At 56.1% G+C, this 91,499-nt stretch carries 80 protein-coding genes, 1 tRNA gene, 1 other RNA gene and 1 pseudogene (1 of these 83 cut by a window edge); 45 read left to right on the top strand and 38 right to left on the bottom strand.

Annotation, left to right across the window (positions count from 1 at the left end; translation table 11 throughout):
* Positions 1-1,673: 1,673 nt before the first annotated feature.
* Entirely contained in the window at positions 1,674-2,888 is a 1,215-nt protein-coding gene (locus FPY71_RS12245) for an acyl-CoA dehydrogenase (protein ID WP_149300505.1), read from the bottom strand.
* Between the two features lie 259 nt (positions 2,889-3,147).
* On the opposite strand from FPY71_RS12245, the gene FPY71_RS12240 reads away from it, so the two are divergent.
* From FPY71_RS12240 to FPY71_RS12230, 3 genes are all read left to right on the top strand, one after another.
* Positions 3,148-4,239 carry an AI-2E family transporter gene (locus FPY71_RS12240; protein WP_149300504.1) on the top strand — a complete coding sequence of 364 codons (1,092 nt, stop codon included), beginning with the start codon at positions 3,148-3,150 and terminating at the stop codon, positions 4,237-4,239.
* 62 nt (positions 4,240-4,301) lie between these two features.
* Positions 4,302-4,754, top strand: coding sequence for a hypothetical protein (locus tag FPY71_RS12235; RefSeq protein ID WP_149300503.1), 453 nt, complete (start codon positions 4,302-4,304; stop codon positions 4,752-4,754).
* Positions 4,751-5,986: an HlyD family secretion protein gene (locus FPY71_RS12230; RefSeq protein ID WP_149300502.1), complete on the top strand. Its 1,236-nt coding sequence runs from the start codon at positions 4,751-4,753 to the stop codon at positions 5,984-5,986. Before FPY71_RS12235 ends, FPY71_RS12230 begins: the two co-directional genes overlap by 4 nt.
* Positions 5,987-6,037: 51 nt before the next feature.
* Here the strand turns inward: FPY71_RS12230 and FPY71_RS12225 are convergent, their stop codons facing one another.
* The 4 genes from FPY71_RS12225 to FPY71_RS12210 are packed head-to-tail and all read right to left on the bottom strand — an operon-like array spanning position 6,038 to position 9,871.
* Positions 6,038-7,009, bottom strand: a complete 972-nt coding sequence (locus FPY71_RS12225; RefSeq protein ID WP_149300501.1) for a TRAP transporter substrate-binding protein — start codon at positions 7,007-7,009, stop codon at positions 6,038-6,040.
* A 43-nt stretch (positions 7,010-7,052) separates the two neighbouring features.
* A complete protein-coding gene (locus tag FPY71_RS12220; RefSeq protein ID WP_149300500.1) occupies positions 7,053-8,330 on the bottom strand; it encodes a TRAP transporter large permease in 1,278 nt (425 codons plus the stop codon).
* The gene (locus FPY71_RS12215; protein ID WP_149300499.1) at positions 8,327-8,830 is read right to left on the bottom strand and encodes a TRAP transporter small permease; all 504 of its coding nucleotides are present in this window, start codon (positions 8,828-8,830) and stop codon (positions 8,327-8,329) included. The genes FPY71_RS12220 and FPY71_RS12215 overlap by 4 nt, the downstream gene beginning before the upstream one ends.
* Positions 8,831-8,842: 12 nt before the next feature.
* A complete protein-coding gene (locus FPY71_RS12210) occupies positions 8,843-9,871 on the bottom strand; it encodes an amidohydrolase family protein (protein WP_188052321.1) in 1,029 nt (342 codons plus the stop codon).
* A 97-nt stretch (positions 9,872-9,968) separates the two neighbouring features.
* Here FPY71_RS12210 and FPY71_RS12205 point away from each other — a divergent pair, with 97 nt between their 5' ends.
* Positions 9,969-10,874 carry a LysR substrate-binding domain-containing protein gene (locus tag FPY71_RS12205; RefSeq protein WP_149300497.1) on the top strand — a complete coding sequence of 302 codons (906 nt, stop codon included), beginning with the start codon at positions 9,969-9,971 and terminating at the stop codon, positions 10,872-10,874.
* Between the two features lie 37 nt (positions 10,875-10,911).
* On the opposite strand, the gene FPY71_RS12200 is transcribed toward FPY71_RS12205, so the two are convergent.
* Entirely contained in the window at positions 10,912-11,919 is a 1,008-nt protein-coding gene (locus FPY71_RS12200; RefSeq protein WP_149300496.1) for a L,D-transpeptidase family protein, read from the bottom strand.
* Between the two features lie 380 nt (positions 11,920-12,299).
* Between FPY71_RS12200 and FPY71_RS12195 the strand changes: the two genes are divergently transcribed.
* From FPY71_RS12195 to FPY71_RS12170, 6 genes are all read left to right on the top strand, one after another.
* Positions 12,300-13,136, top strand: coding sequence for an SIS domain-containing protein (locus tag FPY71_RS12195; protein WP_149300495.1), 837 nt, complete (start codon positions 12,300-12,302; stop codon positions 13,134-13,136).
* Between the two features lie 99 nt (positions 13,137-13,235).
* A complete protein-coding gene (locus tag FPY71_RS12190; protein ID WP_149300494.1) occupies positions 13,236-14,519 on the top strand; it encodes an ABC transporter substrate-binding protein in 1,284 nt (427 codons plus the stop codon).
* Positions 14,520-14,631: 112 nt separating this feature from the next.
* Entirely contained in the window at positions 14,632-15,750 is a 1,119-nt protein-coding gene (locus FPY71_RS12185) for a mandelate racemase/muconate lactonizing enzyme family protein (RefSeq protein WP_149300493.1), read from the top strand.
* Positions 15,751-15,909: 159 nt separating this feature from the next.
* Positions 15,910-16,617: a carbohydrate ABC transporter permease gene (locus tag FPY71_RS12180; protein ID WP_246160391.1), complete on the top strand. Its 708-nt coding sequence runs from the start codon at positions 15,910-15,912 to the stop codon at positions 16,615-16,617.
* Positions 16,614-17,450: a carbohydrate ABC transporter permease gene (locus FPY71_RS12175; protein ID WP_246160389.1), complete on the top strand. Its 837-nt coding sequence runs from the start codon at positions 16,614-16,616 to the stop codon at positions 17,448-17,450. Before FPY71_RS12180 ends, FPY71_RS12175 begins: the two co-directional genes overlap by 4 nt.
* A 28-nt stretch (positions 17,451-17,478) precedes the next feature.
* On the top strand, positions 17,479-18,600 hold the full coding sequence (locus FPY71_RS12170) for an ABC transporter ATP-binding protein (protein ID WP_149300491.1): 1,122 nt from the start codon (positions 17,479-17,481) through the stop codon (positions 18,598-18,600).
* 129 nt (positions 18,601-18,729) lie between these two features.
* Here FPY71_RS12170 and FPY71_RS12165 read toward each other — a convergent pair.
* Positions 18,730-18,805 (bottom strand) — tRNA-Lys (locus FPY71_RS12165).
* 277 nt (positions 18,806-19,082) lie between these two features.
* On the opposite strand from FPY71_RS12165, the gene FPY71_RS12160 reads away from it, so the two are divergent.
* Positions 19,083-20,519, top strand: a complete 1,437-nt coding sequence (locus FPY71_RS12160) for an NAD-dependent succinate-semialdehyde dehydrogenase (RefSeq protein ID WP_149300490.1) — start codon at positions 19,083-19,085, stop codon at positions 20,517-20,519.
* Positions 20,520-20,660: 141 nt separating this feature from the next.
* Here FPY71_RS12160 and FPY71_RS12155 read toward each other — a convergent pair whose 3' ends face one another.
* Positions 20,661-21,617 carry a lysylphosphatidylglycerol synthase domain-containing protein gene (locus FPY71_RS12155; protein WP_149300489.1) on the bottom strand — a complete coding sequence of 319 codons (957 nt, stop codon included), beginning with the start codon at positions 21,615-21,617 and terminating at the stop codon, positions 20,661-20,663.
* A gap of 190 nt (positions 21,618-21,807) precedes the next feature.
* On the opposite strand from FPY71_RS12155, the gene FPY71_RS18870 reads away from it, so the two are divergent.
* Positions 21,808-21,954, top strand: a complete 147-nt coding sequence (locus FPY71_RS18870; protein WP_483964275.1) for an entericidin domain-containing protein — start codon at positions 21,808-21,810, stop codon at positions 21,952-21,954.
* 80 nt (positions 21,955-22,034) lie between these two features.
* Here FPY71_RS18870 and FPY71_RS12150 read toward each other — a convergent pair whose 3' ends face one another.
* The 8 genes from FPY71_RS12150 to FPY71_RS12115 form a co-directional block, all read right to left on the bottom strand.
* On the bottom strand, positions 22,035-22,550 hold the full coding sequence (locus FPY71_RS12150; protein WP_149300488.1) for a DUF1453 domain-containing protein: 516 nt from the start codon (positions 22,548-22,550) through the stop codon (positions 22,035-22,037).
* 128 nt (positions 22,551-22,678) lie between these two features.
* On the bottom strand, positions 22,679-23,599 hold the full coding sequence (locus FPY71_RS12145) for a lipid A biosynthesis lauroyl acyltransferase (protein WP_149300487.1): 921 nt from the start codon (positions 23,597-23,599) through the stop codon (positions 22,679-22,681).
* On the bottom strand, positions 23,596-24,642 hold the full coding sequence (locus FPY71_RS12140) for a zinc-binding dehydrogenase (RefSeq protein ID WP_149300486.1): 1,047 nt from the start codon (positions 24,640-24,642) through the stop codon (positions 23,596-23,598). The genes FPY71_RS12145 and FPY71_RS12140 overlap by 4 nt, the downstream gene beginning before the upstream one ends.
* Before the next feature lie 94 nt (positions 24,643-24,736).
* Positions 24,737-26,023 (bottom strand): beta-ketoacyl-ACP synthase, encoded by a 1,287-nt coding sequence (locus FPY71_RS12135; RefSeq protein ID WP_149300485.1) that lies wholly within the window; start codon positions 26,021-26,023, stop codon positions 24,737-24,739.
* Between the two features lie 7 nt (positions 26,024-26,030).
* Positions 26,031-27,227, bottom strand: a complete 1,197-nt coding sequence (locus FPY71_RS12130) for a beta-ketoacyl-ACP synthase (RefSeq protein WP_149300484.1) — start codon at positions 27,225-27,227, stop codon at positions 26,031-26,033.
* A 22-nt stretch (positions 27,228-27,249) separates the two neighbouring features.
* A complete protein-coding gene (locus FPY71_RS12125; RefSeq protein WP_149300483.1) occupies positions 27,250-27,531 on the bottom strand; it encodes an acyl carrier protein in 282 nt (93 codons plus the stop codon).
* A 194-nt stretch (positions 27,532-27,725) separates the two neighbouring features.
* A complete protein-coding gene (locus FPY71_RS12120) occupies positions 27,726-28,184 on the bottom strand; it encodes a YbaK/EbsC family protein (protein ID WP_149300482.1) in 459 nt (152 codons plus the stop codon).
* A 12-nt stretch (positions 28,185-28,196) separates the two neighbouring features.
* Positions 28,197-28,955: a DUF72 domain-containing protein gene (locus tag FPY71_RS12115; protein WP_149300481.1), complete on the bottom strand. Its 759-nt coding sequence runs from the start codon at positions 28,953-28,955 to the stop codon at positions 28,197-28,199.
* A 72-nt stretch (positions 28,956-29,027) separates the two neighbouring features.
* Here FPY71_RS12115 and FPY71_RS12110 point away from each other — a divergent pair, with 72 nt between their 5' ends.
* Entirely contained in the window at positions 29,028-29,375 is a 348-nt protein-coding gene (locus FPY71_RS12110) for an ArsC family reductase (protein ID WP_149300480.1), read from the top strand.
* 268 nt (positions 29,376-29,643) lie between these two features.
* Here FPY71_RS12110 and FPY71_RS12105 read toward each other — a convergent pair whose 3' ends face one another.
* Positions 29,644-30,588: a DMT family transporter gene (locus tag FPY71_RS12105; RefSeq protein ID WP_188052320.1), complete on the bottom strand. Its 945-nt coding sequence runs from the start codon at positions 30,586-30,588 to the stop codon at positions 29,644-29,646.
* A 255-nt stretch (positions 30,589-30,843) separates the two neighbouring features.
* On the opposite strand from FPY71_RS12105, the gene FPY71_RS12100 reads away from it, so the two are divergent.
* The 5 genes from FPY71_RS12100 (at position 30,844) to FPY71_RS12080 (ending at position 35,630) form a co-directional block, all read left to right on the top strand.
* Positions 30,844-31,551, top strand: coding sequence for a L,D-transpeptidase (locus FPY71_RS12100; protein WP_342791277.1), 708 nt, complete (start codon positions 30,844-30,846; stop codon positions 31,549-31,551).
* 32 nt (positions 31,552-31,583) lie between these two features.
* Positions 31,584-31,838: a DUF2188 domain-containing protein gene (locus FPY71_RS12095; protein ID WP_149300478.1), complete on the top strand. Its 255-nt coding sequence runs from the start codon at positions 31,584-31,586 to the stop codon at positions 31,836-31,838.
* Positions 31,839-31,859: 21 nt separating this feature from the next.
* Entirely contained in the window at positions 31,860-32,711 is an 852-nt protein-coding gene (locus FPY71_RS12090) for a transporter substrate-binding domain-containing protein (protein ID WP_149300477.1), read from the top strand.
* A 146-nt stretch (positions 32,712-32,857) separates the two neighbouring features.
* Positions 32,858-34,510: a lysine--tRNA ligase gene (locus tag FPY71_RS12085; RefSeq protein WP_149300476.1), complete on the top strand. Its 1,653-nt coding sequence runs from the start codon at positions 32,858-32,860 to the stop codon at positions 34,508-34,510.
* Positions 34,511-34,553: 43 nt separating this feature from the next.
* A complete protein-coding gene (locus FPY71_RS12080; protein WP_149300475.1) occupies positions 34,554-35,630 on the top strand; it encodes a YihY/virulence factor BrkB family protein in 1,077 nt (358 codons plus the stop codon).
* Between the two features lie 53 nt (positions 35,631-35,683).
* Here the strand turns inward: FPY71_RS12080 and FPY71_RS12075 are convergent, their stop codons facing one another.
* From FPY71_RS12075 to FPY71_RS12065, 3 genes are read right to left on the bottom strand one after another with little or no spacing between them, the layout of a single operon-like run.
* Positions 35,684-37,873 (bottom strand): FAD-dependent oxidoreductase, encoded by a 2,190-nt coding sequence (locus tag FPY71_RS12075; RefSeq protein ID WP_149300474.1) that lies wholly within the window; start codon positions 37,871-37,873, stop codon positions 35,684-35,686.
* Between the two features lie 12 nt (positions 37,874-37,885).
* On the bottom strand, positions 37,886-39,094 hold the full coding sequence (locus tag FPY71_RS12070; RefSeq protein ID WP_149300473.1) for an acetyl-CoA C-acetyltransferase: 1,209 nt from the start codon (positions 39,092-39,094) through the stop codon (positions 37,886-37,888).
* 12 nt (positions 39,095-39,106) lie between these two features.
* Positions 39,107-40,900: an acyl-CoA dehydrogenase C-terminal domain-containing protein gene (locus tag FPY71_RS12065; RefSeq protein ID WP_149300472.1), complete on the bottom strand. Its 1,794-nt coding sequence runs from the start codon at positions 40,898-40,900 to the stop codon at positions 39,107-39,109.
* Positions 40,901-41,219: 319 nt separating this feature from the next.
* Between FPY71_RS12065 and FPY71_RS12060 the strand changes: the two genes are divergently transcribed.
* The 3 genes from FPY71_RS12060 to FPY71_RS12050 all read left to right on the top strand — a co-directional run bounded on the left by FPY71_RS12060 (position 41,220) and on the right by FPY71_RS12050 (position 45,529).
* Positions 41,220-43,757: an SEL1-like repeat protein gene (locus FPY71_RS12060; protein ID WP_149300471.1), complete on the top strand. Its 2,538-nt coding sequence runs from the start codon at positions 41,220-41,222 to the stop codon at positions 43,755-43,757.
* Positions 43,758-43,820: 63 nt separating this feature from the next.
* Complete coding sequence (locus tag FPY71_RS12055) at positions 43,821-44,750, top strand: sulfite exporter TauE/SafE family protein (protein ID WP_149300603.1); 930 nt, start codon at positions 43,821-43,823, stop codon at positions 44,748-44,750.
* Positions 44,747-45,529 (top strand): TIGR02186 family protein, encoded by a 783-nt coding sequence (locus FPY71_RS12050; protein ID WP_246160387.1) that lies wholly within the window; start codon positions 44,747-44,749, stop codon positions 45,527-45,529. Before FPY71_RS12055 ends, FPY71_RS12050 begins: the two co-directional genes overlap by 4 nt.
* 82 nt (positions 45,530-45,611) lie before the next feature.
* Here the strand turns inward: FPY71_RS12050 and pdeM are convergent, their stop codons facing one another.
* From pdeM to gap, 6 genes are all read right to left on the bottom strand, one after another.
* Positions 45,612-46,322, bottom strand: coding sequence for a ligase-associated DNA damage response endonuclease PdeM (pdeM, locus tag FPY71_RS12045; RefSeq protein WP_425457881.1), 711 nt, complete (start codon positions 46,320-46,322; stop codon positions 45,612-45,614).
* A gap of 115 nt (positions 46,323-46,437) precedes the next feature.
* Positions 46,438-48,987 carry a ligase-associated DNA damage response DEXH box helicase gene (locus FPY71_RS12040; protein ID WP_149300469.1) on the bottom strand — a complete coding sequence of 850 codons (2,550 nt, stop codon included), beginning with the start codon at positions 48,985-48,987 and terminating at the stop codon, positions 46,438-46,440.
* Between the two features lie 20 nt (positions 48,988-49,007).
* Positions 49,008-49,676 carry a YitT family protein gene (locus FPY71_RS12035; RefSeq protein ID WP_149300468.1) on the bottom strand — a complete coding sequence of 223 codons (669 nt, stop codon included), beginning with the start codon at positions 49,674-49,676 and terminating at the stop codon, positions 49,008-49,010.
* Between the two features lie 93 nt (positions 49,677-49,769).
* On the bottom strand, positions 49,770-50,543 hold the full coding sequence (locus tag FPY71_RS12030) for an SGNH/GDSL hydrolase family protein (RefSeq protein WP_149300467.1): 774 nt from the start codon (positions 50,541-50,543) through the stop codon (positions 49,770-49,772).
* Between the two features lie 227 nt (positions 50,544-50,770).
* Positions 50,771-51,964: a phosphoglycerate kinase gene (locus FPY71_RS12025; protein WP_149300466.1), complete on the bottom strand. Its 1,194-nt coding sequence runs from the start codon at positions 51,962-51,964 to the stop codon at positions 50,771-50,773.
* Between the two features lie 148 nt (positions 51,965-52,112).
* Complete coding sequence (gap, locus tag FPY71_RS12020; protein WP_149300465.1) at positions 52,113-53,129, bottom strand: type I glyceraldehyde-3-phosphate dehydrogenase; 1,017 nt, start codon at positions 53,127-53,129, stop codon at positions 52,113-52,115.
* A 396-nt stretch (positions 53,130-53,525) separates the two neighbouring features.
* On the opposite strand from gap, the gene FPY71_RS12015 reads away from it, so the two are divergent.
* The 4 genes from FPY71_RS12015 (at position 53,526) to FPY71_RS12000 (ending at position 55,041) form a co-directional block, all read left to right on the top strand.
* Positions 53,526-53,804 (top strand): DUF4164 family protein, encoded by a 279-nt coding sequence (locus FPY71_RS12015; RefSeq protein WP_149300464.1) that lies wholly within the window; start codon positions 53,526-53,528, stop codon positions 53,802-53,804.
* A 40-nt stretch (positions 53,805-53,844) separates the two neighbouring features.
* Complete coding sequence (locus FPY71_RS12010) at positions 53,845-54,204, top strand: cell division protein ZapA (RefSeq protein WP_149300463.1); 360 nt, start codon at positions 53,845-53,847, stop codon at positions 54,202-54,204.
* A gap of 61 nt (positions 54,205-54,265) precedes the next feature.
* Positions 54,266-54,423: non-coding RNA, 6S RNA (ssrS, locus tag FPY71_RS12005), on the top strand.
* Between the two features lie 36 nt (positions 54,424-54,459).
* A complete protein-coding gene (locus tag FPY71_RS12000) occupies positions 54,460-55,041 on the top strand; it encodes a 5-formyltetrahydrofolate cyclo-ligase (protein WP_149300462.1) in 582 nt (193 codons plus the stop codon).
* Here the strand turns inward: FPY71_RS12000 and FPY71_RS11995 are convergent.
* Complete coding sequence (locus tag FPY71_RS11995; protein ID WP_149300461.1) at positions 55,010-55,573, bottom strand: CAP domain-containing protein; 564 nt, start codon at positions 55,571-55,573, stop codon at positions 55,010-55,012. The two genes, FPY71_RS12000 and FPY71_RS11995, sit on opposite strands and share 32 nt — an antisense overlap.
* Before the next feature lie 198 nt (positions 55,574-55,771).
* On the opposite strand from FPY71_RS11995, the gene FPY71_RS11990 reads away from it, so the two are divergent.
* From FPY71_RS11990 to FPY71_RS11980, 3 genes are all read left to right on the top strand, one after another.
* Positions 55,772-56,593, top strand: a complete 822-nt coding sequence (locus tag FPY71_RS11990) for a TIGR00282 family metallophosphoesterase (protein ID WP_149300460.1) — start codon at positions 55,772-55,774, stop codon at positions 56,591-56,593.
* An 84-nt stretch (positions 56,594-56,677) separates the two neighbouring features.
* Entirely contained in the window at positions 56,678-57,427 is a 750-nt protein-coding gene (locus FPY71_RS11985; protein ID WP_149300459.1) for a YebC/PmpR family DNA-binding transcriptional regulator, read from the top strand.
* 42 nt (positions 57,428-57,469) lie between these two features.
* Positions 57,470-58,318 carry a sugar phosphate isomerase/epimerase family protein gene (locus tag FPY71_RS11980; protein WP_149300601.1) on the top strand — a complete coding sequence of 283 codons (849 nt, stop codon included), beginning with the start codon at positions 57,470-57,472 and terminating at the stop codon, positions 58,316-58,318.
* A gap of 93 nt (positions 58,319-58,411) precedes the next feature.
* Here FPY71_RS11980 and FPY71_RS11975 read toward each other — a convergent pair whose 3' ends face one another.
* From FPY71_RS11975 to FPY71_RS11945, 7 genes are read right to left on the bottom strand one after another with little or no spacing between them, the layout of a single operon-like run.
* Positions 58,412-59,527, bottom strand: a complete 1,116-nt coding sequence (locus tag FPY71_RS11975) for an alcohol dehydrogenase catalytic domain-containing protein (RefSeq protein WP_149300458.1) — start codon at positions 59,525-59,527, stop codon at positions 58,412-58,414.
* 3 nt (positions 59,528-59,530) lie between these two features.
* Positions 59,531-60,637, bottom strand: coding sequence for an ABC transporter ATP-binding protein (locus FPY71_RS11970; RefSeq protein WP_149300457.1), 1,107 nt, complete (start codon positions 60,635-60,637; stop codon positions 59,531-59,533).
* A 1-nt stretch (position 60,638) separates the two neighbouring features.
* Positions 60,639-61,649: a sugar-binding transcriptional regulator gene (locus FPY71_RS11965; protein ID WP_246160385.1), complete on the bottom strand. Its 1,011-nt coding sequence runs from the start codon at positions 61,647-61,649 to the stop codon at positions 60,639-60,641.
* Positions 61,646-62,464 (bottom strand): carbohydrate ABC transporter permease, encoded by an 819-nt coding sequence (locus FPY71_RS11960; protein WP_149300456.1) that lies wholly within the window; start codon positions 62,462-62,464, stop codon positions 61,646-61,648. Before FPY71_RS11960 ends, FPY71_RS11965 begins: the two co-directional genes overlap by 4 nt.
* The gene (locus FPY71_RS11955; RefSeq protein WP_188052319.1) at positions 62,464-63,366 is read right to left on the bottom strand and encodes a carbohydrate ABC transporter permease; all 903 of its coding nucleotides are present in this window, start codon (positions 63,364-63,366) and stop codon (positions 62,464-62,466) included. The genes FPY71_RS11960 and FPY71_RS11955 overlap by 1 nt, the downstream gene beginning before the upstream one ends.
* 11 nt (positions 63,367-63,377) lie before the next feature.
* Positions 63,378-63,926: a phosphoheptose isomerase family protein gene (locus tag FPY71_RS11950; RefSeq protein ID WP_149300454.1), complete on the bottom strand. Its 549-nt coding sequence runs from the start codon at positions 63,924-63,926 to the stop codon at positions 63,378-63,380.
* 10 nt (positions 63,927-63,936) lie between these two features.
* Entirely contained in the window at positions 63,937-65,289 is a 1,353-nt protein-coding gene (locus tag FPY71_RS11945) for an ABC transporter substrate-binding protein (RefSeq protein ID WP_149300453.1), read from the bottom strand.
* A gap of 181 nt (positions 65,290-65,470) precedes the next feature.
* On the opposite strand from FPY71_RS11945, the gene FPY71_RS11940 reads away from it, so the two are divergent.
* The 14 genes from FPY71_RS11940 (at position 65,471) to serA (ending at position 84,513) form a co-directional block, all read left to right on the top strand.
* Positions 65,471-66,199 (top strand): SDR family oxidoreductase, encoded by a 729-nt coding sequence (locus tag FPY71_RS11940; RefSeq protein ID WP_246160383.1) that lies wholly within the window; start codon positions 65,471-65,473, stop codon positions 66,197-66,199.
* Between the two features lie 291 nt (positions 66,200-66,490).
* The gene (locus FPY71_RS18770; protein ID WP_281287497.1) at positions 66,491-70,033 is read left to right on the top strand and encodes a type I secretion C-terminal target domain-containing protein; all 3,543 of its coding nucleotides are present in this window, start codon (positions 66,491-66,493) and stop codon (positions 70,031-70,033) included.
* A 244-nt stretch (positions 70,034-70,277) separates the two neighbouring features.
* Positions 70,278-70,994 (top strand): protein TolQ, encoded by a 717-nt coding sequence (gene tolQ, locus FPY71_RS11930; RefSeq protein WP_149300451.1) that lies wholly within the window; start codon positions 70,278-70,280, stop codon positions 70,992-70,994.
* A 30-nt stretch (positions 70,995-71,024) separates the two neighbouring features.
* Positions 71,025-71,474, top strand: coding sequence for a protein TolR (gene tolR, locus FPY71_RS11925; RefSeq protein ID WP_149300450.1), 450 nt, complete (start codon positions 71,025-71,027; stop codon positions 71,472-71,474).
* Between the two features lie 4 nt (positions 71,475-71,478).
* Entirely contained in the window at positions 71,479-72,543 is a 1,065-nt protein-coding gene (locus FPY71_RS11920) for a cell envelope integrity TolA family protein (protein WP_149300449.1), read from the top strand.
* 64 nt (positions 72,544-72,607) lie between these two features.
* Entirely contained in the window at positions 72,608-73,918 is a 1,311-nt protein-coding gene (gene tolB, locus FPY71_RS11915) for a Tol-Pal system beta propeller repeat protein TolB (RefSeq protein ID WP_149300448.1), read from the top strand.
* Positions 73,919-74,032: 114 nt separating this feature from the next.
* Entirely contained in the window at positions 74,033-74,554 is a 522-nt protein-coding gene (gene pal, locus FPY71_RS11910) for a peptidoglycan-associated lipoprotein Pal (RefSeq protein WP_149300447.1), read from the top strand.
* Positions 74,555-74,762: 208 nt separating this feature from the next.
* A complete protein-coding gene (ybgF, locus tag FPY71_RS11905; RefSeq protein ID WP_149300446.1) occupies positions 74,763-75,689 on the top strand; it encodes a tol-pal system protein YbgF in 927 nt (308 codons plus the stop codon).
* Between the two features lie 4 nt (positions 75,690-75,693).
* Complete coding sequence (gene tilS / locus FPY71_RS11900) at positions 75,694-76,980, top strand: tRNA lysidine(34) synthetase TilS (RefSeq protein ID WP_188052318.1); 1,287 nt, start codon at positions 75,694-75,696, stop codon at positions 76,978-76,980.
* 135 nt (positions 76,981-77,115) lie between these two features.
* The gene (gene ftsH, locus FPY71_RS11895; RefSeq protein WP_149300444.1) at positions 77,116-79,041 is read left to right on the top strand and encodes an ATP-dependent zinc metalloprotease FtsH; all 1,926 of its coding nucleotides are present in this window, start codon (positions 77,116-77,118) and stop codon (positions 79,039-79,041) included.
* Positions 79,042-79,230: 189 nt separating this feature from the next.
* On the top strand, positions 79,231-80,580 hold the full coding sequence (gene glmM / locus FPY71_RS11890) for a phosphoglucosamine mutase (protein WP_149300443.1): 1,350 nt from the start codon (positions 79,231-79,233) through the stop codon (positions 80,578-80,580).
* Between the two features lie 94 nt (positions 80,581-80,674).
* Positions 80,675-81,448 (top strand): outer membrane protein, encoded by a 774-nt coding sequence (locus FPY71_RS11885; protein ID WP_149300442.1) that lies wholly within the window; start codon positions 80,675-80,677, stop codon positions 81,446-81,448.
* A 214-nt stretch (positions 81,449-81,662) separates the two neighbouring features.
* Entirely contained in the window at positions 81,663-82,838 is a 1,176-nt protein-coding gene (locus tag FPY71_RS11880; protein ID WP_149300441.1) for a phosphoserine transaminase, read from the top strand.
* A gap of 85 nt (positions 82,839-82,923) precedes the next feature.
* Positions 82,924-84,513 carry a phosphoglycerate dehydrogenase gene (gene serA / locus FPY71_RS11875; protein ID WP_149300440.1) on the top strand — a complete coding sequence of 530 codons (1,590 nt, stop codon included), beginning with the start codon at positions 82,924-82,926 and terminating at the stop codon, positions 84,511-84,513.
* Positions 84,514-84,575: 62 nt separating this feature from the next.
* Here the strand turns inward: serA and FPY71_RS11870 are convergent, their stop codons facing one another.
* Entirely contained in the window at positions 84,576-85,463 is an 888-nt protein-coding gene (locus FPY71_RS11870) for a DMT family transporter (protein ID WP_149300439.1), read from the bottom strand.
* Between the two features lie 203 nt (positions 85,464-85,666).
* Between FPY71_RS11870 and FPY71_RS11865 the strand changes: the two genes are divergently transcribed.
* Entirely contained in the window at positions 85,667-86,959 is a 1,293-nt protein-coding gene (locus tag FPY71_RS11865) for an adenylosuccinate synthase (RefSeq protein WP_149300438.1), read from the top strand.
* 49 nt (positions 86,960-87,008) lie between these two features.
* Positions 87,009-88,442 (top strand): hypothetical protein, encoded by a 1,434-nt coding sequence (locus tag FPY71_RS11860; RefSeq protein WP_149300437.1) that lies wholly within the window; start codon positions 87,009-87,011, stop codon positions 88,440-88,442.
* A 95-nt stretch (positions 88,443-88,537) separates the two neighbouring features.
* Here FPY71_RS11860 and rpoH read toward each other — a convergent pair whose 3' ends face one another.
* Both rpoH and FPY71_RS11850 read right to left on the bottom strand, forming a co-directional pair.
* Positions 88,538-89,446: an RNA polymerase sigma factor RpoH gene (gene rpoH / locus FPY71_RS11855; RefSeq protein ID WP_149300436.1), complete on the bottom strand. Its 909-nt coding sequence runs from the start codon at positions 89,444-89,446 to the stop codon at positions 88,538-88,540.
* A gap of 273 nt (positions 89,447-89,719) precedes the next feature.
* Positions 89,720-90,688, bottom strand: coding sequence for an RluA family pseudouridine synthase (locus tag FPY71_RS11850; RefSeq protein ID WP_246160381.1), 969 nt, complete (start codon positions 90,686-90,688; stop codon positions 89,720-89,722).
* A 105-nt stretch (positions 90,689-90,793) separates the two neighbouring features.
* Here FPY71_RS11850 and FPY71_RS18845 point away from each other — a divergent pair.
* Positions 90,794-90,911 (top strand): annotated as a pseudogene (locus FPY71_RS18845) (fimbrial protein); the annotation flags it as partial.
* 123 nt (positions 90,912-91,034) lie between these two features.
* Here the strand turns inward: FPY71_RS18845 and FPY71_RS11840 are convergent.
* Positions 91,035-91,499 carry the 3' portion of a thermonuclease family protein gene (locus FPY71_RS11840; RefSeq protein ID WP_188052316.1) on the bottom strand. It continues 273 nt past the right edge of the window, so the window shows 465 of its 738 coding nt (coding positions 274-738); its start codon lies beyond the right edge, outside the window; the stop codon is at positions 91,035-91,037.

Here is a 91,499-nt window from a genome sequence, read left to right as displayed (position 1 = left end):
GCTCAACAAGCAGCGGCCTAGTTCCACAAGCAGCGCCGCGCCACAACCATCTGAAGCGTCAGCCGCGACCACGTCACCGGCAAATGCGCGCAGCCATCCTTAGATGGTTGCCTGCAGAGCCGTAGAGCCTTAACTGGCAAAACAGCGCACAACCTACCGGCGGAAAAACGGCCCTCGATGTTGCCGTCAGGTTCATGGCTCTGGTCCGCCAAAGCGCCGATAATCAACCCGCACGCAGCCCGGCGATGTTGCCACGTCAAGCATCGCCGCGACAATGCCACAGGCCGTCAAACGTACGAGGTGTTCGAGATCTTCGCCGCCGAAACACTCTGGCCACTAACCTGAACTGAGTGGGCGCAAAAGCCAGCACGATCACGATCGTTCAGTCCAACAACTCAACCCAATGACCTCCGGCGCAGCGGAGCCATGTCTCGCCTGCTCGTCTGCCTGTGCAGCGGCAACTCTGCCGCCAGACAAACCCAAGCCACAAGAGACACACAGCCGGGCGCCAGATCGCATCCAACCCGTGGCGAGGCTCATAATGCTCGAACTGATCGCTGCCAGTCGCCCCCACAATCGGGTAAGCAGTGGAGAGAACGGTCATGCGATAAGCTAGAGCGAACAACGCGGAAAAGCTTTTTGGGCTGGAAGAACCAAGGACACGTCCTCTCAAAACTGGGCGGCAACTCAGTGACATAGGATGACACTCAGCGCCCCAAAGCATTCCCAGTTGACCGCCAAATTCCGACCACCAGACGCACTCTCCAGCTTAATGGCAGCCAGCGCGGCGCAATGACCCGATCGGCTATGGTCGGATGGGCAATGTCAGGGCGAAAGCAACCAATGTAGAAAAGCTTTTGGGCTGGAAGAACCAAAGACACGTTGCCTCAAAACTGGTGCTGTAATTCGGTGCTTGTGATGACGCTCAGCGCCCCAAAGCATTCCCAGTTGACCGCCAAAATCCGATAACCAGACGCACTCTCCAGCTCAGATGACAGTCAGCGCGACGCGATAACCTGATTGGCTATGAGCGGATGAGCAATCTCAGCGCAAGTGCCACTTACGGAAGGCCCATCGCCAGTCGCTAAAACCGCCCGGCATGTTCCCCTCAGAGTTGTGCCTATTCTTTTGTCAAGCAACACAGTCAGACCCACTTCCTGTGTGGCTCTTGATGGTCGAATTGATCGCTGCCAGCCGCCGCACAATCGGGTAAGCGGTTGAGAAGAACGGGCACATGAAAAGCGAGAGAAACAACGCAAGGCACACTATGCATAGAGCGGACCGTGGGCAGGAGCTCGATAGTTTGAATGGGGCTGTGTTCACCCTCGCCGAAAGGGCTTGATTACCGGCTATTTGCGTTGGCGATCGTCCATCATATTCAGCGAAAGGGTCATTATGGATGAGATGATCGTCTCTTTCTTCCAAGCCCGTAAGCAGGCCTGCTGTGCATGTATGGAAGCGGGGAAGAGACCTACGAACCATAGGCATGAGCGGTTTTTAGCTGGTTTAATACGCCCTGAGTGCTGGAGCTTGTGGAGTTTAGCAATTTGTTCCTGAAACAGACACACAAAACCCGGAGCTGCTGGTGGTGCGGCTCCGGGTTAGCGGGTCAGTGTCACAGTGTTGGCTTCAGATGGGGGTCGACGAAGCTATTGCCCCGTTCTGAAGGGCTCTCAATAGAACGCTTGCAACCCGGTCTGCGCACGGCCGAGGATCAACGCGTGCACATCGTGCGTTCCCTCATAGGTGTTGACTGTTTCCAGATTCTGCATGTGCCGCATGACATGGTATTCGCCCATAATACCATTGCCGCCATGTATATCGCGTGACTGACGCGAGATATCCAATGCCTTGCCGCAATTGTTGCGTTTCACAAGGCTGATTGCCTCCGGCGCAGCCAGATTTTCATCAAGCAGGCGACCTACACGCAGCGATGCCTGCAAACCGAGCGTGATCTCTGTCTGCATATCGGCCAGCTTCTTTTGCACCAGCTGAGTGCCTGCCAGTGGCTTGCCAAACTGGATGCGCTCAAGGGCATAGCTTCGAGAGCGGTGCCAACAATCTTCCGCCGCGCCCAGAACGCCCCAGGAAATGCCATATCGCGCGCGATTGAGGCAACCAAACGGCCCTTTCAGCCCGGCAACATGTGGGAGCAAGGCGTCCTCGCCCACCTCAACCCCGTCCATGACGATTTCGCCAGTGATTGACGCGCGCAATGAAAGCTTGCCGTGAATTTTGGGAGCGCTGAGTCCAGACGTTCCCTTGTCCAGCACAAACCCGCGGATTTGATTGTCGTGCGCCGGTGATTTGGCCCAGACAACGAACACATCTGCGATTGGTGAATTTGAGATCCACATCTTGGTGCCGGTCAGGCGATAACCGCCATCAATTTTGTCGGCTCGGGTCTTCATGCCGCCAGGATCTGATCCGGCATCCGGCTCGGTCAGGCCAAAACATCCCACCCACTCGCCACTGGCCAGCTTGGGCAGGTATTTAAGACGCTGCTCTTCGCTGCCATAGGTGTAAATCGGGTACATGACCAGCGAAGACTGGACGCTCATCATGGACCGATAACCGGAATCGACACGCTCCACTTCGCGTGCAACCAGTCCGTAGGCGACATAGGAGGCCGCGGCGCAGCCATAATCTTCCGGCAGGGTCACACCGAGGAGGCCGAGCTCGCCCATTTCCTCAAACACCGCCCGATCGGTGGTCTCGTTCTCATAAGCTTCCATCACGCGGGGAAAAAGCCGTTCCTGAGCAAAATCACGAGCCGTATCGCGAATAAGGCGCTCTTCTTCACTCAACTGATTTTCAAGCAGGAATGGATCGGACCAGTCAAACTTCTTCATCGTCGGTATCTGACCAGCGGGATGCGCATGTGCCATTTAAAAATTCTCCGTTAGATATTTTGCATATGACATGAAAAAATACGGGCATCCAACAAGCTGTGTGATCCGGACCCGAATTTGAACGTGAATTTTGACCAAATTGGAAACACAGTGCGAGATCCTGCAGACTTGATGATATTCTGCGCCACGGGCTTCCATCTTCGCAGTCTGCGCGTACATATAATGTAGCTATAAGATTTGGATTCCAGTAGCAGTTGTAAAATCTGAAGTTATGAACGCCGGGTGAGTGGATTATATGAGTGAGACCATCCAGCGAAGAGCTTTCATTCTTCTGCTCGCAATTGTCACATTAGCGTTTCTATGGCTGATCCGCCCTTATTACGGTGCGGTTCTTTGGGCTGTCGTTCTAGCTGTCATCTTTTCGCCTATGCATCGCTATTTTGTCCGCACTATGGGCGGCCGGGTCAATCTGGCCGCTATTGCCAGCGTGTTTGCCTGCATCCTGTTTGCCATTGTTCCAATGGCTTTTTTGACAGCCTCGATTGTTCGCGAGGGGCAGGCACTGTATCGCAGGCTTTCACGCGAGGGGTTTGACCCCGGCGCAGCCATATCGCAAATCCACCAAATGCTGCCAACTGAGGTACAGGGATGGCTTGACGGCCTGGGGGCTGAGAGCCTTTCCTCGCAGATCACATCGGCATTTGGTCAGCTTGGCCAGCTTCTGGCCGGACGTGCCTGGAGCTTTGGGCAGGGTACCTTGAGCTTCATGGTCGGCGTTGGTCTCATGATCTACATTCTGTTCTTCCTGTTTCGTGATGGCCCGAAGATCATGAATGTCCTGCGCCGCGCTGCGCCATTTCGTGCCGACCATACTGAACAACTGATCCGGCGCTTTCACTCTGTGGTTCGCGCAACTGTGCGCGGTAATTTTGTCATTGCAGCACTGCAAGGCACTATCGGCGGTTTGACGCTGTGGGCGCTGGGCGTCAATGCCGCTATTCTCTGGGGAACCATCATGGCGGTTCTTTCGCTGCTGCCGGCGGTCGGAGCGGCGATTGTCTGGATGCCTGTCGCGATCAATTTTTTTCTAACGGGAGATTATCTGAAGGGCGTCATCCTGATCGCCGTGGGTGTTGCGGTCATTGGCCTCGTGGACAATCTGTTGCGCCCGCCTCTTGTGGGCAAGGAAACCCGAATGCCCGACTATCTCGTGCTGCTTTCAACGGTTGGTGGCATAACCCTGTTCGGCATTAACGGCTTTGTGGTTGGTCCGTTGATTGCTGCTTTGTTTCTGACGGTGTGGGGAATTTTCGTTGCCGAGCGCCAGGCAACTGAGCACACGGCTATTGTAACTGACACCCGACAGGCAAGGCGATCCTCGACTTAAGAATTACATACACTGCCTTTGAAAATACGCTATAGTTTCACCATGGCGGCGGGGACAATCGTATGGCAAGCGTGGTTCTTCATTCGGCGGCTCCTGAACATATTCCGGGGTTCATCACTCCGGCTGGGGAGACCGATGTTCTTCTGGTCGGGTCCATTATCTTCCTAATCGTGCTTTTGATGGTGCTGGGCAGCACCTATTTCTGGCTTCACTCTATTCCTGAGCGTATCGCTCACGGCACAGGAAAGACCCAGTTTCAATTGGTTGGCGTGCTGGCTCTGCTTGCACTTTTCACTCACAACAACCTGTTCTGGGTGCTTGCGCTGCTGATCGCAGTCATTCCCATTCCGGATTTCTGGACGCCGCTGTCCTCTATGGCCAGCTCTTTGTCCAGAATGGTGCCGATGCGACGAAGACCCGGAGAGCAGGCCGTTGAGGGTCCGCCCACTGAACATGGCATCGTGGCCGACGTTTCGCCTGCGGAGGTGGAAAAAACGGAAGGGCATCCGTCATGATTGAATTGTTGCTCTGCTCTGTAGTGACGATTTTGCCCGACTTTCTCTATCGACGTTTTGTGCAGGGAAAGCGCCTTGGCCACGAACTCACGCTCTATTCAATCTGGTACGAGCTGCGCTACGGAATAACAGCCTGTCTCGGATTGACCGTTCTGCTGCTGACGCTGATCCTGTATTTTCACCCATCAACCACCAGCGCCGTCTCATTCTATCGCACGGTACCGATATTGCCGGAGGGCTCCGGGCGTGTTGAAGAGGTTTTTGTTGACCTGCAGCATGATCTGAAAGCAGGCGATCCGATTTTCAGGCTGGACAGTTCAAGTCAGGAAGCTGCCCTTTTGACCGCGCAAAAACGTGTGGCCGAGGTGGATGCCGCCATCGAACTTGCACAGACGGAACTGGCGGGGGCGGACGCGCGAATTCAGGAGGCCGAAAGCGCCTATCGCCAATCCACCGACGAACTGGCAATGAGGACGGAGCTTCTGAATCGCAATTCCGGAACGGTTTCTGAACGCGAAGTTGAAAGGCTGCAGAATGTTGTAAATGGCCGTCAGGCGGCTGTTGCTGCCGCGCTTGCCAGCAAGCAGACGGTGCAGGTTCAGATATCCACCTTGCTTCCGGCACAGAAAGCCAGTGCCGAAGCTGCTTTGGATCAAGCTCAGGTCGAGTTGGACAAGACCATAGTGCGTGCCGGAATTGACGGGCGGCTGGAACAGTTCACATTGCGCAAAGGTGATATCGTCAACCCGTTCATGCGCTCTGCGGGCGTACTAGTTCCGGAAGAGGCCGGGCGATCTGGTCTTGTTGCCGGCTTCAGCCAGCTGGAAGCACAGGTCATCAGACGCAGCATGGTGGGTGAGGTGACATGCATTTCAAAGCCGCTGACGATCATCCCGATGGTGGTGACCAGTGTGCAGGAGTTGATTGCGGCTGGCCAGGTGCAGGCTTCAGACCGGTTGATTGATCCGCAGCAGGTGGTGAGGCCTGGCACAATTACTGTGTATATGGAGCCGCTGTATCAGGGAGGGTTTGAGGGTGTTCCGCCAGGCAGCAGTTGCATTGCCAATGTCTATACCAGCAATCACGACCGATACGCTGATCCGGATTTGGGCACCGGAACCTGGCTTTTCCTGCACGTTATCGACACAGTCGGCGTTGTTCATGCCTTGATACTCAGAATACACGCGCTCTTGCTGCCGATTCAGACACTGGTGTTTTCCGGCGAGCACTGAAACGCCGCGACAAGCGCGGCGTTTCGATAATCAGCAACTGGCTCTTGGTGCTCAGAGCCCACGGATACCTTCTACAAAGTTGCGGGCATCGTCGCCAAACTGCTGATAGAACGCATCATAGGCTGGCTCTGTCGCGGTGCGAAACGCATCCTGATCAGGTTCGGTAACTTCCATGCCTGCCTGCTTCAGAGATTCAAGCAATTCGCCGTCGCGCTCTGTTATATAAGCAAACTGCCAGTCAGTTGCTTCCTTCAAAGCCGTTTCGATGGCTTCCTGCTCTTCAGGCTGCAAACCCTGGAAGAAATTCTCCGACACGATGACATAGGCAGAGTTATAGATGTGGCCTGTCAATGTCAGGTGTTTCTGAACCTCAAACAGCTTTCCGTCATTGATGCCTTGCAACGGGTTTTCCTGCCCGTCGACAACACCTTGCCGCAGTGCTGCGTAAAGCTCGGAAAATGGCATCGGAGTCGGACTGGCGCCCAATGTCTTGAAAGTTTCAATCTGCGCCAGATTTTCAGGTGTGCGGATTTTCAGGCCAACCACATCCGCAGGGGAGTTGATGGCGCGTGTGTTGTTGGTGATATGGCGAAAGCCATTTTCCAGAAAGCCGACCAGCCGAATGCCTTTGTCTGGCAGCGTTGCAAACAGTTCCTGGGTCGGCTCGCTTTGCTGCGCCTTCAGAATATGTTCGCGATCCCGGAACAGATAAGGCAGTTCAAGCAGAGTGATTTTGGGCTCATAGATTGCCAGAACGCCGGTGACGGTCATTTCCAGCGTGCCCGTCGTCAACTGCTCCTGCATTTCGCGCTCTGAACCCAGCTGAGCCTGTGGGTAGATGGTCACCTCGAAGGCACCGGGGGCTTCTCTTTCAAGAGCCTCGCTGAACTTGGTCATTGCCTGATGAAAGCTGTGGTTTTCACTGTGACCATGGCCGATTTTAAGTGCGGTCTGAGCCGCGGCTGAACCTGCTGCAAGAGCAGCAAGAGCAATTCCGGCAACCAGCGTTTTCAGGATTTTCATGTCATCTCCTCCCTGAGTGTTTATGCATTAATGAACCCGCGGCCTATGGAAACAGGAGCGAGGGAATGTAGAGCACCATGCCAGGCCAGTAGGTGACGATTGCCAGCGTCACAAACATTGGCAAAATGAACGGCAGAATGGCGCGGAACATGCGTTCTATGGATATTCCCGCGACATGGGCTGTCACGAACAGGCTCATCCCCACCGGCGGGATTGCCACGCCGATCATCAGATTGAGCACCATGACGACGCCGAAATGCACCGGATCAATGCCCAGTGAAAGTGCAATGGGCACCAGAATCGGCGTCATCAGCATCAGGACCGCGCCGTCTTCGATGAACGAGCCGAGGAACACAAGCAACAGGTTGACCAGCAGCAGAAACACCAGCGGATTCTCGCTGACGGCCAGAAGCATGGTTCCAAATGCCTGTGCGGACTGGGTAACCACGAGCGCCCATGAAAACGCCGAAACATTGGCAATGATGAACAGGACGATGGCCGTGGTGACCATCGTATCAACAAGTATGGCCGGCAACTGCGAAAACTTGACCGTGCGATAGACGCCGAAGGCCAGCACGAAAGCGTAGCCCGCCGCGACCGCCCCTGCTTCTGTTGGTGTGAAAATGCCGCCGAGCAAACCACCGAGAATGATGAAAGGCGTTGCCAGAGCGAAAAAAGCCCGCCCGAACGACCTGATGATGTGCGACCAGTTCGGCTTGGGATCGCGCGGGAATTTGTGCCAGCGATCCATGATCGCTACCCAGAGGCACAGCATGAGGGCAAACAGCAGACCCGGCAGAATGCCCGCAGCGAAAAGCTGGCCAATCGACACTTCCGCCAGCGCACCATAAAGAATAAGCGGGATGGAAGGGGGCGTAATGGGACCAATAACAGAGGACGCTGCCGTGAGCGCGGCCGCGAAGTCGGTTTTGTAACCGCTGTCGCGCATGGCCTTAACCTGCATTTTTCCCAGTGAGGCTGCATCTGCCACCGCAGAGCCGTTCATGCCGGAAAAGACCACGCTTGAACCCACATTCGTATAAGCAAGACCGCCCGGTACAAAGCCGATACAACTGCGCACGAAGGTGAAAATCCGGTCTGTGACGCCGGAAGCGTTCATCAGATTGCCCGTCAGAATGAACAGCGGAATTGCCACCAGAACGAAATTGTCGGCACCCGCAATCATCTTTTGAAACATGATGGTGATGGGAAACGGGCTGGCGACCATCAACCCGGTGACCATTGCAAGGCCGATTGCCACTGCCATGGGAATTGACAGCGCAATCATCGTGAAAAAGGCAATGAGAATAACGGAGATCATGGCGTCATCTCTTCCAGCGGTGTGTGATCAACCGGCTCACCGGACAAAAGGCTGGACAGCGCATGCAGCGACATCAACGCGCCCGCTACCGGCAGGACCGCATAGAGCCAGGCTTGCGAAATTCCCAAAGTTGGAAAGGTCGTCGGGATCATGCGCAGGGTCAGGCTCCAACCTTGCCAGATCATGAGCATACCGAAAACAAGGAATGAGCCGTGCACCAGATAGACCGTGAGGCCGCGAACCAGCTTTGGCAGAAGCGAAACAAACGCCACCACGCGCACATGGACACCGCGCTTTACACCGGCCGAAATGCCAAGAAATGTTGCCCATACGAATGCAAGCCGCGTCAGCTCGGTTGCGCTGACAATTGGCAGCTGAAAGACATAGCGGGAAAACACCGAGACGATCAGCAGCCCCGCAAAGAACAGAACAATCGGCACGAGCAGCCATTCAGTGATCCAATTGGCATAGGCGCTTATGCGCCGGACGATGGCGATCATCACACTTCCACCCTATTGATTGTCTGAGCGGGAAAGTATGCGTTCCGACGCGTCAGCAATCAGCCGTGCCAGATTTCCGCCCATGAACCCGGATACCATTTCCTCGTCGAAAAGGTCAGGCTTTGCCGCGAGGCGTGGGTCGCCGTAGGTCTGGCCATCGCCAAGGGCAGCAAAAAGCGCGCGGAACGCGCCATAGCTGAACACCATATCGGCATATGGTGCATCGCTGCCCGCGCCAAGATTGCGCGAGAATGGCCGGCCTGCATTGGCATAGGTGATCAGTGCGCTTTCTATGTGCACGTCGCGCTTGGCACTCAGGACAAAGAATATATTGGGATTCTCGAGACCTATCTGGCGTGCGGCCTGATAGGTCGGTTCGGCATCAACAAAATTGCCGCCGCCGCCACCCATGTGAACGCCAATAACCGGGCTGTCCGGGTTGCGTTTTGCGATCCTCGCCAGCCCCTCGGCAGGGGTAAACGGAGTATCTGAACCGAAGTGAAAGGCGGGAACCGCACCTAAGCCGACAATGACATCCACGACTTGTGCAACCTCATCGGAGTCAATCGGGTATTGATTTTGCGCAGGGTTCATTTTCACCACTGGCATGCCGAATTCCTCAACGCAGCGGCGTGCAAGGGCAATCGCAGCATCAACGCCCAGCGCTTTCGGGTCCGTCCAGCCTGCGGGAATAACGCGTTCGGGATGTTCACGGGCCAAAGCGGCAATCTGCTGATTGGCAGCGGTCAGCAGTTCGGCATTCTGCTTCTGGTCGTCACCATATTGCAGCACCGCGGGGTTTTGCCAGCAAAGTGCCATGTCGATGCCAGCCTGCTCCATGCGGGCAAACAGGTTTTCAGTCAGCAGCGGGCGGCCATGATAGTAATTTGCATCGCTCTCTATTCGCTGGCGCACAGCCGCTGGCAATGTTTTACGATCTGTCGGGTGCACATCCCCGTCGATGACCAGCCGGTCTGCATTCTGCCGTAAAAATTCTACCCGCTGTGCGTGTTGCACGCGTGCGCTGGATGTAACTGCCATTTGTAATTGTTCCGTCCCCAGAGTTTCCAGAAGGATAATCATTGAATTCGATGCCAACAAATGATTATTTTTCCACAAACTGCTGAAATGGATTCACATGTCACGCCACTTGCCACCCCTTCGCGCAATTCACGCTTTTGAGGCCATTGCCCGGCTGGGCTCCGTTTCGGATGCTGCAGAAGAGCTTTCGCTGACTCCATCGGCAATCAGTCATCGGCTGCGCCGGCTGGAGGAGCACTTGAACGTTCAATTGTTTTATCGCGCCAACCGACGGATGATCCTGACAGATGTTGGCCGGGAATATCTTCAAACGGTGGCAAGTGCATTCAACCGCATTGAACAAGCGAGCGAACGCATTGTTGGCGGCATGGCCAGCGATGTTTTGACAGTGCACTGTCCGCCAAGCTTTGCCCCGTCCTGGCTTCTGCCACGCATCAAAGGGTTCATGGACGCATATCCAACCATTGACCTGCGCATTCACGCCAGCCCTGAACCGGTGGATTTTTTCAAAACCAGTACAGATTGTGAGATTCGCTACGGCAGCGCTGACTGGACGGGACTGGACGTGTTTCCCCTAATGGCGGATTCCCTGACACCGCTTTGCACCCCGGACATCAAGCAACGCATCTGCAATCTCGACGCGGTGGACGCGCTCAGTGATGTTCCGTTGATCTTTTCGGAGCGGGCGCCGATCGGTTGGGGAGAGTGGTTCCGCGGGAAATCATTCCGCCGAACACTGAACCGGGGCCTGTATTTCGACCGCGGATATCTGGCCTTGCAGGCGGCGGCCCAAGGTCTGGGAGTGGCGCTGGAAAGCACGATCTTTGCCGAACCCTACCTGAAACGGGGTGAACTGGTTCGCCTGTTTGAACCGGGTTTCGGCGATGTCATCATCAGTGGCCATGCGCTGGTTTACCCGCCGGTCTACCGTGAGGTTCGCAAAATCGCGCTGTTCCGTGACTGGATTGTTGCGGAAGCGCAGGAAACCGTGTCCCGCAGGTAGCCCAACGGTATTGACCCTGCTGGCCCGGACATCGCAATCAGTTTCCCGGAGTGTGGGGGTCGGCCAATCCGGCACTGGGTCTGCTGACTGGCACGGCAGACAGGGAAGAGGTGCGCCTGGCCAAAGCATCTTCACCGCTTTTGCGCAAAATATCGCGAAACACCGGATGCATGCCACCATCAACATAGAAGTGTGCCGTCAGCGCAGCTCCGCTTGAAGCCAGATTGTCAATCTTCTGCATATCGCTTTGCGTGCGGCTGGCAATGGCCGGGTTCGGTTGGCTGACCGCAGGCGGGCAGGCTGCCAGAGGGTTGGTCGGCTCACCGCCAGCGAAATCCGTATCGATAATGTATCGCTGGCCGCAATAGGATATTTTGGGTTGCCGGCGTGCCACTTCGAAACTGTCATAACCGCGTTTGAGGTCAGTCCAGAAGCTGAAGTTTGGATCTGTCCGATGCTTTGCCATGTTCTGTGGCGTCATCCGGAATGGAAAAGCCTGGACCTGAAAAGCTTGCTGTCTGCCTTTAAGCGCCTCACGCGCCACAGCGTAGATTTCTGAAACGCCATCATCGGTCAGCGCGTAGCAGCCTGAAGAGGTGCATGCACCATGAACCATCAAGGCGTCACCTGTATAGCCAAGGGCAGATTCAAGCCGGTTTGGATAACCCAGATCAAATGACAGGTGAAACTGCGAAGTCGGGTTCAGCATATTTGCCGTAACATGATAAAAACCCTCAGGAGCTTGACGGTCTCCCTCACGGGTCTTCGGCCCAAGCTTGCCTGACCAGCGGCACATTGGATAGGTTTTCAGCAGCGCATATCTGCCCGATCGATCCTGCTTCCAGATTTCCAGCTCGCTTTCCTGCTTGAAAATGCGGATGAGGATCGGAGACGATGGCGACATCGATTTTTGCGACATCTCGGCTAGAAGCGCGGCCGGTATTGGTTGTGTCGCCTTGGTGTCTACAGACAGCACGCTGGACACGCATCCGCTCAGCCAGATGGCCAAAACGCCGATAGCGAGAAGTCTGATTGAGTGCAACATATGCCAATTACCGCGACCGTTTCCCCACCAACGAAGACAACCATCGCTACCTTGCGGGGCAGCAAAGCCAACGAACGGCCGCGTCTGGCGACTTTGCCAGTGTGGTCTGCGAGTGCGGCAATATTATGCGACCTGTTTTTAACAGATGCACAGTTCGTCAACTTGACCATGGAGGCGCAGTTGTCTTCTTACGACAACTCGGAATGGGGCCGATCCTCGTCCACGGTACGAGCTGCTTCACTTGAGATTGACAGATGTCTTGATAGCAGCTGGAACAGAACATCTTTTGAACCCTCATCGATATAGAACCAGGCAGATGAGTTGCGTGCGCGGACGCAATGCCTCATAACGCCCTGTAGTTTAGCTACACTGAGGGTCTGATGCTGAAAGAACTCGAACGAAAAAAATCTCAGTTCGGACCGGCCGAGTTGCGGCTCGCAGAATTTACGATGACCGAACCCCGTCTTGTAACGCAACTTTCACTGGCCGCACTTTCTCAGAAAGTAGGAGTTAGTGAACCGACTGTAATACGATTTTGCAGAAAGCTGGGATGCACCGGATTTCCGGATTTCAAGCTGAGACTGACTGAGTATCTGGCTTCCGGTACACCCTATGTCCACCAGGAAGTCAGCCTTCTCGATACGATTTCGGATATATGCAAAAAGGTCCTCGATTCAAGCATATCGGCGATCGTAACATTATCTGACACTCTGGATACTGCGTCGATTGAAAGGGCAATCGGCGCATTGTCTCACGCGCGCAGGATAGATTTTTTTGGCACCGGCCCATCCAGCGTCATTGCTTACGATGCGCAGCAAAAATTTATGTTTTTTGACGTTCCGGCTGTTTTTCATCACGATTCCCATCTTCAGATCATGTCTGCTGCCTCCCTCTCTTCCGGAGATGTCGCCGTTTGCTTTTCGTTCACCGGGCAAACGGTCGATATTGTTAGTTGCGCTACACGTGCTAGAGACGCGGGTGCCACCGTTGTCAGTGTTACGCGCAGCGACTCCGCTCTGGCTCAGATGTCTCAAATCTCAATCAACGTCGACACAATTGAGAATACGTTCGACTACTCACCAATGACGACACGCCTTGCACACCTTGCTGTTGTTGATGTTCTGGCAACGGCCGTCGCCGTCAGGCGCGGACCTGGCATCAGTGACCGTATTCAGAACATGAAGCTGGCTTTGAAAGATAAACGCGTCGCCCGGTGATTTTCATAAAACTACATAAATCCGTTTCATTCGCATTGACTGTAGCCATTTGTATACGTATTACTACAACCCGTGGTTCAGAAATTACCGGGGAGGGTAATGATGCACATTTCCAGGCGCAATTTTCTCACAGGAACGGCGGGGATAGCGCTGGCTGGGGCGCTTCCGGTTTCTGCGCGTAGCCAGCAGAATATCATTAATATTCTGGCGCATCGGGTGCATCAGGGCGTTGCAAATGGACCTGCCGGATCCACGACAAAAGATTGGGAAGAGGAAACTTCCTCCCGGCTCGAGTGGCGAACATTTGATACAGGCCCACTGCAGGAGCGATTGTTCCGTGAGGCCGGGCTTGCGTCCACTGATATTGATATGTCGTACATGCTCCACACATGGGCCAACCCGACAGCGCTTAACCTGTTCGAGCCGTTGAATGCCCACATGGAGCGGGCGCCTATCGAGAATTTCGAAGATTTTTTCCCGGGAATGGTTGATGCAATGTCTTCGGGCGGTGAGCTTTGGGGCATCCCGATGCGCCACGCGACCGCTGGCCTGCATTACAATGAGGAACTGTTCGAAGAGAGAGGGCTTTCGGGCCCACCAGAGACCATGGAAGAGCTGCTGGAATATGCCCGGAAGCTCACATACACACGGCAGGACGGGACACCGGTTGTAGGATTTGTTGTCCCGAACAACTATTCCAATATCGTCAATATGGCCCGCGCCTGGAACGGCGATTTCATCGGTACAGACTTTCAGGTGCGGGCAGCAGATGCGCCGATGGTCAAGGCACTGACGGAGCTTCGGGGATTGTTCGATGCTGGCGCATTTCCTCGGGAGTTCCCCTCGCTTCTACAGGAAGAAGCCAGCACTTGGATTCAGGGCGGCCGCGCAGCGATGATTATAACGAATATGAGCCGCAACGCGCAATTCAACGACCCCGAGAGATCAAGTTTTCCCGGTAGAATCAAAACCACCACCGTGCCAATTTCGCAAGAATTGCGTTCGGAGTTTGATGTGGCCCCGGTTGGTACTGAAATCTGGAGTTATGTCATTCCCCGAAATGCTGCCAACAAGGAACGTTCGTGGGATTTGATCCGTGCAATGTCCTCAGTTGAGAATACGAGGATCGGGGCTTTGAACGGCAACGGACCTGCTCGCAGCTCAATATATGATGATGCTGAGTACAGCGCGAAGTTGGAATATTCGGACGAAGAAGCACGGGCTCTTGCTGCAGCGCGTGTTCCAATGCCTGCGTTCGACGGAGCGCCGCGCGCATCGGACCTAATTCGCGAAACTTACGAAAGTGTCGTCCTGGGATTTGTCGAGCCGGAGCCTGCGTTGCAGGATCTTGCCGCGCAGCTTCAGCGCCTGCTTCCGAAGTAGCGCGTTTTTAAACCGTCAACTCATCAACAGTTCAAGCGTCGGAGGCTGTGCGCGGCCATCGGCTACACGCGCGTCGAATTCCGGCGCTTTCCAGCATAGGTATGTCCACTCCATGAAGATCATCCAGGTAAACGCCATTCCCTTGTCAATGCCTATTGCTCCGGGAGAGCACCGGACCTGGTGGGGAGATTATCCGTCAATATCCATCGTTCTTGTGGAGGTGGTGACGGACGAAGGGATTAAAGGCTATGGCGAAGGCTTGGCGCGTTATTGCCCGCAATCATATGCCATGCTGGTCGAAAAGCTGCTGGCACCTCAATATATCGGCAAGGATCCATTTGAAGTCGAAAGCCTGTGGCAACGTGCTTTCCGCAGCCACAGTGGCAAATCCGGTGGAATGCTGATGGAAGCCATATCGGCAATTGATATCGCCCTTTGGGACATTATGGGCAAGGCGCTGAACCAGCCAATCCATCGCCTGTTGGGCACATGTGGCCGTACGGAAGTGGATGCTTATGCATCGTCCATTTCATGGAACGCGGAAGATAAGGCCGCTGAACAGGTCGAAGCAGCGACCCGCCAAGGGTTCAAAATGATCAAGGTCAAGCTTGGTGCGCCGGCTGACGATGCTATTGCATGGTGCCGAAAGGTTCGAGACATGGTGCGTCCGGACATAAAGCTTTGTGCCGATGCCAACTTCGCCTACAGCCTCGATGAGGCAATCAAAGTAGCAAACGCTCTGCACGAGCTGGATTTTTACTGGTTTGAAGAGCCGCTGATCCCCGAAGATATTGATGGATACAAGCGTCTCAGAACTGCTTCCCCGATGATGATTGTGGCAGGCGAAAGCGAGCACACATCATTTGGCGCACGGGAACTGATTGCGTCACGTTCCGTCGGGATGATTCAGCCCGATTGCACCAGAGCAGGCGGCATTACCGAAACGCGTAAAATCGCAAACACCGCCTACGCTTTCAACGTTGGCTATGCGCCGCATATAGGTGGCGGCGGGGCTGTATCTGCAGCCGCAAATCTTCAGCTTTCGGCCGCAATGCCCAACTTTGTCATCTTCGAGAGCATGATATTTCCAAGCGCACTGCGTGACGAACTTGCAACGGAGCCGGTTGGGTCGATTGATCTCAAAACCGGTAAGGTGAATGTTCCTCAAGGCCCCGGCCTGGGTATCGAGCTTGATTTCGATGTCGTCGACAGGCTCAGGTCAAAAGGGTAGCCATAAATGCTCGGCCGGCTAGGACAATTCCTTCTTATCTCGCCCGTTCACCTGCTGCTGATCGCCTTCATAATGGTGCCAGCGCTTTATGTTGGCTGGCTCAGTTTTCACAGTGCGACTTTTGGCGGGACAACGGAGTTTGTAGGCTTCGCAAATTATATGACGTTGCTAGGGGATCGCAACTTCTGGCGTGCAGCCATAAACACCGTCGTGATTGTGAACCTTATTGTCTACCTTGAGCTTGCTCTGGGTCTGGCTATTGCACTTCTATTCGTGCGCGGCGTTCCGATGCCGCGTGTGATGGTTGCGATCGTCCTCCTGCCATATGCGGTCAGTGAGGTCGTTGCGATAGTGATGTGGCGCTACATATTTGACCCCAGCGCCGGAGTTGTGAATCTTTTCCTTCAAGGTCTGGGGCTGCCGGTTGTCGAATGGGCTATCAACCCCGTCCACGCGCTGGGTCTGGTGGTGCTTATAAGTGTCTGGCAGAATCTGCCGTTTACTTTCATTCTCATTTACACCGCAAGGCTCGGTTTGCCTAAAGATGTCTATGAGGCTGCAGATCTTGATGGCGGTACCCCCTGGAAAATTTTCCGCCATGTAACGGTGCCCTTGCTTTTGCCAGCAATAATGGTTGCCGTGATGTTCCGATACATTTTCGCTTTCCGGATATTCTCTGAAGTCTGGCTTTTGACGGAAGGTGGACCAGCCAGGATGACAGAGGTTCTGGCCGTTTATCTTTACCGGAACGCTTTCCGCTACCATGACTTTGGTGTCGCATCAGCCACTGGCTGGGTGATGGTTCTGCTCTCGTTTGCAATTGCCGCGGTGTACCTTCGTGCAATGTATCGGAGGATGTTCGCGTGAAGTTCAGCTCCATTATCGCCACGGGCGGACGATATTTTGCACTCGCGATGGTGCTTCTCTGGTCTGGTGTCCCGATCTATCTGGTTGTCAGTTCGTCGTTCAAAGTGTCTCGCGACATCTTTGCCGTCCCGCCCAAATTATTCGTCTTCTCCCCCACGCTCGATAATTACACTCGGCTTCTGGCTGAATGGCCGCAATTCTTTTCGGGTCTCTGGAACAGCTTGATTATTGCGGGCTTTGCTACTGTTCTCACCGTGATCGTCAGTTCTACGGCCGGATATGTCTACTCACGACATCGAGGAGCATTGCTTACGGGATCAGCATTTTTCATGATCATCGTCAGGCTGTTCCCGCCGATTGTTATCACCCTGCCGTTGTTTCCATGGATCAATGCGGTTCACCTTAACGACACCCACATTGTCCTGATCGTTCTGTATGCGAGCTTTTACGTCAGTCTGGGAACATGGATCATGAAGGCGTTTTTCGATCAGGTTCCCCGAGAACTTGATGAGGCAGCAACGATGGATGGCGCCAACCCTTTTCAGGCTCTGGTCAAAATTCTTCTGCCGCTCGGCGCTCCCGGCATGATTGCAACGGCGGTCTTCATCAGCATTTTTGCCTGGAACGAGTTTCTGTTCGCCTTCATCTTCACATCAACAAATGCACGCACTGCGCCGATGGCATTGAGTGAAATGATGGGGTCCGTAACAGGCGTCGACTGGGGAGTTCTTTTTGCCGCTGCAAGTTTGCATCTTGTGCCGGTAGCCATTTTCGTCATCGCCATGCAGCGTTTTCTGATAGCGGGCCTAACCGCCGGCTCCGTAAAAGGATAAATGGCGGGTTCTCGCCGAAAGGACATCAATGTCAGGCATTTCTCTTCACAAGGTTGGCAAGAGCTATGGATCTGTGGAAGTTCTCCACGATATCGATCTCGAAATTCCCGAAGGCCAGATGACCGTCCTGCTCGGGCCTTCCGGATGTGGAAAGTCCACACTGCTGCGAATGATCGCCGGTCTTGAGCCGATAACACGGGGGAAACTTTTGATCGGCGGCAGGGAGGTCAATACAGTTGCGGCGAAAGAACGTGGCTGTGCGATGGTTTTCCAGAGTTATGCTCTGTACCCGCATCTCACCGTCTACAAAAATCTCGCGTTCCCGCTGACGATGGCGGGGGAGAAGCCCGAAGCGATCAGGCAGAAGGTCAACGCAACCGCGGAAATGCTGCAAATTGCCCCGTATCTCGATCGATTGCCGCGTGATCTTTCTGGTGGTCAGCGGCAACGCGTGGCAATGGGTCGAGCCATTATACGCGAGCCGAATGTTTACTTGTTTGATGAACCTTTGAGCAATCTCGATGCAGCCTTGCGTGTCAAGATGCGACTGGAGATTGCGCGCCTTCAGCGCGAATTGCAGGCAACCATGCTGTTTGTAACGCACGATCAGGTTGAAGCCATGACACTCGCCCATCAGATCGTTGTCATGAATGACGGCTATGTGGAGCAGGTCGGTGCTCCACTCGATATCTACCGTCAGCCAGCTTCACGATTTGTTGCCACCTTTATCGGTTCTCCGGGAATGAATGTCCTCGACGTTGAGGCGGTTCGACATGATGGCAGTGCCGCGCAGGTAACGCTTCAAAATGGCTGCCTGCTGGCAGTTGAAAGCAGTGACCCGCTGTTGGTGAAAGCTATCGCTGTGCGACCTGAAGCCTTGTCATTTTCTCCAGATCCGATGAAGCAATGTGTTGAGTTCGCGGTTGGTGACTTCACAATTCTGGGCATCGAGCAACTGGGAGATCGAGCATTTTGTTACATCTCGACGACTGCCGGCGAAATAGCAGTGGCTGTCGACAGTGGTGTATCCGTCGATTCTGTGACCGACGGCGGAAAACTTGGTATCTGGGTGCATCGGGATGATCTTCTGACTTTTGATGCCGGCGGCAGAGCTATCAGCAACATGCAGAAAGTGGCAGAGCCAGCGTAGTCAACGACGCCAACCGGTGTGGGAGTGTCGCACGCATCTGCCCGGAATTTGACCGGTAGCGACACACTGACCCGCCGCCAGATGCGAAGAAATGCGCATCCCGGCTAGAATATTATTTTCAGAAGAAAATGGTGGGTGATGTAGGGATCGAACCTACGACCCGCTGATTAAGAGTCAGCTGCTCTACCAACTGAGCTAATCACCCGAACGCATGAAGCGCTGTGAAGCGCGGTTGCTCTTCACTGGGCGGTTTCTAGTGTTTCATTTGTCGGATGTCCATAGCCCACACGTTGCTTTGTTGAAAAAAGCCCAAATGCACTGGGGAAAAGACGTCTATAACCAAAAGCTGCACCATTTCGCACTATAAGAAGCGATCTCCGTCATTCTCAGGAAGGCAGGGACTGTAATTTTTGTTACGCATGCATATATTCCGAACGCCTCCTGCCGGTTGCTGGCGTTGGCGAATCAAAGAGGATTTGAGCATGTATCCGAATACGCAGATGCTGATTGCCGGTGAATGGGTCAACGCAACAGGCGGCGCTACGCTGGATGTGCTTAACCCGGCCACCGGCGAGCAGATCGGAACCGTGGCCAAGGCTTCCATTGAGGATCTGGACCGCGCGCTGGAAGCCAGCATGACCGCGTTTCAACTCTGGAAAAAAACCCCGGTGGTCGAGCGCGCCGCGCTGCTGCGCAAGGCCGGTGAATTGCTGCGCGAGCGAGCCGATTCCATCGCGCGCCTGCTGACGATAGAGCAGGGCAAACCCTTTGCCGAAGCGCAGGTCGAAGTCCTTCTCTCGGCGGATGTTCTTGACTGGTCTGCGGAAGAAGCCCGCCGCATTTATGGACGCTTGATACCCTCACGCGCAGACGGCGTGGTGCAGCGTGTCATTCGCGAGCCTGTGGGCCCGGTTGCCGCCTTTACACCGTGGAACTTTCCAGTCAGTCAGGTGGTCAAGAAGGTTGCGCCGGCGCTTGCCGCGGGTTGCTCCATCATCGTCAAGGCTCCTGAAGAAACGCCTGCATCGCCGGCTGAGCTGATCCGCGCGCTGGTTGATGCCGGTATTCCGGCAGGCGTCGTGCAACTGGTCTATGGCAACCCGGCGGAGATTTCCGAACATCTGGTGCCGCACCCCACCATCAGGAAAATTTCCTTCACCGGCTCCGTTCCAGTCGGCAAGCATCTGGCCGCACTGGCCGGAAAGCACATGAAGCGTGCCACCATGGAACTGGGCGGCCACGCGCCTGTCATGATTTTCGATGATGTCGATGTTCAGGCAGTGGCCCACACGATGGCCAGCTCCAAATATCGCAACGCCGGTCAGGTTTGCGTTTCGCCCACCCGCTTCATGGTGCAGGAAAGCGTTTATGACGCCTTTGTTTCCAGCTTTGTGGAAACCGCTGCCGCGTTGACAGTTGGCGATGGTTTGCAAAGTGGCGTCAAAATGGGGCCGCTGGTCAATGAAAGGCGTGTTCAGGCCGTGGACGAATTGATTTCCGCTGCTGCTAAAGACGGTGCGCGCGTTGCTCTTGGTGGCGAGCGCATTGGCAATAAGGGGTCATTCTACGCGCCTTCGGTTCTGGCCGATGTCAACCGCGACATGCGCATCATGAATGAAGAACCCTTCGGACCCGTGGCTCTGATGATGCCATTCCGCGATGTCGAGGAAGTTGTGGCTGAAGCCAACAGACTGCCGTTCGGCCTGGCCAGTTACGCTTTCAGCCGTTCTGCGCGCATTGTCGAGACATTGGCCAACGAGGTTGAAGTTGGCATGTTGACGGTTAACCATCTGGGTCTGGCGTTGCCGGAAACACCTTTTGGTGGTGTCAAGGATTCCGGATACGGGTCGGAAGGCGGTGCGGAGTCGATGGAATCGTTTCTGTCACCGAAGTTCGTGACGCATAACGCATTTTATTGAGAAGTGGAGCGTTACAGGTGATCGACGGATCACCTGTAACGCCTGACCTCACGATACGGTGCATTGTCCTGCTGTTGACGATGTCATTGTGACGAGAGCGGCCTGAGTGCCAACCCATGCCGGGCAAGCTCGATCCCCATTCTATTTGGGCGGATTCGCACTCTGTTGCGCGCGTTTGCGCTTGACCATGGAGCTTTGTTCAAACCCGAGCACCAGCAAGATTGCGATTGCGAATGGCACCAGGAAGTAAAGAATTCTGAAGACCAGAAGCGCTGCCAGCACTTCGGTTTCCGGCACCTTCTCCAGCCCGGTCAGAAACGCAACTTCCAGAACGCCGAGGCCACCAGGCGCGTGCGAAATCAGCGCCAGTGAAAACGAAATCACAAAAATCGCCACCACCATTGCAAAGCCGGGATGATTTTCCGGCGGCAGAGCAAAATAAATGATGGCCGCCGCTGCAACAATTTCTGCCGGGGCAATGAACAACTGCCGAAGAACCACAGAGCGTTCCGGGTAGTGAAGCTCAAAACGGCCTATGCGCAAAGGACGGAACCCGGCAAAGCTGCCGAACACATAAAGCCCGACGAGAACAAGAATTCCGCAGGCAACGAGCCGTGGGATTGTGGTCCCGATATCAACATAACCCTTCACCGCTTCCGGATAGAAGAGAAGCGAAACGGATGTGACGATCAGCACGCCCAACGCAAAGGTGAACGAGCAGAAGGCAATGAGCAACGCAACCTTGGAGACGCTGAGTCCCTTGGAAGTGTACGCGCGGTAGCGCACCACGGCGCCTGAAAAAACTGAAGCTCCAATATTGTGAGACAGTGCATAGGTGGCAAATGACGTGGCCAGAATGAACGGAAACGGCACATTGGCCTTGAGGTGGCGCAGTGCAAGCTGATCATAGAACGCCAGCATTGTGTAAGCGACGATCGCCGCCCCTATGCTCAAAGCCCACTGAGTTCCGGTGATCGCCTGAAAGCTTGTCAGAATGTCATCGAGAGAGAGACCCCGAACCTCGTGATACAGCAGCCAGCCGGAAAAAATCACCGCCGCGAGACCGATCACAGGCCAGATATAGTCTTTCAGCTTCATGCATGCTCCTCAATGAATCATTCCAGGGCAATTTGCCGTTGTGATGACACTATTTCCTTAAACACCGATCCAGTCATGTGAAAGGCGAGACAAGCCATATAACTCTTCTGACAACCGATTTTGATCAGATGTGGAACGATTTGCCACACGTGGCGTTTATACGGCATCTTTTTCAGTTTGGAGTCGCCCAATGCCACGTACCGCCGCAATCGCTTTAAGTCTGGCCGCCGTCATGGCGCTTTCCGCGTGTGCAAATACTGTTCGCGGGGTCGGTCGAGATGTTGGAAATACGGTGTCAGCCACCGAAAGCGCTGTGACTGATGTTGCACGGCGTTAAGCCTGAATTGCAACACGACACCTGACACCTGATGAAACATGGCTGGATCGCCTCCACGATCCGGCCATTGTTTTGCGTGCTTATGGCAAAGACGTTTTACGCACAGCCATCCAGCGCTGCAGATAGACTGTGAACTTCCCGACAAAAATGCCGCTCGCTGTTCCCGGCAGGACAAGATCGGAAAACCGGAAGGCCGGTTCCAGCATGTGTTCAGGCGACACTGCTGCAATGACGCCAAAGGTGTATTTGATTGCAAAGGTGATGAGCACCAGCGGCAGGAGCGTATAATCTGCCGGCCGGTGTATCAGGCCGGTTGAGGGGTCTGCGAATATGGCAGCACGCCGAAGAAGCAGAATGCCAATTCCCACCCCGACGCCAATACCCGCTATCCATATCAGGCTTGTTTCCAGTTTCAGGCCATAGAGCCGTATCAGCTCAATCAGGCTCCATCCGGTTAGAAGAACCGGGATGACTGCCAGCTTTGTCAGGCTGACGGTGGCCGGCTTGAACCCTTTGATGCCGCGAGACAGAAGATAGAAGAACAGGATGTAGACCCATAGGGGTGTGTTGCTCAAAAACTGTGACACCACATCCATGCGTTGCTCCTCCGCTCTGCATTGCTAAAGCATTTCACGCTGAAACGGAATGGTTTGAACGGCAAACCAACGTGGCTGAACCAAGGGCTGAAGCCTCGGCCGGTGATCTCAGGGCAACTTGATGCGCTCTAGACCTGCCACCTTCTGTGAAACCACATCCACTGTTCAGGGGTCTCTCGCACCCAGCCTTCCACAACATCATTCATGAGTTGCGTACTGGCGGCGATGTCCACATCCCCATCATCCGTGCGCGGAAGCTCCAACCGAGGCTGAAGATGCAAACGGTAGCGCCCGTTTGGCAGGCGAATGCACCGGACCGGATAGATTTCGGCCTCGAACTGACGGGCCAGCTTGGGCAATAGAGGGTTGGTTTTACAAGCTCTGCCAAAAAATGTGCCCGGCACACCTTTGGCAAATTTCTGGTCCACCAACATGCCGATGGAGCGGCCCTCATCCAGCCGCGCAGCAAGCGTTCTGGCTGCGCCCGCACGCGAGGGGACCAGATGACCACCCTTGACGACCCTGGCACCGGCAACGCGCTCGGCAATGTAACGATTGTTCGGCTGGCGAAACAGCGCAGTGACTTCCAGATCAAACGTGGCCGCGCAGACGGGCAGCAGCTCGAAACACCCGATGTGACCGGTGAAGAAGATAAACGGTCCCTTTCGGTCGCGCAGCTCTTCAAAAAGCTGCACGCCATCAACATCGATCCGCCCTTCGCCGTCCGCTTGCCCGGGCTCATAGTCAAACAACTGATCCAGATAGACATATTCGGCGGCAATGCGCCCCATCTGCCCCCAGTTTGCCCGAGCCGTGCGCCGCACCCATTCCGGGCTTTGCTCGGGATAGGCCAGTTGCAGGTTTTTCAATGCCAGGCGGTGACGCGGGGTCAGTGGACCGAGCGTCCGTGCAAGCCAATCGGCAAATGCCAGCCCGGCATTGGCTGGGAAACACTGCAAAATGGCGATGATGCCAAACAGAAACTGCGCAATCAGCCAATCCCGAAAACGGCGCAGCCGCAGATACAAGCCGGTTATGCGAAGGTTCATGCAGCGCCAGCTTCCCGGTTGACGTGCAGAAGGATCTTGCCGAAAACCTGACGGCTTTCCATGCGCTCGAGCGCCACGCTGATGTTGTCAAAGCCAATTTCGGTATCGATCACCGGACGGACAAGGCCTTCGGCAATTTTTTGCATGGCATTTGCCATATTCTCCATGCGGCAACCAAAGGAGCCGAGCAGTTTCAACTGCTGCTGAAAAAGTTGCATAAGATTGATCTGGGTTGAAACGCCAGATGTTGAACCGCACGTCACCAGCCTGCCGCCGCGTTTCAGGCACAGCATCGAGCCCGCCCATGTATCAGCGCCAACATGTTCAAACACCACATCCACGCCTTTTTTGCGCGTGAGCTTGCGTGTTACGCCTTCAAAGCGGTCGGTGCGATAGTTGATGACGTGATCTGCACCAAGCTCCCTGGCCTTTTCAATTTTGTCATCAGAGCCGACAGTGGTGATAACGGTTGCACCCTGGCGCTTGGCCAACTGAATGGCGGCACTGCCGATCCCCGAGCCCCCCGCATGGATAAGCACCGTTTCGCCCGGTTGCAGCCGGGCATTGTCAAAGAGCATATGTTCAACAGTGCCGAAGGTAACCGGCGCTACCGCTGCCCCAATCGCATCACAGCCATGGGGTGCAGGAACAAGCAGACGCGCAGGCAGGTTGATCCGCTCCTGCGCAAATCCGTCAAGATGGAAACCATGAACTCCACCAACATGCTCGCAAAGATTGTCTCGTTTTTCGCGGCAATGGCGGCACAGTCCGCAAGTGCGTGCGCCATAGATCGATACCAGTTGTCCAGGCACCAGACCGGACGTGCCTTCGCCCAGACGCTCCACCACGCCAGAGGCTTCAGCGCCTATGACCAATGGCATTTTGCGCTTGGCAAATGCCATGCCGCGCCACCCCCACACGTCGATATGGTTCAGGGCGACAACTCGTATGCCAACCGTTACCTCACCTGGGCCGGGAGCCGCAGGCTCCGCCAGCTCGACAGTCTTCAGCTCTTTATCACCAAAGAGTTGCAATGCACGCATGGGACAGACTTTCCTGATGCCGAACCTGCCTGAACGCCGAAGGCTTCAGGAATTTCGGGTGCATGGCCGCAGAACGACCATGCAATTGGGTGACTTAGCCGATTGGCTCTCTGCCAATGACCAGACTGACATTTTGCCCGCCAAAACCAAAGGAGTTGGATATTGCGGCGAAAACGTCGGCAGACCTTGCCGCATTGGCCACTGTATCCAGTGGAATGGCCGGATCTGGCACATCATAGTTGATGGTGGGTGGCAGCAGTCCTTCGCGGAGTGTCAGAACTGAGAACACCGCTTCGATTGCGCCGGCCGCTGTCAGCGTATGGCCGATCATCGACTTGTTGGAGGAAATTGGCGTTTGCGCCAGTTGCTCGCCGAAAACCTGCGAAAGACCAGAATACTCTGTCCGGTCATTTTCCGGCGTGGAGGTACCATGCGCGTTGATGTAGCCGATACGATCCGGCGTCAGCCCGGCATCTGACAGGCCGATATTGATGGCTGCAACAATGGGTGAGGCATCCGGTTTGGAGCGGGTGCGATGAAAATCATCCGCCGACTCTCCGCAACCGAGCAGCACACCCAGAATTTCCGCTCCGCGCGCTTTGGCGCTAGCCAGAGATTCCAGCACAAGAGCGCCAGCACCTTCTGCCATGACAAACCCATCCCGATCTTTGGAGAAGGGGCGGGATGCTTTTTCCGGCTGATCGTTGGCGGTGGAAAGCGCGGACAGGAGTGAGAAACGAACCAGCGCCTCGGCACCAACCGAGCCATCCGTGCCAATGGCCAATGCGCGTTCCGTTTCACCACGTCGGATTGCCTCCACACCCAGTTGAATAGCGGTTGCACCGGAGGCGCAAGCCGTGGAAAGGGTGACGGGCAGGCCTCTGGTGCCCAATTTGTCGGCCAGACGTTCGGAAATGCCGCCGAACAAGGTGAGATTGTAGATGGATTCTGAAGGCCGCCGCGTGGCGATCTGCATCAACCGGTCGTATCCAGCCTCTTCCAGAACGGCATCCGGCAGACTGTCCAGATAAAGCCTTTGCGACCACTCGAGCTCAATCGGCGGGGCAGCCAGGAACAGTGGTGCATTAAAATGCTCCGGGTGCAGACCCGCGCGCTCTATAGCCTCAGTACCGGCGGCTTCAGCCAGCGCATAGGAAAGGTCGATACCACTCCACGGCTCGACATTCATGAAGTCGACAGTGCCGGCAATCGTTGTGCGCAGATTGCCCGTCGGAAAACGGGTGATGCTGTGAATGCCGGAGCGGCCTCCAGTCAGAGCAGACCAGTTTTCAGCAACACCACGGCCCAGCGATGAAACGACGCCAACGCCGGTAATGGCCACAATCGGCCGGCCAAGGAAATCCAGATCGGAAGAGCTCATCGAACCGTCATCCCATAGATTCTAGTGTGCAGATGCCTTCGCCGCGGACATGGCCAACCGTTGTCACCATTGCACGGCGGGGCGCGAAGTCGACTATACGTTCTTCGCCGCCAGCGGCGGGAGCAAGCGCCAGACCGCGTGACAGGGCTGCAGCAGCCAGCGCCACACCTGCGCCGAAATGCGCCTCCATGCCATGGCCCAGCATGTTGCCATAGGCGCGTACCGCTGCGTGCGGCAGCCGCTTGTGCAGAACGGTGCGCTCCGTGTCTGTCAACTGGCTGATTCCGGTGGCACCGGACAGGACCATCAGATCCCGGTCTTCAATGCCGCTCTGGCGGATCATCCGGTCAAGCCGTGCAGCCGTAGCCGCCTCGTCCCGCGGACCTCTGTCGCCCGCGACAAAGCTGATTTTGGCATAGGCTGTAGCATTTCTGGCTGCGGCCGATTCAGCGGATTCCAGTACAAGAAACGCTGCCACGCTGCCAGGGACAAAGCCACCTGGCGCGCTGCGTGAGAAAACTGGCTGCCACTGGTCAGTCTGCAGGTAACCGCCCAACTGGTAATTGACCAGAATATCTTTGCGCTGGGCAGAAAATGCACCGCCGACCAGACAGGCTGTGCCTTGTCCGCCTGCAATGCGAGCTGCTGCGACCTGAAGAGCGGAAATGCCCGCGCTTTCTTCTCCCATGAAGGTGCGGGAAGAATTGGTCACCTTGTGAACAATCGAGATATTGCCAGCCATGAGGTTGGACAATTGCGCCAGAAAAAGAGTGGGCCGCAATTCACTCATCAAAAGCTCGTTGATCAGCGGGCGCGGTTCTTCCACGCTGCGGGCTCGCTGCATGACCAGTGCATCAACCGCTTCATCCCGTTCGCCGCCACCAGCCGCAACGATCATATCCACCGCGTTGCGAAAGCTTTCCGTCCGCTCGGGGTCGCTGTCTGCCAGTGCCAACCCGGCCGCATAAACCCCCAGCCTCTGCCAGGTGTCCATCTGCCGCAGGTCGCCTTTGCGCTCAATCTGCTGGGACCAGTCAATCGCAGGCAGTGGGTGAACAAGGGCAGGGGCAAACCGCTCCGCTTCCAGCACCGGCTGCGCAGGGACTTCGCCGGCAAGCTGGCGCAGATGGTCTTCGACGCCCTCGCCAAGCGAGGACACCAGCCCTATGCCGGTGATGACAACTTCATGCTGAGTGACAGCCATGTGCAGATGACGCTTTTCTGGTTCAGGCCGATTTCGCGGCGCGCAATTCGTCAATTTTGGCGCAGAGGTTTTTCATGACGAAATACTCCTCTGTTTCTGCCTCGCCGTCATTGACCTGCTGTGTCCACTTTTCCAGAGGAATTTTGATGCCGAATTCTTTGTCGATGGCGAAGACCACATCCAGAAAGTCGAGCGAGTCGATGCCCAGATCATCAATCGTGTGACTATCCGGGGTGATTTCTGACCTGTCGATTTCGCTGGTATCGGCAATGATATCCGCAACCCGGTCGAATGTATTGGACAAGGTACCGTCTCCTGATGGCTTGCAACCGGCAATTAAGTCTGGTTGCCAGTGCACTAAAATAACAAGGCAGCTTTCGCTACGACACCGGACATATCCGGCTTATGGTTTTGCTATACGGCCCGAACGCCGTTTTGCAAAGCATCCAGTTCAACAGATTGTTGATACAATTATGGCGTTGAGCCAGCCAATTGCGTTTACTGGCAAACATCCACCCATTGTGCACCGGTTATTTCGGCCATTTTCTCCGGAGAAATTCTGACCGCGCTGTTTCGAGACCCTGCTGCCGGCACAACTTCGGAAAATGCTTTCAGAGAAATGTCGCAATAGACCGCAAGGGGCGTTGCCAGACCAAAAGGGCAAACTCCGCCGACGGGATGGCCGGTTATTGCTTCCACTTCAGTTGAGTCCAGCATTTTTGCCTTGCCGCCGAAAACGTCCCGCAGTTTGCGGTTGTCCAGCCGGGCATCGCCGCCGGTAACAACCAGAAATGCCTGATCCTTGACGCGAATGGACAAAGTTTTGGCAATCTGCCCAGGGCTCACGCCATGGCCCTGCGCAGCTTCTGCCACGGTCGCGGTGCTGACTTCCAGCTCGATGATTTCCACATCGGGCGCAGCATTTGCCAGAAACGACCGGACTGATTCCAAACCCATATTGATCGCCCTTCAATCTTTATGCAGCCGTTCTATGAGGCCCATTGCAGCATGCGGGTTGCGAACTTTGGCGCCGCTGATGAAATACAGGAAAACATCGGTGCCGTCTTTGGCCAGGTTGCGCGCCTGCTTTGCCCAATCATCCAGCTTCTGAGGCGAATACCCCGCTGCCTCGTCTTCCTGTGAGCCCATGATCCGCAGATAACGAAACGGTGCCGTGGGCGTTTCGATTTCCACATATCTGGAATCGACGGCTCGAATGACGGCAACCTTATGCTTGCCCGCAAGCGCGATAAAATCGGGCTGGGAGAAACTCTCGTGGCGCACCTCCAGCGCATGCCGGATTTTCAAACCGTCCACCTCTTTGGGAAACAGATCCAGAAAAGCTGCGAAATCTTCCGGATCAAAGGACTTGGTCGCCTGGAACTGCCAGTTGATGGCACCAAGCTTTTCGCCAAGCGCGGTCACACCGCTGGCGAAGAATTTTTCAATCGAAGCTCCGGCCTCAGCCAATTGCCGCCTGTTGGTGGCAAAGCGGGGTGCTTTCAGCGAAAATACAAAACCGGCTGGCGTTTCCTGATACCAGCGTTCAAAGCTTCCCCGCTTTTGAGAGCCATAATAGGTGCCATTGATCTCTATGGATGTGAGCCGCTGGCTGGCAAATTCCAGCTCGCGCTTTTGCGGTAAACCTTCTTCATAGAAACTGACGCGCCATGGTTCAAAAACCCAGCCGCCGACACCAACATAAATTTTGCCTGGCGTTTTCACCATCTGTTTGCCCTCGGCCTGTTATCCCGGCAAAACGACAATGCGGTTTTGCATCAAACTATTTCGGAGTGAATAATGACCGTTACAATCTACGGCATCAAGAATTGCGATACGATGAAAAAAGCCATGCTCTGGCTGACCGACTACAACGTGACATTTGAATTTCACGATTATCGAAAACAGGGGCTGGAGCGTGAAAAGCTGGCCGAGTGGGTAGACAGGCTGGGCTGGGAGACACTTCTGAACAAGCAGGGCATGACGTTTCGCAAACTGGAACCAGACATGCAAAAAGATCTGACTGTGGAAAAAGCCATGGATCTTATGCTGCAGCAGCCGGCAATGATCCGGCGTCCTGTGCTGGAGCATGAAGGAGAGATAACGGTGGGCTTCAAGCCAGGCGAGTATATGGCAATTTTTGCCTGAGTGCCTGTACTGCAGTGGTTTGCGGTTCGGAATTAACCGCATGGATCAGATCTTCAATGGCTGACATTCTGGAGCGCCGGAGAGCTTCCGGCGCGGAAATAAGGCCTGCCAGATAGTCGGCGAGTATAACTGTTAACGGCATGTGAAAATCCCCCGATTCACCTGTGGAAAACTAGGGTAGAGTCTGTGGAATAATTTGCCATACCTCGAAAGAAGATGGTTGCAATGCGTTGCATTTCCGACTCACGTGAACGGAAATGGAACATCGCTATCTGCGGTCTGCCGGACGGTCTGGCTGAATGGGGGCCACATCGGGCACAACGGTTGCAGTGGAGATTTTTCCGCGCTTCTGTTCGCGCAGGAAAATGAACAGGCCTGACAAAACAATCAGCCCTGCACCCATGAGCAGGCTTGCCTGTGGCTGGTCACCGAAAAACAGCACGCCATAAACCAGAGCCCAGACAATCAAGGTATACTGAAAGGGCACCACCGTTGAAGCTTCGGCAATTTTAAGCGACTGGTTGATGAAGACATGCGCCAGCATGGACACCGCACCCAGCAAGGCAAGGGCGGCAAAGCCTGTCATATCCACCGGCGCCCAGGAGAACGGGGCGACAAAAATTCCGAAGACCAGCGCGGCCACGGTTTGCCACGTGATGAGCGTGGTGCCGCCTGAACCGGATAGCGACCGGGTGGATATGATGAGCAGCGCATAAGCGAAGCTGCCGCCAACCGCCAGCATGGCACCCAGGGAGGCAGTGCCGAGGCTTGGCCCAAGCGCAATCAACACTCCGACAAAGCCCACCATGACGGCAAGCCAGCGCCGCCAACCCACCTGCTCGCGTAGAATCAAGGCTGACAGCGCCGTGACATAAATCGGTCCGGCAAGATAAAAGGTCATGACGTCTGCCAGTGGCAGATGGTAGAGGGCGGCATAGAACAACGCCACTTCAGCAGTGGAGCAGATAACCCGCAGCAGATGCATGCCCGGACGCTGGGGCCGAAACACTGCCGCACGGTTCTTGTATATGAATGGTGCAATCAGCAGCAGCGCAACCACACTGCGAACCAGCAAAATCTGCCCGATGGAATAGCTGGATATCAGATATTTGCCCAGCGCATCATTGGAGGCAAACATGAATGTGCCCAGCAGCATGAAGCCTATGCCGGCAAGAGACCGATTTGAGGGAGAGGGCGATGGGTGCGCAGGCATGGAACACATCCGGACTATAAGATTACCGGATGGGCAATAGCATTTTATACAAAAGCTTGAAGTGAAATTTGTGATACCTGGAAATCTCCGTTGCCCATTGGCAACAGAGTGGGAAATGTGCCTCAGCCGTCCAGATAATGACAAGTTGTTGTCGTAGTTTAGTATGCTACTTAAGATTAAAGGGCAGTTCAGTGGTTCCTCGAAGGACGTGAACTGCTCTATCTCGTTATACTGGCGCTCAAGGAGCCTACGATCTTGTCAATCCGATTCAGCCGTCGCGGCTTTCTCATTGCAGCACCGGTTGTGCTTGCCGGCTGCGTCACCAACCAGCCAAGCACACCAGCCGCTCCTGCAAAACCGGCAATTCCGCCAGCCTATCTTGCCATGTACGCGGCCATTAATGATGAGCCGCACCCGGTTCCGGCTATCGACCTGACCACGGTTGACCCGCAATTCTGGCGCAGGGTTGTGAATTATTATGGTGAGGAAGCACCGGGCACGGTTGTTGTCGATCCGGAACGGCGTTTCGTCTACCACGTCATGGAGAATGGCGAAGCGCTGCGCTATGGCTGCGGCGTTGGACGGGCCGGGTTTGAATTCAAGGGCGGCGCGATCATTCAACGCAAAGCTCAATGGCCCCGCTGGACGCCCACGCCCAACATGATCCGCCTTGATCCGGAACGAAACGGCCCGTTTGCCGGTGGCGTTCCTGGTGGGCCAACAAATCCTCTCGGCGCCCGTGCTCTGTATCTGTATGAGGGCGGCGTGGACACTCTGTATCGGATCCACGGCACGAATGAAGCCTGGAGTATCGGCAAGTCGGTTTCCAGCGGCTGTATTCGAATGTTCAATCAGGATATCATCGACTTGCACCGCCGCGTGCCAACCGGAACGCGTGTTGTTGTATTGCCGGTCGGCTCTGCTGATCGTTCCGGGAACCAGACCGCTGCACCGCAGGTTTAAAAACCTGCGGTATCGCATAGGGAGACAGTGCCATGGCAGACATCCAGTATCACATCGTCCAGCATGATGGCGGGTGGGCCTATCAGGTCGATGGGGTGTTTTCCGAAACCTTTCGCACGCATGATGACGCTTTGGCGGCCGCACGGGATGCTGCGGCCAGGCAGGAGCTGAGCGGTGAGACTGAGGGCATTGTTTTCCAGACTGCCGACGGGAAATGGCACAGAGAAGTTTCACGCGGGGATGACCGGCCACATGCTGACATTTCAGACCCGGACAATGAAGACTGACAGCATGCCGGAATGGACAGAATGAAAGCGACTTGCCGGGCGTTTCTGATTGGCCTGAGCCTGATAGCGTTCGGCAGTTTGCAGAATGCAGCGATGGCTCAGACCGTTGCCACGCCAAACTTTATCGACCAGCAGCAGCGCGTGGCGTCACCTGCGGCTTTCCCGGTGCAGCGCATACGCTTTTTGACCAGCGTGGAGTTTCCACCCTTCAGCTTTCTGGATTCGCGCGGGCAACTGGCTGGTTTCAACGTTGAGCTGGCACGTGCCATTTGTGAAGAATTGCAGCTGATTGATATCTGCCAGATTGAGGCATTGCCCTTTGCCGATCTGGAAGATCGTTTGCAGGCTGGCGAAGGTGAGGCCATCATAGCCGGGCTTGCCATCAATTCTGCCAATCGTGACAAATACGTTTTCACCCGTTCCTATTTTCGCTTTCCCGCGCGATTTGTGACAGTCAGAGGCAAATCGCTGAACGATGCACTGGACAACGGACTGCCGGCGCAAAAAATTGCCGTTGTGGGTGCAACGGCGCATGAAGCCATGTTGAAAACGTTTTTTCCGGCTTCTGAAGCGGTTCCGTTTGCCTCTCGCGATGAAGCTTTTCAGGCACTAAGGGACGGCCAGGCAGAGGCTTTGTTCGGTGATGGCGTGAGCCTTGCTTTCTGGTTGGCCAGTGATGATGCGCAAGACTGCTGTGTCTTTGCCGGGGGACCATATTTTTCGGCGCATTTTCTGGGGGAGGGGCTGGCAATTGCGCTCAAACCGGAAAACAAGCTGCTGGCTGAGCGGTTTGACGAGGCGCTGACGCGTCTTGTTGCAAGCCGCAGTTTTTCAGAGCTTTTGCTGAAGTATTTTCCAAATAGCGCCTTTTAAATGGGTCTGTTTTGTTGACGCACTGAGCGAAGAATTTTAGACGAACATTTCCCGTTGAAGCGGTTCAGGTGATCAGAAGGTCAACAGGAGCGCTTCAGTCGAGCATTTCCGGCGTGCCCGGATTAATCCAGTTGAAACAAGCGAGCATGAAAATGGCTGAAAACCGGCAAGAGCTTAGTGCCGAGTTTCTTGATGAAGCTCTGAAATCAAACGCATGGCCGTTTGAGGAAGCACGAAAACTATTGCCACGCATCGAAGCCGACCCTTCACGCGAGATTCTGTTTGAAACCGGGTATGGGCCATCGGGTCTGCCGCATATTGGCACCTTTGGCGAAGTTGCCCGTACATCCATGGTTCGGCATGCTTTTCGCACGCTGACACAGGACAAGGTGAAGACCCGGCTGATCTGCTTTTCCGATGATATGGATGGCCTGCGGAAAGTGCCGGAAAACGTGCCGAACCGCGAGATGCTGGAAGCCTATATTGGCAAGCCCCTCAGCCGGGTGCCGGACCCGTTCAGCAATGAATATCCATCATTCGGCGCTGCCAATAATGCGCGCCTGCGCGCATTTCTGGACAAGTTTGGTTTCGACTACGAGTTTGTATCAGCAACCGATTATTACACATCCGGCCGATTGGACGCGATGCTGCTGAAAATGTTGACGGTTTACGACGATGTGATGGACATCATCCTTCCAACGCTTGGACCGGACCGCCGCGCAACCTATTCGCCATTTTTGCCGGTTTGTCCGCGGACGGGCGTGGTGCTGCAGGTGCCTATGGTGGACCGCGATCCTGCGCGTGGCATGATTGCCTATCTGGACCCGGAAACTGGCGAGCGGGTGGAAACCAGTGTGACCGGCGGCGCGGTCAAGTGTCAGTGGAAGGCAGACTGGGCTTTGCGCTGGGCTGCGCTGAAGGTTGATTACGAGATGGCCGGCAAGGACCTGATTGACAGTGTGATGCTGTCTTCCAAAATCTGCCGGGCGCTTGGCGAAAAGCCGCCTGAAGGCTTCAACTATGAGCTGTTTCTCGATGAAAAAGGCGGGAAGATCTCAAAGTCGAAGGGCAATGGCCTGACTATTGATGAATGGCTGACTTACGCCTCGCCGGAAAGCCTGTCGCTGTACATGTACAGCAAGCCGAAGGCAGCCAAGCGGTTGTATTTTGACGTTATTCCAAAGGCAGTCGATGACTATTATGCCTTTCTGGATGCCTACAAGCGGCAGGATGCGCGCCAGCAGTTGCAAAACCCGGTCTGGCATATTCATGATGGTGATGTGCCGCAGGCGGGCGTTGCAGTTCCGTTTGCCATGCTGCTCAATCTGGTTTCTGCATCCAATGCAGGCGACAAGAGCACTTTGTGGGGCTTTATTTCCCGCTATGCGCCGGATGTTACGCAGGAAACTGCGCCCGACCTGGACCGGTTGGTGGGTTATGCCCTTGCTTATTTTGAAGATTTTGTCCGCCCGAACAAGGTTTTCCGTGCGCCCGATGATCTGGAGCGGAACGCGCTGGAGCAGTTGGACGCGCGTCTTGGCGCATTGCCGGCCAATGCCGATGCCGGCATGATCCAGGATGCTGTTCTGGATATTGCCCGGCCAATTCCACGCTATCAGGACGCAAAGAAGACCGGCCCTGACGGAGGGCCCGGTGTTTCCGTTGAGTGGTTCCAGGCATTGTATCAAATTCTGATCGGGCAGGAGAAAGGCCCGCGGTTTGGCTCTTTTGTCGCACTCTATGGAGTTGCAGAAACCCGGGCATTGATACGCGCAGCGCTGGACGGAAGCCTCAAGTAAACTATAACCACTGATGTGTTGTGTTGTGAACAGGAGTTGATACGTGGTTAAAAGTCTCCGGTTTGCAACCAATACCAGCGAAGAGACGCGCCGCCGGGCCAGTGAGCCGGGCAGGGGGCGCGCCGCCCGCGGGCCATTGAGCATACCGTTTGCCGGCTGGCGCGACATTGCTTCCAGGCTGTGGGTTTCATTCTTCGAAGACCGGGTCATGCTGATAGCAGCGGGCGCGACGTTCTATCTTTTGCTGGCGCTGTTTCCTGCGCTGGCGGTGTTTGTCTCCATTTATGGAATTATTGCCGATCCGGCGACAATTGCCGGTCACATTGAATTTCTCGGCCGCTTTTTGCCGCCCGCCGGGCTGGAGCTGGTGAATTCGCAGTTGGAATATCTGGTTTCGCAAAACAGCTCTTCCCTTTCAATCGGCTTTATAACGGGCCTTCTCTTTGCGCTGTGGAGCGCCAATAACGGCATAAAGACCCTGTTTGAGGCCATGAATGTTGCTTATGGCGAGCAGGAGCAGCGAAGCTTTGTAAAGCTGAATCTGGTGGCAGTGTGCTTTACGCTGGGCGGTATGGTGATTGCCACGGTGGTGTTTGTGGCGCTGGGCGTTGTGCCCGCTGTAATGGCCGTACTTGGCGCATCCAGCCTGACCGATGACCTGGTGTCCATCAGCCGCTGGCCGGTGGTTTTTGCGCTGGTCATTCTGGCGATCAGCGCGATTTACCGTTATGGACCAAGCCGCACCCGGGCAAAATGGAAATGGATTTTGTTCGGTGCGTTTTTGACCACCGTCACGTGGCTGGCTGCCACAATCGGCTTTTCCTGGTACTTGCAGAATATTGCCAATTACAACGCCATGTATGGCTCGCTGGGCGCTGTCATTGGCTTTATGATGTGGATGTGGATTTCTTCCGTAATCTTCGTGTTCGGTGCGGAAATCAACGCCGAGATGGAGCATCAGACCGCAATGGACACCACCAGCCACGGGCAGAAGCCTTTGGGTGAGCGGGGGGCCCGGGTTGCCGATTCACTTGGTATGCGCGTGGGCGGTGACAGAGAGGTAAAGCCTGAAAAGCCGGGCCTTTTTGCCCGGCTTCGCAAGAAACCTTCAACTCCGTGAATGGACGCAGTGCTTGTCGTTGAAGCGCAAGCGCTTCAACGGGGACTGCTCCATCAGGCGGCCGCGGCAAATCGCTGGTAGAATGTTTCATCGCTGGCTGCCATCTGCCGCAACAGGGCTGTTGGCTTGAATTGCGGCCCGTATCTGGCGGCCAGCTTTTCGCAAAGCGCTACAAACTCAGCCGTGCCCATTGTGTCGATGTAGGAAATGGTTCCGCCAGTATACGGCGCAAAACCAAAACCAAGAATTGACCCGACATCGGCCTCGCGCGGATCGGTTACGACACCTTCTTCCATAGTGCGTGCGGCCTCCAGTGCCATGGTGACAAGAAAGCGCTGCTGCAATTCCTTGAAATCAACCTTGTCCGGGTCCTGCTGCGGGAAAAGGTCCTTCAACCCGGCCCACAAATGCTTGCGCGCCGGCTTTTCAGGGTAATCATAAAATCCCTTGCCGCCCTTGCGCCCGGTTCTGCCGGCTGACACCAGATCGCTGACCAACTGGAAATGGCGGCTGTCGACAGATTTTTCACCCAGATCCGCCATGGTGGCCTGCATGATCTTTTTCGAAAGATCTATCGCCACTTCGTCATTGAGAGCCAACGGGCCAACCGGCATGCCTGCCGCCTTGGCAGCATTTTCAATCATGGCCGGAGGAACACCCTCGACCAGCATATTATAGGCTTCAGACATATAGCGCAGCACGCAGCGATTGGCGTAGAAGCCGCGCGTGTCGTTGACCACAATCGGTGTTTTGCGAATGGCGCGGACGAAATCCAGTGCAACGGCCAATGCAAGGTTCCCGGTGTCTTCTCCCAGAATGACCTCTGTCAGCATCATCCTGTCGACGGGCGAGAAAAAGTGAATCCCGATGAAGCGCTGAGGATCAGGGAAGTGTTTTGCAAGACTGGTGATCGGTATGGTTGAGGTGTTGGAGGCAAAGATTGCGTCCGCCTTCATCACCGCAGCGGCCTGTTCGATGACAGCAGCCTTGACGTCTTTGTTTTCAAACACAGCCTCGACAACCAGATCCGTGGTGGCAAGACTGGCATAGTCTGTTTCGGCTGAAATGGCGGCAGCAAGAGCCGCGACATCCTCTGCCTTTGCACGGCCCTTGGCTGCCAATGCCTCGACAATGCCTACGGCCTGTGCCTTGCCTTTTTCTGCCGCAGCCAGGTCGCGGTCCAGCAATGTGACCTTCAAGCCCGCCTTGGCCGCAACATAGGCAATTCCTGCGCCCATAAAGCCTGCGCCAACGACGGCGACATGGCGAATTTTCTGCGGCGCAATGTCTGCCGGCCTGCGGGCGCCTTTGCCCAGTTCCTGCATGGAAACGAACAGAGATCGCACCATGGCAGGCGCTTCCGGCGTCTGCAGCACTTCAGTGAAATAACGCTGTTCAACCCGAAGGGCGGCATCAATGGGCAGAAGCAACCCTTCATAGACGCATTTCACAATGGCGCGCGCACCGGGGTAATTGTCGTAGGTTTCCTTACGATACAATGAGGCCACGGCTGGCCAGACCTGTGCACCTGCCGGGGAATAAACCGGGCCGGATGGAAGGCGAAAACCCTTTTCATCCCAAGCTTTCACCGGTGAAAGACCGGCTTTCAACAGCGCTTTGGCGCGTGTGATCAATTCCTCAGGCGCGACAACATCATCCACCAGTTTCAGCTTTTGCGCTTTGGCAGCGGAAAGGGTTTCCCCCTTGAGCAGAATTTGCAATGCGTTTTGCGTGTCCACCATGCGCGACAGGCGCTGTGTTCCGCCGGCTCCGGGGAATATGCCAACCTTGACCTCAGGCAGGCCCATTTTTGCATCTGGCGTTGCAACGCGGCCGTGGCAAGCCAGTGCCAGTTCAAAACCGCCGCCCATGCAAGTGCCATTAATGGCCGCCACAAATGGCTTGCCGCACGTTTCCACGCGCCGCCAGAGAGCGCCCATGCGCCCCGCATTGTCAAACAGGCTCTGCACAGCCTGCTGGTGGTTCTGCTGTTTCAATGCCGCAAATTCTGCAAACATGCCGCTGAGCATTTTAAGGTCGGCGCCGCCGGTAAAGCTGCCCGCTTTGCCAGAAGCAAACACCACAGCTTTGATGGCCTCATCCGCCACTATGGCATCCAGCGCCTGCGAAATTTCGTCCATCACCTCTTGGGTGAAAACATTCATTGAACGGTCCGGCATATCCCAGGTCAGGGTGGCAATACCGTCTGCATCCGTTTCCATATGAAAATTGGTAAACGTCATGACCAGTCTCCCTTATACCCGCTCAATCAGAGTTGCCGTGCCCATGCCAGCACCAATGCACAGGCTGACAAGCGCTGTTTCCTTGTTGCTGCGCTCCAGCTCGTCCAGCGCGGTGCCGAGGATGATTGCCCCGGTTGCACCCAGCGGATGGCCCATGGCTATTGCTCCGCCATTGACGTTCATAAGGGCCGGGTTAATGTCGAATGCCTGAAGGTAGCGCAGCACAACGGCGGCAAACGCCTCGTTCAGTTCAAACAGATCGATATCGCTGATTTGCATATTGTTGCGGGCCAGCAGTTTCTTTGTGACATCCACCGGACCGGTGAGCATCAGAGCAGGGTCGGAGCCGATATTGGCAAATGCCCGAATGCGGGCTCTGGGCTTCAGGCCCAGCTTTTCGCCCGCTTCACGAGAGCCGAGCAGCACTGCTGCCGCCCCGTCGACAATGCCGGATGAGTTGCCCGCATGGTGGACATGGTCCACAGCTTCCAGCTCCGGATGCGCCTGAATGGCCACTGCGTCATAGCCGCCCATTTCACCCGGCGCTGTGAACGACGCTTTCAGGCTGGCCAGAGACTGCATGTCTGTTTCCGGCCGCATATGCTCGTCCCGGTCCAGAATGGTCAGGCCATTCTGGTCTGTCACAGGAACAACGGAGCGGGCAAATCGCCCTTCGCTCCACGCCTGGGCAGCACGCTTCTGGCTTTCCACTGCCAGCGCGTCAACATCGGTGCGGGAGAAGCCGTATTTCGTCGCTATCAGATCTGCTGAAACGCCCTGTGGCATGAAATAGGATGGAATGCCGACGGATGGGTCCATGAACCATGCGCCGCCCGCACTGCCCATTCCCACCCGGGACATGCTTTCCACGCCACCGGCAATAACCAGCTCATCGCCACCATAGCCGATTTTGGCCGCCGCAAGGTTGACCGCGTCCAGACCCGATGCACAGAAGCGCGAGATCTGGATGCCGGGTGCGGCAAAGTCGAACCCTGCTTCAAAGGCGGAAGCTTTTGGAATAACCGCTCCCGCTTCACCAACCGGGTCGACACAGCCAAAAATGATGTCGTCTACTTTGGCGCTGTCAAAGCCGTTTCGCTCTTGCAGCGCCTGCAAAACCTTGGCACCCAGCCGCACGGCGGGCACCTCGTGCAAGGCACCATCCTTTTTGCCGCGTCCGCGTGGTGTGCGAACGTGATCATAGACATACACTTCAGCCATGTGGTCCTCCGTTCAGAATGCGTCAGCTTCCAGCGCCATCATGCTATCTGCGCCGGAAACAATTCGAGCCAGATGCGCAGCCGTCTCCGGCATCAACCGGTCCATGAAAAAGCGCGCAGTGACAAGCTTGTTGTTGAGGAAACTGGTGTCGTTACCGCCCTGTGCCAACCCTTCGGCCCCAGCTTTTGCCATGCGTGCAGACATGTAACCCAGCGCCACAAGCCCCAGAAGGTGCATGTAGTCGGTGGAGGCCGCTCCGGCATTGTCTGGCCTGGTCACAGCATTTTGCATAAGCCAGAGCGTGGCCTGCTGCAAATCGCCCAGGCCCTTCTTCAAACCCTTTGTGTAAACAGACAGGGCAGGGTCTGCGCGGTTTTCTTCGCAGAACTTTCCAACCTCGGCAAAGAAAGCGCTGATGGCTCTTCCGCCATCCAGTGCAAGCTTGCGACCAACAAGGTCCAGCGCCTGAACACCGTTTGCGCCTTCATAAATCTGGGCGATGCGGGCATCACGGACAAACTGTTCCATGCCCCATTCGGCAATGTAGCCGTGTCCTCCCAGCACCTGCTGGGCCATGACGGCGCTTTCCAGACCCTTGTCGGTCAGCACACCCTTGATCACCGGGGTCATCAGCCCCAGCCAGTCATTGGCAGCCTGCTTCACCTTTTCATCCGGGCTATGGTGCGCAATGTCGGCCTGTGAGGCGGTGTAGAGAATCAACGCGCGGCCGGCCTCGTTAAAAGCACGCGCTGTCATCAGCATGCGGCGAACGTCGGGATGGACAATCAGAGGATCCGCCGGCTTGTCCGGCGCGGCCGCGCCGGACAAAGCGCGGCCCTGCAGCCGCTCTCGCGCATAGTTGGCACCGTTCTGATAGGCAATTTCGCCAATAGCCAGTCCTTGCACTCCAACACCCAGCCGCGCCTCATTCATCATTGTGAACATGGCTTTCAGGCCCTTATGCGCTTCACCCAGAAGCCACCCCGTGGCTCCGTCATAATTCATCACGCAGGTGGCATTGGCATGAATGCCCATTTTTTCTTCAATGGCGCCGCATGACAGGTTGTTGCGAACGGTGGCCGCGCCCGTTTCGTCGGGCAGAAACTTTGGCGCAATGAACAGCGAAATGCCTTTGACACCGGATGGAGCGCCCTCAATACGGGCCAGAACCAGATGCACAATGTTTTCTGAAAGGTCGTGCTCGCCGGCCGAAATGAAAATCTTCTGGCCAGAAATCTTATAGCTGCCATCTGCCTGTGGCACGGCCTTGGTTCGCAGCAGTCCCAGATCTGTTCCGCATTGCGGCTCCGTCAGGTTCATCGTGCCTGTCCACCGACCATCAATCATGTGCGGCAGGTAAAGTGCCTTCTGTTCCGGCTGGCCGTGCGCCTCTATGGCCGCGATGGCACCACTTGTCAGGCCGGGATACATGGCAAATGCCATATTGGCCGATGACAAATATTCGTTCACCGCGGCAGCCAGTGTGTGCGGCAGGCCTTGCCCGCCAAACTCCGGATTGGCGGATAGACCACCCCAGCCCGCCTCACGAAACAGGTTGTAGGCTTCTTTAAAACCTGTTGGTGTCGTTACAGCACCATCTTCATGACGTGTGCAGCCCTGTCTGTCGCCTGACTGGTTGAGCGGATGGAACACTTCTGCGGCAAAGCGGCCTGCCTCTTCCAGAATCGCGGCTGTCAGATCGGGGGTAGCCTCTTCAAAACCCGGCAAAGGCTGGTTTCTGCCGAGGCCGACAATCTCGCGGAGAACAAAAAGCGTATCGGTGACCGGGGCTGCATAGGATGTCATAACCATCTCCTGAGCAAAAACTTTGACGTTTTCGTAAACGTAAATGCGCCGTTCTGTAAAGGGCTGGTTGCAAAATTGCGCGAAACTGCCGCTGCAAGTGGGATTTTCCAAGCTTTCGCGCCGGGCATTAGCGGTGGGTTAACCATTCCGACCGATGATGCAACAGAGGGTGTAATGATGCTGCGTCGTGTTGGAACATCGCCTGTTGAAACGGGCATGGTTCAACGTCAGGACAATGGGACAAAACAGAGAGTTAGACCGTTCTCGGCGATGATGAAATCGCCTGAAACGGTTTGGCGCTGCGTTCAAGGGGACAAAAATGGGCGTAGCCGAAAGGGCAAAGGCAGGGCGGAGCATGGCAGGTGCATCACCTTCCAGCGTGGCCGCGTTGACCCGCACCCTTGAGGAACTGGAGCAGCGGCTAGCCCGCCTGTCTTCGGGAAAGCCCACTCCGAAGGAAAAGCTGACACCATCCGAGCGTTTGCGGCAGATTGTCGACAGTGGCCACATGCGCAGTGGCGCAATGCCCCGCCCGGAAGAGCATTCACCGGTTTCTGCCGCACCCACCACAGCGGCCATGCAGGAAATGTCGCGGGAAATCCGCGCCCTGCGCGCAGAGCTTCGTCAGGAAATGGCGGCAGAAGCACGAATACAGGAGCAGGCCATCAACAGCGGCTTTGCAACTTTGGGTGCCGCTATGGAATCGCGCGAGGAATCGGAACTGCTGGCCGATGGCCTGGCAGAAATTCTGAACCGCATTTCAAGCCTGGAAAGCGGCAGCCTGGATGAGAGCGCACTGGACCATCTGCGCCGGGAGATTGATGTCATTTCCGGCTTTGTACAGCGTTATGAAGAAACGGAATCGCTGAACACCCACAGGTGGGACGGCGTTGAGGCGCAGCTTGCCGAAATCCGCGATGTCGATGAACGTGCGTTTGAAAATCTAAGCCTTGAAATGCAGCGTCTGAGCCAGCGCGTAGACCAGTTGCTGGCCGGGCACGGTGCCGACACATTAAACCGGGACGAGTTTAATGGCGGCATGGAAAGTCTGGCTGAACGCCTGGGAGCCATTGAAGCGACACTGTTGGGACTGCCGGATGTTCTGGGCCTTTCAAGGCTGGAAGAGCGTATTGGCAGGCTGACTGAAAGCATGGATGCGCTGGATGTTTTGCCGGTTCCTCAAGGCAGCTCCTCCAATGTGGAGGAACGGCTGGATGAAATATCGTCAGCCATTCTGGCGCTGGACAGCGGCGCTGACGGCTTTGACAGCCGCGCCATTGAAGAGCGGCTGGAACTGCTGTGCCGGCAGATTGACAGTCTGGCAGCACGCGGTGACGAGCGGGCGGTGGAACTGGGCGAGCGGATTGACCGAACCGCGTTTCCGGAAGCGATGCTGGAAAACCGGCTGACCGAATTTATGCAGCAGCTGGAAACAGCCGATGAGGAGCGCTATCAACGCCATGCTGCGGCCTTGACACAAGAGCTGAAGCGCCTGGAACAGTTGTGGCAGCTTAGCGACGAGCGCGCAGGCGAGATTGAGGTTAACCTCGGTGCCATTCTGAAAAATGTTGCCGAACGTCTGGCTGCGTTGGAACTGGAGGCAGGGTCGGTCAGAAGCAAGCCGGGTGAGGGCACGGTTTTTGACGCTGATTTTTCCAAATGGACGCCGGATGAAGATGAGAGCAACCTGGCCCAGCCGGATCTGCATGACGCGCTTGAAAAGCACCTGAGCCGCCGCGCCGCCGATGCGGGCGAAAAAGACGTTGCCGACACGGCTACGGCGACCGGACAGGCGGAGTTTGGCACACTGCTGGAGCGAGTGCGCCGCCACGAGCGCGCCAGCAGCGGCGGCCCGACAACCCGGGCTGATTTTATTGCAGCGGCAAGGCGCGCTGCGGCTGCGGCCTCGGCCGAGGCGGATGCGCTGCATCGCGGACCGTTCCACCGCGCGGGTGCCTTATCCGCACACCGCAAGCCGGTGCTTATGGCAGCAAGTGCCATTGTTCTGGCGCTGTTGGCCCTGCCGTTTGGCCTGGAGCAATTGCGCAAGCAGGATGGCAGCGCTCAGCAGATTGCCGGCCGCGAATTGCCGCAACAAGCTGTGCCCGGGGTTTCGATGGAAACCACAGCGTCCATTCCGGCGCAAACAGTAAAGCGAGGCGCTGAAACCAGTGCCGACCTGCTTGCCAATCTGGTGCTGGTGCTGCCCGCCTCCGCGCGTGGAGAATTGCCGGCATTTCCGGCAGGGGCAACATCAGCCCTGCATGATGCCGCACGTCGTGGCAATCTTTCTGCCATGCATGAGATTGGCATTGCAGCCAGAGACAGCGGAAATGGTGCGGTGGCGCTGGCATGGCTTGGTCAGGCGGCGCGGCGCGGCTATGCGCCAGCCCAATATGAGCTTGGCATCCTGTTTGAGCATGGTGCAGGTGTTGCACGCGATGCCGGTGCGGCGCGGAGCTGGTATTTGCTGGCCGCGCGCAAAGGCAATGTGCGGGCCATGTACAATCTTGCGGTTATGGAAGCTTCGGGTGTCGCTGGTCCTGTCGATTCAATGGCCGCTGCGCGCTGGTTCAAAGCCGCCGCCGAACGTGGCATGGCCGACAGCCAGTTCAACCTTGCAATTCTGTACAGCCGAGGCACGGGCGTGGAGCCCAGCATTGGCGAAGCCTATCGCTGGTTTTCAATTGCCGCACAGTCAGGAGATGAGGCTGCTGTTCGGCAAAGAGCAGAGCTGGCCGGGCAACTGCCTGCTGCCCGGCGAGCTGAAATCGATCTTGCGGTCGCCACCTGGCGTCCGCTCACTCCCTTGCGCACTGCCAATGATTCAGCACCGATCAACCCCGGGCAAAGCTGAACATTTGCGGGCGCACGACATCAGCCGGTTTTCCGGTGAACAGTGGAAGAGTTGTGGCCGGTTGTGAATCTTTACCTGCCCATTGCTGAAATCTCGGTCAATGCCCTCATTCTTGTTGGCATGGGGGCCGCGGTTGGCTTTTTGTCCGGATTGTTCGGTGTTGGCGGCGGATTTCTGATCACGCCCCTGTTGATTTTCTACAATATCCCGCCTGCAATTGCAGTGGCCACCGGCGCCAACCAGGTTATTGCCGCGTCCTTTTCCGGCGCGCTGGCGCATTACAAACGCGGTACGGTGGACCTGAAGCTGGCGTTCATGCTGTTGATAGGAGGCGCGGTCGGCTCGCTTGTCGGTGTGCAACTGTTCACCTTGCTGCGCAGTGTCGGCCAGCTCGATCTGGCAGTTTCGTTGCTGTATGTGCTGATGCTTGGCACCGTTGGCGGCATGATGCTGGTGGAAAGCATGCAGGCAATGCTGCGCGTGCACAAGGGTGGCTCTGGCGATGTGCGGCACACTTCGCACCACAATTGGGTTCACCGCCTGCCTTTTAAAATGCGTTTTCGACGATCCAAGCTATATGTCTCGGTTATTCCGGTGCTGGGCCTTGGCTTTTGCATTGGTGTGCTGGCATCCGTTATGGGTGTAGGCGGGGGCTTCATCATGGTTCCGGCCATGATTTATCTTCTGCGCGTGCCGACCAATGTGGTGGTTGGCACCTCACTCGTGCAGATCATGTTCACTGCCGCCGTAACAACGGTACTGCAAGCCGCGACCAACCAAACGATCGACATCCTGCTGGGATTTCTGCTCATGGTGGGTGGTGTCATGGGTGCGCAGTTCGGCGCCTCGGCAGGGCGCAAATTGCGCGGCGAACAATTGCGCGCCCTGCTGGCGCTGTTGGTTCTGGCGGTTGGCGCGCGCTTGCTGGTTGAACTTGTGCTGACTCCCAGAGAGCTTTATTCCATCAGCCTGCCAAGCGGGGTCCTGCAGTGACGTGGCGGGTCACATTGGCAGCAATGCTGTTGCTGACCCTGGCTTTGCCGGCAAATGCCCAGACCCGGGTGGAAGGCTTTGAAATCGGCCTTTCCAGTGACACTGTCACTGTTGGTTCAAGCTTTGGCAGTTCCCGGCTGGTGGTGTTTGGCGCTTTGGACAATGCCGATCAGCGAGTTTTGCGACAGGGTCGTTATGACATTGTTGTGGTGTTGGAGGGCCCACGCCGCGATGTGGTTATCCGCGAGCGCGACAGGTTTCTGGGAGTGTGGATCAACCGCGGCTCGGAAGATTTCAACCGGCTGGCACAGTCCTACGCGCTCGCCTCTACCCGGCCGCTTCGTGATATTGCACCTGCAAGCGTGCTGCGCCAATTGACCATTGGCGCGCAGAATGAAGTGCTGCGCGCCCAGCAAAGTGTTGAATCCAGCGAGGGGCAGGTGGACGCTTATGCCGCCGCTATGCTGCGCCTGAAAACCCAGAGTGGATTATACACCGAGTCCATTGGTACGGTTGAGTTCGTCAGCCAGACGCTGTTCAGGGCCGCACTGGTCCTATCTCCCGATTTGCCGGTGGGCAGGCATTTGCTGCGTGCTTATCTGTTTCGAGAGGGGCAGTTGATCCGTGAGCGTTCTGACGAGATATGGGTTCGGAAAACCGGCTTCGACAATGAGGTTTCAGTTTTTGCCGCCAATTATGGTGTGCTCTACGGCCTGATGGCGGTGCTGCTTGCCGTTGTGACGGGCTGGTTCGGCAGGCTGCTCTTCCGCCGCGACTGAAACGCGAGAGTTTCGACGGCAGGACAATGGCGTGAAGCACAGAGCTGGACCAAATTGACGACCCTGAGATGGCTGGAAATGGTCAGTGGCTCAGTGCGGAGAAAGATAAGGGGAAAATTCCTGAAACGCCGATAATGTAAGCCTTGGCGCTTTCCACCGCGAACATGTTGGCAAAGGCGCGACCCAGAACATTCATCCCGCCAGTTGTGACGCCAAATGACGGCATGATCATGCGCATGCCATCCGTTGCAAAACAGGCTGCCCGGACATTGCGCCCTTTGCCGGCAACTTTGGCAACAGGATGCAGATGCCCGGCAATTTCACCCTGGTTGGGCCGTGCGGAAGGTTCATGCCGAAACAGCAGCCCACCAGCAGCCAGCTGTGCGAGTGTTTGCCCCTCCAGCCCCACAGGCGGCTCCGGGTCATGATTTCCGGCAATCCATATCCAGTCCCGATGTTTCATATGCGCGGCAAGCGTATCTCGCACACCTGCCGGCATGAAAGCTGCCCCTTGCCGGTCATGGAAACTGTCTCCCAACGCTATGACCCGGCGCGGTTGGTACCGGGCCAGCGCCATACCCAGCAGAGAAAGCGTTGCGGCGGTATCATAAGGCGGCAACATCATTCCACGCCGGGCGAATGCCGCACCTTTTTCCAGATGAAGGTCTGAAACAACAAGCATTTGCTCGGCCGGTATGTAAATCACTCCGGATGGGTCGCACACGACCGCAACACCGTTGATGCCGGTTTCCATGCCGCTCTGGTCAGCAAGTTTATAGCGCCGCTGAATCATGTTCATGAACCTGCTTTAAAGCATTTCTTTTTGAAACGGAATCGCCCCACGGCAGGACAATGCGCCACAGCAAGCGATTGACAGCCCTGGCTTGGGACAGCGGTGTGGTTTCGGTTCAACCCAATGCACGGTCAATCAGTTCCTGCTCCACTGCGGCTTGCAGAAGTTCGTCACGGCCTTCGCCCTCTATCCGCTCGCGTCCTATCTCCAGCATGATGGGTACGGCCAGTGGCGATACCTCCTCAAGATTGCGATGGACAATATGATGCTTGATGCGCGAGAGCATGTCCGAAACCCGCCCAACATCCAGAAGGCCGGTTGCTGCATCTGCCCATGTTGCCTGAAGCAATATGTGGTTTGGCTCGTGCGAGCGCAGCACATCATAGATCAGGTCGGTTGAAACAGTCACCTGCCTGCCGGTTTTCTGCTGCCCGGCAAGCCTGCGATGCACAAGGCCCGATATTTCTGCGCATTGCCGGAATGTGCGCTTGAGCAACCATGAATCAGACATCCACGCTTCCAGGTCATCACCCAGCATGTCCTCATCAAACAGGTCTGCAAGGCGCAGCCGGCCCGTTTCAATCATATGCCCCATATCCGCTGCACCCCAGATGGAAAGCGCATAATCCGTGCCAACAAAGCCGAGCGGCTTTGCACGAGCACGCTCCAGACGTCTTGTCAGCAGCATGCCCAGCGTCTGATGCGCCAGCCGCCCCTCAAAAGGATACGCAACCATGTAGAACCGGTTGCCGTCTGGAAATGTTTCAATCAAAAGATCATTGCGCTGGGGGATCAGCGACTTGATCTGCTGAATGCGCAACCAGCTGGCAACCTGCTCCGGAAGCCTTTGCCACTCATCCGGATCCGCCAGAATTTCGCGGACCTTTTCGGCCAGAAAAGTCGTCAATGGAAATTTGGAGCCGCCGTAATATGGCACTTTGGCCTCTTCGCCCGGCGCGGCATGGGTGACAACACATTCCATCTCATGAATTCCGGCAAAGCACACGACCTGTCCTGCGAAGAGAAAACTGTCACCCGGCGTCAGGGTTTCGAGAAAGTTTTCCTCTATCTTGCCCAAAACCTTGCCACCCATGCCAATAGACGCGCGGGTTTTGCGGCGGACAAGCCGAACGTTGAGGGTTTCCGCTTCAATGATGGTGCCCGCATTCAGCCGATAATTGCGAGCAACATCCGGGTGGGTAATACGCCAGGTGCCATCTTCCGTCAGGCGAATTCGGGCATAGCGCTCATAGACTTCCAGCGCATAGCCCCCCGTGGCAACAAAATTGATGACCTGATCAAACGTCTCCCTTTGCAGGTTGCGATAGGGCGCTGCGCTGGTAATTTCCAGGTAAAGCGCATCCGCATAAAAAGGCCTGGCGACCGCCATTCCCAGAACATGCTGCGCCAGCACATCCAAAGCGCCAGCGCGCAAAGGCGGGGTGTCCTGATCTCCCAGGTAATTGGCTTCCAGTGCCGCCTGACACTCGATCACTTCAAAACGGTTGGAGGGCACCAATATGGCACGGGATGGTTCATCCATCCGGTGATTGGCGCGGCCGATACGCTGCGCGAGGCGGCTTGCGCCCTTTGGTGCGCCAACATGAATGACCAGATCGACATCTCCCCAGTCGATGCCCAGATCCAGCGTGGACGTTGCCACGACAGCGCGCAACTGGTTGGCAGCCATTGCAGTCTCAACCCTGCGGCGCTGGGCAACATCCAGCGAGCCATGATGCAGGGCAATCGGCAGGACTTCCTCATTGATCCGCCACAGATCCTGGAACAGCAATTCTGCCTGGCTGCGGGTGTTGACGAACAGGAGAGTGGTTTTGTGAGCGCAGATTGCCTCGTAAACTTCCTGCACCGCATAGCGCGCCCGATGTCCCTGCCACGGGACCCGCTCCCGCGATTGAAGAATGCTGATATTCGGCTGAGCCCCGCCCTCAACCTTGATCAGTTCCGCCAGGGGGCGAGCATCCGGCTGCTGGCCGACCAGCCACTCGCGCAGATCATCCGGTTTGGACACGGTTGCGGAAAGGCCAATTGTCTGCAGGCCGGGTCGAATGGTGCGTAGTCGAGCAAGCCCCAACGCCAGAAGATGACCGCGCTTGCTGGTAACAAGCGAATGCAGCTCATCAAAGATGACGAAACGCAGATCAGCGAAAAAACTGTCAGCATCCTTGCTGGCAATGAGCAGAGCCAGTTGCTCGGGCGTTGTCAGCAGAATATCCGGCGGCAGCATTTTCTGACGTGCGCGGCGCGACTGCGACGTGTCACCGGTGCGGGTTTCCATGGTGATGGCCAGTCCGATTTCTTCAACCGGAGTGGCAAGGTTGCGCCGAATGTCGGTGGCCAATGCTTTCAATGGAGAAATGTAAAGTGTGTGTATGCCCGGTGCGCGGGTGCCACGCGCCCGTTTTTTGCGCTGTGACAGGTCCACCAGACTGGGCAGAAAGCCTGCCAGCGTTTTGCCGGCGCCGGTGGGCGCGATCAGTAGAGTGGATGCCCCGGTCTGGGCATGCGCAAGCAGGGCCAGTTGATGGGCTCGGGGACGCCAGCCTTTCCGTTCGAACCACTGTTCAAACGCGTCAGGCAAAGCGGGGGTGCTGGTCTGGCTTCGGGATACGCTCACGTTCTGCAAAATAGGGTTGGGCCGATGCATCGCCAAGCCCAGACAGGCAGTTATGTTGCCAGGTATCGATCGGTTCTGTGGTTAACTCCCAGAAACAGATTCATGACCACAGCGCCGATGATGGAATAGACAATCGCCCATGGCTGGATGACGACGAAAGCGCCACACAGCACAATCAGATCCGTGATCATTTGCGTCCAGCCCGCGCGCCAGCCGAACCTGTCCTGCAGGTAAACAGCCAGAATGCCGACGCCACCCGCGCTGGCGCGATGGCGAAACAATGCCAGAAGGCCAAAGCCGATCAGCAGCCCGCCCAGCATGGCCCCGAACAGTGGATCAATATAGTCAAACCGAAGAAATTGGGGCGCAAACGCTGTCATGAGCGATAAAAGGCCAACGCCAAAACTGGTTTTTATGCTGAATGCGCGGCCCATCCGTGCGACTGCCAGAGCGTAAAATGGCAGGTTCAGCACAAAAAAGATCAGACCGTAATTCCAGCCGGTGGCATAAAAAACCAGAAATGCCAGCCCGGCCGTGCCACCGGTCATGAAACCCAGATGGCTGAGCATTGTGATGCCCAGCGCTGTCAGCACGGTGCCTGCGATAACGCCAATTGCATCTTCCACCGGGGTGTGATGCGTGGTGGTGGCGCTCCACCAACCACCGCGCCGGCGCTTTGAAGATGGGCTGCGGAAGAATTTACGGGCAAAAGCCAGCATAGGAAACGACCTGGCGAGAGGCTTGCAATCCCATTGATATGCCGTGCTTATCCGCCAGCCGCAAGAACCTGAAAATAGCGTTTTTTCAAACGCTCAGGAACTAGCGGTGCTTGTATCTTTGGCGAAATTCAACGCCAGACGATCGCCAATAACGTAGTCTACCAGATGCCCGGCGTAATAAGCCGAGCCTTCCACCGATGCATGAAAGCCATCTCGTGAAAAGCCGGCGGGTTCAACGCGTGGAAGCGAAACCGACGGAATGGCACCGCGCTCCAGACAAAGCCGTGCCCCCAGCTTTCGCACCAGATCGGCCCGCATTTCCAGGACAGTTGCAATACCACGTGGCAAGGCCGGAACACGTTTCATGTCCACTGGCGGAGACCAGACAATTCGTGCTTGCGGCCAACGCGCCCTAAGACTGTAGAGCAAACCGCCAAAGCCTGTTTTGAATCGCTTGAGGCGGTGAAAATTCTTCACATCATTTGTACCGACCATCAGCACAATATGGGTGTAGGGGTCGCGCGCTATGTTTGGCACGACGTAATCTCGCACCTCGGCAGAGACAGCCCCGTTTGAGCCGACTGCCCGCCACGCGACGGTAAGCCCGGAAACCACGTGCAGCCGTTCTGCCAACCGTGCAGCTAGACTGTCTTCCATCTGCTCCACACCCACGCCTGCCGCTGCGGAATCCCCCAGCACCAGAAGTCGAATTTCCGGATCCGCTGCCAAAGCAGTGGGGCCGAAATAGCCGCTGGTCGGGCCTTGCGGCGGATGCAAGCGTTCTACGCTGCGGCGAAGAGCCAGCCCCTGCCAGACATAGACCGGAAACAGCAGCCAGCTAAGCATGGCTTTCAGAAAGAGTGGCATTCAGGTTCCTGTTAGAGCGGTTGGTGTGATGCGCATACACTATAAATGCGCAAACAAAAGCGCCGGACAATCATGTCCGGCGCTATGTTAACGCGGTTGCGAAAAAATCGCCCATGAACCTTTTGTAATCCGCCAGAGCGTTTCACGTGATCTTGCGACGATCGGGCCGATCTGGTCCCTTGTCTTGTTGCATTATATTGCCGTGGATGCCCTTGCCCCAACGGCCATCAGGCCTTCAACGCATCCACACCCGGAAGCGGTTTGCCTTCCATCCACTCCAGAAATGCGCCGCCTGCCGTGGACACATAGCTGAATTCCGCTGCAACCCCGGCATGGTTCAGCGCAGAAACTGTGTCTCCGCCGCCCGCCACCGATATCAAATGCGCGCCGCGTGTGCGTGCTGCTGCATGCCGGGCTGCTGCAACCGTGGCTGCATCAAATGGCGTCAGCTCAAATGCACCCAGCGGTCCGTTCCAGATCAATGTTCTGGCCTTGGAAATCCAGTCGTTGATCTGGCCTACGCTTGCCGGTCCCAGGTCCAGCACCATTGAATCTGTCGGGATCTTGTCCACCGACACAGTTTCATTCGTGGCATTGGCCTTGAATTCACGCGCAACCACGGCATCCACCGGCAGTAAGACGACACAGCCGGATTTTTCAGCGCTTTTCAAAATGGAAAGCGCAGTATCTGCAAGGTCGTGCTCACACAGGGATTTGCCAACATTTTTACCCAGGGCCGCAAGAAATGTGTTGGCCATGCCGCCGCCAATGACCAGACAGTCAACCTTGCCAACAAGGTTGGAAAGCAGATCAATTTTGGAAGAAACCTTGGCACCGCCAACAATGGCAACAAGCGGGCGTGCCGGGTTGCCAAGGCCTTGCTCCAGTGCCTGCAGCTCTGCCTGCATGGTGCGGCCAGCATAGGAGGGCAGGTGGCGGGTTATGGCCTCGGTGGAAGCATGCGCACGGTGCGCTGCTGAAAAAGCCTCATTGACGTAAAGATCGCCAAGTGCGGCCAGCCGGCTCGCAAAAGCATCGTCATTTTTCTCTTCTTCCGGATGAAAACGGGTGTTTTCCAGGAGAAGAACATCGCCATTGGTCATATTGGCGACAATGCCCTCTGCCACCGGGCCAACGCAGTCTTCAGCAAAGCCGACGGGCCTGCCCAGCTTTTCGGCCAGGCCAGCCGCCACGGGTTGGAGAGATTGAGACGGGTCGACCTTGCCCTTCGGGCGGCCAAAGTGGGCCAGCAGGATAACCCTGCCGCCCTTGTCTGCAATCTCTTGAATTGTTGGCAAAACACGGTCAATGCGCGTGGTGTCGGTGATTTTCCCGTCTTGCATCGGGACGTTCAAATCCACCCGAACCAAAACCCGCTTGCCGGAGAAGTTCACATCGTCCAGCGTTTTAAATGGCGTCATGCGCTCCTCCTGATCAGACTGTGGTGCCGCTTCAATTCTTTGTTGAACGCAATGCCTTGCCGCCTGGGCCTAACCGTTTCAACGGCATGGCATCGTTTCACAGCAGGGCCGGAACAACGTTCCGGCTCCGGGTGTTTTCCGCCCGCTATCAGGAGGCGTTCGCCAGCGCCACAGCCGTGTCTGACATGCGGTTGGAGAAGCCCCACTCATTGTCATACCAGGAGAGAATGCGCACCAGCGTGCCTTCCATCACCTTTGTCTGATCCATATGGAATATCGATGAATGCGGGTCATGGTTGAAGTCATGGCTGACATTCGGATAGTCGGTATAGCCCAGCACGCCCTTCAAAGGGCCATCAGCGGCAGCGCGAATTGCATTCTGCACTTCTTCAACCGTGGTTGCACGCTTGGCCACGAACTTCAGGTCAACAACCGAAACGTTAGGGGTTGGAACGCGAACTGCAACGCCGTCCAGCTTGCCCTTCAACTCCGGCAGAACCAGCGAGACAGCCTTGGCCGCACCTGTGGAGGTGGGGATCATTGACAAGGCCGCGGCGCGGGCGCGGTACAGGTCGGAATGCATGGTGTCGAGAGTTGGCTGGTCACCCGTGTAGGAGTGAATGGTCGTCATGAAGCCTTTTTCAATGCCAATCGCGTCGTTCAACACCTTGGCTACAGGCGCCAGACAGTTGGTGGTACACGATGCGTTGGAAATGATCCGGTCTTCCGCCGTCAGAGTTTTGTGATTGACGCCGTAAACGATGGTTTTTTCTGTGCCGACTGCGCCGGACAGCGGGCCGGAAATCAGCACTTTGCGTGCGCCAGCTTCCAGATGAGCAGCCGCTTTAGCAGGGTCGGTGAAAATTCCGGTGCACTCCAGCGCAACGTCAACGCCCAGCTCTTTCCATGGCAGGTTCTTTGGGTCGCGCTCTGCCGTGACACGGATTTTGCCGCGGCCGACATCAATCGTGTCGCCGTCCACAACAACAGTGCCGGGGAAGCGCCCATGCACAGAGTCAAACCGGATCAGATGTGCGTTGGTTTCAACCGGACCAAGGTCGTTGATGCCGACAACCTCAATGTCAGTGCGGCCCGATTCGATAATGGCTCTCAGCACATTGCGGCCGATCCGGCCAAATCCGTTGATGGCGACGCGAATTGCCATAAGAGTCCTCCTTGGGAACGAACGCTGGCGAAAAAATATTCAAACCGGAGCCAGACTAATCTTTTCCGGTCATTGGATGGATGCTTCTTAGAGCATTGTCGGTGGCTGTGGAAACCGCAATTCTGGCCATTTTAGTGCCTATGCAACAAAAAAAACGCGACGTGCTGAAATTTTAACCGATTAAGCCAGCTATAAGAAAAAGCCTTGCTTATCACTGCCTTTTGCCAATCTTACCGGGTGAGCGAATCTTCAGAAAGTTTTGACCGTCCGGCCAGTGTGATTCTCTTTCTCTTCTCATCCGGGGCGAACAAGGCTAGATACAATCGGATGTGCTTTGTAAGCCGAAGCCGGGTTGCGCCGCTGACGGTTGTGGATGCCAGGGGGATTTAAGCTGCGATGGAGGACGATACGACGCTTTCCGGAGCCTCTGAACGATTGCAGCGCGCACTGGAACGACTGGAACAGGTCAGCGCGCGAATTGCAGATAAAAGTGCAACCGCAACGGTTGATGAAGAAATTCAGCGGATGACCGTGGACAGAGGCAGGCTGGCAACCGAACTGGACGCCTGCATGCTGAAGGCCGGTCGCCTGGAAGAAGCCAACAGAGAAGTTTCCCGCCGACTGGTTGCTGCTATGGAAGCGATACGGCAGGTCATGGAACAGCGGCGCGTTTGAGCGCCAAAAAGACAATGCCGGTGCAAACGGGGGTTCGTTGATGCCGCAGATCGTCGTCACAATCGACGGAAAAACTTATCGTATGGCCTGTTCCGAGGGGGAGGAGGACCATCTTCTCGGCCTTGCGGCGCGCCTTGATGCGCGCATAGGCGAACTGCGTGGAAGTTTTGGTGAAATTGGCGACCAGCGGCTGACAGTCATGGCTGCGATTACCACGATGGACGAAGTGGCCGAAGCGCAGAACCGGGTGCAGGAACTGGAAACGGAACTGGCGCAGGCGCGCAGCGAAAACAGCAGTGCGCGCAATGGTCGCGATGTGCTGATTCAGACGATGAATGGCGTTTCGGACGCGATCGAGCGTGTGGCATTGAAGCTGGAACGGTTGGAAGATCGCGATTGAGCGATTATTATTTCGGCTGCCTTCTGGCGGGCCATCGGCAGAAGCGCTATATAGAGATTGTAGCGGGCTGCGCGGTTCGACAGGGATAACATTTCCTCGGGGCCTTAGTCATTCCCTAGGGAGCTGTCCCTGCCTTGGTCCGTGGACCGGGGCACACGGTGCCCACCTACTCTGTAGGTTCCCGGGATCGACATTCTCATCGGCTGAGGTGGCTCGCTACACTTCCAACATTTTCCCTATCGGCAATCAGGTGTCATGACGCCTCATTCATTGAACCTGGAAAAGCAGCGGGTTCGCGAAGCGGTATTGGCCGCGCGCGATGCATTGTCTGCCGAGTTTCGAATGGCTGCTTCAGACGCTATCGAGCAGCGCGTTGCAGAAAGTCTTCCGCAAATCTCTCAAGCCATTGTTTCCGGATATCTGAGCATACGCTCGGAAGTGAACCCGCGCGACCTGATGCAGCAACTGGCAGATCGCGGACATCGGCTCTGCGTTCCAGCCATTGTCGCGGGGGAACTGGAGTTTCGACAGCTTGAGGCGGGTGCCTTGCTGCAGCCGCAGGGCTTTGGCACTGCTGCTCCGGGGCCGGATGTTGCCGTTCTGAGGCCCGACATTATGCTGGTGCCATTGGCGGCATTTGACCGGCAGGGTGGCCGCATGGGCTATGGCAAAGGCTTTTATGACCGGGCGATTGCCCGCTTCCGCGCGGATGGTGCACCCTTGATGACCATCGGTCTGGCGTTCAGCGTGCAGGAAGTCGGCGCCGTGCCGATGTCCGATCATGATGAGCCGCTGGATATGATTGTTACCGAGTGCTCAACATTCCACCGATTGTAACCGCCCTGCCGGTGAAGACCACTCCGCCCGGTTGCGGAGCCTGACGGGGTGCGGCGAAAACCTGCGTCCAGTAATTGCGTCCGCCATTGACGCTGCGCGCCCCGGCAAAGCCGATCTCGGTAACATTCGGGTTCAGGAGATTGCGGCGATGGCCGCTTGAGCCAATCCAGCCAGCCATCGCCGCGGAATAATTGGCATAGCCGCGACCGATGTTCTCAGCCGTTGTGCTCCAGTTGTAACCCGCAGCGGCAACCCGCCCCGGCAGGCGACCCCCGGCATTATGATCAAGCCTGTCCTGTGCCGCCATTGCGTTCGATTGCACCTGTGCCGCGGCCATCAATTGGCTGTTTATCCGCAAGGGCGGCAGGCCATTCTGCGCACGAAACTGGTTGACGCTGGCCAGTGCGGCCTGCCGGTTGATCGGCAGGGGTTCGGTGGCAGATTGTTGACCGGACGAAACACACCCTGAAAGCAAGACCACCCCGGCCAGCGCAAAAATGCGGGGCAGGGCAGAAAGAGAAAGTTTACGCAATGCTGGCTTTTCCCTGCTAGCATTTCCCGTCGAAGCGGAATCGCTTCAAAGACAGGACAATGCGACAAAACAAACAACAGGAACGTTTCAGATGATCGAGCGGTCAGGTGAAGCGTTCTGAACGGTTATCGGCTAAGAAACCGGAGAATCCGGCATTCTTGCGATTTAATGCGTGAAATATGCAATCAGGAGCAATTAATGCGGTTTCTGTTTCTCGGAGATATGGTCGGGCGCACCGGGCGAACTGTGGTGTTCGAGAGATTGCCCAGGCTTATCGCAGATTGGAAGCTGGATTTTGTTGTTGTTAACGGCGAAAACGCCGCAGGCGGCTTTGGTGTAACAGAGGACATTCTGGAGGCCACACTGGAGGCCGGCGCTGATGTCATGACCACGGGCAACCATGTCTGGGACCAACGCGAAGCCTTGTCATTTGCGCCGCGCTACGATGCATTTCTGCGCCCTGCAAACTATCCACAAGGGACACCCGGGCAAGGCACAGGCCTGTTTGTCGCACGCAATGGTGCCCGCATTCTGGTGGCCAATATCATGGGCCGCGTTTTCATGCACCCCGAGCTGGATGACCCGTTTCGGTGCGCGGCGGAATTGATGGAGGCAAGCCCACTGCGAGAGCAGGCGGATGCAGTCATTGTGGATTTCCATGCCGAAGCTACGAGCGAAAAGCAGGCAATGGGTCATTTCCTCGATGGACGCGCCAGTGTTGTTGTTGGCACTCACACACATGTGCCAACCGCCGACGCACAAATTCTGCCTTTGGGCACAGCGTATCAATCCGATGCCGGGATGTGCGGCGATTATGATTCCTCGCTGGGCATGGAAAAAGAAGAACCGCTCAACCGCTTTCTGACCCGAATACCACGTGCCCGATTTGAAGCGGCAAGTGGGCCGGCAACGCTTTGCGGCCTGGCGGTCGAAATTTCCGATCGCACCGGGCTTGCTGAGAAAATCAGCCCTGTTCGGCTTGGACCGAGGCTTTCGGAAAGCATACCGGACTTCTGGTAACCCTCAGCGCTTTACGTCGGCTGTCGGTTTTTTTATATGTCGGTCGATTTTCAAAATTAAAAAAGATCAGGAACAGGTGCCCCTATGGCCGGTCATTCCCAATTTAAAAACATCATGCACCGCAAGGGCCGTCAGGATGCCGTGCGCTCAAAACTGTTTTCCAAGCTTGCACGCGAAATAACCGTTGCTGCCAAAGCCGGAACGCCGGATGTTGCCATGAACCCGCGTTTGCGCCTGGCCGTGAACAACGCCAAGGCGCAGTCTATGCCCAAAGACAATATTGAGCGCGCCATTAAAAAAGCGGCTGGCGGCGATAGCGAAAACTATGACGAAGTGCGCTATGAAGGCTATGGGCCAGGCGGCGTGGCGGTCATTGTCGAAGCCTTGACCGACAATCGCAACCGCACTGCTTCCAATGTTCGTTCCTATTTTACCAAATCTGGCGGTGCTTTGGGTGAATCCGGCTCAGTTGCCTTCATGTTCGACCGGGTTGGCGAAATTGTTTTTCCGTTATCTGCTGGCGATGCAGACAAGGTTATGGAAGCCGCGATTGAAGCGGGAGCGGACGACGTGCAGTCGGACGAAGACAGCCACCGCATCATCACCGCATTTGGCGATATTGGTGAAGTTGCCGCTGCGCTTGAAACCTCGCTCGGGGAGGCGGAAAGCGTCAAAGCCATCTGGCGGCCACAAACCGGCACTCCAGTGGATGAGGAAAAGGCTCAGTCCGTGTTGCGGCTGATTGCCAATCTCGAAGATGATGATGATGTGCAGAACGTCTATGCTAATTTTGAGGTGGACGAAGCCACATTGGCAAAGCTTTCAGCCGCCTGATATACCAATACATGTCTGCATTTTGAGGGGACGGCAATGAACATTCGTGGATTTGGCGTTCACACGGCAATGTGGGCAATGGAATGGACAAGGGCCGCCGCAGAATTTGCAATTCCCAGTGCGGCGTCCCACGGCATTGATTTCCTTGAAATCACCATGCTCGACCCGGCAGGCGTGGACACGCAGCATACACGCGCCCTTCTGGAAAAATACGAGGTTGCCTGCGTCTGCTCGCTCGGCCTGCCACTGGACAAGCTGCCGACCAACAATCCGCATGGGGCGTTGGAGTTTCTAAAGCATGCGTTGGATCAGTCGGCTGCCATTGGTGCCCAGGCAATGAGCGGTGTGATTTATGGCGGCATTGGCCAGCGCACTGGCAAGCCCCCGACGTCGGATGAAATTGACGCCACCGCGCGCGTTGTCACCGAGGCTGCAGCTTATGCAGCAAAACTTGGGCTGGACTACGGACTGGAAGCTGTGAACCGGTACGAGAACCACATCCTCAACACCGCGCAACAGGCGGTCGATATGGTTGAAAAGGTTGGCGGGTCCAACCTGTTTGTTCACCTTGACACCTATCACATGAATATCGAGGAAAAAGGCATCGGCAATGGCATTGTCATTGCTCGGGACCACTTGAAATATATCCACCTTTCCGCAAGCGATCGCGGCACGCCGGGGCACGACACAATTGCCTGGGACGAAGTCTTTGCAGCTTTGGCCGCAATTGGCTTTACCGGCGGAATGGCGATGGAAAGTTTCATCGAGGTGCCGCCACAGGTGGCCTCCGCATTGTCTGTCTGGCGGCCGGTTGCGCCCTCGCGCGAGGAAGTACTGGGTGAGGGCCTGCCGTTCCTGCGCGGCAAGGCGCGGCAATACGGGCTGATTTAGAGCCTTGTCCTCTCGTTGAAACGCAGCCGTTTCAACGAGAAATGCTCTGGATACTAGTTTTGCGCATTGTCTTGCCGTTGAAACGTAGCCGCTTCAACGAGAAATGCTCTGGCCTTCGGCCTTAAATCCGGGCTGCATCAGCACCTTGATCGATTCCGTGCCATATGCCTTGCGCACCGCCGTATCCCAATCTTCCAAGCCGTAGCGGTGTGTGACAATTCCCTTCGAGGTGACGAGGCCACGCTCCAGAAGATCAATGGCGATAGGGTAGCAATAGGGTCCCAGATGCGCGCCCCGCACATCCAGTTCCTTGCGGTCGCCAATAATCGACCAGTCGGCAGAGGTCTCCTCGCCAAATACCGAAAACTCCACGAAACGGCCGAGTTTACGGATAATTTCGAGCCCCTGCGTCACTCCAGCAGGCACACCCGTTGTCTCGATGTATACGTCGCAGCCATAACCGCCCGTCAGTTCCCGAACCACTTCAATCGGGTCTTGTTGCTTCGGGTTGATAGTAATGTCTGCGCCAAACTTCCGCGCCAGTTCCAGCCGCTGATCTTCAAGGTCGATAACCACCAGCTTTTTGGGTGTTTTAAGCCGTGCCACCTGCGCCATCATCAAGCCCAGTGGCCCGGCACCGGCGATGACCACCACATCCGCCAGTTGAATGTCGCCACGCTGCACCGTGTGAATGGCACAGGCCAGCGGTTCAATAATCGCCGCATCGTCCAGCGAGATGCTTTCCGGAATGATGTGGACGCGTGATGTTGGCGGGAGCCGCATATATTCGGCCATGCCGCCATCTGCCACTTGCCGCTGGAAGCCGAATATATTGTGCACTTCGCACATCCAGTATTTGCCTTCACGGCAATAGCGGCACTTGTCACAAGGCACAATCTGCTCGGCAATCACGCGGTCTCCCGCCTTGACGCCAAAATGCTCCTCGGCATTTGTACCGAGTGATTCCACAATTCCGAAAAACTCATGGCCAGGAATGACAGGCGGTTTGACCCATGGCGTCTGCCCGGCCCAGAACATGCGCGCGCCTGACCAGCACTTGCAATCACTGGCGCAAATTCCGCACGCAACAATTTTCAGAACAACTTCCCTGTCGCCCGGCTCCGGGCGGGAAACCTCTTCAACCCGATAGTCCTTCGGACCATGGCAGACAATTGCCGTCATTCGGGCAGAACTTCCGACATGTGACATTAGTTATGCTCCGACTGCTGGTGCAACATGGGGCACTGCGTCGCCGCCGTGCTCAAACAGGTAGATGTGCCGAGGCTCAATGGAAACCGACGCGGTGTCGCCTGGGTTGATGTCCGGGCGCCCCGGAACCACAAGTGAGAGCACATCGCCTTCCGGCGGCCGAGCATAGATCTGCGTGGCACCGCCAAGATTTTCCGAAAAATCCACCTTGAGCGAAAGCACCGGCGGGCCGCCAAGCGAAAGATGCTCAGGCCGCATGCCAAGAATGATTTTATCGCCCGCCGCGAGACCCGGCGCTGAGCGTGCAAGTTTCAAAGTGCCATTTGCGAAAGCCGAGTGACGGATGACAATGCCCTCAGGCTTGATCTCGACAATCTCCGCATGGAGAAAGTTCATTTTCGGTGAGCCGATAAAGCCCGCCACGAACAGATTTGCAGGCTCGTCGTACAATTGTGTTGGGGTGCCCACCTGTTCGACAATACCACCGCGCAGAACAACAATGCGGTCTGCCAGCGTCATGGCCTCTATCTGGTCGTGGGTCACATAGACCATTGTCACACCCAGAGCGCGGTGCAGTTTGGCAATTTCCACCCGCATCTGTGTGCGCAGTTCCGCATCCAGATTGGACAATGGCTCATCGAACAAGAACAGTTTTGGATTGCGCACTATGGCGCGTCCAATGGCCACACGCTGCCTTTGTCCACCGGAAAGCTGGCGTGGCTTGCGGTCGAGCAGCGGTTCAATCTGCAAAATTCGCGCAGCTTCGGCAACACGCTTGCTGATTTCTGCCTTGCTGGTTTTGATCATGCGCAGCCCGAAGGCCATGTTATCAAACACGCTCATATGCGGGTAAAGCGCATAGCTTTGAAACACCATGGCAACCTGCCGCAATGCAGGCTCGACATTGGTGACAACCCGATTGTCGATTGAAACATCGCCGCCGGTGATATCTTCCAGCCCGGCGATCATGCGCAGCAATGTGGATTTGCCGCAGCCCGACGGGCCGACAAACACCACAAACTCACCTTTTTCCGCCGTAAAACTGACCCCCTTGATGACCTGATGCTCACCATAGGTTTTTGTGACGTTGTCGAGGCTTAGGAATGACATGTCAGATTTCCATTTCTTCAGCGGATTCGGCTTCCAGCAACATCCGGGCGACAAGTTCGTCTGTGACCAGATGGGTCACGTAATTGCCGCGCAATGCTGCCCTGAGGACCGGCTCTTTGTGCGCGCCGCCTGACGCAAGCAGCCGAACGGGAATTTTTTGAAACGTTTCCGGTGCGAGGCCCATAACACGAGATCGCAACGGGTGATCGATCGGAATGCCGTCGCTTCCCAGAAACGTGGCGAGGATGTCTCCGACTGCTCCGGCCTTTTTAAGGCTTTCCAGCTCCTGCGAAACGATGTTGGTGCTGACAAGAATTGAAAGTGGCGACATATCGCCTGCCGAGATGACAGCAACGTCAACCTTGCTTGCCAGATCCAGAACCTCTTCCAGACCGGGGTGGGCCATCAGCGCCGAGCGAATTTCAGTCGTCGGACAATAAATAGGGGCCGCCAGATAATGGCATTCCGCACCTATGCGGTTGGCGACTGCCGTAGCAACACCCACGGTGTTGATGCCAGAGCCGCGCGTCAGGCTGCCCATCAGCGTAACCACATGGCTGCGGGCCAACCGCCGGGACGAAAGATTGCGCACACTGGCCCAGAGCGTACGGCCCCAACCGACACCCAGCTTCACACCATCATCCAGCAAAGTGTTCAACAACGTGCCAGCGGCTTCGCCAATCACGCGCTGGGTTTCCTGCACGTCGTCCAGCGAAGGAACAACTACGGCTTCCGTCAGGCCGAAGCGGACACGCAGGCCCTCAGCCAGTGCAACGCAGCCTGCCATTGGCAATTGAATATCAAACCGGACCGCGCCTTCTGTGCGCGCCTGGCCGATGATGCGGTTAACCCGTAGCCGGGTCAGCCCCAGCTTTTCAGCAACCTGCTGCTGTGTCAGCCCGCCAACATAATAATACCACACGACCCGCGTCAGCAGTTCTTCTGCCTCATAACCGGCATCTGCCGGAATGAAGCCTGCCGAAATCGGATCATCCAATGTGGTTGTGCTCACTTGGTCGCTCCCATCGTCAGACCTCTGACCATATGACGTGAGACGAGAATGGCGAAAATGGTGACCGGCAACACAATCAACGTGCCTGTTGCCATGATTTTACCCCAGGGCAATTCGTAGCCGGACATGAAACTGGTGGCGATAACCGGCGCTGTCTGGACGTTTCTGCGCGTCAGCACCAATGCGTAAAGCAGCTCGTTCCAGGAGAAAATAAAGCTGAAAATTGCTGATACGGCTATGCCAGGCAGGCCAAGCGGCAGGTAGATCTTTCGGAAAATTGTGAACTGGCTGGCGCCGTCCAGCCGCGCCGCCTGCTCCAGCTCATTGGGAATTGATCGGAACTGGTCAGTGCAGATCCAAACGACAATCGGCAGGTTGAATGTCAGGTATATCAGGATCAGCACCGCGTAGCTGTCCAGGAGACGCAGTTGATTGGCCAGAAGATAGACTGGCAGAGCCAGAACGATAGGCGAAATCATGCGGTTGGAGATGAACCAGAACCACAGATCGGATTTGCCGCGGAAGTCAAACCGGGCGAGCGCATAAGCCGCCGGTGCGCCCAGGGCCACGGCAATGGCCGTGGTAATGGATGCAACGATAACGGAATCCATGATCGACGAAAGGACGCGGGCATCCGCAAGCACTGCACGATAATGGTCAAGCGTCGGACTGAAAATCCACAAAGGCGGCGAGGCAAGAAGATCGGCCTGCTGTTTGAAACTGGATGATACCATCCAGTAAAACGGAAACAGCGTGAAAAGGACGACGAGCAGCAGCCCAATGCCGTGTAATGCGCGGGATAGCGGCGAATTCATTATTCGATCTCCCGATAGAACAGGCGGATATACAGCCGGCTTATCAAAATTGTGATGATCAGAAGCACGATGGCCTGTGCCGAAGCCATGCCCATGTCGAACACTCTGAAACCAACACGCTGGATGTAAACTGAGATAAGATCTGTTGCCGAACCGGGTCCGCCACGCGTCATGACAAACACCATGTCAAACAGTTTGAGAACATCGGCTGAACGCAGGATCAGGATTGCCGTGAAACCGGGCAGAAGATAGGGCAACTGAACATAGCGCAGCATTGAAAAACGCGATCGTGTTTCCAGCCTTGCCGCCTCTTCGATCTCTACCGGCACCATGGACAGGCCAGCCAGAAAGATGAGAGCGCAGAAGGGTGTCCACTGCCAGATATCCATCATGACAATAGCGGCAAATGCGCCTGATGGAGAGCCAAGCCACTCTATCCGGGCGAAGCCAAGCCAGCCGATGAACTGATTGGCGACACCAAAATCACCGTTGAAGATCAACCGGCCGACCAACCCCACAACCGCATAGGTTGTTGCCAGTGGCACAACCAGGGAAACGCGAGCCAAAGCGCGCAAAAATCCGAGGCCAGGACGGTGCAAAAGCAAGGCTATTATCAAGCCGAGAACAAGCTGCACGGGCATGGACGTCAGATAGAAGCGGCCGGTCAGCGCCAGGGCGTTCCAGAAGGTGGAGTCGTTGAAAACTGCAATGTAATTGTCAAAGCCGATAAACGGAAACCCATCCCGCGGGCGGGTGATGTTGTAACGGCGAAACGAGGTGACCAGTGCAAACAGCAGCGGGTATATGCCCACGGCCAGCAGCACAAATACCGAGGGCGCAAGAAACCAGAATGGTGTCCACTTGGCATATCCCCGGTTTGGCGATCTGATATCTGATGCCACGCCGCTTCCCCTTATTCCAGATTGGTATGAACCGCGCGCATCTGCGCTGCCGTCACATTCAGTCGTTCTTTCAGTGACAGAACAAGCATCTCAAACAAAACAAACAGTGCACCTTCATACAGCGAGCCCATCGGCAAAACTGAATCGCCATGAATGTCGTTCGCCATGGTCTGAGCTGGCACCAACACACGGCTGGTGGCAAGTCTGCCTGCCGGTGCATCCGGATTGGCAGTGAACAGCAGCACGTTTGCGCCTGCTTCCCGAGCAACGTTCATCAATGCCTCGACCGTGGAAAAGCTGCCCGGTCCGGCAGAGACGACCAGCAAGTCCGAGCGACACAGAGCCGGTGTTGTCATATCGCCAACCACAGAGGCCGAAAGCCCCAGATGGAAAAGCCGCATGGCAAGACCTTTGATTTGCAGACCCTCTCTGCCAACACCATAAAGTGCAATATTGTGGGCTGAGGCCAGTGCTTCGATGGCGGCGGTGTACTCACCGCCATCAATGCCGCCCATTGCGTGGCCGATTTCGGCCAACGCTTTATTGTAGGGGCTTGTCATCCAGTCTGTCCTACTGCAGCAGTTCTTTGTTGCCGCCGTAGTAGCCTTCCTGATCCAGCACTTGTTCCATACGGGTGCCGATTTCCTGTGCGCCTGCTTCGGTTGTAACCTCACCAAGCATCATCTTGCTGCCCCACTCGGCAACAATTTCGGAAATTGCAGGCCACGCCGGGAAGCGTGGGCGGTATTCCGGAACACCGGCCTGCCACGAAGCAACCATTGGCTCAACGAACTGATATTTTTCCTGGATTTCAGGCTGTTCGTAAATCGCAGTGCGCCCGGAAACGCCGCCTGCTTCAACATAGGCATTGGCAATCTCTTCCGACGTTGCCCACTGAATGAACAGCCATGAGGCCTTCTGCAGGTCTTCAGGAGCCTGCGCTGCTACAGCCAGCGAGAAGCCACCCAGTGCCGGCAAGCGGCCGGCGGGCCCCTCTGGTTCCGGTGCAACCGCCAGACATTCACCCAATGTGGATGTGGCCGGATCTGCCAGCGTGGAGTAGAAGGAAGACCACTCAGTGATCATCGCCACCTGGCCCTGGGCCAACGCGTTGACAGCTTCGTTGTGGTCATAGCTGACAATGCCCTGTGGCATGTATTCCATCAGTTCCTGCCGGAACTGCAGGCCAGCCTGGCTCTCTTCACTCATCAGGTTGGAACGGAACTCGTCATTCAGCAGCGAGCCGCCAAATGGCCACAAGACGCGCATGAAGCTATCGGCCGACTGGGTTTCACCACGTCGCGACTGCAGGGCAAATGCGTATTTGTTTTCAGCCGCATTGGTCAGCTTGGGGCCGTAGGTGTCTTTCAACTCGGTCCATGTGGCAGGCGGTGCATCAAAGCCCGCTTCCTTGAGCATGCAGCTGTTGTAAAACAGGAGGCCCGAATAATTGTCGAATGGCAGCCCGTATACGACGTCATCCCACGTGCCGAATGCATCCAGCAAAAGCGGGAAAAATCCTTCCAGGTTCAAGTTCGGGTCGGTTATTTCCGCATCGCTGGTGAAATTCTCAACCGGTACAATCCAGCCGTTTTCTGCAAATTCACCAATCCAGACCAGATCCACCAGCGCAATGGTCAGATCGCCGTTGGAGGTGAAGTTCAAGACCTGCCGCTCGCGTGAATTTTCGTAAGGCACAATCTCGTAGTTGACCTTGATGCCCGTTGCTTCTTCAAACTGTGGCAGCAGGTCGATAATTGCCCGATAACCCGGACGATCCAGGAATATCACGCTCAGTTCTGAGCCCTTGAAGGGTTCAGCAGCCTTTTCAAGGGTCCAGCCAGCGGCGTCCTGTGCCATAGCCTGTGGCGCGCCCAGCGTAAGCGCCAGTGCGCTTGCGCAGGTTAGCAGAAGCTTTCTCATAAATTCCTCCCCGGTGTGCAAAAACTTTGGCAGCGACAGACGCACCTGAACGGTTGCGGATCGGTTCTGCTTTCTGCTGCCTCCCTAATGACAACCTATGTTAGGACACCTGCTTGTGGTTGAAAAGAGATTTTGTAAAAATAAAAATACAAAATTTCATTTGATGCGGATGGAGACCTCAATGAGCTATTTTTCGAACAGGCGCGTGCTGGTGACCGGCGCGGCCAAAGGTATTGGACGTGCCACCGTTAAAGCGCTGGTGGAGGAGGGCGCGCAGGTTGTGGCAGTGGTACGTGCATCCGATCAGGCGCAAGAGGTTTCGAGCCATTTTGGCTGCGAAGTGCACATTGCCGAACTTTCAGACGTAGCCGCTCTTGAGGAGCTGATGCGCAATGTCACGCCTCTGGATGATCTTGTGAATTGTGCAGGCACAACAACGCTTGAGTCTGTTCTGGATTTCCAGCCCCGAACGTTTGACGACATCATGGCGGTGAATTTGCGTGCGCCTCTGGTGCTAGCTCGCCTGTTTGCGCAAGGGCTTGTCGAGCGTCAGGCTGTCGGAGCTATCGTTAATGTTTCCAGTCTGGCTGCGAATGTCGGCATTCGTGATCATGCCATCTACTGTGCTTCAAAAGCAGGGCTGGATGCGGCAACCCGGGTTATGGCGCTGGAGTTTGGTGCGCTGGGTATAAGAGTCAATTCCGTCAATCCGGTGGTTACATTGACGCCCATGGCCGTGAAGGCATGGAGTGATCCTGCCAAGTCTGAGCCGATGCTGGCGCGGATCCCGGCGGGCCGTTTCGTCGAGCCGCACGAAGTCGCTGATGCAATCCTGTGGTTGTTGGGGAATCGGGCATTGATGGTGAACGGTATCTCCATGCCGCTCGATGGCGGATTTACCGCTGTTTAACCAATTGAATCCGCACCTATGGTCATTTGGTCACAGGTGGCGACCTCCCGATCAGATTGCAAAAAATATAACATTCATACATTGAAACACTAACCTTGGTTCTATAACATATAAAAGGAGTCAATATATAATTTGTATGTAAGGTTTGGTTTCATGCCTAGTTTTCCAGATATTCACAGCATTTTAAAAGCGTTTGGAGATGCCGCTAGCGGCGAAGGAAGGACTGAGCAGGCCGGAGATCAGGCAAGACAACAAGGGGGCGGCACCCCTGAGTATGTGTTAACGGATGGCTTGGATCGAAAAGTCATCCGTCACAATCAAGCCAGTTCGATCAAGCCGCTGGCCGGGCGGCGCTACAAAATCTTCAAGCGCATTCTCAATGGCGATGAGGAGATATTGCAGGATGTCACCGAAGTTGCCGTTATCAAGACTCCCGATGCGGAAGGTGGTGATCTCATCCTGTTGCTGGATGGTTCGACGCGCCTGATTTTCCAGGAATTTTTCTCGATCTGCGATGATTTGCTATGCGGAGTGGAGCTGCCTGGACTCGGCGGCACGCGCGTGGTTATCGACAGCAGCACGGTTGCGCTGGCTCGTGGTGCCGACGGGTCGGTGCTTGTCTATGTTTTCGGTGACTATGGTTCGCTGTATGACATGGCCGAGAGCTTCTCGTCCTACTACGACGTGCTGGATCCAAGAACATGGGGTGGGCGCAAGGTTGCTGCTGCTCCGGTTGTTGAAGAGGTTGCGGAAGAGGGGTCCTCTTCCATGCTGTTCACCATCGGCGGGATTGGTGGTCTGCTGGGTGGTGTTGCTGCTGCAATGGGCGGTGGCGGCGGTGGCAGCGGCGGCGGCGGCGTGGATCCGACGCCAGTCCCGCCCACTCCAAATCCGGTGGACCCAACGCCGGTCAGTCAGATTATCACTGTTCGTGGTATGGTTGTTGCCGGCCCTGTCGTGTTCGGGCATGGGCTGACGGCAGCGCTGTATCGTGCTGATGGAACATTGCTTTCCGGTCCGGTTGAAGTCAGTTCCGATGGTAGTTTTACGCTCACATTCTCTGCCACGTACACTGGTGCGGTGATAGCACGCGTTGTCGATCTGGACTCCGGCTTCGACTATATGGACGAGGCGATTGGCGATGCTAAGGATCTGGTCGGCGATTTGCGGGCTGCATTCTCCAATTCGAGCACCATTGCGGCGACCATCACAATCTCAATTTCACCTATCAGCGAGCTTGCTGTTCGCTTGCTGGGTATGTCGGGTGGTGACGGAGGAGCATCGGCGATCGTTGGTGCTGATGTCACGCCAGCCAAAATCGCAGAAATCAACGCCGCGGTGGCCGGCGTGTTCGGCATTGGTGGCGATCTTTTGCAGTCCATTGTCGCCGTTATCAATACCAACGGTTCTGCGAACGCCGGCGCAAACTATATAGGTTTTGTGCTGGCAACGCTTTCCGGCCTGGAGGCATTGCACGGCGTGGAAAAGGCATTGTCAATCATGACAAGTGCCTTGTTGCGCGGTGACAGGCAGGAAGTCATTGGCCTTGTCATCGCTGGTGCAAACATGGCGGATGACCTGCAGTCCACGGTTGCGGTTGTTTCCGGGATGTTGCAGAAAAACGGTGACGTCGCAGTCGCAGGCGCGGCCGCACGGCAAATTGCCGGCTCGCTTTCAACGATGACGGCTTTGCAGCTCGCTGCCATCTCGCCTTCGGTTTTGGCCAGCCTGACGCCGACTGAAATTGCACAAATCCCGACATCTGCCATGTCTGGCCTGACAGTGCAGTTGCTGCAGGTTTTGTCGCCCGCCCAGTTGCAGGCGTTGAATTTCGCCGCTGGCCTGTCTTTCGAGCAGGTGCAGACGCTTGGGCCCGTTCAGCTTGACGCTCTCTATCACTCCGGTACATCAACGATTTCGGGCGTGGTTCCCGGCAGTGCAACCAATGTCGGCAAGCCGCAATTGAGTGGAACGCTGACCGTTGCCTTGCATCCTGGTGTTCAGATTGTCGTTTATGACGGCAATGTACGCATGGGTGTTGCAACAATTGGCCAGGATGGAAAGAGCTGGACCTTCACGCCATCTGGCAAACTGAGTGAGGGTGCGCACTCATTCAGTACGAGGTTCGAGGTTCCAGGCGGTAGTTCAACGACCGCTTCCGTCAATCTCGCCTTCACGGTTGAGCTGGTGTTCAGTTCCGCCATTGTTATTGGAGAGCCGCGCGACAGTGCCTTTGCACCGATGATCGGGGCTATTGAGGGTGACAACGTCATCAACTCTGCAGAAAAGGGTCGTACCGTTTCGTTCAGTGTCTGGCACGAACCGGCCCTTGCAGGGGCGCGGCTGGAAATCTACCACAACAATGTTCGTGTCGATGTGGTTGTCCTCTCAGCCGGGCAGTCCCACACCAATGTTGATCTCAGCGCAGCGCTTTTTGCCAATGCTCTGGACGGTTCTTCCCAATTGATCAGAACGCGCATTGTGCAGCCAAACGCACTGGCAGGTGAGTTCAGCCAGAGCCGAAAGGTCACAATTGATACCAGAAATGATCTGGAAATTGCGGCGGACACTTCGGTATCAGACGGGGCGATGCACGGCGAGCTCATGGCAGGCTCCACTCAGATCAAGGGTGAGCTTGGCGCCTTGATTACCGTCACCTTTACGGCGGGAAGCAAAAGCGTTGTCAAAACAATGGTCGGCACCGGCGATTGGCAATTGGTAACGCTGACATCCGATCAGGCGAAAAGCCTGCGCGGGGCGCTGGATCAAACTGTTCATGTCAGTGCTGTTTCGACAGATCCGGCCGGCAATGCATCATTGGTCAAGACAAGCAGCTTTGTTGCGGAAGCTTTGCCTATTGGCGTTCATGCCGGCAGCATCTACCGTGCTTTTGTCGGCGACGGGGTTATCAACATCGATATCTGGGGCGGTGTTCAGCACGGAAATCTGACGCCACAGCAATTCATCATCACCAATCTGGATGGAACAAAACTGGTATTTGCACAGTCGGCCGTGCTGTCCGATCCGGTGAACGGCTACAGCAGACTGGTCCTGACTCCAGAGGGGCAACTGCCGGGTAACATTGTCATTTATGTCGGTACTGACCTTCTGGACGACGCCGGGCGACCGGTTCTTGCGATGGCGGTTATTGCCGGCAGCAACGCGGCGGACATCATTGATGCCGGCAATTTCAAAGTTGCAGTTATTCTGAACGGTTATGAAGGCGATGACCAGCTAACCGGAACGATTTACGACGACATCATTGACGGCCAGGCGGGCAATGACGTGCTGACTGGTGGAGCCGGCAGCGACATCTTCATTCTGGCCGCAAACGGAACCGACACCATCACAGACTTCAGCCGTGTGCAGCACGATCAATTGGATCTGCGGCGCTATCTCACGGCATTGCACAACTATATCGACCCTGACCGGTTGGGTGACTTTCTGACTTTGGCCAGAGTTGCCGGGACAGATCACGCGGTCATTCGGGTGGATACTGACGGCGTAAACGGAACGCCGGAAATGATCATCAATCTGACCAGCTTCTATGCCGCGGGCAATTTTTCTCCGGCTGTCACACTGGAGCAACTGGTCTATGCCGGCGTCATTCTAGTTGGAAATTATGGTGAGGCCGTTGCTCGCTATGCGCCAACCATATACGACCGGTGGATTTGCCGAGAGCACGACAATTTACGATCTCATTTTCAACGGCCATCTGGTGATTTGATCGGACACAAAGGCTGTGCGGTTCTGCCGCACAGCCAGACCAGATTTCTCAAAAACCCGTCGCGCTTTCGAAATTCAGCGGAATGTGAATGCGGCTTTTTCGGGTGATCTGGAACGGTTCAAGTCGTTGCGCTGCAACTTGTAACGGGGTGTTAACCTTAACAAGGCATTCTGTTCGCGCCGAATCCTATTGTCTGGCGCGCCATTTTTTAACCGGATTTGCAGGTAAAAGGAGCGTGGGGCAGGGGCGATCCGGATGGCGGCGCATTGATTGACCATGCGCCCGCCGCCTCAAACATTCATTTTATGGCAACCGCGCCAAACGGGCTGCGGCCATTCGAGGGTTGAATTCATGAACGAAGTTGCCCAGACAAGTCTTGCAGCGCATGGCAGCGGTGTTGGCCTGATGGATCTTTTCTGGCAGGCCGGATTTGTCGTTAAAATGGTGATGCTGGGCCTGCTCGCTGCTTCCATCTGGACATGGGCAATTATTTTCGACAAGGCCACCCGCTACGCGGCATTTCGTCGGCAGCTCAACAATTTTGAGAACAATTTCTGGTCCGGCCAGTCTTTGGAAGAGCTTTACCACACCCTTGCCGACCGCAAGACGACCGGCATGAGTTCGGTTTTTGTTGCCGCCATGCGCGAGTGGAAGAAAAGTTTCGAAAAGGGTGCACGTTCTCCTGTGGGACTGCAAACCCGCATCGAAAAGGCAATGGATGTGACCATTGCCCGTGAGAATGAAACCCTGGAATCCCGACTTGGATTTCTGGCAAGTGTCGGCTCTGCAGCGCCGTTTGTCGGCCTGTTTGGCACTGTCGTGGGCATCATGACCTCGTTCCAGGCCATTGCCGCCTCCGAGCAGACCAGTCTTGCTGTTGTGGCTCCAGGCATTGCCGAGGCCCTGCTGGCGACTGCCATTGGCCTTGTGGCCGCTATTCCTGCGGTTGTTGCCTACAACAAGCTGTCATCCGACGCGACCAAGCTAAGCTCTCGCATGGAAGCTTTTGCAGACGAGTTCTCTTCCATCCTCTCGCGGCAGATCGACGAGAAAATGACTGCACGCTGATCGGCGCAATGCAAACCAGGAGCTGATAGCATGGGCATGTCCAGTGGAGCCGCAGGCGGTTCGTCCCGAAATCGGCGCGGCCGCGCCAAACGCCAACCGATGAACGAAATCAACATGACGCCAATGGTGGACGTGATGCTTGTTCTGTTGATCATCTTCATGGTGTCAGCTCCGCTGATGACCGTGGGCGTGCCCCTGCAACTGCCGGAGACAAACGCCCGCGCACTGAACGCCGACAAGCAGCCGATCACGATTTCTGTTCAGGCTGATGGCAAGATTTACATTCAGGAGTCCGAAATTCCGGTCGATGAAGTTGTCACCAGGCTGCAAGCCATTGCCCAGACCGGCTATGAAGAGCGGATTTTCGTGCGTGCCGATCAGGCCGTCGAATACGGTACGGTCATGAAGGTCATTGCCCGGATTTCATCGGCCGGATTCAGCAATATCGGCTTTGTGACGGCCCAGGACGCGCAAAGCTGACACCATGAAGTCTCTTGCAACCTCTACCGCGCTGCATGCTGTTATCCTTACAATGGGGTTGTGGGCCTTTGGCGAACCCAGACCATTGGATTTGACCCAGGGCGAGTCCCTGCCGGTAACACTTGTCACGATGGAAGAGTATAGTCAGGCAATGATCGGGGCAGAAGACGCGCCGGTTGCCGAAACATCAACCCCAGACCCGACGCAGACGCCTGAACAGACGCCGATGCCTGCAGAAAACGTAGGCGACAACGAAGTGGATCTGGAATCTCCGCCCAGACCCGTTCCCGCGCCGCGTGACACTGTACAGACAGCCACTGCCGAAGCGCCGCCACCACCCGCGCCACAAACACCGCCGACACCGGAGCCGGAGCCGCAGGTTGAGCCAGAGCAACCGGTTGAGCCCCAGCCGCCCGAGCCAGAGGCGGTGGCCGAGCCACAGCCTGCCGAGCCTGCAGAGACAGCGCCCGAGCCGGAAGTGATTGACGAGGCAGCGCTGCCGGCGGAAACGCCGCCAGAGCCGCAAATGCCGCAGATGCCGCAGAACGTGCCGGTGCCACAGGCCAAGCCAACCCCGCCGCCAGCGCAGCGCGCCGCGCCACGGCCGGTGGAAACACGCACGACGGAAACTGCCAATGATGATGCCGAAAAGGAATTCGATGCGGATGAAATTGCCGCATTGCTGAACCGTGACGCTTCGGCCGGTGGCGGTGCCCGTCGTTCTACCGAAACGGCCAATCTTGGCACCACCCGCCAGACCGGCTCGAAACTGAGCCAGTCCGAGCTGGACGCATTGCGCGCGCAGGTTTCCCGCTGCTGGTCGCCGCCCGTTGGTCTGGCCGATGCCGGGCCATTGCTGATCACCGTGACAATGCAACTGGACCCGACCGGGCAATTGATGGGAATGCCGCAGATTGTACGGGGCGGCGGCAGTTCAATGGTGGAGCGTGCCGCTGGTGATGCCGCTGTGCGCGCGGTGCGCCGCTGCGCTCCTTACTCTTTGCCAGCCGACAAATACGACAACTGGGCGAATGTTACGATGAACTTCGACCCAAGCCAGATGTTCTAATTCCATGGTGCACCGGAAAATCGGCACAGCCATACTATCCCGGAGCCGGAAAGGGTCCCTAAACATGAAATTTCTGCTCAGGCACCTGATCGCTGTATTGGCATTGTCCGCTTGCGGACTTGCCATATCCGCTCCCGCCAAAGCGCAGGTGGAAATCGATATTACACAAGGTAATATTCAGCCATTGCCAATTGCGGTGCCAGCGTTTCAATCCAACAACCAGCTCGGCCAGCAGATTTCTGATGTGGTGACCGCGAACCTGAAACGTTCTGGTCTGTTTGCGCCAATTGCGCCGGCCGCGTTTATTCAACGCGATATCGGACCGGACGTGACGCCCCGCTTTCAGGACTGGACGGTGATCAATGCGCAGGCCGTGGTAACGGGGCGCGTAACCCCGGAAGCTGATGGCCGTTTGCGCGTTGAGTTCCGGTTGTGGGACACATTTGCAGGGCAGCAGCTGGATGGCCAGCAGTTTTATGCCAATCCCGACAACTGGCGCCGCATAGCCCACATTATTTCAGATGCGATCTACGAGCGTTTGACGGGTGAAAAAGGATATTTCGATACACGCATTGTTTTTGTTGATGAAACCGGACCGAAAGATCAGCGCCGCAAGCGTCTGGCTATCATGGACCAGGATGGTGCAAATGTCCGCTATCTGACGCAAGGCGATGATCTGGTTCTCACGCCACGCTTCTCGCCCAGCCGGCAGGAAATCACCTACATGTCGTTCGGACAGTCGAATCCGCGCGTCTACCTGTTGCAACTGGAAACCGGCCAACGTGAAATTGTTGGCAATTTCCCGGGCATGACCTTTGCTCCGCGCTTTTCGCCTGACGGACAGCGCGTGGTTATGAGCCTTCAACAGGACGGCAACTCGAATATTTATTCGCTGGATCTGCGCTCCAGAGCAACGACCCGCCTGACATCCAGCAACGCTATTGATACTTCACCATCCTACTCGCCGGATGGCTCGAAGATTGTATTTGAAAGCGACCGTGGCGGCAGACCGCAAATCTACGTCATGGGTGCAGATGGCAGCGGACAGACCCGAATCTCATTCGGGCAGGGGTCTTACTCAACGCCTGTCTGGTCACCCCGCGGCGACTTGATCGCCTTCACCCGTCAGTCGGGCGGGCAGTTCCAGATTGGTGTCATGCGGACAGATGGCTCCGGTGAGCGTATCCTCACGTCCGGCTTTCACAATGAAGGGCCAACCTGGGCGCCCAACGGCCGTGTCCTCATGTTTTTCCGCGATGAGCGTGGTGGCGCAGGACCACAGCTCTATTCCATTGATTTGACTGGCCGTAATGAACAGAGAGTTGCAACACCAGGATTTGCATCCGACCCTGCCTGGTCGCCATTGTTGGAATAGGTTTGCAGCCTGAAAAAATTTGCGCGCCCGGGTGGCCTTGTTGACCGGGCGTTAACCTTGCTCATCGTAAACGCAATATAACAATAATCTGTTCAATTCGAAGGAGTCGGCCCAATGCGCCGCATCGCAACAGGCACTCTCAGCCGCACAGTATTGGTGCTGGTAGCCGCTCTTGCTCTCGCAGGTTGCGCCAAGAAAAATCAGGCGCTTCCTGATAATGCTGCTGGCCTTGGCCTTGGCGGCGCAGGTGGTTACGGCAGCGCCGCCCCTGGAACATCGCAGGACTTCACCGTGAATGTCGGTGACCGGATTTTCTTTGACACCGATTCTTCGTCCATCCGTGCAGATGCCCAGCAGACTCTGTCCCGGCAAGCGCAGTGGCTGAACCAGTATTCCAGCTACCAGATCGTGGTTGAAGGCCATGCCGATGAACGCGGAACGCGCGAATACAACCTGGCATTGGGCGCACGCCGCGCTGCTGCCACTCGCGATTATCTGGCCTCACAGGGTGTGCCAGCTTCCCGCATGCGGACAATATCTTACGGCAAGGAGCGCCCCGTTGCAGTATGCGACGACATTTCCTGCTGGTCGCAGAATCGCCGCGCTGTAACCGTGCTGAGCGGTGCCGGTAGCTGAGTATTTTCAGCAACAGTGATAAGCATTGAACGGCCCGTTACGGGCCGTTCGTCGTTTTAGCCCCGGTTTTAACTGTCGCCGTCAAAATTTGGCCGAACTAACGTTTTCCAGAGTGTAAAAGAAGCGTAAACACGGCAGTCCATGCGACGTTGGTTGCGACATATTGTTGAAATTCATGGCCGGCGTGCCGGCTCACGGGGAATTGCCCATGATCCACCTTTCACTACTGAAGTCTTTCGGCGCTTCAGGGAAAAGCCGAAATGCTCTGAAGTCTGGATACCGCTTTACGAGATTGCCGGTGATTGCACTGGCAGTAGCCGGAATGCTGGCAAGCCCGGCATCTGCAATTGACCTGTTTGGCGGGCAAAAGAGCCAGCAGCCTGTGCTGATGGCGCAGGCAGGTGACTCTGGCGTGCGCCTTTCGCAGTTGGAGGAAGAAATCCGCCGTCTGACGGGCAAGGTTGAGGAAATGTCATTCCTGGTTCTGCAATTGCAGGAACAGTTGCGCAATGCACAGGAAGACAACAACCTGCGTTTTCAGGATCTTGAGGGCGGTGGTGGTGGCGCTGCGCCACAGAGGCAGGGAAATGCCAGCCCGCAACCTGGCAGCAGCGGCGATCAGGACTTTGCACTTGGCGCGGGAGAACCCGCGCCATCGCAAGACGACGAGATTGCCGGAATGCTCAGCGCGGGATTGAACGAAAACACGTTCCAGAATGCGCCGCAACCGGCTACGCAGGCGCCGCCAGCAGAAGCCTCCAGCATGTATAATCAGGGCTATAATTATCTTTTGTCCGGTGACTATGTGCGCGCTGAGGAAACCTTCCGGCAGTACACCCAGGCTTATCCGACATCCGAGAACAGCGCCGACGCGCAATATTGGCTTGGTGAAAGCCTGTTTGCCCAGGAAAAGTATCGCGATGCGGCCGAGGTGTTTCTGAACGCACAGAAGCAATTTGGTACGAGCGCCAAAGCCCCTGAAATGTTGCTGAAACTTGGCATGTCTCTGGCCCGACTGGAAAACCGCGACACTGCCTGCGCAACTTATGCCGAGGTGGAACGACGCTATCCGCAGATCAATGACAATATCAAGCGCAAGCTGCAATCTGAGGAACAGGCCTCCAAGTGCAGTTAACTCTTTGACGACCGAAGATTTTCCGATTTCAGCGCCCGAAGCGGCGCAACTCATTTCAAGCACCTTGCCCAGGGCGCGTCCGGGCAAAGTTGTTCTGGCTGTTTCTGGCGGGGCCGATTCAACGGCCATGATGTTGCTGGCAGCGCAATGCTCCATCCCGGACATTCAATTTCACGTTGTGACGATCGATCATGGTTTGCGCGCAGAATCTGCTGCCGAAGCAAGCTATGTGGCTGATCTGGCGCAGCGGTTGGGTTTGCCGCATGACATAATCCGGTGGGACGGGCAGAGCAGCGTGAACAATCCGTCCGCGGCTGCGCGTGAAGCGCGCTACCGGATGCTGACAGACCGCGCGCGCCAGCTTGAAGCATTCGCTGTCATGACCGCGCACCATCAGGATGATCAGATTGAAACGCATCTGCTCGCCAAGGATCGGGGGGCCATAGGGGCGGGGCTGGCGGGTATGCGGCGCTGGCGGTCGCTTTTTCCAGACATTGTGCTTGCACGCCCGTTTCTGAGCATTCCGGCCTCCCGATTTCGCCAGACATTGCTGCTGCAGGGAATTAACTGGGTGGAAGATCCCAGCAACCAGAATGATCGATATGCCCGCGCCAGACTGCGCAAGCATTTGCAAAGCGTGCCGCGGCGGTCCGACCATTTGCATGAGATTGCCAAAGCTGCGGCTGAAAGAGCAGCTGCGGATGCTGGAATGGCGAAGACCATTGAGCATCTGGTCAGCCGCCAGGCGCTGATCATTGATGATGCGGCGCAGGTGCGACTTGAAATTTCTGCGATGCGCGAGTTGCCCGATGATCGTGCGAGCGAATTGCTGGCACGCATGATCACTGCGGCAGGCGGTGCACTTTACCCGCCCTCCGCTTCTGCTATTGAGCGCGTGATGGCGGGCCTAGGCGCCGGGCAGGTTGCTTCAACCCTTGGTGGATGCCAAATTCTGGCGGATGGCAAATATCTGTTGTTGCGAAGGGAATATGGTCGGCTGGGGCCCGAAATCTGCAATTTGGCCAAAGGGTGCCAGACGGTGGTTTTTGATCGGCGTTTCCTGATCGACATCCAAACTTCGGCCGGCGCGAAACTGTGTTCTCTTGGCTTTCTGCGCCGCGGAAACGCTGCTACCCGCTGTCTGCCCGTGGTGGTTGATGAGCAAATGCGAATCGTTGCGGCACATTCGAAAGTGGCAGGCCGCATCTCTCCCCTGGTTGAGATTCTCCCTGCACACGAAATCGTTTTTTGGCGGATGACCGCGGATTTGCCTGAATTTGCAAAATTTTAGCTCTAAAGCAGCCATTTTGCCCCAAATGCGCCCTTGCCTGTTGGCAAGGAGTTGAGCGATCACTATCTTGACCAAAGACGGGCGCGCCGTTGCTTGAGGCTCTTGCTGGCCTCCGGCGCAAATCCAGGACGGAAAATGAACCAGAATTTTCGCAATTTCGCCCTCTGGGCAATTATCGCGCTTCTGCTGATCGCGCTGTTCCAACTGTTCTCAAATGGTTCGCAATCGGCCAATTCGCGCGAGATTCCATACTCTCAGTTTGTCTCGGATGTGGAAGGCAACAGAGTTCGCTCGGTGACGATACAGGGTCCGCGCATTACCGGTGCCTACAGCGACAATTCCAGCCCGTTCCAGACCTATGCGCCAAACGATCCGGAATTGGTGACTCGCTTGCGCAATGCCAATGTGCAGATCACCGTTAGCCCGCCGGCCGATAACTCCAACCCGATCTGGTCCATGCTGTTGTCATTCGGCCCAATTCTGCTGATCCTGGGTGTGTGGATTTTCCTCATGCGCCAGATGCAGGGTGGCGCGGGCGGCAAGGCTATGGGTTTTGGCAAGTCCAAAGCCAAGCTTCTGACGGAAGCCCATGGCCGCGTGACCTTTGCCGATGTGGCCGGTGTTGATGAGGCCAAGCAGGACCTAGAAGAAATCGTAGAGTTTCTGCGCGAGCCACAAAAGTTCCAGCGTCTGGGCGGCAAGATTCCACGTGGTGTTCTGCTCGTTGGCCCTCCCGGAACTGGCAAGACCCTTCTGGCCCGCTCGGTGGCTGGTGAGGCCAACGTGCCGTTCTTCACCATTTCCGGTTCGGATTTTGTGGAAATGTTTGTGGGTGTTGGCGCTTCGCGCGTTCGCGACATGTTCGAGCAAGCGAAAAAGAATGCACCCTGCATTATTTTCATCGACGAAATCGACGCTGTTGGTCGCCATCGCGGAGCCGGTCTTGGCGGCGGTAATGATGAGCGTGAGCAAACCCTGAACCAGCTTCTGGTGGAAATGGACGGGTTTGAGGCCAATGAAGGCATTATTCTGATTGCGGCCACCAACCGTCCCGATGTTCTGGACCCTGCCTTGCTGCGTCCGGGCCGCTTTGACCGTCAGGTCATGGTGCCCAACCCGGATGTTGGCGGTCGTGAGAAGATTCTGAAAGTGCATGTGCGCAATGTGCCGCTGGCTCCGAATGTGGACCTGAAGATCATTGCACGGGGTACACCAGGCTTTTCAGGCGCCGATCTTTCCAATCTTGTCAATGAAGCTGCGCTGATGGCTGCCCGCCGTTCCAAACGGCTGGTGACAATGCTGGAATTTGAAGACGCCAAAGACAAGGTGATGATGGGCGCTGAACGCCGCTCCATGGCCATGACCGAGGATGAAAAGCGCCTGACGGCTTACCACGAGGCCGGCCATGCCTTGGTCGGCATTCTGGAGCCACACAATGACCCGCTTCACAAGGTAACGATTATTCCGCGCGGTCGTGCGCTTGGCGTGACCATGAACCTTCCGGAACGCGACCGCTACGGCATGCGCAAGAATGAGATGGAGGCGCGGCTTGTGATGATCTTCGGCGGACGTGCTGCTGAAGAGATTATTTACGGGCTGGACAACGTAACCACGGGTGCTTCCAACGACATTCAGCAGGCCACCAACATGGCGCGCGCCATGGTGATGGAATATGGCATGAGCGACAAGCTTGGCCGCTTGCGGTATCGCCAGAACCAGGAAGAGATTTTCCTCGGTCACTCCGTTTCGCAGCAGCAGAACATGTCTGAAGACACTGCCAAGCTGATTGACTTTGAAGTGCGCGGCATCATTGAGGTTGCGGAAAACAAGGCACGCAAAATTCTGAAGGAGCATCTCGAAGAGCTGCATCTTCTGGCGAATGGCTTGCTGGAATATGAAACGCTTTCCGGTGATGAAGTGCGCGATCTTCTGGCGGGCAAAACGCTGGCGCGCGATATGGGTGACGATACGCCGCCATCCCGGGGATCGGCCGTGCCAAAGGCCGGTTCAACCAAGCCTTCCGGCAAGGAAGACGGGTTGGAGCCACAGCCATCGGTTTAAGAACCGTCAGGTGAGATTTTGATTGCAGATGCCGGGCAGAACCTGCCCGGCATTTTGCATTTTTATCTCCTGGCAGACCTGTTTTGCGAATTTCAGCATCAAACTGTTTGCTGGTGACATAGTTTTTTACTTTTTGTTGGACACTGCACGCCGATAAAAGAGCTTACGATTGGCCGACGGATTACACATATGAAAAGATCTTACTTCGGAACGGATGGCATTAGAGGGCGGGCGAATGCCCACCCGATGACAGCCGAAATTGCCATGAAGGTGGGTATGGCGGCCGGTATTGCTTTCCAACGCGGCAGCTATCGCCACCGCGTGGTGATTGGCAAAGACACCCGTTTGTCCGGCTATATGATTGAGAACGCGCTTGTGGCTGGTTTTGCTGCCGCGGGTGTGGATGTTTTTCTGGTCGGCCCCATGCCAACGCCAGCAGTTGCCATGCTGACGCGCTCTTTGCGCTGCGATATTGGCGTCATGATATCTGCGTCGCACAACCCGTTCGCCGACAACGGCATCAAGCTTTTCGGCCCGGACGGCTACAAGCTTTCCGACGAACTGGAACTGACAATTGAATCGTTGATCGATGAGGATCTTTCCAGGCGGCTGGTCACTGGCGGGCAACTTGGCCGGGCCAAGCGTATCGACGGTGTGCACGACCGCTACATCGAATTTGCCAAACGAACCTTGCCGAAAGACTTTTCTCTGGAAGGGCTGAGGGTCGCTATTGATTGCGCCAATGGTGCAGCTTACCGCGTAGCACCCGCTGTTCTGTGGGAACTGGGGGCCGAAGTTGTTTCCATCGGGGTTGAACCCAATGGCGTGAACATCAACCTGAATTGCGGATCAACCAACCCGGTTGCCCTGTCTGCAAAAGTGCGGGAAGTGCGGGCCGACATTGGCATTGCGCTGGATGGCGACGCTGATCGTGTGCTGATTGTTGATGAAAACGGCGAGATTGTTGATGGAGATCAACTGATGGCCGTGATTGGCGAGGCATGGGCCGAAGATGGAAGGCTTGCCGCGGGTGGCGTGGTTGCCACCATTATGTCCAACCTGGGTCTGGAAAGGTTTCTGACCGGGCGGGGCATTCAACTGGCGCGCACCAAGGTGGGTGACCGCTATGTTGTCGAACATATGCGCGAGCATGGGTACAATGTTGGTGGCGAACAGTCCGGCCATATCGTGCTTTCCGACTATGGCACAACAGGTGATGGGCTGATTTCGGCACTGCAGATACTGGCTGTGGTCGCACGGCAGGGACGAACCGTTTCAGAAGTTTGCCGCAAGTTTGACCCGGTTCCGCAGGTTCTGAAAAATGTGCGTTTCGCCGGCGGAAAGCCGCTTGAACGCAAGGATGTGTGTGAGGCAATCGAGACAGGGCGCGAACAGCTTGGTCAGAATGGAAGGTTGGTTATTCGCCCTTCCGGAACCGAGCCGCTGATCCGCGTCATGGCAGAAGGCGACGACCTGACACTGGTGAATGATGTTGTGGACAGCATTGTCGGCGCGCTTGGCCGCCAACAGGCGGCATGACGTCTGAGTGATTGAAACTGCCCCAAGGGTACAGTTTGGGGCAGGGCTGGGCGTTTAGCTTTCAGGCAGGGTTTCTGTCTGAAAGTTTGTTGCCATGGCTGTTCGCCACATTTATTTCGCTGGTCTTTGCCTGATTGCCGCACCGGCATGGGCAGCCGATGGCGACTTTTTGTCGGCTGCGCCTGAAATTGGCCAATTGCAGGCCACGTCCGGGTGGTATGCGCGCGCTGACCTGAACTATTCTTTCGAACAGTCCATCAAGGGCGACCGCGTTTATGTGTCGCCCGCGGGGGCTGAAGGCGGCAGTGCCTATATGGGGAAAGAGCCGATCAGCGGCGGCGTTGGCATTGGCTATCAGTTCAATTCAATTTTCCGAGCCGATATGTCGGCCCGCTACGGGCAGAACGACGTTTTTGCAGTGGGCGACACCAGTCTGGCCTGCGGCGTGGCGTGCAGAATTGAGGCCAGCACTTCCCAGAATGTGCTTGACCTTGACGTGAACCTCTATGCCGATCTTGGCACGATAATGGGGTTTACTCCCTATGTCGGAGCCGGACTCGGTGGCAGCTACGTTTCTTATGACAGTGTGGGCGGCGAATTGTGCGGCGTTACGGCGTGCCTTGATCAGGTTTTTGCCAGGGGTGATTCTGACTGGCGGCTATCCTGGTCGTTAATGGCGGGTGTCGCATATTCAATATCCGAGCAACTGATGCTGGATCTGGGATATCGTTATACGGATATTGCCGGGGGAGATGCCTTGAGCGGCCAATTGCAGCTTGCAGGCGGTGGTTTGCAGGACTTTACCCTGAAGGACAATGGCATTCACCGCCATACGGTGTCCGCGGGGCTGCGGTTTCGCTTCCAATAATCCGCGGCGGGTGATCGAAAGGTCACATTCAACGCTCCAACGCTTTGTTTTGTAGCGTTGTCCTGCTTCCAAAGCGGTTCCATCCCGCCGGGAAGCGCTTTAAAATTTTCCGCACGTGCAGATTGATGCTTGACGCCGGGCTGTTGCCTGGAATAGCACCGTCAGTGGGACACGCCTCCCCAACGAGGCGCTTCTATCTGAAAGGATAGCTATTATGGCTAATCTCGCCTTGCCGGCATCGCGTCCGGCCAATCCCCGCTTCTCTTCCGGCCCATGCGCCAAGCGTCCAGGATGGTCGCTTGAAGCTCTTGCTGACGCGCCGCTCGGCCGCTCTCACCGTGCTAAAATTGGCAAGGCCAAGCTTCTGCAGGCGATCGAAGACACGCGCGAAGTGCTGCAGGTTCCCGCTGACTACCGCATTGGCATTGTTCCGGCATCTGACACTGGTGCCGTTGAAATGGCGCTCTGGTCGCTGCTGGGTGCGCGTCCGGTCGATATGCTGGCCTGGGAAAGCTTTGGCTCCGGCTGGGTAACGGACGTCGTCAAGCAGTTGAAGCTACCTGACGCCCGCGTGCTGGAAGCTCCTTACGGTGAAATCGTTGATTTCGCGGATGTGAATTTTGAAAATGACGTGGTGTTCACCTGGAATGGCACAACCTCTGGCGTGAGGGTTCCCAATGGCGACGCCATTCCTGCTGACCGTGCCGGTCTGACAATATGCGATGCGACCTCTGCAGCCTTCGCGCAGGATCTTCCGTTTGACAAGCTGGATGTGGTGACATTCTCCTGGCAGAAAGTGTTGGGCGGAGAGGGCGCGCATGGCATGCTGATCCTCAGCCCTCGCGCTGTAGAGCGGCTGTTGACATACAAGCCGGCATGGCCGCTGCCGAAGATTTTCCGCCTGACTTCCGGCGGCAAGTTGAGCGAAGGCATTTTCAAAGGCGAAACGATCAACACGCCATCCATGCTGTGCGTTGAAGATTATCTTGACGCACTGGCCTGGGCCAAATCCGTTGGAGGATTGGCCGGCTTGCGCGCTCGCGCTGATGCCAACCTGGCGATTGTCGAGCGGTTTGTTGCTGAAAACAGCTGGATCGATTTCCTTGCGGTGAACGCTGATATTCGCTCGAACACCTCTGTCTGCCTGTCCTTCACGGCGCCGGAAATTTCCGCTTTGCCAAAAGATGCGCAGGATGCATTTGCCAAAGGCGTGGCCGGACTTCTGGAAAAAGAGGGCGTTGCGCTGGACATTGGCGCATATCGCGATGCGCCTCCTGGTCTGCGGATCTGGACGGGTGCGACGGTTGAGGCTGCCGATCTGGAGGCTTTGATGCCTTGGCTGGCCTATGCCTATGCAACGCAGAAGGCTTTGTTGGCTGCCGCAGCCTGAAGCATTTTCGATCTTGTAATCCAAAATCAAATTAACGGGTGTGCCGGTGCTGCCGCGCCGCCCGCATCAGTCAGGATATTCTCTCATGGCTCGCGTTCTCGTTTCCGACAAACTGTCCAAAACTGCCGTTCAGATTTTCAAAGATCGCGGCGTTGAGGTCGACTACCTGCCAGATCTGGGCAAGGACAAGGAAAAGCTGCTTGAAGTGATTGGCCAATATGATGGCCTTGCCATTCGCTCGGCCACCAAGGTGACCGAAAAAATTATTGATGCCGCGACCAATCTTAAAGTGATTGGGCGCGCCGGCATCGGTGTCGACAATGTTGATATTCCTGCGGCCAGCCGCAAGGGTATCATTGTCATGAACACGCCATTCGGCAACTCAATTACTACCGCTGAACACGCCATTGCCCTGATGTTTGCCGTTGCCCGGCAATTGCCCGCCGCCGATGCCTCTACCCAAGCAGGCAAGTGGGAGAAAAACCGCTTCATGGGTGTGGAAATAACCGGCAAGACGCTGGGTGTTATCGGCTGCGGCAATATTGGTGCTATCGTTGCCTCACGCGCAGTTGGTCTGAAAATGCGGGTTGTTGCATTTGACCCGTTTCTGTCGGTCGAGCGCGCGGAAACTCTGGGTGTTGAAAAGGTCGAGCTTGAAGAACTGTTTCGCCGTGCCGACTTTATCACCCTGCACACACCACTGACCGACAAGACCCGCAATATCATTGACGCAGCGGCGATTGCGACGATGAAAGACGGTGTGCGCATCATCAATTGCGCGCGCGGCGGTCTTGTTGCCGAGAAAGATCTGGCCGAGGCGATCAAATCCGGCAAGGTTGCCGGTGCAGGCATTGACGTTTTTGAAGCTGAACCGGCGACAGATTCGCCGCTGTTTGGGCTGGAGAATGTGGTGTGCACGCCGCATCTTGGCGCTTCGACCTCGGAAGCTCAGGAAAATGTTGCGCTTCAGGTTGCCGAACAGATGTCGGACTATCTGATGCAGGGTGCCGTGTCCAACGCGTTGAACATGCCCTCCATCACCGCAGCGGAAGCGCCCCTTCTGACGCCTTATGTCAAGCTGGCCGAAATTCTGGGAAGCTTTGCCGGGCAACTGACCGAAGAGCCGATCAAGGAAGTTGAAATTCTGTTTGACGGTGCACCTGCCGGAATGAACACCCGGGCATTGGTTGCTGCTGCGCTGGCCGGTTTGCTGAAACCGCAGATGCAGACGGTGAACATGGTATCTGCGCCGCTGATGGCGAAAGAACGTGGCATTGCTGTCGCTGAAGTGCGCCGTGACAAGTCCGGTGTGTTTGATGGTTATGTGCAGGTGACCATCAAGACCGACCGGCAGACCCGCTCTGTTGCCGGAACCTGCTTCTCGGATGGCAAGCCGCGGTTCATCCAGATCAAGGGCATCAACATGGAGGCCGAGGTCGGTCGCTATATGCTCTACACCGCTAACAAGGACATTCCTGGCGTGATCGGTGAACTGGGGATGACCTTCGGTCGCAGCGGCATCAACATTGCCAACTTCCATCTGGGTCGTGACCATGAAGGGGGCGATGCAATTGCGCTTCTGTATCTGGATGCGCCGCTGGACGAAGCGTTCCTGAATGAAGTTCGCGGCCTGAACGCAATTGGTCAGGCGAAGCTGTTGTCTTTTGATGTCTAGAGCAGATCGCCTGAACCACTGAAAATTTTATCCGGCGCGGTGACCATCGCGCCGGATTTTTATCATCTGCGTTTCGCCATTTCTGACAGAGCGATACCGCCCAGAACCAGGGCCAACGACAGGACCAGGTAAGGGTACAGCGGTTCTCCCAATACGGTTACGGCAAGAAATGCTCCGAAGACCGGTACCAGGTTGATGAACAGATTGGCGCGGTTGGGACCAATCATCTCCACCCCTTTTATGTACAAGGATTGCGAGGCGATGGAGGGTAACAACACAGCAAATGCCAGAATGATCAGACCGGTTTTATCGGGGAAAATTGCTGCACCTATCTGCCATTCCCAAATGGCGAACGGAACGGTTGCGATCGTGGCAGAGACAGTCAGAACGAACATCAGGCTGAGCCAATGAATTTTAGGCTTGCGGGAAAGGCCGATGGTGAACAGCGCATAAGCCAGCACGCCAAGCAGCATGAGTGCATCGCCCTTGTTCAACTGTAGATGCAACAATGTTGTCAACCGGCCCTGTGACGCCGTGATTGCGATGCCCACTGCAGTGATGACAAAGCCAACCACCTGCAGAGGCGACACTTTTGTGCTGAAGAAAAAATACATGCCAGTGAACACAATGAGCGGCATTGCCGACTGAATGATCATGGCGTGCATGGCGCTGGTGTAGAGCAACGCCAGATAGAGCAGGGCGTTGAGAGCAGCAAAGCCCATGGCACCCAGAAAAAACAATAACGGCCATTGGGCCTTTATTGTTGGCCAGTCGCGCTTCAATGCCGGCAAAGCAAATGGCAGCAGCAGCAGAGAGGCAAATGCCCACCGTTGCACCGTCAACTGCATGGGTGAGATGTGCCCGATTGCCAGCTTGCCGGCAATAGCGTTTGCTCCCCAGATGAATGTGGCGAGCGCTAACAAAACGTAAGGGTGAAAAATTCTGCTCATGAGGCTCAATAGGGCGGGCACAACACCTGCACAAGGCTTGATTGCACAGAGGATTTCAGCCAAACCACATTGTAACCTGTTTCAGCGGCAAACTGGCCGACGGAAACACGATCCTATTCCCGCCGCATGCGCCATATAAGGCTGGTGCAAAATCTGGCGGAACCTCTGTTTGTGCCAAGGGCCTGGAGCCCGTAGGAGTGTGCATGGCTAACTGTGTCGTCGTCGGATCCCAGTGGGGAGACGAAGGAAAGGGCAAAATCGTCGATTGGCTGTCGGAACGGGCAGATGTCGTGGTGCGCTTTCAGGGCGGGCACAATGCCGGGCACACGCTGGTGGTGGACGGCGTTTCCTATAAATTGTCGCTGCTGCCATCCGGCATAGCCAGAAGCGGCAAGCTTTCCGTTATCGGCAACGGTGTGGTGTTTGATCCACACGCATTTGTTGCAGAACGCAAGCGCCTGGAAGGGCAGGGACTTTCAGTGACACCTGAAAACCTGCGCATTGCCGACAACGCCGCGTTGATTCTTTCATTGCACAGCGAACTGGATGCCATTCGCGAAAACGCGGCTGAAGGCATTCGCATCGGCACAACGCGCCGGGGCATTGGCCCTGCCTATGAAGACAAGGTTGGTCGCCGCGCCATCCGGGTAATGGACCTGGCCGAGCCAGAGGCACTGCCCGAACGTGTGGAGCGCCTGCTTGCCCACCACAATCCCCTGCGCCGCGGGCTGGGGCAGCCGGAAATCAAGCCGGAAGCGATTCTGGAAGAGCTGAACTCGGTGGCTGGCGAAATCACACCATTCATCGACCGTGTCTGGCGGTTGCTGGAAGAGCGTCGCAAAGCCGGCGCCCGTATTCTGTTTGAAGGCGCGCAGGGCACGCTTCTGGACATCGACCACGGGACCTATCCGTTCGTGACATCATCCAACACCGTTGCCGGGCAGGCTGCTGCCGGATCCGGGCTTGGTCCATCAGCCGCCGGCTATGTGCTGGGAATTACCAAGGCTTACACCACCCGGGTGGGCGAAGGTCCGTTTCCAACCGAGCAGGACAATGAGGTTGGCAATTTTCTGGGCGAACGCGGACATGAATTCGGCACCGTGACCGGGCGCAAACGGCGCTGCGGATGGTTCGACGCGGTTCTGGTCCGCCAGGCTGTAGCCTTGAACGGCATTCATGGTCTTGCGCTGACCAAACTGGATGTTCTTGACGGCATGGACGAAATACGAATCGCCGTAGCCTATGAGCTGGATGGCGAGGAAATTGACTATTTTCCCGCCAGCCTTGCAGCTCAACGCCGCGTGAAACCAATTTATCGCAGGTTTGAAGGCTGGCAGGGCACAACTGCTGGTGCACGCTCTTGGAGCGATTTGCCCGCGCAGGCGGTGAAATACGTACGAGAGATTGAGGAATTGGTCGGTGCGCCTGTTGCCATGTTATCCACATCACCCGAACGCGACGATACAATACTTGTTCGCGACCCTTTTCAGGACTAGGTTTTCATCCAGTCCTTTAATGTCATCCAGCTGAGAGTAATCCATTGCCATGGCGGATCTGAGCGCCGTTCTTCGCAAGACCATTGATGGTCTTCCGGGTGCAAACCCACAGCTTCGTGCCAAGGTGTATGAGAAGGCGCGTGCCGCCATCAACCGCCAGATTGCCGTGGCCAACCCGCCTTTGCCTGACGAGGTGGCTGCCGCACGGCTGCGCGCTTTGGAAGATGCAATTGCCCAGACCGAGGCAGACTATCTGGCTCTGGAAGGACATTCGCCAGACGAGGCCGAGCCGGATATTGACAATGACCGTGCCCCGGACGAGGCCGAAGTCGCCGCTGCTGCGCAGACGCCGCTAACCCCTGCCGCACCCGTTATGCCGGTTTCTCTTGAGCCCGCGGCCTCTGCCGAAGAGCATCAGGCGGCGGAGGTTTATGAAGACGCTAATATTCCGGCTGCCGATATGCAGGGTCCGCGCTACCCTGCGCCGCGACGCAGCGAAGCCAAGTCCGGCTCAAAGGCACCGTTGATTGTTGGCCTTGTTGTGCTTGGTTTGATTGGTGCTGGTGCGGCTGCCTACTACAGTGGTGCTTTTGCCCCCGCACTGCCCATAGATGGTCAACAGGCCGCAGTGGAACCGGAGGAAGGCGCGGGCGAGGTAACGACGCCACCCGAGCCGGCAACGGATGGGACCGCCACAGGCGAAGCCGCGGAAGGCACTGAAACGCCCGCCGTTCAGGAGCCCGGTGCGCGTGAGTACACGCAAAGGCTTCTGCCGGACGGCACAGAAACCGACGCCGGACCAGGGACATCCACTGCGAATGTGTTTGACGAGGGGACCGACGTTTCCGCCGCTGCCCCCGCCGCACCTGTAACTTCGCCTGATCCTGTTGCGCCGGGTGTAACCCCTGATGCCGGCACCGAGGCCGTCTTGCCGGAGGGCACGCAATCCGTCGTGTTTTACGAGGAACGTTTCAACTCCGTTCCCGGATCTCAGCATGGCGGGAATGTTCGCTGGTCCATTGTGAACGAGCCTCCAGCCGACGGACAGGATCCGGAACCCGCCATTCGCGGTGTCGTGGACGTTCCTGACAAAAACATGCAGATGACGCTGACCATTCGGCGCAATGCAGATACAACGCTGCCAGCCAGCCACGTCATTGAAATGCTGTTCACAGTTCCGGACAATTTTACCGGGGGTGAGATTGCCAATGTTCAGCGGCTGGCTCTCAAGCCGAATGAGCAGGACCGTGGTCGTCCATTGATTGGTGTAGCCGGGAAAATCTCGGACGGATTTTTCTGGGTTGCGCTGAACAATCTGCAACAGGTGGTGGATGACAACCTCAACCTGATGGCAAACGAGCAATGGATCGATATCCCACTGGCTTATGAATCTGGCCAGCGCGCTTTGATGTCACTTGAAAAAGGCCCCGAAGGGGATGCCGTTTTCAAGCAGGCATTGGATGATTGGAGAGGCCGGAGCTGACACATCTTCCGGGGAACTGACATGAAAACGGCGGCGTCTGAGATCAGATGCCGCCGTTTTCAATTTCTGATAGGTTAAAGTGTTTTGCTACCGCGTCATGCGGGAAGTGAACTGACCCGCAAAGTCTGCTGGATGGCTTGCGCATTTTCACGAACAGCCTTCTGAACTTTCTCGAAGGCGCGCACTTCAATCTGCCGCACACGTTCACGACTGATATCGAATTCATCCGACAGCGCTTCCAGCGTCAGTGGCTCTTCGGAAAGACGGCGAGCTCTGAAAATCCGCTGTTCACGTTCATTCAGCACATTCATTGCATCGTCCAGCATTGAACGGCGCTGATCCAGTTCATCCTCGCGGACAAGGACTTCTTCCTGCGTTTCCTTATCGTCGACAAGCCAGTCCTGCCACTCTCCGCCTTCCCCTTCCGAGGCACGGATAGGGGCGTTCAGCGAAGCATCTCCAGAGAGTCTGCGGTTCATTGAAACCACTTCCTCTTCCGAAACTCCCAGCTGCGTGGCGATATGGTTGACCTGTTCAGGCTTCAAATCGCCCTCATCAAGCGCCTGAATGCGGCTTTTCATTTTGCGCAGGTTGAAGAACAACCGTTTCTGGTTTGCGGTTGTGCCCATTTTGACAAGGCTCCAGGACCGCAGAATGTATTCCTGAATGGATGCCTTGATCCACCACATGGCATAAGTGGCCAGCCGGAAGCCGCGATCCGCATCAAAGCGCTTGACCGCCTGCATCAGCCCGACATTGCCCTCTGAAACCACCTCGCCAATCGGCAACCCATAGCCGCGATAGCCCATGGCAATTTTGGCTACTAGCCGCAGATGGCTTGTTACAAGCTTGTGCGCTGCCTGCCTGTCCTCATGCTCGGCATACCGTTTGGCCAGCATGTATTCTTCTTGCGGTTCCAACATTGGAAACCGCCGGATTTCTTCCAGATAGCGGCTGAGACCGCCTTCGCCAGAAGCGATGCTGGGTAAATTTGCCTGAGCCATTCAATACCCTCCGTCTTTAAAACGCGACTGCACTTCATAAGCTACAGGGCGCTTTATCTCTTGCCCACAATTGCCGATGCAATTGCCGGGCTTCACCGGACTGATATGGGGATTGTTCGCGGCAATTACACGACCAAACTGCATTAATTTGGTGAAACAGTTTGTTCACCAAAATGAAAAATGCCTGCAGATTGTGCATTCCGGTCGCCAGGAAACCACTCTGAATAGGTGGCGCTGCGGGTCTGTCATTTCAAGCGGGCGAACAGTGGATGATCAGGAGAACCCCGTCACAAGATCCTGCATGTCTTTGGGCATGGGGCTTTCAAACCGCATGACCTCCTCCGTACCGGGATGGACAAATGTCAGCATGGATGCGTGCAATGCCTGCCTCGTAAAGTTTTCAACGAGCGCGCGCAAAGGCTCATCCAACTTCTGTGACTTGCTGCGAAAACCCGCCCCATATACGCCATCACCAATCAGCGGATGGCCGATATGGGCCATGTGGACACGGATCTGATGGGTTCGGCCCGTTTCAAGGCGGCAGGAGACCAAGGCCGCATCCGCACCATGAGCGGTAAAGCTTTTTTCCACCCGATAATGGGTCACCGCGTGGCGCGCATCCGGACGCCCGGCAGGAACCACAGACCGCTTTGTTCGGTCGGTCATGGACCGGGCCAGCGGCGCATTGACCTTTCCTTCCCGGCGTTCAGGGATGTTCCATACCAAGGCAAGGTAGACACGTTGCATTTGCCCATCGCGCCCATGCGCCGCAAATTGTTCTGCAAGCTTTCGGTGCGCAAGATCATTTTTCGCAACCACAAGCACGCCGCTCGTCTCTTTATCCAGCCTGTGCACAATGCCGGGGCGTTTGACGCCGCCTATGCCAGACAGGCTGTCGCCACAATGGTGAAGAAGCGCGTTGACCAGAGTGCCTGTCCAGTTGCCCGCACCCGGATGCACCACCAGACCCGCGGGCTTGTCGATGACGATCAAAGATGTGTCTTCATAGAGGACGTTCAGCGTGATTGCTTCCGGCGCTGGAGCCGCATCTGTGGGTTCGGGAACCGCCAGCATATAGTGCTCGCCCGTGACAACCCGGTGCTTGCTTTGCAGAATCGCTTGCCCGTTCAGCGTAACAGCGCCCTGCACAATCAGCGCCTGTATGCGGCTTCGGGAGAATTTGCCCGCCAGCTCTGTGTTGAGAAACTGGTCCAGGCGTGAGCCGGTCAATTCCTCATTCACAATGAAGCTGCTTGCATCTTCCTCTTCTTCTTCTGTACCAACGAACGAAATGACAATTCCCCGAAAGGTTGCAGGTCAATAATGACTGATATGGACAATGAAGCCGAGACACCTCTTGATGCCGCCAATGAGCGAATTCGCCGAAAAATGGTTCGCTTGCTGGCCGGTTCAATCGGCATCATGTTCATAGGCGTTATGGCCGTGCTTGCGGCCATTGTCTACCGCACAACGAACGACTCGCAACCGGCAATGCCCGCGCCCGGCGCTTCAATACAATTGCAATTGCCCCTGGGTGCGGAAGTTGCCGAATCCTCGCTGGATGGCAATCGCGTGCTGGTGCGGCTCTTCACTCCGGAGGGCGAGGAGTTGCAGATTTTTGACCTGAGAAGTGGCGAGCTTCTGTCACGCTATCCATTGATTCGCCCCTGACCGGCCGCCACCCTGCGTTCTGCGCTTCACGTTCCGAGCAAAACCAGCGTTCGCCTTTGCTCGGCGTGATGCGCACCTTTGGATAAGCCTTCGAGCCGGGGATATGGTAGATTTTACCGGCGGCACTGATATTGCCTTTCACAAGACAGCGCCGATATGATCCCTGACCGGGATTGCCGGCATTTTGCCGCCGCCAGAGATATGGTTCGACAAAACTGCCGGCCCAAATACCGACTTTGCGTTGGCGTGCCGAAGCTTCCAGAGCTTTAAAACGACCGCCGCTGTATTTTGTGTAGTCCAGCGCCCAGCCATGGCGAACCATTTCCGCGCCAATTTCGATTCCATTGACGCTGCACGCTGCCACAATCCGCCCATAAGAATC

Origin of the sequence: Aureimonas fodinaquatilis (assembly GCF_008369445.1) — a bacterium.
Lineage (GTDB): Bacteria > Pseudomonadota > Alphaproteobacteria > Rhizobiales > Rhizobiaceae > Aureimonas > Aureimonas fodinaquatilis.
The sequence above is the reverse complement of the archived record's forward strand: the minus strand, read 5'-3'. Positions and strand labels throughout refer to the sequence as shown.

Coding starts and splice junctions, on each gene's coding strand:
- FPY71_RS12245 (WP_149300505.1), bottom strand. CDS start 2,888: ATGGCACATGCGCATCCCGCTGGTCAGATACCGACGATGAAGAAGTTT.
- FPY71_RS12240 (WP_149300504.1), top strand. CDS start 3,148: ATGAGTGAGACCATCCAGCGAAGAGCTTTCATTCTTCTGCTCGCAATT.
- FPY71_RS12235 (WP_149300503.1), top strand. CDS start 4,302: ATGGCAAGCGTGGTTCTTCATTCGGCGGCTCCTGAACATATTCCGGGG.
- FPY71_RS12230 (WP_149300502.1), top strand. CDS start 4,751: ATGATTGAATTGTTGCTCTGCTCTGTAGTGACGATTTTGCCCGACTTT.
- FPY71_RS12225 (WP_149300501.1), bottom strand. CDS start 7,009: ATGAAAATCCTGAAAACGCTGGTTGCCGGAATTGCTCTTGCTGCTCTT.
- FPY71_RS12220 (WP_149300500.1), bottom strand. CDS start 8,330: ATGATCTCCGTTATTCTCATTGCCTTTTTCACGATGATTGCGCTGTCA.
- FPY71_RS12215 (WP_149300499.1), bottom strand. CDS start 8,830: ATGATCGCCATCGTCCGGCGCATAAGCGCCTATGCCAATTGGATCACT.
- FPY71_RS12210 (WP_188052321.1), bottom strand. CDS start 9,871: ATGGCAGTTACATCCAGCGCACGCGTGCAACACGCACAGCGGGTAGAA.
- FPY71_RS12205 (WP_149300497.1), top strand. CDS start 9,969: ATGTCACGCCACTTGCCACCCCTTCGCGCAATTCACGCTTTTGAGGCC.
- FPY71_RS12200 (WP_149300496.1), bottom strand. CDS start 11,919: ATGTTGCACTCAATCAGACTTCTCGCTATCGGCGTTTTGGCCATCTGG.
- FPY71_RS12195 (WP_149300495.1), top strand. CDS start 12,300: ATGCTGAAAGAACTCGAACGAAAAAAATCTCAGTTCGGACCGGCCGAG.
- FPY71_RS12190 (WP_149300494.1), top strand. CDS start 13,236: ATGATGCACATTTCCAGGCGCAATTTTCTCACAGGAACGGCGGGGATA.
- FPY71_RS12185 (WP_149300493.1), top strand. CDS start 14,632: ATGAAGATCATCCAGGTAAACGCCATTCCCTTGTCAATGCCTATTGCT.
- FPY71_RS12180 (WP_246160391.1), top strand. CDS start 15,910: ATGACGTTGCTAGGGGATCGCAACTTCTGGCGTGCAGCCATAAACACC.
- FPY71_RS12170 (WP_149300491.1), top strand. CDS start 17,479: ATGTCAGGCATTTCTCTTCACAAGGTTGGCAAGAGCTATGGATCTGTG.
- FPY71_RS12160 (WP_149300490.1), top strand. CDS start 19,083: ATGTATCCGAATACGCAGATGCTGATTGCCGGTGAATGGGTCAACGCA.
- FPY71_RS12155 (WP_149300489.1), bottom strand. CDS start 21,617: ATGAAGCTGAAAGACTATATCTGGCCTGTGATCGGTCTCGCGGCGGTG.
- FPY71_RS18870 (WP_483964275.1), top strand. CDS start 21,808: ATGCCACGTACCGCCGCAATCGCTTTAAGTCTGGCCGCCGTCATGGCG.
- FPY71_RS12150 (WP_149300488.1), bottom strand. CDS start 22,550: ATGGATGTGGTGTCACAGTTTTTGAGCAACACACCCCTATGGGTCTAC.
- FPY71_RS12145 (WP_149300487.1), bottom strand. CDS start 23,599: ATGAACCTTCGCATAACCGGCTTGTATCTGCGGCTGCGCCGTTTTCGG.
- FPY71_RS12140 (WP_149300486.1), bottom strand. CDS start 24,642: ATGCGTGCATTGCAACTCTTTGGTGATAAAGAGCTGAAGACTGTCGAG.
- FPY71_RS12135 (WP_149300485.1), bottom strand. CDS start 26,023: ATGAGCTCTTCCGATCTGGATTTCCTTGGCCGGCCGATTGTGGCCATT.
- FPY71_RS12130 (WP_149300484.1), bottom strand. CDS start 27,227: ATGGCTGTCACTCAGCATGAAGTTGTCATCACCGGCATAGGGCTGGTG.
- FPY71_RS12120 (WP_149300482.1), bottom strand. CDS start 28,184: ATGGGTTTGGAATCAGTCCGGTCGTTTCTGGCAAATGCTGCGCCCGAT.
- FPY71_RS12115 (WP_149300481.1), bottom strand. CDS start 28,955: ATGGTGAAAACGCCAGGCAAAATTTATGTTGGTGTCGGCGGCTGGGTT.
- FPY71_RS12110 (WP_149300480.1), top strand. CDS start 29,028: ATGACCGTTACAATCTACGGCATCAAGAATTGCGATACGATGAAAAAA.
- FPY71_RS12105 (WP_188052320.1), bottom strand. CDS start 30,588: ATGCCTGCGCACCCATCGCCCTCTCCCTCAAATCGGTCTCTTGCCGGC.
- FPY71_RS12095 (WP_149300478.1), top strand. CDS start 31,584: ATGGCAGACATCCAGTATCACATCGTCCAGCATGATGGCGGGTGGGCC.
- FPY71_RS12090 (WP_149300477.1), top strand. CDS start 31,860: ATGAAAGCGACTTGCCGGGCGTTTCTGATTGGCCTGAGCCTGATAGCG.
- FPY71_RS12085 (WP_149300476.1), top strand. CDS start 32,858: ATGAAAATGGCTGAAAACCGGCAAGAGCTTAGTGCCGAGTTTCTTGAT.
- FPY71_RS12075 (WP_149300474.1), bottom strand. CDS start 37,873: ATGACGTTTACCAATTTTCATATGGAAACGGATGCAGACGGTATTGCC.
- FPY71_RS12070 (WP_149300473.1), bottom strand. CDS start 39,094: ATGGCTGAAGTGTATGTCTATGATCACGTTCGCACACCACGCGGACGC.
- FPY71_RS12065 (WP_149300472.1), bottom strand. CDS start 40,900: ATGACATCCTATGCAGCCCCGGTCACCGATACGCTTTTTGTTCTCCGC.
- FPY71_RS12060 (WP_149300471.1), top strand. CDS start 41,220: ATGGGCGTAGCCGAAAGGGCAAAGGCAGGGCGGAGCATGGCAGGTGCA.
- pdeM (WP_425457881.1), bottom strand. CDS start 46,322: ATGATTCAGCGGCGCTATAAACTTGCTGACCAGAGCGGCATGGAAACC.
- FPY71_RS12040 (WP_149300469.1), bottom strand. CDS start 48,987: ATGCATCGGCCCAACCCTATTTTGCAGAACGTGAGCGTATCCCGAAGC.
- FPY71_RS12035 (WP_149300468.1), bottom strand. CDS start 49,676: ATGCTGGCTTTTGCCCGTAAATTCTTCCGCAGCCCATCTTCAAAGCGC.
- FPY71_RS12030 (WP_149300467.1), bottom strand. CDS start 50,543: ATGCCACTCTTTCTGAAAGCCATGCTTAGCTGGCTGCTGTTTCCGGTC.
- FPY71_RS12025 (WP_149300466.1), bottom strand. CDS start 51,964: ATGACGCCATTTAAAACGCTGGACGATGTGAACTTCTCCGGCAAGCGG.
- gap (WP_149300465.1), bottom strand. CDS start 53,129: ATGGCAATTCGCGTCGCCATCAACGGATTTGGCCGGATCGGCCGCAAT.
- FPY71_RS12015 (WP_149300464.1), top strand. CDS start 53,526: ATGGAGGACGATACGACGCTTTCCGGAGCCTCTGAACGATTGCAGCGC.
- FPY71_RS12010 (WP_149300463.1), top strand. CDS start 53,845: ATGCCGCAGATCGTCGTCACAATCGACGGAAAAACTTATCGTATGGCC.
- FPY71_RS12000 (WP_149300462.1), top strand. CDS start 54,460: ATGACGCCTCATTCATTGAACCTGGAAAAGCAGCGGGTTCGCGAAGCG.
- FPY71_RS11990 (WP_149300460.1), top strand. CDS start 55,772: ATGCGGTTTCTGTTTCTCGGAGATATGGTCGGGCGCACCGGGCGAACT.
- FPY71_RS11985 (WP_149300459.1), top strand. CDS start 56,678: ATGGCCGGTCATTCCCAATTTAAAAACATCATGCACCGCAAGGGCCGT.
- FPY71_RS11975 (WP_149300458.1), bottom strand. CDS start 59,527: ATGTCACATGTCGGAAGTTCTGCCCGAATGACGGCAATTGTCTGCCAT.
- FPY71_RS11970 (WP_149300457.1), bottom strand. CDS start 60,637: ATGTCATTCCTAAGCCTCGACAACGTCACAAAAACCTATGGTGAGCAT.
- FPY71_RS11960 (WP_149300456.1), bottom strand. CDS start 62,464: ATGAATTCGCCGCTATCCCGCGCATTACACGGCATTGGGCTGCTGCTC.
- FPY71_RS11950 (WP_149300454.1), bottom strand. CDS start 63,926: ATGACAAGCCCCTACAATAAAGCGTTGGCCGAAATCGGCCACGCAATG.
- FPY71_RS11945 (WP_149300453.1), bottom strand. CDS start 65,289: ATGAGAAAGCTTCTGCTAACCTGCGCAAGCGCACTGGCGCTTACGCTG.
- FPY71_RS11940 (WP_246160383.1), top strand. CDS start 65,471: ATGAGCTATTTTTCGAACAGGCGCGTGCTGGTGACCGGCGCGGCCAAA.
- tolQ (WP_149300451.1), top strand. CDS start 70,278: ATGAACGAAGTTGCCCAGACAAGTCTTGCAGCGCATGGCAGCGGTGTT.
- tolR (WP_149300450.1), top strand. CDS start 71,025: ATGGGCATGTCCAGTGGAGCCGCAGGCGGTTCGTCCCGAAATCGGCGC.
- FPY71_RS11920 (WP_149300449.1), top strand. CDS start 71,479: ATGAAGTCTCTTGCAACCTCTACCGCGCTGCATGCTGTTATCCTTACA.
- tolB (WP_149300448.1), top strand. CDS start 72,608: ATGAAATTTCTGCTCAGGCACCTGATCGCTGTATTGGCATTGTCCGCT.
- pal (WP_149300447.1), top strand. CDS start 74,033: ATGCGCCGCATCGCAACAGGCACTCTCAGCCGCACAGTATTGGTGCTG.
- ybgF (WP_149300446.1), top strand. CDS start 74,763: ATGATCCACCTTTCACTACTGAAGTCTTTCGGCGCTTCAGGGAAAAGC.
- ftsH (WP_149300444.1), top strand. CDS start 77,116: ATGAACCAGAATTTTCGCAATTTCGCCCTCTGGGCAATTATCGCGCTT.
- glmM (WP_149300443.1), top strand. CDS start 79,231: ATGAAAAGATCTTACTTCGGAACGGATGGCATTAGAGGGCGGGCGAAT.
- FPY71_RS11885 (WP_149300442.1), top strand. CDS start 80,675: ATGGCTGTTCGCCACATTTATTTCGCTGGTCTTTGCCTGATTGCCGCA.
- FPY71_RS11880 (WP_149300441.1), top strand. CDS start 81,663: ATGGCTAATCTCGCCTTGCCGGCATCGCGTCCGGCCAATCCCCGCTTC.
- serA (WP_149300440.1), top strand. CDS start 82,924: ATGGCTCGCGTTCTCGTTTCCGACAAACTGTCCAAAACTGCCGTTCAG.
- FPY71_RS11870 (WP_149300439.1), bottom strand. CDS start 85,463: ATGAGCAGAATTTTTCACCCTTACGTTTTGTTAGCGCTCGCCACATTC.
- FPY71_RS11865 (WP_149300438.1), top strand. CDS start 85,667: ATGGCTAACTGTGTCGTCGTCGGATCCCAGTGGGGAGACGAAGGAAAG.
- FPY71_RS11860 (WP_149300437.1), top strand. CDS start 87,009: ATGGCGGATCTGAGCGCCGTTCTTCGCAAGACCATTGATGGTCTTCCG.
- rpoH (WP_149300436.1), bottom strand. CDS start 89,446: ATGGCTCAGGCAAATTTACCCAGCATCGCTTCTGGCGAAGGCGGTCTC.